Below are 114,495 nucleotides of genomic sequence, written 5' to 3'. Positions count from 1 at the left end.
GGCCGCGAGGTCGCCAAGTACCGAACGCGGTCGGGCACCACGCACGTCTGGGCCGAAAACACCCCGACCGCCTCCTACATGACCACGGTCGCGATCGACAAGTGGACCTTCAACAAGCGCCAGCGCGCGGACGGCACCCCGATCGTCAGCGCGTACGCGCCGGGCACCACCGACGCCACGAAGCAGGCCGACGCGCAACTGCCCGAGGTGATCGACTTCCTCGAATCGAAGTTCGGCAAGTACCCGGTGGACGCCGCGGGCGGCATCTACCTGACCGAGCCGATCGGGTTCTCGCTCGAGACGATGAGCCGGCCGATCTACTCCGGCCGCGCGGGCAACATCGGCACGATCGTGCACGAGAACGCGCACCAGTGGTGGGGCGACACCGTCGCCGTCGACCACTGGAAGGACGTGTGCCTCAACGAATGCTTCGCGTCCTACGCGACCTGGCTGTGGGCGCAGAAGAACGGCACCGACCTCGACGCCAAGTACCTCAACACGGTCGCGTCGGCCAGCGACGCGTTCTGGGACGGCAAGCTGTACGACATGGGACCCGGCCACGAGTTCACCTACGTGTACTCCAAGGGCCCGGTCATGCTGCACGCGCTCAGCAAGTATATGGGGCAGGATGCGTTCGACCAGGTGCTGAAGACCTGGAACTCCGTGCACCACGACGGAAACGCGAGCATGCAGGACTTCCAGAAGTACTGTGAGAAGGTGTCCGGCATGGACCTGCAGGGTTTCTTCGACGCGTGGATCTACGGCAACGGCAAGCCGTCGGACGAGTTCCTTTACCCGGGCGACCTGAAGCCGGCCGCCAAGTGACAGTTCTGCTGACCGGGTTCGCGCCCTTCGACGGAGCGGCGACGAATCCTTCTTGGCAGGCAGCTTCGCTGGCAGCGGCGCGGCGGACGGACACGGTGGCGGTAGAGCTGCCGTGCGAGTTCGACGCGTCGCTGCCGGCGCTGCGCGCCGCGATCCTGGCGCACCAGCCGGAACTGGTCGTGTGCGCCGGGCTCGCCGGCGGGCGCGAGCACGTCACGCCGGAGCGGGTGGCGATCAACCTGATCGACGCCCGGATCCCGGACAACGCGGGTGCGCAACCGGTCGACGTGCCGGTGGTCCCGGGCGGGCCGTCCGCGTACTTCACCACGCTGCCGGTGAAAGCGGCGGTCGCGGCGATCGAGTCGGCGGGGCTGCCCGCGGCCGTGTCGTACACCGCCGGGACGTACGTGTGCAATCAGGTCTTCTACGGCCTGCTGCACCTGATCGCGACGGAGTTCCCCGGCCTGCGCGGCGGTTTCGTGCACGTGCCGGAGGAAGCGCGGCTGCCGCTGGACTCGACCGCGCGAGCGCTCGAACTCGTGGTGGACACCGCGCTGACCGTGCACGAGGACGTCGCGACCTCGGCAGGCACCCTGCACTGAGCCTTTATTCGCCGGGCTGGACGGTCTGCTCGAAGAACTGCACCAGATCCCGCGGCCGCCGGCTCGTGTGCGACGGGCTGGTGTCCATCACCGTGCCGACCACCGGAATGCCGTCGGCCTGGTAAACCAGCAGCCCCAGCTTCGGCCCGACCCCGGCGACGTACCGGCCGCTCAGCCCGGTGCGGGTGCGCCAGGTGTCGGTCTCGATCCGACCGGTCATGTCCTTGCGCGCGCTCGGCTCGACCTGGGCGAGCGTCAGCCCCTCGTGGAACGCGACGGTGGTCTTGTCCGGGAAACGGCACAGCGCGGTGCGTACCGCGCCCAAGGCTTTCGCCAGCTCGGGGTCGTCCGAGCAGGTGGCGCGGGTTTGGATGGTCGGACCGGCCAGGCGGCGGATGCACTTGGTGAGGCCGTTTTCGCCGGGGAGCGCGGGCTGGGATCCGGCGCAGGTGACGGTGTTCGGCGGGGTGACCGGTTGATTCGCGGCGGGTTTGTCGTCGCCGCGAGTGGCGAGAACGGCGGTCACGATCCCGGCGACGACGAGCACGGTCAGCGCGATCGCGCCGAGGACGACAGGTTTGCGGGACTTCTTCTGGGGCGGCCGCGGCCATCCCGGAGGCGGCATGGGTGCTGGCGGCCGCTGGTTCAACGCGGGCTGCTGCTGGGCGGGTTGTTGCTGAACCGGTTGCTGCTGGACGGGTGGCCAGGAGGCCGGAGCCTGCGGTGCCTGCATCGGCGCCCGCTCGTCCACGTGATGCAACCCGAACGCGACGGCCGTCTCCGGCTGGTCCTCGGTAGTCGGAACCACGCCCAGCGTCGACCCGACCAACGAGGCCAGCAACGGCATCCGGCTGGGCCCGCCGACCAGATACACGCCGCCGAGCCGATCCGGCGTCAGCCCGGCCCGCGCGATCGTCGCCGCGAGCATTTCCGTACTGCGCAACAGATTCGGCCGGACCAGCGCTTCCAATTCGGCCCGGGTGACCAGAACGTCGCCGAACGGATCCGGCATCGGCACCTCGGTGTGCGCGTGCCGGGAGAGACTTTCCTTGGCGTCGCGGACATCTTGGAGCAAGACCCGGCGCATCCGCCGGTCGCTGGTCGTCTGCGGACGCAAAAGCCGTTGCCACTGCGCCGGATCCGCGTGCGAGACCGAACGTCCAATGTGTACTAACAGGGCTTGGTCGATGTCGAGGCTGCCGAGATCCGGCAACCCGTCCTCCGCCAGCACCGCGGTACCCGCGCCGACGACCGCGCAGTCGAACGTGCCCGCCCCGAGGTCGTACACCGCGATCGGACCGCTGGGCACGCCTTGCTCGCGCAAAGTCGCGTAATGCGCCGCCGCCGCGACGGGTTCCGGCACCAGCCGCACCTGGACGAACCCGGCCTTCCCCGCCGCCGCGCGCAGAATCTGCTGCCGCTGCGCGCCCCAGCCCGCTGGATGCGACAACCGCACCTCGTCCGGAACGCCGGAAAGCTGCCGCTCGGCCTCCTCGCCCATCCGCCGCAACACCGCGGCGAAGGCGTCGACGACCGGCACCACCCGATCGCCGAGCAGCAGCTCACCGTCGTCAATCCGCCGCTTGGGATACGGCTCGAACCGGCTGGGATCCAGCCGAGCCCGCCGCTCCGCGTCCTGCCCGACGACGAGCCGCCCGTCCTCCTCCGCGTACACCGCGGAAGACATGGTGACCGACCCGTCGACCTCAATAGCCCGCGGGCCGCGCCCAAAGGCCGCCAAGACGCCGACCGTGCTGGAAGTACCGAAGTCGATCGACAGGACGTCCACGCAGCTCCCCTCCCCGAAACCCCCACCGCATCGTCTCACGAGCGTCGGTGACAGATGTAGAGGCGCACGCCGCCGCGGAACTGATCGCCGAAGGAGGCGGCCGGGTCACGCTTGACGGCTGGGTGGAGAAATCCGGCTGCCCCTGCTTCGCCGAGCGAATAACCGAGCGCTGCCGCGAGATCGCCCTCGGCCAGTAGCCGCCGCCTACCCCGCGAAAGCCGCCGCCGGAAAAGGCGTCTCCCGGTCCTCCAGCAGCCGCCCGTAAAAGTCGTTCATCTCCACCGCCACCGCAGCATGCCGCGCCACCAGACCGGCTACCGGGGCGGGCAACGGAAGCTCCCCAGCGGCCGCGCGGCGCACCGCGGTCAAGCGGCTCTCCCGGTCCCACGTCCCGCACACCTGGGTCACCAGCCAGTTCACTAAGTGCATCGACCCGTAAGCCCGGTCATGCTCCGCGTTCAGCTCCGCGAACGCCTGTTCCTCCGCCGTCAGATCGAACCGCCGCGCGAACGCCAGTCCGAAATCCGTCAGCACGAACCGCTCGCCGTCGGTCAGGAAGTTCTCGAAGTGGTTGTCGAAGTGCAGGACGCCCTGTGCCCGAAGGAACGAGAGCGTCTGGTCGGCCTGCGCCGCGAGTCGTTCCGCCTGATCCAGATGAGCAGGCAGCCACCGGTGCACGTTGGCCGGAAAATACTCACAGAACAAAACCACGCTCGAAGACGAATCCCGCAATTCCGTGAGCCGCCGGCGGACCGCGGCGGAACCGCCCCAGTATTCGACGTCGTCCTCCAGCGGCCGGTCCGGCACCCGGCCAGCGGGGACCGGCAGGATCCGCCAGTGGTGCAGCAGGGGGAAGTTCTCGCACGAACCACTGAGCACCCAGCCGTTCGCCATGACGTGCAGCGCCAGCTCCCGCCACGCCGAGCCCTCCGGCGAGCCGAGGCCGTAATGGCAAAAGGCAGGCAGGCCGTACAGATTGGCAGTGGAACGCGGATGCTGAAGCTCCAGCGAAGTGAGCGGCACCCGCTTCGCGAACACCGGAACCCCGTCGACGTCCAGCCGCGACCCAGTGCCGCCGATTCCCTCGGACAGCACCTCCGCGGACTCCAGCCGCTCAGCGAGCTGACGGTCGCTCAGCAGCGAAAGCGCGGTGCTCGCCGCGGCGTGCCGCGAGATTCTCGAAGAAGTCCCCATGAAGACGACAGTAGAGAAAAAGGGCGGCCCCAGACCTGGGGGCCGCCCTTTTCCCGCTAGCTAATTCACTCGTTCTCGGCTTCGCCGTTCTCGGCGGCGCCGATGCTCACCGGCGGAGCGTCGGGAACCGAGGACGGACGCTTCTCCCCACGGAAGGTGAAGTGCGCCTCGTCGTCGCGGTCCTCCGGGTTGCCGCTCCAGCCCTCGACGTCGACCACGATGATCTGCCCCGGCTCGACCTCGCCGAACAGGATCTTCTCCGACAGCTGGTCCTCGATCTCGCGCTGGATCGTGCGACGCAGCGGCCGGGCGCCGAGCACCGGGTCGAAGCCGCGCTTGGCCAGCAGCGCCTTCGCCTTTTCGGTGAGCTCGATCTCCATGTCCTTGGCCTTGAGCTGCGTCTCGACCCGGCCGATCATCAGGTCCACCATCTGGATGATCTGTTCCTGGTTGAGCTGGTGGAAGACGATGATGTCGTCGATCCGGTTCAGGAACTCCGGGCGGAAATGCTTCTTCATTTCCTCGTTGACCTTCTGCTTCATCTTCTCGTAGCGGTTGGTCGAATCCGCTCCGGAGGAGAAGCCGAGGCTCACGGACTTCGAGATGTCCGAGGTGCCCAGGTTCGAGGTGAAGATCAGCACGGTGTTCTTGAAGTCGACCGTGCGGCCCTGGCCGTCGGTGAGGCGGCCGTCTTCGAGCACCTGCAGGAGGGTGTTGTAGATCTCCTGGTGCGCCTTTTCGATCTCGTCGAAAAGCACCACCGAGAACGGCTTGCGCCGCACCTTCTCGGTCAGCTGCCCGCCCTCTTCGTAGCCGACGTAGCCCGGAGGGGCGCCGAAGAGCCGCGAAGCGGTGTAGCGGTCGTGGAACTCGCCCATGTCGATCTGGATGAGCGCGTCGTCCTCGCCGAACAGGAAGGACGCCAGCGCCTTCGACAGCTCGGTCTTACCGACACCGGACGGGCCGGCGAAGATGAACGAACCGGACGGGCGCTTTGGGTCCTTCAGACCCGCACGCGTACGGCGGATCGCCTGGGAGACGGCCTTGACCGCGTCCTCCTGGCCGATGATGCGCTTGTGGAGCTCGTCCTCCATGCGCAGCAGCCGGGTGGTCTCCTCCTCGGTGAGCTTGAACACCGGGATGCCGGTCCAGTTGGCCAGCACCTCCGCGATCTGCTCGTCGTCCACCTCGGCGACGACGTCGAGGTCGCCGTCCTTCCACTGCTTCTCGCGCTCGCCCTTCTGGCCGAGGAGCTGCTTCTCCTCGTCGCGCAGGCGCGCGGCCCGCTCGAAGTCCTGCGCGTCGATCGCGGACTCCTTGTCGCGACGGACGTCGGCGATCTTCTCGTCGAACTCGCGCAGGTCCGGCGGAGCGGTCATCCGGCGGATGCGCATCCGGGCCCCGGCCTCGTCGATCAGGTCGATCGCCTTGTCCGGCAGGAACCGGTCGTTGATGTAGCGGTCGGCCAGCGTGGCGGCCGCGACCAGCGCCGAGTCGGTGATCGAGACGCGGTGGTGCGCCTCGTACCGGTCGCGCAGGCCCTTCAGGATCTCGATCGTGTGCTCGAGCGACGGCTCGCCCACCTGGATCGGCTGGAAGCGGCGCTCCAGCGCGGCGTCCTTCTCGATGTACTTGCGGTACTCCTCGAGCGTGGTCGCGCCGATCGTCTGCAGTTCGCCGCGGGCCAGCATCGGCTTCAGGATCGACGCCGCGTCGATCGCGCCCTCGGCCGCCCCCGCGCCGACGAGCGTGTGCAGCTCGTCGATGAACAGGATGATGTCGCCGCGGGTCTTGATCTCCTTGAGCACCTTCTTCAGGCGCTCTTCGAAGTCGCCGCGGTAGCGGGAGCCGGCGACCAGCGAGCCGAGGTCGAGGGTGTAGAGCTGCTTGTCCTTGAGCGTCTCGGGCACCTCGCCCTTGACGATGCTCTGCGCGAGCCCCTCGACGACGGCGGTCTTGCCGACGCCCGGCTCGCCGATGAGCACCGGGTTGTTCTTGGTCCGGCGGGACAGCACCTGCATGACCCGCTCGATCTCCTTGCCGCGCCCGATGACCGGGTCGAGCTTGCCCTCGCGGGCGAGCACGGTCATGTTGCGGCCGAACTGGTCGAGCACCAGCGAGGAGGACGGCGTGCCCTCGCCGCGGCCGGAGCCGCTCTCGGTGGACTTCTCGCCGGTCTGGTAGCCGGACAGGAGCTGCAGCACCTGCTGGCGGACCCGGTTGAGGTCCGCGCCCAGCTTCACGAGCACCTGGGCCGCCACGCCCTCGCCCTCGCGGATCAGGCCGAGCAGGATGTGCTCGGTGCCGATGTAGTTGTGGCCGAGCTGCAGCGCCTCGCGCAGCGACAGCTCCAGCACCTTCTTCGCCCGCGGCGTGAACGGGATGTGCCCGCTCGGAGCCTGCTGGCCCTGGCCGATGATCTCCTCGACCTGCTGGCGCACGCCCTCGAGGGCGATGCCCAGCGACTCCAGCGCCTTGGCGGCGACACCCTCACCCTCGTGGATCAGACCCAGGAGGATGTGCTCGGTGCCGATGTAGTTGTGGTTGAGCATCCGGGCCTCTTCCTGGGCCAGGACGACCACCCGCCTCGCGCGGTCGGTGAACCTCTCAAACATGCGCACTCCCTCGACTGCTGCGTCGGCGGCCCGTAACCTCCGCGGATCGCGCCCGCGGCGGACAGCACCGTGAGACCACTCTAGTAGCCAAGCGGACGCGCTTGCGTACCACTACGGCAACCGGGCAGCCCGTTCGCATCCGGGCGGCGACCCGGTCGGTCGCCGCTGTCCATCCGGTTGCGCTGCATCTTTACTCCCCTTCGAACGTACGGGACCGGATCAGGATTCCGCTGGGATACCCCTGTCCGCTCAGCGCGAACACCCCTGCGCGTCCGGGTGGTATCCCCCCTTGGCCACCCGATTGGCGCAACCTTCCCCCGTCTGTAAGGTTAGGCACACCTAATGAGACGGGAGGTGGTCAGTGAACCCGCAGCGCTCGCGCGACGACGCCCGCGAGATCGGCGACGGTCTCGATTCCTCCCTGCGGCGCGTCAGTGCCCGGTACGAGCTGCGCCGCGACGTCCCCGAGGACTGGTTCCGCTGCGCTGACCTGCTGGACCAGCCCGAGTTGTTCGGCGAATGGCGCTCCCGGCTGACCGACTGGCTCCTCGATCAGCACGGCGCGGCACCCGCGCGAACCGCAGCCAGCTACGTGATGTCCTGGTACCTGTACGTCCCCGCGTACGTAGGCGCGTTGCTACTGCACCACGAGCGCCGAGTGCCGTCGCTGAAGCCGGAACAGCTCGCGTTCGGCCTCGGCCCCGATCGTCCGCACCCCGAGGGCATGGCCGTGCTCAGCGACGCCTTCTACTGCCTGCCCACCGACCCCGGCAGCGTCCGTCCAGAGGCCACCGTCGTGCGCGACGAACGCGCGCTGGCCGCGGTGCTGCGCGCGCAGTTCATCGGCCACGCTGCCCGCTTCGTCCGCGCCTACGCCCCCGGCACCCGGCTCGGCCGCCGCATGCTCTGGGCGGCCGCTACAGACGCGCTGGACGGCGCGCTGTGGCGGGTCGGCAAGCAAGGCGGGACGACCGAGGCCGAAGGCGCTGGCGTCGCGGACGCCGCACTGGTGCTCGACGCGCAGTACCGCCCGCTGACCTCGGCGTCCACCTTGCGCATGGCGATCAACGACGAAGGCCACCGGGTTTGGGAGCGACGACGGGAGAGCTGCTGCTTCTCCTACCTCCTGCCCGGCGAAGCGGAATGCGAAAGCTGTCCGCGCGTCCGCCGCCGATGATCTCCATCGAGTGAAATCTCAGGCGTACGGGTCCCGGCCCGTCGCGCCCAGCGCCCGGTGCAGCACCGGCGCGGTTTCCGGCACCGGAACCTCCGGGCCGAAGACCCCGCCCTTGCGGGCCTCTTCGCCCATCCCCTTCGCGAACGCGAGCACCGCTTCGGCGGTTTCGTCCGAGCAGTTCAGCTCGGTACCACTCGCCCGCGTCAGGTCCCAGGCGTGCACGACGAGTTCGCCGAGCACCATGTCTCCGACAACCGCGGCAGGCAGTTCCGAGCCGCCGAAGGTGATAGTGCCGGTCCACGCTTCCGGGGGAGCGAGCGCGGCGAGGACGTCGTCCAGCATCGCTCCCAGAGACTTCGGCCAGTCTTCCCCGACGAGAGAGGCTTCGGCTTCGGTCGGCGCGGGCGGTTCGTAAGGCTCGTGCCGGATCGCGGCGGCGAGCCACGGGCCCCAGTAGAGAAGGTGGTTGAGAAGGCCGCGAACGTCGTAGTCGGCGCATGCGGTGGGCACGGTCAGCGACGGGGCGGCCGCCGCGACGCGCCGCAGTTCGGCGGCGGCCGGGGCGAGCAGTCCGGAGTGATTCGACATGCGCCCGAGCCAACCACCCGGGCTCGGCGGCCGTCTTGAAATTACGCGACGCACTACTGTTTTCAGCCATGCGGCGGATCCCGAGCGGCATCCTGAACGAGCGGACGGCTCGCACCAAGTTCACGCTGACCCGGCATCCGCCCGCCCCGGAACTGCGCGATTTCGTGGAACACCACTGGATCCTGCGCTGGGACCTGACCGAACCCCACGAACAGCACGTGCTGCCGAATCTGTCGGTGCACGTGACGTTCTTCCCCGGCGCGTGCGGGGTTTACGGTCCGGCGCACCAGCTTTTCACGCACCGGCTCAGCGGACGCGTGCACGGGATCGGGGCCCGGATCCGGCCCGGATGTTTCCGTCCGTTCCTCGGCGCCCCGGTACGCACGCTCGCCGACCGCTCGGCCGGCGTGGCCGAGATCTTCGGGCCGGACGCCGCGGTCGCGGAAAAAGCCGTCCGGAATGCGCGGACCGACGCGGAAATGATCACTGCAATCGACAACTTGCTGATCGCATCCCGCCGCCCCATTCCCCGGGCGACCCGGCTGGCCGCGGAGGCGGTGGAAACAATCGCGGCGGATCCCGAGATCACCAAGGTCGCGGAACTGGCCTCGGCACTCGGACTGTCGATCCGGGCGGTGCAGCGGTTGTTCGCCGAGCACGTCGGAACAACGCCGAAGTGGGCGATCCGGATTTACCGGCTCAACGAAGCCGCCCGGTTGCTCGCCGCACCGATCCCGCCGGATTACGCGGATCTGGCGACTCGGCTGGGCTATAGCGACCAACCTCACTTCATCCGCGATTTCCGCGCGGTGACCGGAGCCCCGCCGGCGGAGTACGCCCGTTCGGCTCGGCGGCTGATGTCGGGCACGCCGGACGGCGCAAAGCCGGGAAACTAATCCGGAACGGCAAACGGCCGCCGGGAATGTTCCCGACGGCCGTTCGGCGTGGAGCCGCGAAGACTGGCCTCTCCCGGTTCGCTAACCGGAGGACCGCATCCGCGAGTTCCGGAAATGCCCGGTCAGTTCTTCTTGTGGTAAGCCTCGACGACCTCCGACGGGATGCGCCCGCGGTCGGAAACCTGGAAACCGTTCTTGCGGGCCCACGCGCGAATCGCCTGGTTCTGCTCGCGGTCGACCGCGGCCGGGCGGGCCGGGGATTTGCCGCCGGCGACCGGGCGCAGCGGCGCGCGCTTGCGGCCGCCCGCGCGGCGCGCGTGCTCGACATACTGCGCCAGCGCGTCGCGCAGTTCCTCGGCGTTTTCGCTCGACAGGTCGATCTGGTAGCTCACACCGTCCAAACCGAACTCGACGGTCTCTTCCGCCTCACTGCCGTCGAGGTCGTCGACCAGAGAGACCAGCACCTTCTGTGCCATCTGATTCCTCCTGCGGGGCTTGCCCGAATGATCTGGCTACATGATCTGGTTTCGGGGCAAGCCCCGAGCTACAGAAGTCTTTGACACCCATATTAATACCCGCTTGCCCCGCCGTAGGCAAATCCGCATTGAGAAAATCTCGACCGCGCGGCGAGCGGCGAGCTATTCGGGCCGGACGAGCGGGAAGAGGATCGTCTCGCGGATACCGAGCCCGGTGAGTGCCATGAGCAGCCGGTCGATCCCCATTCCGACCCCGCCGCTCGGCGGCATTCCGTACTCGAGCGCGCGCAGGAAATCCTCGTCGAGACGCATCGCCTCGCTATCCCCGGCCGCGGCGAGCCGCGCCTGTTCGGTGAGCCGCTGCCGTTCCACGACCGGATCCACCAGCTCGGAGTATCCGGTGGCGAGTTCGAATCCGCGCACGTACAGGTCCCACTTCTCGGCCACGCCCTCCCGGCTGCGGTGCTGCCGGGTGAGCGGCGACGTCTCGAGCGGGAAATCCCGGACGAATGTGGGCGCGTGCAGTCCGTCGCCGACGAGGTGTTCCCACAGTTCCTCGACCAGTTTGCCGTGCGCTAGCTTGGGATCCACCTCGATCTCGCGCGCCGCGGCGATCTTGTGCAGTGCTTCGGCGGGAGTATCCGGCGTCACTTCCTCGCCGAGCGCTTCCGACAGCGACTCGTACATCCCGAGGGTCGTCCATTCGCCGGAAAGGTCGTACTCGGTTCCGTCGGCGAGAGTGACGACCTGGGTGCCGAGCACGTTCTCCGCGGCCTCCTGGATGAGTTCGCGGGTCATCACGGCATTCGTGTCGTAAGTGGCGTACGCCTCGTAGTACTCGAGCATCGCGAACTCCGGCGAGTGCGAGGAGTCGCTGCCCTCGTTGCGGAAGTTCCGGTTGATCTCGAAAACCTTCTCGATCCCGCCGACCACGCAGCGCTTGAGGTACAGCTCCGGCGCGATGCGCAGGAACAGCTCGAGGTCGAACGCGTTGGAATGCGTGACGAACGGCCGGGCCGCGGCCCCGCCGTGCAGCGTCTGCAGCATCGGCGTCTCGACCTCGGTGAATCCCCGGCGGTGGAACGACTCGCGCAGCGAACGCATCACGCCCGACCGCGTGCGCACCACGTCGCGGGCGCGCGGGCGCATAATCAGATCGACATAACGCTGCCGGATTCGCGTTTCCTCGGCCAGCTCCTTGAACGCCACCGGCAGCGGGCGCAACGCCTTCGCCGCGATCTGCCAGCTGTCGGCCAGCACGGAAAGCTCGCCGCGCTTGGAAGTGATCACTTCGCCGTGCACGAATACGTGGTCGCCGAGATCGACATCGGACTTCCACGCGGCGAGAGACTCGGCTCCGACCTGGGCGAGACTCAGCATCGCCTGCAGTTCCGTGCCGTCGCCCTCACGAAGAGTGGCGAAACAGAGTTTTCCGGTATTGCGGAGAAACATGACGCGACCGGTGACGCCGACCATCTGACCGGTGCTGGTGTCGGCTTCGAGACCGGAATGTTCGGCACGGATCTGCGCGAGAGTGTGCGTGCGCGGAACCTCTACCGGGTAAGGATCGGCGCCCTCCGCGATTATCCGGTCGCGCTTGTCCCGGCGCACCCGCATCTGTTCGGGCAGGTCGGCATCGGGCAGTGCGTCGGACGCGGGGAATTCGGTCATGGCCATAGCGTACGAAGCCGCTGGTGAACCGCGTCAACCGGATTCCCCTTACGGGGCACTCACGGTATTAGGGTGGTTACTCGTGAGCGATCCCGACGCGGAACTGCGCGCCCGGCGGGCTTCTTCGTTCGGCGGCCAGGCGAGCGCCTACGCCCGGCACCGCCCGGACTATCCGCGGGCGGCACTCGAATGGGGCATGTCCGGAGCAAACCGACCGGTACGCGAGGTGCTGGACCTGGCGGCGGGCACCGGAAAACTCACCGAGGGACTGGCCGGGCTCGGCCGCTCGGTGACCGCAGTGGAACCCGATCCGGGCATGCTCGCCGAACTGACGCGGCGGCTGCCCGGCGTGCGCGCGCTGCCCGGCAGGGCCGAGGACATCCCGCTGCCGGACGAATCAGCGGACGCGGTATTCGTCGGCCAGGCGCTGCACTGGTTCGATTTGGCCCCGGCGTTCGCGCAGATCCGCCGGGTGCTGCGGCCCGGAGGGGTGGTGGCCGCGCTGTGGAATCACGACGACGAATCCGTGCCGTGGGTGCTCGAATTCTCCCGGCTGATCCGCACCGGCGTCAGCCGCGGGTTCGCCGATCCGGACCGGCCGCTGCGCGCGGACGGCTTCGGCCCGTTCGAACACGCCCGCTTCGCCCACGCTCACCGCCGCTCGATCGAATCCCTGCTGGCGACCGTGGCCACGCATTCGCATCTGCTGGTCGCCTCCGCACCAGAGCGGGAGCGCCGGCTCGCGGAAGCGCGGGCGTACCTGGAATCTGTTCCGCATGCCGGAACGGGCGAATTCGACTATCCACTGGTCACCACGGTTCTGCGGGCCCGCCGAAGCTGAGCCGGCGACCGAAATCACCACCTCGCGCCGGCTGCGGAGTGCTAATTTCGGAAGCGGCGGTGCTGCCGCCCCGGACGAGCGCGTCGTACCCGGTCACGACAAGACGGCGCAGTGGACGTATCCGTCACTGCGAAAGGTTCTCCTGCCATGGCCTGGCTCGTTCTCGTTGTTTCCGGATTTCTCGAAACCGTGTGGGCCGCGGCGCTCGGCGCCTCGAAAGGCTTCAGCAGGCTCTGGCCGAGCCTGCTCTTCGGCGGTGCGCTGCTGCTCAGCATGTCCGGCCTCGCGTATTCCTTGCGCGAAATTCCGCTCGGCACCGGATACGCGGTGTGGGTCGGCATCGGCGCGGTGGGGACCGCGGTTTACGGGATCGTCGCGATGAACGATCCGCTCACCGTCGGCCGGATCACCTGCCTCGTGCTGATTGTCGCCGGGGTCGTCGGGCTGAAACTGTTCCACTGACCTTCACCCGAGCGCGATCTCCAGCCCGCGCAGCCGCTCCGGCGCGGAAATCACGTCGATCCCGGCGATCAGGTCGCCGTCGAAAGCGAACTTGAGAACCACGGCGAGCCGGCCGCGCGGGGCGAGCACCAGGCCGGGAACGCCGTCGACCACCGCGACCCGCGTGCTGCGCGCGACTTCCGAAGCGAGCAGCGCGCCCTTGCTGACCGCTCGGACACCGCGCAGCACCACCGGCGCCGCGCCGGTGTCCGAGTGCAGCACGACGTCGGGATCGAGCACTTTCAACAGTCCGGCGAAATCTCCCTCGCGAGCAGCGGCCAGGTAAGCCTCGACGACGCCACGCCGCTTACTCGCGTCCGCTGGCGCGGCTTCTCCGCCGCGCACCCGGCGACGGGCCCGGCTGGCCAGCTGCCGGACCGCCGCCGGGCTGCGGTCGAGAATCTGCGCGAGGTCCTCGAACGGCACCGCGAACATGTCGTGCAGCACGAACGCGATCCGCTCGGCCGGGCCAAGGACGTCGAGCACTACCAGCATCGCCAGGCCGACGGAATCGGCTAACTGGGCTTCTTCGGCGAGGTCCGCGCTGTCGTCGCCGCGGTCGAGCGGGAACGCGTCCAGGGAATCCTCGCGACGGCGTTCCCGCGAGCGCAACAGGTTCAGGCAGACCCGCGCCACCACAGTCGTGAGCCAGGCGGGGAAATTCTGCACTTCGGAAAGGTCCGCGTGGTCGACGCGCAGCCAGGCTTCCTGCACCGCGTCGTCAGCCTCGGCGAGCGAGCCGAGCATGCGATAGGCGACCCCGCGCAACCGCGGCCGCTGCTCCTCGAATTGGACCGCGAGCAGGCCTTTTCGGTCCACCTGTCACATCTCCTTCACGGCCGGGTTCATCCCAGTAGGACACCCCCAGTGCCCGACCAGCGGCACTGTACCCGGAAGGAAATGCCCATGACGACGATCTTGGTCACCGGCGGCACCGGAACCCTCGGCAAACTGGTCGTTCCCGCCCTCCACGACGCGAAGGTGCGCATCCTGAGCCGCAAGGCAACCGGCCCCGACCGGTTCGCCTGTGACCTGACGACCGGCGAAGGCCTTGCCCCCGCGGTCGACGGAGCGGACGTGATCGTGCACTTGGCAGGCGGTCCCAAGGGCGACGACGTGGCGACCGCGAATCTGGTCCGCGCCGCCGAACGCGCGGGAGTCAGCCACCTGGTTTTCATTTCGGTGATCGCCGCCGACGCGGTGCCGCTGGGCTATTTCCGCCGCAAGCACGAGGCCGAAAAGCTCGTCGCCGCGTCGGAAGTGCCGTCGACCGTCCTGCGCGCGGCCCAGTTCCACGGGTTCTGCCTCAATGCCGTGCGGGCGGTGGCGAAACTGCCGGTCGTGCCGGTGCCCGCGATCAATTTCCAGCCGGTCGACGCCCGGGAAGTGGCCGAGCGGATCGCGCGGCTGGCACTCGGCGACCCGGCCGGGCGGGTGCCGGATCTGGCCGGGCCCAAGGTGTACGGCATGGGCGAACTGGTCGACAAGTATTTGCGGGCCAGCGGGCGACGGCGGCTGAAAATGCCGATGCGCGTTCCCGGAGCGGCCGGAAAGGTCTATCGCGCCGACGGCAACCTCAACCTCGACGCGGACACCGGCGTCCGCACCTTCGAGGATTACCTCGCCGAGCAGTTCGGCTAACGCACATTCCGTTCGTACACCAGCCGGAGGCCGAGCAGCGTCAGGTCCGGCACGTGCTCCTTGATCGTCTCGGATTCGCCCAGTACCAGCGGGGCGAGCCCGCCGGTGGCGATCACCGTGACCGGATCCGTGCTGTCGGCCTGCAATTCGCGCACGATCCGCCGGACGAGCCCGTCGACCTGGCCGGCGAAGCCGTAGAGGATGCCGGACTGCAGGCATTCCACGGTGTTCTTGCCGATCACCGAACGCGGCGGGACGAGTTCCACCTTGCGCAGCGCGGCCGCGCGGGCGGCGAGCGCGTCCACCGAGATCTCGATGCCCGGGGCGAACGCCCCGCCGAGGAATTCGCCCCGGGCCGAGATCGCGTCGACGTTCGTGGAGGTGCCGAAATCGACCACCACGCACGCGGTGGCGTGCAAATGGTGCGCGGCAAGGGTGTTCACGAGCCGGTCCGCACCGACTTCCTTCGGATTGTCCACCAGCAGCGCGACGCCGGTGCGCACGCCGGGCTCGACGACGATCTTCGGCACCCGCGCGTAATAGCGGCCGAGCATCACCCGCAATTCGCGCAGCACCGCGGGCACTGTGGACAGTGCGCTGATCCCAGTGACCGCGTCGGCGTGCGGGCCGAGCAGCCCGCGCACGGTGAGCGCGAGTTCGTCGGCGGTCATCCGCGCGTCGGTGCGCATCCGCCAGTCACTGACCAATTCGGTGCCGTCGTAAAGCCCGAGCACGATATTGGTATTGCCGACGTCGACAGTGAGCAGCAACGAGGTCTTCCTTACTGCGGCTCGCGACCGCCGCCGGTACAGGTCAGTTTTCGGCGTGCAGCAACGCGTCGAGACGGCGCGCGTCCGCGGTTTCGGCCACCGGGAAGGTCATCGTGTCCTCTTCGGGCAGCGTGACCGTGCCGCTCAGCAGGCCCGATCCGTCCGGGGCGTGCGCCGGGTCGGTTCCGCGTTCGACGATCCGGTTGTAATCGTCCACAAAGATCACTCGCGGCCGGTAGGCGCGCGCCTCCGCGTCGTCCATCTGCCCGTAGGCGATCAGGATCACCAGGTCGCCCGGGTGCACCAGATGCGCCGCGGCACCGTTGATGCCGATCACTCCGCTGCCGCGCTCGCCGGTGATGACATAGGTTTCCAGCCGGGCGCCGTTCGTGACATCCACAATGGACACCTGCTCGCCCTCGAGCAGATCGGCGGCCTCCATCAGGTCCTCGTCGACCGTGACCGAACCCACGTAGTGCAGGTCGGCCTGGGTCACCGTGGCCCGGTGGATCTTCGATTTCAGCATCGTGCGATACATCGTGGACTCTCCCTATTCCCCTGCGTCCGGATCCCCGCTCGGATGTTCCACGGCTTTTCCGAGCAGCACTCCCGCGTTGTCGATCAGCCGGGTACTCCCCACCCGGGCGGCGACCAGCAACCGCGCTTCTCCGTCGACGGGCGCCGGCCCCAAATCGGTTCCCCTCAATTCCAGGTAATCCACTTCCACCTGGGGACGGGCCGCGAGCGTCTTCCGCGCCATCTCCAGCACGGCCTCCGCCCCGTCCCGCCCGACGTGCGCCCCGGCCGACAACGCGGACGAAAGCACCACGGCGTCTTCCCGTTGTTCCGGCGTCAGGTAGACGTTGCGCGAGGACAGCGCGAGGCCGTCCCGTTCCCGGACCGTCGGCACCCCGATGACGCGGGTGTCGATGTTCAGGTCCGCCACCATCCGCTTGATCAGCACCAGCTGCTGGTAGTCCTTCTCCCCGAAGAACGCGTAATCCGGGCGCAGCAGGTTGAACAGCTTCGCGACGACCGTCAGCACCCCGGAGAAATGCCCGGGCCGGACGGCTCCCTCGAGTTCGTCGCCGAGCGGGCCGGGGTGCACGGTGACCATCGCGTTGTCCGCGTACAGGTCCGAGGCCTTCGGCGTGAAGGCCAGTTCGACGCCTGCTTCGGACAAAGTCGCCAAGTCGGCTTCGAGCTGACGCGGGTACGCCTCGAAGTCCTCGCCCTCGCCGAACTGCAACGGGTTCACGAAGATCGACGCCGCGACGACAGTGTTCGGCAGCCGCTTCGCGCGGCGCAGCAGTTCGCGGTGGCCGTCGTGCAGCGCGCCCATGGTGGGCACCAGCGCGACCTTCCGGCCGACGCTGCGCAGCGCCTGGCTCACCTTGCTGATGTGCTCGGGCGGCTGGAACGTGTTGAGCGTTCCGCGCTGGAATTTCGGTGTCGTCACGGGGTCTGTCCTTCGGCGGGGTCGGCGAGAAGATCGGTCAGTTCGCCCGCGGCCGCGGGATCGAGCAGGCCGGCGGCGCGAGACCGTTCGGCTGTGCGCCGGGCCAGCGCCCGGTAGGCCGGGGCGATCTGCGGCGCCCGCTCCGTGAGCACGTCGAGGTGCTTGCGGACGGTGCCGAGATCACCACGCGGGACCGGTCCGGTGAGGGCGCGGTCCCCGTGGCGAAGGACATTGTCCAATGCCGCCGAAAGCAGCGGTGCGACGAGTCGTTCCGGTTGTCCGATTCCGGCCCCGCGCAGGGTTTCCGTGCAGTCGGCGACCAGCGTCATCAGGTGATTCGCGCCGTGCGCCAGCGCCGCGTGGTACAGCGCCCGCGCGGATTCGGGGACCCGCACCGGCTCGGCGCCCATCTCCACGGCGAGCGCCTCGCCAACGTTCCACGCCGCGTCGTCGTCCGGCGCCGCGGTGACGCCGATGCTTGCCGCGACAAGACGTTCGAGGTCTTCCTCGCGGCCGGTGAAGGTGAGCACCGGGTGCAGCGCGAGCGGCAGCGCACCGGCTTCCGCGGCCGGGGCCAGCACGTCGATGCCGTGCGCCCCTGAGGTGTGCACCACGATCTGCCCCGCGCGTACCGAATTCGTAGCGACCAGACCACGGACCGTGCCGGCGAGCGCGTCGTCCGGCAACGCGAGCAAGACGAGATCAGCTCGCCGCACGACCTCGTCGGGCGGCAGCAAGGGCACCTTCGGCAGCAACCGTTCCGCGCGGTTCAGCGAGGCCGCGGACAGCCCCGAAGCGGCGACTACGGTGTGGCCTGCCCTGGCCAATGCCGCGCCGAGGACACTGCCCACGCGGCCGGCGGAAACGACGCCCACGGCAAGGCGGGCCGGTCGGTTCATGGCGTGCGCCTGTGGACGCTCATGGCTCGAAACTCCTCATGTTCGTTCCAGTCCCGCTCTTTCGTCGCGGGTACCAGACGACGGCGCGAGAGTAGCCCCGACCCGGCCGGATCGCGGTGCCTGGGTGACCAGCTTCACCCGGGGCGTCCCATCGCGCCCGTACCTTATTGGCGCTCGGCTGCCGGCGAACACCGTGGCCGCGAATCCCCCGGTGGGACGCCACTTTTGGCACGGTCGAGCTACCCCGGACGGGGAATGTTCACCGACTGTCGCGATTGTTCGCCAATCGCACCGCATCCGCCCGGGCGTCCCGCAGTGCCTGCAGCAACTCTTCCTGCCGCTGCCGGTCCTGCTCGGTGCGCAACCGCGTACGCCGAAGGAATGCGAGTTCGGTCACGCTCGCCTGATACCGGCCCACTGCCCGCGCCGCGGCCCGCCCGGACTGCTTCCGGGCCTGCTTCCGCCACTGCCGCCGCCCGGGCAAACTGGCGAGCAGCTCGACCTCCGACGGCGCGATCCACCGCGCGGCAGCCATCTTCGGCAACGCGGCGGCGACGATCCGCTGTTCTCTCCGGCGCTGCAGCACGATCACGTAGATCGCGGCGATCAGCAGCGGCAGAATCACCAGGAAATACAGGGTGAGGAAGGACTTCCCGCCGTTGAGCGTGGCCGCGGCGTTCCAGAGCGCGTGCAGGAAGACCCCGGCGAGATACCCGGCGAGGGGCGCGAGAATCCGGACCCACCGCTGCGCGTAGCGAGCCGCGATGCCGAACCCGATGCCGGTCATGGCGGTGAACAACGGATGCGTGAACGGAGAAAGCACGCCGCGCACGAGGAAAGCGGCGAGCACCCCGGAACTGGTGCCGTTGCCGAAGCCGTGGTCAGCGAAGGCGCGGCCGAAGTAATAGATGTTCTCGGTGAAGGCGAACCCGGCGGCCGCGAACCCCGCGTAAACGACGCCGTCGACGATCCCGTCGAATTCCTCGTTGCGCCGCCAGAAGACCAACAGGACAAAGACACCCTTCGCGGCTTCCTCGACCAGCGGCGCGGAGACGAGCGCACTCACCTTGCTGCCATTGCCCCCGCCGAGAAGCAGGTCCCCGAACGCCTCGGCCCCGGTGTTGATCAGCAGCGCGGTGACGGTGGCAATGCAAGCGCCCCAAGCAAATGCGAGGAGAAGCAACTTGGCCGGCTCAGGCTCCCACCGATCAACCCAAAGCAACCCGGCGACCACCACGCCAACCGGCAGCAGCGCGGCGACCACCCCGATCGCGACAGCCATCCACCCGACGCGCGCAGTAGCGAGCCCGAACAGAAAAAGCCCGCACAACGCCACGACGATCAACCCGAGCACCGGAAGGAGCACGGTGACATGCCGAGAACGAGGCGGAGTGGACGCAGAACCCGACGAGCTGGCAGAAAGGGTGCCGTTCACGAGCGGTCACCATACGCAGGCCCCAAAACCCACGCCGGTTGGACGTACCGGGTTCAGCCCTACGCGGGATACCCCCCGGCAACACTCACCCCGGTCCGTGAGGGCCACCTTCACAGACCACCCGCCGCCAGCCCACCACACCGGATGCCCCTACGCCCCGAAACCGCAGCCGCTGCACCCACGAGCGGGCACCCAGCCCTAAAACCGCACCGCCGCACCCAACGAACGACACACCCAGCCCTAAAACCGCACCACTGCACCCAAAGAGCGAGGCACCCAGCCCCAACCCGCAGCCAGTGCACCCAAAGAGCGAGGCACCCAGCCCCTCCCCCGCACCCCGATACGAAGCCTCCCTGCGGTTCGGGGGTGCTTGTCAAGGCATCTTTCCCGCCTTGACAAGCACCCCCGAACCGTCAGCACAATGGGGCTTCGGGGTGCCCCACGCAACCAACGAGGCGCAATGTCGCCCCCAGGGCGACGAGCCGCCCGAGAACGCACCAATCAATCCTCAGCCCGACGCCGCCTACGAGGAGTCCCATCGGCCTTCCCATTAGCCGCAAGCAACTCGGTCACCGACCGCCCAGAAGCATGATGCCCCCCAGAGCCCGCCTCCTCAGCAGCCTCCCAAGCAGGCGGCTCCCCCTCCGGCCGCCTCCGCCGCCCACCAGACGACGGAGCCGATTCAGCATCGGGCCGCCGCCGACGCCCGCCAGTCCCACTGCTCACCGAACTCCGCACCGCCTCCGGCAACGTGGGATTAACCGAGTCAGCCCCATGCCGCCCAGTAGGCGTGTCCTCAGCCAACGGCGACAAATCCGACCGGGAGAACTGCTCCAACCGAGACGGCGCCCGAACCTGCGCCTCCCCGACGCTTTCCTTCTCCGGCGCGTCCGAACCAGGCTCAGCATGCCGAGCAGCCTCAACCGGAGCGGAAACCGCAGTCTGCTCCACAGCTTCATCCCGCGGAGGAGCCGACCGCGCCGCCAACCGAGGCACCGGCCGCTCGTCCTTAACCGGATTGACCGGCTTCACGGGCGCCACCGGCGGCTCCGGCTTGCTCACCGGCGCCACAGTCCGAGTCGGCTGCGCGTCAGTCCGCCGAGCCACCTCCGGCACATCCTTCGACGGCCGAGCCGCCCGCGGACGCGCCTCCCGAACCCGCTCAGCCTCCCGCGGCAACGGCTCAGTCACCTTGCGCGGCCGGACGCTCTCCTGCTCAACCGGCTCCGGAAGGGCCTGCGCCCCGGAGTCCCCAGCCGAACGACGCTCAGCTTCATACGGCTTCGGCGCACCGCCCCGAGGACCACGCTCGGCCTGCGAACCACCCCGAACCGGCCGACCAGCCTGCGGTTCCGGCGCACCGTTCCGCGGCTCCCGCGCGGCGAAAGCGTCCGCCACACTGGCCCGCCCCTCGTGCGGACCCGAATCGCTGCGAGGCACGAACGCCTCCGCCAGGTTGGCCCGAGGATCGCGCCGCGGAGCGGGGTTGTCCGCTTCGACGTCGTCCTCGAACGGCTCCGGCTCGGCGGGCGGTTCCGGGCGCTTCGGCTTGAGCCGCGGCATCTGCTGGGTGCGCAGCTGAGTGGAACGGTCCCCATTCGGTCCGGAACCGTTCAAACCAGCGCTGATCGAGCCGTTCGCGCCAGAAGTCCCGTTGGTCTTCGCGGTCCCGTTCACCGGCGGCCGGCGGCGCTCCGCGGGATTCGCGTCGAGCACCCGGTCCATCAATTCGGTCGGCCGCTCCGGAACATCGACCACCTGCTTCTTCGGAGCGAGCAGCTGAGCCGGTTTCTTGCCATTGCCGTTCTTGGCTTCCGCACCCGCCGAAACGAGCCGCTGCTCGTCGTTCAGCGAGCGCATCCGGGTGGCCTGCGCAGTCAGCGCGACGCGCTCGAGCAGCACCTCGCCGCCGAACAGCGATTGCAGGCTTTCGCGGAGCGCAGCCACTTCGGCACGGAGCGCATCCAATTCTTCGCGCGATCGTGCTTCGGCGGCCTCGCGCGTTTCCGTTTCGAGTTCGAGTTCGTACTCCCGCCGGGCCGCGATCTCGCGTTCCAGCTCGAGTTCGTATACCGCCTGCGCCTCGGCGACCGCCTCCTCGCTGTGCGCCGCGTTCTTGCGGGCCCGGACAGCCAGGAAGGCGCCGATCAGGGCAGCCCAGAGCGCCGCGACGATCCCGAGCCGGAGGTACCGGAGGTCGTCGCTGAGCACCAATGCGAGGGTGGCGCCGACGGCGAGGAGCAATCCGACGACAAGCCACGGCCTGCCAGGGCGGCGGCCGTGCGAGTCGTCACCCACGCCAGTCATGCCTGACACCGTACCTTCTGGTGATCCGAATGAGACCTAGTCGGTACTTCGAGCGGCGCCATCGAAGCGTTAACCGGTCGTTCCCCCGCGCTCCTCCGGCGGCGTCCGGCAGGAGTGCTCGAGCCACAAACCGGCAGCTACGAGCAGCGCCGACGACACCACCCCGACGACCGCCGACTTGCTGTCCGAGACCGCGGCGACGAGTTCGTCACGTCGGGGGAAAACGTAGAGGAACGCGGCCAGCCAGCCGCCGCCGAGAAACGCCCCGGCCAGCGACGACGCCTTCGCCAGCGCCACCGCCCTGGCGATCCCGACCGCCTCGCCGCGCACCCGGCCGGACTTGATCCGCGACCGGATCGACACCGCCAGCCCCGTCTCGGCGACCGCGAGCACCGCGAAGGTCACCCCGGCGAGCAAGGGCAGCTGCGGCAGATCGCCGTAGGCCGCCTGGAACAGCACGTAGACCACGACGAGGCCGAGGACCGCGGCCACGACCAGGTCCCGGGACCGCGTGAAGTGCATGCCTCCACCGTACCGAGCCCGTTCTGGCAGGCTTGACTCTCCAGCGACTGGAGACTCCACCATGCCTGACATGCCTGCCCCCACGGTCTTCACGATCGGCGAACTGTCCCGGCGCACCGGGCTGCCGGTGAAGACCATCCGGTTCTACTCCGACGAGGGCCTGCTCCCGCCCACGCAGCGGACCGGAGCCGGCTACCGGCTGTACGACGCGCACGCGCTCGCCCGGCTGGAGCTGGTGCGGACGCTGCGCGAGCTGGGCATCGGCCTGCCCGACGTGTCCCGCGCGCTGGCGCGCGAGACGACGGTGCGCGACCTGGCGACGAGCCACGTCGACGCCCTCGACGAGCAGATCCGGCGGTTGCGGCTGCGCCGCGCGGTACTGCGCGCGGTGCTGAAACGGGATTCCGAGCTGGAGGAAGTGAAACTGATGAACCGCATCGCCCAAATGCCGGACGAGGAACGCCGCCGTCTGGTCGACGAGTTCTGGGCCGAAATGATGCAGGGACTCGACGTCGATCCCGAGTTCTACGCGCGAATGCAATCAGCCAAACCAGACCTTCCGGAGGATCCGACACCGGAACAACTGGAGGCCTGGATCGAGTTCGCCGAACTCGTGCGAGACCCGGACTTCCGGCAGTCCATCCGCACGATGAGCGAACGGCATTCGGCCACCCGGGAAGCGGGCGAATACGAGCACCCGACGAAGGCTCAGCGGGAGAACTGGGACGCCTGGATGACCGACGCCCGCTCCGCGCTCGACGCGGGCCACGCGCCGGACTCCCCGGCGGGACGAGCGCTGGCGGACGCGATCGCGACCGCCTCGGCCCGCCCCGGCCAGGACCCGGCCGACCCCGCGGTCCGTTGCCAGCTGGCGGACGGAATCGCTGTCGGTGCGGATCCGCGCGCCGAGCGGTACTGGCAGCTGCTCGCGACCATCAACGGCTGGCCCGCCATCCCCAGCCGCCAGGAAGAGGTCCAGTTCCTGCTGGCGGCGCTGCGGGCCTCGTGAGCGCCCACGCCGGTTAGAACCGGCCTAAGCACTCACGACAAGGTGAGGTCGGGCCGCAGGACGACGCCCGCCCGGTCGGCTTCCGGCAGCCGGGCGAGCAGGTCGGCGGCCCGGCCGTGTCCGGGCACCTCGGCGTCCGGGTCGATCTCGAGCCACGGGATCAGCACGCTCGCCCGGTCCGGCGTCCCGGGATGCGGCAGCAGCAGCTCCGGATCGTCGGACGTCACGCCCTGCACGGTCACTATGTCGACATCCAGCGTGCGCGGGCCCCAGCGCAGTTCGCGCACCCGGCCCGCCGCCTGTTCGGCCGCCTGCCCGGCGCGCAGCCACGCCCAGTGGTCGCGCGCCGGGTCGTCGACGATGCACAGCGCGTTCAGGAAATCCGGCTGGTCCTCGACGCCCCAGGCTTTCGTCTCATACACGCCGGACACCGCGACGAGCGCCGGGCGCACCGCGTCGACCGCGCTGCGCAGGTAGCCGAGCCGGTCGCCGAGGTTGGACCCCAGCGACAGCACCGCGCGGCTCATCGCTCCCGCCGGACGGTGACCGCGACGTCGTCGAAGGTCAGCGGAATCGGAGCGGACGGCTTGTGCACGGTGACCTCGACGGCGGTCAGCCGGTCGTCGCGCATGACCTCGTCGGCGATCTTCCCGGCGACGCTCTCGATCAGGTCGTACGGCTCCCCGGCGACGATTCCCGCCGCCAGCTCGGCCAGCTCGCCGTAGTGCAGCGTCTTGGTCAGGTCGTCCGACGCCGCGGCCGGCCCGAGGTCGAGCCACGCGACGATGTCGACGACGAATTCCTGTCCGTCGCGCTTCTCGTGGTCGAAGACCCCATGTCGGCCGAACACGCGCAGACCCGTGAGCGTGATGCGGTCAGCCATTGGCCCGTCCTTGCTGCCAGGCCGCGGCCACCGCCACGGCGTCCAGTGATGCCCCCACCTCGTGCACGCGCACGCCCCAAGCGCCCGCCGCCGCGGCCAGCGCCGAGATCGACGCGGTGGCGATCTCGCGGCCGTCCGGCGGCCTCGGCACGCCGTCCTTCCCGGCCAGCAACCGGCCGAGGAAACGCTTGCGCGAAGCACCCACCAGAACCGGGAAACCCAAGCCCACCAACGAATCCAGCCCGTGCAGCAACGCCCAGTCGTGCTCGGCGTGCTTCGCGAACCCGAGCCCCGGGTCGAGCACGATCTCGCTCTCGGACACCCCGGCCGCGACCGCCTCGTCGATCCGCTGCAGCAGCTCGCCGCGCACCTCGGCGACCACGTCGGTGTACGTGGCCAGCGCGTTCATGTCCTTGCTGTGCCCGCGCCAGTGCATCAGCACCCACGGCGCCTTGGTTTCCGCCGCGACCCGACCCATCGCCGGATCGGCGAGCCCGCCGGACACGTCGTTGATCACCTTCGCGCCAGCCGCCACCGCGGCTTCCGCGACCGCGGCCCGCGTGGTGTCGACCGACAGCACGACGCCCTCGGAAGCCAGCTGCCGGATCACCGGCAAAACGCGCGCGGCCTCGGTCTCCGCGTCCACCCGCGAGGCGCCCGGCCGCGTCGATTCGCCGCCGACGTCGATCAGGTCCGCACCGCGCGCCCACATCTCGCGCGCGTGCTCCAGCGCCTGGTCGAGATCGAGGTAGCGGCCGCCGTCGGAGAACGAATCGGGCGTCACGTTCAGCACGCCCATCACGGCGCACCGCCCCGGCCGGGGGATCACCGGCGCCCCCGGATCAGCTCGATCGCCTCGGCCCGCGACGTCGCCGACGACCGCAGCATCCCGCGCACCGCCGACGTGGTGGTCCGCGAACCGGGCTTGCGGATCCCGCGCACCGACATGCACAAATGCTCGGCCTCGACGACCACGATCACGCCCCGCGGCTCCAGCCGGCGCACGAGCGCGTCGGCGATCTGCGAGGTGAGCCGCTCCTGCACCTGCGGGCGGCGAGCGTAGAGATCGACGAGCCGGGCGAGCTTCGACAGCCCGGTGACCTTGCCCTCGCCGTTCGGGATGTAGCCGACGTGGGCCACTCCGTGGAACGGGAGGAGGTGGTGCTCGCAGTTGGAATACATCGGGATGTCCGTGACGAGCACGAGTTCCTCGTGCGATTCGTCGAACGTCCGCGCCAGCACCTCGTCCGGATCGGTGTAGAGGCCGGCGAACATTTCCCGGTAAGCGCGAGCGACCCGGGCCGGGGTGTCCTGGAGACCATCCCGATCCGGGTCTTCGCCGCAGGCGAGCAGCAGCTCGCGAACGGCGCGCTCCGCCCGGTCCTGATCGAAGACCGGGCGGATGCCGTCTTTACTGCTTGTCTGATCCGTCGACGTCACGCCGATGCTGCCCCTCGTCCGGCTGCTGGCCGTTCGCGCCGTCGGCGAACCAGCCCTGCTCACGCGGACGGTCTTCGGCGGGGCGCCACGGCTGCTGGCCGCCCGGGGACGTCGCCGGGGTCCAGCCCGGAGGCGCCCCGTAGTTCGGCGGTCCGCTCTGCGCACCGCCCGGGCCACCGGGCTGGTAGCCGCCGCCTGCCGGACCGCCCGGCTGCTGCTGACCACCATACGGCTGGCCCCAGCGGCCGGTGCCGTTCGGCCCGCCCGGACGGCCGCCGTTGGGCGGCGGGGCGTACGGGTTCGCGTTCGGGTCCGGAGCCTGGTACGGCGGACCGCCGGGCAGCTCGCCCGCGCCCGGCGCGGTGCCGACCGGGGTCGGAGCGGGCTGCAGGGCGCGCTTTTCCTTCTCCGGAGCCGGCGGCGGCCACGGCTCGCCGCGCTCCATCGCCAGCTCACCCGGGGTCTTGATCGGCGGCTTGTCCGACGGCGTGCGCTCGCCGAACTCGTTGAAGACGGTGATGTGCGGGCGCTTCTCGACCGTCGCGAAGATCCGCTCGAGGTCCTTGCGCTGCAGCGTTTCCTTCTCCAGCAGCTCCATGACCAGGTTGTCGAGCACGTCGCGGTAGGTGTTCAGCACGTGCCACGCCTCGGTGTGCGCGGTCTCGATGAGCTTGCGCACCTCCTCGTCGATCTCGTGCGCCACCTCGAGCGAGTAGTCGGCCTGCCTGCCCGCGGACCGGCCGAGGAACGGGTCGCCCTGCTCCTGGCCGTACTTCACCGCGCCCAGCCGCGCGCTCATGCCGTATTCGGTGACCATCGCGCGGGCGATCTTCGTCGCCTGCTCGATGTCCGAGGACGCACCGGTGGTGGGCTCGTGGAACACCAGTTCCTCGGCCGTGCGGCCGCCCATCGCGAACACCAGCCGCCCGATCATCTCCGACCGGGTCATCAGCTGCTTGTCGTCCTCGGGCACCAGCAGCGCGTGCCCGCCGGTGCGGCCGCGCGGCAGGATGGTCAGCTTGTACACCGGTTCGATGTCCGGCATCGCCCACGCGGCGAGCGCGTGCCCGCCCTCGTGGTAGGCGGTGATCTTCTTCTCCTTCTCGGAGATGATCCGGCTCTTGCGCGCGGGACCGCCGACCACCCGGTCGACCGATTCCTCGAGCGCGGCGTCGGTGATCACGTGCCCGTTCTCGCGGGCGGTGAGCAGCGCGGCCTCGTTCAGCACGTTGGCCAGGTCCGCACCGGACATGCCGACGGTGCGCTTGGCCAGCCCGGTCAGGTCGGTGCCCTGCGCGATCGGCTTGCCCTTGGCGTGCACCTCGAGGATCGCCTTGCGGCCGAGCAGGTCCGGCGCGGACACCGGGATCTGCCGGTCGAACCGGCCAGGGCGCAGCAGCGCCGGGTCGAGGATGTCCGGCCGGTTGGTGGCCGCGATCAGGATGATGCCGCCGCGGGCGTCGAAGCCGTCCATCTCGACCAGCAGCTGGTTCAGCGTCTGCTCGCGCTCGTCGTGGCCGCCGCCGAGGCCGGCGCCGCGCTGGCGGCCGACCGCGTCGATCTCGTCCACGAAGATGATGCACGGCGCGTTCTGCTTCGCCTGCTCGAACAGGTCGCGGACGCGCGAGGCGCCGACACCGACGAACATCTCGACGAAGTCCGAACCGGAGATCGTGTAGAACGGCACGCCCGCCTCGCCGGCGACCGCACGCGCGAGCAGCGTCTTGCCGGTGCCTGGCGGTCCGTAGAGCAGGACGCCCTTCGGGATCTTCGCGCCGAGCGCCTGATATCGCGCCGGGTTCTGCAGGAAGTCCTTGATCTCGTACAGCTCTTCGACCGCTTCGTCCGCGCCCGCGACGTCGCCGAAGGTGGTCTTCGGCATGTCCTTGTTGAGCTGCTTCGCCTTCGACTTGCCGAAGTTCAGGACGCGGTTCCCGCCGCCCTGCGCGTTGTTCATCATCCACATCAGCAGGCCGAGCACCAGCGCCAGCGGGACGGCGAAGATGAGGATCTGGGTCAGCAGGCTCTGCTGGGTGACCTTGGTGGTGAACTTGATCGGCTGACCGCCGTTCTGGGCGGTGATCAGCTTGTCGTAGATCTCGTGCGTGGCGTTCGCGGGGAACTGCGCGACGATCTTGTCAGTCTGCTGGCCGTCGACGTCGATCTTCTGCGCGAGCAGCAGTTTGAGCTGCTGCTCCTTGTCCTCGAGGCTGGCTTCCTTGACGTGGCTCTGGGCGACCTGGCCCATCGCCGTCGAGATCGGAGCCTGGGTATAGCCACGATCGCTGTCGAAGATCGTGTTGTAGGCCAGCACCGCCAGCAACCCCGCGACGATCCACAGCAGTGGGTTCCTGAGCACGCTCTTCCGGTTCATACGACTCGGCCCTTGCGGCCTCGACCCTCCCTGGTTGGGCGGATCCTGTGATACCCGCCATCGCGATCTTGACAACCCGTGGGCACCGCCGGGCACCCGTCCCACCAGGGTACCGTCCGGACGGGCGGGGAAGCCTGGCGAGCCTCTCGCAGGTCAACGGCCAATCCCGCGCCAGGGTTCCCGGGCCGGTCGGCACGTCGGCCGGTCACCGCGTGTCGACCGCCACCGAGGCCGCCATTTCCCCCAGCCTGCTGCGCAGCGTGGCCGGGTCCGCCGGGGCGACGGTGACCCATTCGCGGCCGTCCGAACCCGCCCTCGACAAGCTCAAATACCGTCCGGTGGCGGTGTCGAACCAGCCCAGCACCCGCGACCGCTGCCGCGTTCCCAGCGACGACCTGCTGTTCGCTGCCAGCTGACCGCCGCGCAGCCGCGGCTGGCCCGCGATGAGCGCGTAAGCCTCGCGCGGGTCCACGGTGACGCGCTCGCTGAGCGACTGCCGCTTCGCGCGCCGCCCGCCCTTCTCCTCGGACTGGCCCCCGCCCGCCGCGACCGGAACCCGGATCGGCTGGATGCGCAGCGCCTCGTCCAGCGGAAGCGTGACCGACGCCTCACTGCCGCGCGGACCGCCGGGCAGCAGTTCGACGATCGTGGACACCAGCCCGTCCGGCGGGATCGCGCGCAGCCAGATGCCGTCCGCGTCCTGGATCGCGACCACGCCGGTGCGCTCGTCGCCCGCGGCGAGCAGCGCGACCGGATGCGCCTCGAACTGCGGGATGTGCAGCGCGTCGATGGAATGCGGGGCGCGCGCGAGCAGGGTCAGCCAGTCTTCGACGTCGGGTTCGACCCGGCCGCGCGCGTCGCGGATGCCGCGGGCCTTCAGCTCGGTGTCGACCCGGTGCCGCAGCGACACGCGCTCGTCCATCGTCGCGCCGTGCGAGCGCACGCGCAGCGGGTAGGGCAGCTCGCCCAGCTCCATCGACTCCCACAGGAAGTCGAATGCCAGCGGCGAGAAGAACTCTTGATGCATCCGGTGCTGCTCACCCTCCGGTCAACGATTTCCCGCCCAGCGTAGCGCCGGACCGGCAGTCTTCAAGCGCCCTGCGCCCGCGCTGGTCGGTTCGGTCAGAAGGCGCCCGCGCTGGCCTGGTCGGCCACGCTGGCGAGCATTTCGCCGAGCCGGTGCCGCAAGGTCGCCGGGTCGGCGGGCGCGATGGTGATCCAGTCGCGTCCGTCGTGGCCCTGGCTTGCCTGCGTGAAGTACCGGCCGGTTTCGGTGTCGAACCAGCTCAGCACGGTCGACCGGCTGCGGCCGCCGAGGCGGTTGCGGGCGTTCGCGCCGATCTGGCCGCCGCGCAGCCGCTGCTGGGCGTGCAGCCGGGCGAGTGCCTTGCGGTCCTCGTCCACGCTCGCGCGGCCGGAGGCGTCCACCTGGTTGCCGCGCCGCTGCATGAAGTCGACCCCGGACGCGCCGACCAGCTGCTCCAGCGGCACGGTGATCGACTTCTCGGTGCCGCGCGGGGCGCCCGGCAGGAGCGAAATGATCGCCGTGGCCAGTCCGTCCGGCGCGCACGGGTGCAGGTGCAGTCCGCGCTGGTCCTGCACCGCGAACAGGCCTTCGCCGTTCGCGCTGCCCGCGACCGCGAGCAGCGGTTCGCCGTTCGGGTCGAGCAGCTGGACGGTGTCGAGACTGACGTCCGGCGAGGCGAGAATGCCGAAATAGTCCTCGACGTGCGGGGCGGGCCTGCCCCGGTCGTCGGCGAGCCCGCGGTCGGCCAGCGCGCCCAGCGTGCGCGTGCGCAGCGCCGAGCGCTCGTCCATCGTCGCGCCGTGCGAACGGATCCGCAGCGGATACGGCAGCTCGCCCATCCCGGCCGACTCCCACAGGAAGTCCACCTCGATCGGCGCGAGCAGCTCCGCGTTCGGCATCGACCAACCCCCTACCCCACGTGATTGCGAACGCTCGCGGGCGCGTGACCTTGCCGGTCACGCGCCCGCGAGCAGTGCGTCAGTTGTCGTCGTCCGACCACGCGCCGATGACCGGCGGCGGGGTGGCCTGGTTGGCCCCGAACGCGTCGTCCGGGTCCGGTTCGATGAGGAACGAGGCGTGCGTGTGCTCCTCGTCCTCCTCGCCGGCGCCGTGCGCGCCCGCACCGCCCATGCCGCCCATCGGGCTCATGCCCTGCGACTGGCCGATGGTGCCGCTCGCCGGGACGACGCCCTGCTGCTGCGGAGCCGCCGACGCGGCGCTCTGCCCGCTCTGGTGCTCGGACGCCGCGGAGGTCTTGCCTTCCTCCTCCTTGCGCGAACCGCTGCGGTTGCCCTCGCCGAGCTTGCCGCCGGCGAATCCGGCTCCCGCGCCGATGGCGCCGAGGCCGAGCGCCGCGCCGACCCCGCTGCCGCCGGTGCTCGCGGGCGCCGCGGCGACCGGGGCCGCGCCGACGCCGGAACCGGTGCCGACACCGGCGCCCGCGGCGAGCGCGCCGCCCTCGAGACCGGAGGTGCCGTACTTGCCCGAGTCAGCCGAGACGTGCGCCGGAGCGCCGTGCCCAGCGACTGCCGCGCCGCCGGGCCCGCCGTGCGCGCCCACCGTGCCGAAGCTGGCCGGGGAGCCGAGCGCGCCCGGAGCGTCGGTGTGGCCGACGGTGCTGACGTTGTTGAAGGAGTTGCCGTTGAAGTGCGTCGCGGTCGGCTTCATGCCGAGCGAGTCCGGGCCGAAGCTCGGGGTGGAGCTGTCGACCTCGCTCATCGCCTGGGTGTAGGCGTTGAAGAAGGCGACCTGCTGCGCCTTGACGTCGTTCGCGGCGTCCGCCTGCGCCTTCTGGTCCGCGGCCAGCGCGGCCGGGCCGCCCGCGAGCGCGGCCGCCATGGCCTGCTTCGGGTCGTAGTCGCGCGGGGCGGGCATCTTCTTGACCTCGGCGGCCGCGGCGGCCTGGCGGGCGAGCCGGTCGGCCATCGTGTGCGCGGCGTCGGAGGCCTGGGTGCCCGAGTTGGCGATCGCCACGAGCGCGCCCTGCGCACCCGCCGCGCCCTGGCCGACCCAGACGTTGCCCAGTTCGGTGATCGCGTTGTACAGGTCGTCGGACGCCTGCTTCAGCTCGGTGCCGTGCTTGGCCCAGTGCTGCCCGGTGGCCTCGGCGGTGCCCGGGTCGTTGTCCGTGGTCGCGCCGACGTAGAGCTGGTGGCTTTCCTGCGCCTGCCAGTTCGGCGGGTTGGCGATGGCGCGGTCGCCGCCGATCTCGAACCCGCCGGAGCTGCTGCGCGCCGACGCGACGATCTCGTTGGCCGCCGGGTTGGAGCCCATCGCCACGGTCGAACCGGGCGCGGGGACCGAGGACGACGTGCCGTAGCCGGAGGTGTTGTAGCCCGATCCGTCCGGGGCCGAGGTGGTGGTGTTCGGTGCCATGACTGCGTGATCCCCCTAGGACGTCAGGCCTTGCTGCGGAACGGGTCGCCGGCGGACTGGTCGAACTCGTGGTAGCGGGACATCGCCGCGACGATGCCTTCCTCCGCCACCTGGTACTGGCTGAGCAGGTTCTGCAACGCGGACGAGTAGGAGTCGCCGCCGCCGTCGGCGCGCTGCACGAACTTCGTCGCCATCGCCTTGCCGACCGGGTTCGCGCCGAGCTTCGGCGGCTGCGCGAGCGTGCCCGCGCTGTTCAGAAGAGCTTCGATCGCGTCCCGCCCGGTCCGGATCTTCTTCAGCACGGTCTGCGCGGCATCCGGGTCGATCCCGACCTGGCCGTTGACAGCGGCGTTCTTGAACGCCGCGGCATCCGCCGAGCTGTTGTTGCCCATCTGCCCTCTCTCCGTTCCCCCGCGCGAGGACCAGCCCGTCGGCTGGTGTCACTCGTCCGCATGGCAATAGGTCTTCGCATAGGTTAACGCACCTGGTCGAGCCCTATGACGCGATTTCGGGCTTCCGGGTTCCAGACCCGAAAGAGTTATCGCGAACCGAGACGATCCGGACTATCCGGACGTGTAGACGTGCGGGTCCAGCGTGCCGATGTAGGGCAGGTCGCGGTAGCGCTCGGCGTAGTCGAGGCCGTAGCCGACGACGAACTCGTTGGGGATGTCGAAGCCGATGTACTTCACCGGCACCTCGACCTTCACGGCTTCCGGCTTGCGCAGCAGCGAGACGACCTCGAGCGAGGCCGGGTTCCGGCTCGCCAGGTTCTTCAGCAGCCAGGACAGGGTGAGCCCGGAGTCGACGATGTCCTCGACGATCAGCACGTCGCGCCCGGCGATGTCGCGGTCGAGGTCCTTCAAGATCCGCACCACCCCCGACGACGAGGTCGAAGACCCGTAGGACGACACGGCCATGAACTCCAGCTGCGCCGGCACCGGAAGCGCCCGCGCGAAGTCGGTCATGAACATGACGGCGCCCTTGAGGACGCCGACCAGGAGGAGGTCGCCCTGGCCGTTTTCCGGGTGGTCCGCGGCGATCTTCGCCGCCAGCTCCGCGATCTTGTCCTTGATCTGCTGCTCGGTGATGAGCACGGAGGCGATCTCGCCCTCGTACACGCGTCATTCCCCTCGGGTGGTGGGTTCGGGTCCGGCAAGCGAGAGCCTGCCACGCCGCCGTCGAGCCTCCAAGTTGCCCGGCAGCCACACCCCGCCCTGACCCCGCCAACGGGCCACGAGCGCGTCGACCGAACGCAGGTGCGCGTCGGTCAGTTCGCGGACCCCGGAGTCCAGCAGCCACCTGCGGAGAACCCGTCTGCGCAGCGCAGCGGGCTCGGCCGCGAGCACAGCTACGTCGAGGTCGTCTTCGCGGGTCGCGCGCTCGTGTACGCGCGCGGCGAGTGTGTCCAACGCCTCGGTGTCTTCGCGCAGCTGTGCGGCCGTACGGGCTAAAGCTGGAGCGACTCCACCCGACAGCACGTCCTCCAGGAGCGGCAGCGCTTCCGTACGCAGCCGTACGCGGGTGAAGCGCGGATCTGCGTTGTGCGGGTCTTGCCACGGCTCCAGACCGAGTTCTGTGCACGCCGCGACGGTTTGCGCGCGAGTGATGCCGAGCAACGGACGACCCCACGGCGGATCGTGTGGACGCATGCCGGCCAACGAGCGCGGTCCGGAGCCGCGGCCTAGCCCGAGCAGCACTGTCTCGGCTTGGTCGTCTTGGGTGTGGCCGAGCAGTACGAGCCCTTCACCGTTCGGCAACGCTTCGCGCAGCGCGTGGTACCTCGCAGCGCGCGCCGCTGCTTCGGGACCACCTTTGCCTACAACGTGTACGGCATGCACTTCAACGACGTCGATGCCAAGGCCCTTCACGACTGTCGCGGCTTCAGCGGCAACGACGGCGGAATCGGCCTGGAGGCCATGGTCGACGATGAGCGCCCGCGTACGGACGTCTCGATGCCGAAGGACGTACGCCGTCGCTTCAGCGAGCGCTAGCGAGTCCGCGCCGCCCGACACCGCGACGCACACTTCGCCGGGAACAGCGACTGTCGCTAGGAAATCGCGGACCGCTGTCCGGACCGCGGCGAGCGCGTTCACCCGTGCAGGCGCCGCACCCAGGCCGCGGGGTCGGCGATCTCGGCGCGCGTCGGCAAGGTGTTCGGCGAGCGCCACACCTTGTTGAACCCGTCCATCCCGACCGCGTCGACCACGTGCCGCGTGAACTTCGCGCCTTCCTCGTACTGGCGGATCTTCGCGTCGAGGCCGAGCACCGCGCGCAGCAGCCGGTCGAAAAGCCCGCCGCCCTGGCGCCGCGCGGTGAACCGCGCCCGGATCTGCTCGACGCTGGGCACGACCTGCGGGCCGACCGCGTCCATCACGTAGTCCGCGTGGCCCTCCAGCAGCGTGGACAGCGCCAGCAGCCGGTCGAAAACCGAACGCTCCTTCGGCGACTGCAGCAGCTCCGCGATGCCGCCGCCCTTGCCGCGATTGCGCAGCGCGTCCGGCAGCCGGCCGACCAGTTCGGCGAGGCCTTCGGCGGAGCTTTCCGCGATCCCGGACACCAGCCGTTCGACCTCGTCGGCGAAGTAGTCGCGCAGCCACGGCACCGCGGTGAACTGCAGCCGGTGCGTGCATTCGTGCAGGCAGACCCACAGCCGGAAATCGTGCGCGGGGACCTTCATCGCGCGTTCGGCGGCCACCACGTTCGGCGCGACGAGCAGCAGCTCGCCCTTGTTCTCCGGACCGCCGAACGGGTCGTACTGGCCGAGCACTCGGGACGCCAGGAACGCGAGCAGCAGCCCGGTCTGCACGCCCGCGCCGGACGCCAGGATCGGGCCGAGCGGACCGCCTTGCGCCGCGGGCAGCGCGCGCCCGGTGAGCACGCCGAGACCGGACGCGGCGGACCGGACCCAGCCCGGCCGGTCGACCACGGTGCCGGGCAGCAGCGGCAGGTCGCGGCCGAGTCCGGTCAGCTCGCGGACGTGCCCCTCGGCCTCGGCGGTCAGCTCGCGCAGGTCGACCACGGCGCGGTCGGCCTCGCCTCGGGCGACCTGCGGGCCGCCGCGCACCAGCAGCGCGCCGGTGGCGGCCGCCCGGTCCCAGTCGACCATGGGCCGCCGTCGGGTCTCGGTTTCCTGGCTCACCCCTCCGACGCTACCTGCCGGTCGGAGATTGTGGGCAGCTCAGCCGAACCGGTTCAGCGAGTCGGCCCAGCGCCGGTTACTTGCAGCCACAGCCTCGCAAGGCCGTCGCCAGCACGTCGAGCGCCGCCTGCCCGGAGTTCTTCTCCGAACCGTTGGACATGAACGCGAAGGCGAGCACCCGGTTGTCGCTGTCGAGCACATACCCCGCGAGGGTGTTGACGCCGGTAAGCGTGCCGGTCTTGGCCCGCACCCAGCCCCTGCCCCCTTGGGTTTCGCCCGAGTGGTAGCGGCCGTGCAGCGTGCCCTCCGGGCTGCCCGCGACCGGCAGCCCGGCCAGCAGCGGACGCAGCTTCGGCGTGTTCGGGTCCTTGCCGTCCGGACCGGCCGCCGCGGCGAGCACCTGAGCCAGCAGCCTGGCCGGCACCTTGTTCTGATTGGACAGTCCGCTCGTGTCGAACAGCTGCAGGCCGTTGACGTCGAAACCGTGGTCCGCCAACACCTTCTTCACCGCGGCGGACGCACCGGCGAACGACGCTTCCCCGCCGGTGGCCATCGCGACCTGGCGGCCGAGCGCGTCGGCGAGCACGTTGTCGGAGATCTGCAGCAGCGCGTACGCGAGGTCCGGCAGCGGAGCCGACTGGACCTCGCCGAGCACCTTCGCACCCTCGGGAGCCTTGGCGGCACCGGCCGGGCTCGCGCCGAGCTTGTCCGCGACGAGCTGGGTGAGCGCGGTTCCCGGGTTGGCCGAGCGCATCGTCTCGTCGACCTTCGGATTGCCGCGGCCGCCGTCGGTCATGGCCGGGACGATCGGCGCGCCGAACAGCGACGGCGCGTCGCCCGGCTCCCAGCCCGGCGCGGTGTTCGGGCCGGTGTAGGCGCTCGCGTCGAGCTGCACCTTCTTGATGTCGCCGCCGGCCTTCTTGGCCTGGTTGACGAGGTCGTCGAGGTGCGCCGCGCCCGGGTAGAGCGGCGAATCGGTGCCGACCGGCAGCGCGGTCAGCGACGGGTCGCCGCCGCCGACGATGATCACGGTGCCCGGCTGCGCGCCCTGGACGATCTTGGTGGAGATCCGCTTCGTCGGCTCCATCGCGAGCAGCGCCGCGGCGACGGTGAGGATCTTCGTGGTCGACGCCGGGGTCAGCGGAGTGTTCGACGCGTGGTCCCACAGCACGGTGCCGCTGGCCGGGTCGATCACGCTGCCGCTGAGCTGCGAGAGCGCCGCCGCGCCGGCCGGACCGGAGAGCTTCGCGGCCACGCCGTTCGCGGACGGTCCCTGCCCGGAGGTGTCCGGGCCGTGCAGCGCGAGGCTGGCGTCGGCGGGGTCGGGTTCGCTGCCCTTCGGCGCGTTCGGCGCCCACGGCAACCCGAGCCGGTTGGACACCGCGGGCACGGCCGACGCACCCCCTGCGGCGGCGAGCAGAAGCAGCACGACGAGCGCCAGGACCAGCACCTTCCGGCGAGGCTTCTTCGGCGCGTCGTCCGCGGGCGGGACCGGCCCGGCACCGGCGGGCGGCTCCGGAGGCGACTGCTCCGCGGCGGCGCGCGGCGGAATCTGCTCCGGACCTGGCCGCTCCGCGAAGCCTTCCGCGGGCCGGGGAATGCCGACGGTCGCCTCAGACGGGCCCTGCTGCATGTCGGGTGCGCTCGGGAAACCCTCGGCCGGACGCGGGATCCCGACAGTCGCCTCCGCCGGGAACTGATCCCCGGACGGGTCGATCCGCATCGGCCGCACCTGCCCGCCGCCCGCGGGCGGAACGGTGCCGGGCGCGGGTTCGGGCAGGGCGGGCCGGACGGGGATTTCGATCTGCTGCGACCACTCCCCGGAACCGGATTCGTTCCGATTGCCCTGCGACTCGTCGGGGCGACCCCGGTTTTCCTGCGCTTCGTTGCCCGGACGGCCTGGCTGAGCCGGGTTGAGCCGCACCGCGCCCGGGACCGACTCGTCGGGGCGGCCCCGGTTTTCCTGCGCTTCGTTGCCTGGACGACCGGGCTGAGCCGGATTGAGCCGCGCGGCGGCGGACCCGGCTTCCGGGCCCGATTCGCCCCGGAAGCCCGGCTGGTTCTGTTCCTCGGCGCGGCCGGGCTGAGCCTGACCAGCCGTCCCTTCACCGCCACGACCCGGCTGCGCGGAGCCGGCAGCGTCGCCGGAGTCGTTGCGGAAGGCGGTCCAGCCCTCCTTGGGCGGCTCCTGCCCCTGCTCGTCCCGCGCGACAACCGGCCGGAACGCCGCCCAGCCCTGGTTGTTCTCGCCCGTTCCCGGGGTCTCGTCCCGGAACGCGGCGAACTGCTGTCCCTGTTTCTCCTCGGGCCGAGCAGCCCCAGCGGACCCAGCGGACTCGGCAGGCTGGCCGGACTGGAACGGATTCCACCCCTGCCCCTCGCCCGAAGACGCGGAACCCCCAGCGGGCTCGAACAGCGAGTTCCCCGGCTTCCGCGCGGCCTGCCAGGCGGGCGAGGACTCCTGCTGCCCGCCTTGCCCAGCCGAGACGTTCGGCTGCGCCCGGACCGTCTGCTCCGCGGCCCCCTCGGCGTCCGGGCGGCTCGCGTTGTCGCCCGGCCTCGGCACCCCGGCCGCGAACCGGGTCGGGCCCTCCACCGGGACCCAGGGCGCCTGCGGTTTCGGTGCCTCGGCCCGAGGGGGCATCGAGGTGCCGCTCACCCGGTCCGCGAGGTTCGACCGCGGCGGTTCCGGCGGCGGGACGGGAGCGTCCGAGGGGGCGTTCAGCCCGGGGACCTCCTCCGGCGGGACGTTCGGCCGGAACCACGATCCCGGGCCGTCGCCAGGTGTGACGTTGGGCACGGAAAGCTGCGCGGTGGCTCCCGCGTCGCGCTTGGGCAGGGGGAGGCGGGAAGTCGCCCGGTCCGGCTGCGACGAGGTGTCCTCGTCGCCCGTGGGCCACCTCGGCTGGTCGTTTTCCGGCACCCACCACTCCTTCTCACCCGCCCCCGGAGGGGCCAAGGTCACATGCCGTCTGGCCGACATCGGCGCGACCGGCCGACGGGGCGTAGTCCACACTAGTGACGTCAACGAGGTCATGAGGTTGCCGCCCACGAGCGCGTGGCACACCGAGAGTCAACAGAAGCAGCGAGGACGGCCGTGGAATTCGACGTCACGATCGAAATCCCCAAGGGGGAGCGCAACAAGTACGAGGTCGACCACAAGACCGGTCGGATCAAGCTCGACCGGACCCTGTTCACCGCGACCCAGTACCCGGCCGACTACGGCTTCATCGACGACACGCTCGGCCAGGACGGCGACCCGCTCGACGTGCTCGTGCTCGTCCAGGAGCCGACGTTCCCCGGCTGCCTGATCCGCTGCCGCGCGATCGGCATGTTCCGGATGACCGACGAGAAGGGCCCGGACGACAAGGTCCTCGCCGTCCCGACGAACGACCCGCGCCTTGAGCACCTGCGGGACATCCACCACCTGAACGAGTTCCACAAGCTCGAGATCCAGCACTTCTTCGAGGTGTACAAGGACCTCGAGCCGGGCAAGAGCGTCGAGGGCTCGTCCTGGGTGGGCCGCGCCGACGCCGAGTCGGAGATCACCCGCTCGTACGAGCGCGAGAAGGACCGCCTCGCCAAGGAAGAGATCAACGGCGAAGCGCACCACTGAGCCACGCGAAAAAGGGCCGTCCACCTGCCTGGTGGACGGCCCTTTTTACTGCCTGATCAGCCCGCGAGGGCCAGTTCGCCCGCTTCCTGCTCGGCGCGCTGCTCCATCGCCGACTTGTCCGACAGCGGCTTCTCCCGCAGCAGCCAGACCAGCGCGAACCCGACGGTCAGCACCGCGCCGCCGATCAGGAACACCGTGCTCATCGAGCTGGAGAACCCTTCCAGGATCGGCCGGGCGAGCACCGGGTCGAGCGTCGACAGGAACGAGGTGTCGTTCACGTCGAGGCCGCCGCCGGCCAGCTGCCGGGCGAACTCCGGGTGCTGCGCCAGCGCCGCGGTGTAGGCCGGGGAGGCCATCGCCGAGCGCACCGCCGCCGCGATCCGGTCGCCGACCGTGCTGAACAGGATCGACAGGAACACCGCGGTGCCCGCCGTGCCGCCGATCTGCCGGAAGAACGTCACCGACGAGGTCGCGACCCCGATGTCGCGGGGCGTGACGTCGTTCGTGGCGGCCAGGGTCAGCGTCTGCATGGTCGAGCCGAGGCCCAGTCCGAGCACGAACGCGATGGCCATGACCACGCCGAGCGCGGTGTCCACGCCGATCATCGAGAACGCGTACACCGCCGCGGCCATCAGGCCGAGTCCGGCGACCGCGAAGCCCTTGTACCGGCCGGTCCGGGTGATGATCCGGCCGCTGCCGAGGCTCGCGACCATGATCCCGAGGGTGAGCGGCAGCATCTGCAGCCCGGCCTGGGTCGGCGTCGCGCCCTTGACGATCTGCAGGTACAGCGGCAGCGACATCATCGCGCCGAACATCCCGATGCCCTGGATCACGGTGACCAGCGTCGACACCCGGAACACCCCGCTGCGGAACAGCCGCAGCGGCAGCAGCGCGGCGTCGCCCATCCGGCGTTCCTGCAGGACGAACAGGGCCACGCCGAGCGCGCCGACCAGGTACATCGCCAGCGACGCGGGCGAACCCCAGCCCCATTCGCGGCCCTGCTCGGCGACGAGCAGCAGCGGCACGAGACCCAACGTCAGCGCGCCGGCTCCGAGGAAGTCGACCTTCTGGTCCACCCGGGTGTGCGGGAGGTTCAGCACCTTGCTCACGACGACCAGCGCGGCGAGCGCGATCGGGACGTTCACCATGAACACCCAGCGCCAGCCGGTCAGGCCGGCGAACGAGTCGAGTCCGGCGAAGAACCCGCCGACGACCGGGCCGGCGACGCTCGAGACGCCGAACACGGCCATGAAGTAGCCCTGGTAGCGGCTGCGTTCCCGCGGCGAGGTGATGTCGGTGATGATCGCCAGCGCGAGCGACATCAGCCCGCCGGCGCCGAGGCCCTGGAACGCGCGGAACGCGGCCAGTTCGTACATCGATCCGGCCATCGCGCTCGCCAGCGAACCGGCGAGGAAGAGCGAGATCGCGGTCAGGTACATCGGCTTGCGGCCGAAGAGGTCGGACAGCTTGCCGTACAGCGGCGTGGAAAGCGTCGCGGTGATCAGGTAGGCGGTGGTGGCCCAGGCCTGCAGGCTCTGTCCGTGCAGTTCGTCGGCGATGGTCTTCATCGCCGAGGACACGATGGTCTGGTCGAGGGCCGCCAGGAACATGCCGAGCATCAGCCCGGACAGAACCGTGAGGATCTGCCGGTGTGAAAGCCGTCCGTTCGTGGTGGCGCCCCCTTCCGCAGTGGCGGTGTCGCTCATGGTGGTCTCCCTCAGTGCCGAGCTACTTGCTTGTATCCCTCAACTACTTGCTCGCCACAACTGTTCCCGAAAAACTTGCATTCATCAACCAAATATCCTGTGACGCTAATCTCTCGCCCGACGATGTCGAGAACGCGCGACCGGCTCCGTCCCTGGCGCGAACGTGGCCGACGCCGAGTCGCCACCAGCACGGAGGAGAACCACCATGGCCAAGTACCTGCTGCTCAAGCACTACCGCGGCGCGCCGGCTTCGGTGAACGACGTCCCCATGGACCAGTGGACGCCCGAGGAGGTCACCGCCCACATCCAGTACATGCGCGACTTCGCGGACCGGCTCGTGGAGACCGGCGAGTTCGTCAGCGAGCAGGCGCTGTCCCCGGAAGGGACGTGGGTCCGCTTCGACGGCGAGGGCCGCCCGCCGGTCACCGACGGTCCGTTCGCCGAGACGAAGGACGTCATCGCGGGCTGGATGCTCATCGACGTCGACAGCTACGAGCGCGCGCTCGAACTGGCCGGGGAGCTGTCCGCGGCCCCCGGCGCGGGCGGAAAGCCGATCCACGAATGGCTCGAACTGCGCCCCTGCTACGGCGTGAACCCCTCGGTGACCGAATGAACGAGGAGTTGCTGCGGGAACTCGTGCCCGCGGTGATCGGCATCCTCGTCCGGCGCGGAGCGGACTTCGCGTCGGCCGAGGATGCCGTGCAGGAAGCGCTGATCCGCGCGCTGGACGCGTGGCGGGACGATCCGCCGCGCGATCCGAAGGCGTGGCTCATCTCCGCCGCGTGGCGCCGGTTCCTCGACGCCACGCGATCGGAATCCGCGCGCCGGGGCCGGGAAGTGGCGGTGGACGCCGAGCCGCCGCCCGGTCCGGCGGCCGCGGTGGACGATTCGCTCCAGCTCTACTTCCTGTGCGCGCACCCGTCGTTGACGCCGTCGTCGGCCGTCGCGCTCACGCTGCGCGCGGTCGGCGGGCTGACCACGAAGCAGATCGCGCAGGCGTATCTGGTGCCGGAAGCGACGATGGCGCAACGGATCAGCCGGGCGAAGAAAACCGTGTCCACCGTGCGGTTCGACGCGCCCGGCGACGTCGCGACCGTGCTGCGTGTGCTGTATCTGGTGTTCAACGAGGGCTACTCCGGCGAACTCGACCTCGCCGCCGAGGCCATCCGGCTGACCCGGCAGCTTGCGGCGGGCTTCGACCATCCGGAGGTGGCCGGTCTGCTCGCGTTGATGCTGCTGCACCACGCCCGCCGCGCCGCGCGGACGAAGCCGGACGGCAGCCTCGTGCCGCTCGCCGAACAGGACCGGAGTGCCTGGGACACCCGGCTGATCGCCGAGGGCGTCGACATCCTGCAGGCTGCGCTGGCTCGGGACCAGCTCGGCGAGTACCAGGCTCAAGCCGCGATCGCCGCGCTGCACGCCGACGCTCTCACCGCGGAGGAAACCGACTGGGTGCAGATCGTCGAGTGGTACGACGAGTTGCTGGCGCTGACCGACAGCCCGATCGTCCGGCTGAACCGGGCGGTCGCGGTCGGCGAGGCGGACGGGCCTCGCGCGGGATTGAAGGCGCTGGCCGAGCTGGACGACAAGCTGCCTCGGCATAGTGCGGTGGCGGCCTACCTGCATGAACGCGACGGAGACCTGGCGACGGCCGCGCGGCTGTACCGCGAGGCGGCGGAGAAGGCACCCAACGTGGCCGAGCGCAATCACCTGATCAGCCAAGCGGCCCGGCTCAACAACTCGTGAGTGGCGATCACGGTTCTAACCGTGATCGCCACTCACGACGTCACTCGCGGTAGCCCGGGATCGGGAACGGCTGGAGGAACTCGCGGATCTCCGCCGCGATCGAGTCCAGCTCGCCGTCCTGCTGTGCCGCCGCGGCGGTCACCGTCCGGTCGATCCACTCGGCGACCTGCACCTGGTGCTCGGGCTTGAGCCCGCGCGTGGTGATCGCCGAGGTGCCCAGCCGGATGCCGGACGGGTCGAACGGCTTGCGCGGGTCGAACGGCACGGTGTTGTAGTTCAGCTCGATGCCCGCGCGGTCCAGCGCCTGCGCGGCGGGCTTGCCGGGCACCGCCTTGTTGGTCAGGTCGATCAGCAGCAGGTGGTTGTCCGTGCCGCCGGAGACGAGGTCGTACCCGCGCTCGATCAGCGCTTCGGCCAGCGCCTTGGCGTTCGCGACGATCGTGTGCGCGTACTCGGAGAACGACGGCTGCTGCGCCTCCCCCAGCGCGACCGCGATGGCGGCCGTCGTGTGGTTGTGCGGACCGCCCTGCAGGCCGGGGAACACCGCCTTGTCGACCGCCTTGGCGTGCTCGGCGTCGGACAGGATCATCGCGCCGCGCGGGCCGCGCAGCGTCTTGTGCGTGGTCGTGGTGATGACCTGCGCGTGGCCGACCGGCGACGGGTGCGCGCCGCCCGCGATCAGGCCGGCGATGTGCGCGATGTCGGCCACCAGCACGGCGCCGACCTCGCGGGCGATCTCCGCGAACGCCGGGAAGTCGATCGTGCGCGGGATGGCCGTGCCGCCGGCGAAGATCAGCTTCGGCCGGTGCTGGCGGGCGAGGTCGCGGACCTGGTCGAGGTCGACGCGGCCGGTTTCCTTCCGGACGCCGTAGCGGACCGGCGTGAACCACTTGCCGGTCGCGGACACGCTCCAGCCGTGCGTGAGGTGGCCGCCGTCGGGCAGCGCCATGCCGAGCACGGTGTCGCCCGGCTGGGCGAACGCCAGGTACACCGCGAGGTTGGCCGGGGAACCCGAATACGGCTGGACGTTCGCGTGGTCGACGCCGAAGACGGCCTTCGCCCGCTCGATCGCCACCTGCTCGACCTGGTCGATGAACTGCTGGCCCTCGTAGTAGCGCTTGCCGGCGTAGCCCTCGGAATACTTGTTGGTGAGCACGCTGCCGGTGGCTTCGAGCACCGCCTGCGAAACATAGTTCTCGGACGCGATCAGGCGGATCTTGTCGTGCTGGCGTTTCGCCTCGTCCTCGACCAGACCGGCGATCTGCGGATCCGCCGCGGACAGGGCGGACAGGGCGGGCTGGTGTGTCATGGCGTACTCCGGCTCTGCAATGGCTCGCACCCAGGCGCGCGGTGCCGGCCTCGTCGTCGCTCCCCGGTGGTGCTCCACCTCTTGAATGGCGCCAGTCGCTGCTGCGGGACGCAGTTTAGTGCACCGCGCCAGCCCGCGTCCGGTGCGCGGGAACGGGCTCAGACCTGCTCGAGGCCGCCCCGGTGCCGTCGCGCGAGTTCCTGGTAGACCGCCGCGTTGTGCTCGACCCACACGCGCGCGGAATCGGTGAGTTCCACGAACTTCTTCGCCGGGCTGCCCATCGCGATCATCTCCGCCGGGACCTCGGTGCCCGGCGTGACCGTCGACCCCGCCGCGACGAACGCGCGCGGTCCGATCACCGCGCGGTCGAGCACCGTGGAACCGTTGCCGATCAACGCCTGTTCGCCGACCGTGCAGTCGTGCACGAGGCACTGGTGCCCCACGGTGACGTTGCGGCCGATCTCGGTCATCTCGGGTCCGGAGTGAATGACCGAGTTGTCCTGGATGTTCGCGCCCTCGCGGATGACGATCGGGCCGAAGTCCGCGCGGATCACCGCGCCGTACCAGACCGAAGCGTCTTTCTCGACGGTCACGTTGCCGATCAGGGTGGCGGTGGGGGCGATCCAGGCGTCCGGGTGAACCTGCGGGCTGACGCCGTCCAAGGAGAACAAAGGCATGTGCGCGAGCCTATGCGGCGTCAGCGGTATCCGGCGAAGCAGAGCGCCTCGATGTCGCCGCGGAGACTCGCGGACGACCGCGGCCGGACCCGTTGCTGCACCACCGCGCCGAGCAGGTAGCTCAGCAGCGAGCGGGCGCGGGCGCGCGGATCGTCGACGTCGAGCGGGGCGAGGAGTTCGACGAGCAGTTCGGTGATCGAGGTGAGCATGGCGTCGATCGCCTGCGGATGCTGCGCGCGCCCGGCCGCGATCCAGTACTCGAACCAGAGGAACGCGCCGCGCGGATGGTCGGCGAACTCGGCGAGATAGGCCTCGGTCACCGCGAAAAGCCGTTTGCGCGGGTCGGAGTGCTTGTCCGCGACCTTGCGCAGTTCCGCCACGAAGGTGTTGATGTGCGCGGCCATCGCCCGGTCGATGAGCACGTCGATGTCGGCGAAGTAGTAATGGATCGCACTTTTGGTGAGCGGCCCGGCCTCGGCGATCGCGCGTACCGTGCACCCGGCGAGCCCTTCGCGGGCGAGGACCTTGCGAGCCGCTTCGACGATCAGTTCCTGCTTCTGCAACTGGTTGGGCGACAGCTGGGTGCTGCGACCGGGCACGGCGCTCACGGTGATCCTCGTTACGTTTGTCAGGACGGCGGCCCTGAATCCTAGGCCAGCAGTCCCAACGGCTTCCGGCGGGTGAAAAACCGGATTGGCCACCCCGGTCCGCGCGGCGGACAATGCCCGGCATGGTGATCTCAGGGGACAAGGGGCTCAGCGAGGCGGCGCGCCGTCAGCTGGAGAAGGAAATCGCGGACCTGCGCGCGCAGCGGGAGGCGCTGTCTCCGCAGCCGGGCGAGCAGGAACGCACGGGGGACGCCGCCGACCAGGCGGATGTGATCGACCGCGCCGAGGCAGCGGCGCGACTGGACCGGCAGATCGCCGAAGTCACCGCGAAGCTCGAGCACGGCGCGTACGACAGCTCGCTGCTTCCCGACGGCACGCGGGTTTCGCTGCGTTTTTCCGACGGTGACGAGGAAGAGTTCACCGTGGTGACCCTTCCCGGCGAGGACGCCGACGCGATCACTTCGGACAGCCCGCTCGGCCTCGCGCTGGCGAACGCGAAGACCGGCGAGGAAATCAGCTACCGCACCCCGCGCGGGCAAGCCACCGCGACGGTGCTGAAGCTGACGCCGCCCACCAACTGACCACAGAGGACAGACAGTGGCCGCCCCGGTTTTCCGGGGCGGCCACTGTTATTTGTCCGCGTTGGCCACCGTTTCGGCTTGGTACGCGTACACGCCGTCCGTCTCGACCGCGACGTGCCAGCCGCCGCAGTCCTTGTCCATCCGCTTGTGCTCGCCCGCCGGCCACCAGTCCGCGGTGAGCGTCGGCGCTTTCGCCTCGGCCTTTCCCGGCTTGCACAGCGCGGGCAGCTCCGACGGACCTGGCTGATAGCGCAGGATCCGCTCCGAACCGGTGGTGCGGATCAGCTCGGTGACCGACTTCGCGTCGTCCGGCACCCACGACGGGAGCCGGGCGTCCGAGTTGGCCTTGCCCTGCTTGCCGGTGTCGTAGGAAACCGCCTTCACGTGGCCGTTCGACTTCTCCTCGACCGAGGCGCCGAGCCCGCACGACGCGACCGTGGCCAGAGCCGCGATCCCGGTCACCGCCAGTACTGCCGTGTTCACCTTGTTCCGCACGCTGTTCATGGCTTCCAGTCAACTGAGACCGGCGTGTCCCGCCCTCGTTCTTCCGGCTCTTTGCGGTTGGCCAGTCGGCCGACTCCGTCCCTCACATGAGTGAAATCGAGGGGTCATTCTTCGCCGTCGAGATGCTCCCAGCCCGGCCTCGGACAGCAGGCCGAGGTGTGTGGCGATCGCCTGCCGGGTGATCGGAAGCCGGGCCGCGAGATCCGTCGCCGTCGCCGGACCGAGCATGCATGCCCTCCTGACCACCGGCACCGGTCAAGCCGATCCCGAAATCCGAGGCTCCGAAAGGACATTCGGCCAAACAAGATCCGCTGATCGCGGGTCCGCCCGGCCGTGGTTGTGCTAAGCAGGCGGGATGCGAAGATCATTTCCCCCGAGGGAATCCCGATGAATGATGACGTTTCCCAGAACCTCGTCGTCTTCCGGATCAAAGGCCTCCCCGAACCCGTGCTGGCCAGCGCGCCGACCCAGGCCGAGGACGCGGTCGAGCGGGCGTGGGAGAGCGTCCGGCAGCAGCACAAGGTGCGCGGGTCCGCGGTTCTGGCCGTGTACAGCGGATGGCAGCCTTCCGCGGCCGACCGGAAATTCATGGCCAAGAATTTCCGGAAGGCCGAGTGCACCTACAGCTTCGCCCGGCCCGCTCCCGGTGAGTGGGACCGAGCCTTCGCCGAAGCCCGCGCCGCGATGGCCGAGGCCGAACAGCGGAAAAGCGCCGAGGAGATACTGCCGATCCTCTGGAGCGCGTCCTCGCCGCGCGCCGGGCTGCTCGATGCTTTGCCGCACCACCCGCTCGTACCCGGCAGGCTGTCGGTCGCGCTCGCGGTGGTGTCGCGAACGCCCGAGGGCAAGATCGGGATGCAGCACATCACCCGGCATGAGCAGGAGCAGCTGGGCGCGCCGCTCGAGAAGCTGCTCGACGTCGGATTCGGAGCCCTGGCGCGCGGGCTGAAGTTCGAGGTGCGCCGCTCCGGCGCGGACGTCCTGGTCTCGCTCGCCCGGGAAAACCAGCTGGCGGCGTCCGCGCTCGCGCTGCCCGATCTGCACGCCCAGCTGACCCCGCACCTCGGAACGGGAGATCTGATCGTCGGCCTGCCCTGCCCGGACGAGATGTACGTCGCCCGGGAAGGCTCCGGACTGGCGGATACCGTCCGGGAGCAGGTGCTGAATTCGCCGTACGAGACCACGGAGCTGGTCCCGTCCGTCCTGCGGCTCGGGACTGGCGGACTGGAGCTGCTCGCCGAACGCCCCTAACGGGTGAATCTGGGAAGTCCCACCCCACGAAGCAGGCCCCGTCCGGAGGTGTCCGGACGGGGCCTGATCTGTGGAGCCGCCTGGGGGAATCGAACCCCCGACCTATTCATTACGAGTGAATCGCTCTGGCCGACTGAGCTAAGGCGGCACGCCGCTGTGCGACGGTCATCAGTGTAGCGGAGGCGTGGTGCGTCACCTTGCGGGGGCCGCGTCGTTAGGCTCCTATGACTTCGGTCTCACTCCCCGACCCGGCGATCCACTGGAGGACCCGGCACATGCAGCGAAGACTGCCCCGTGCGCTGGCGGTACCCGCGACTGCCGCATTGCTGCTGCTCCTGGCCGCGCCGGCCGGTGCGCAGGAGATTCCGACGACGCCAATCCCGCAGCCCAACAACCCCTCGCAGCCGCCCGCGTCGGCGCCCGTCGGGCCGCAGCCGCTCGGGCACGCGGTGGGCGACGCGGGCACCGCGCTCGGCGTCCTGCGGCTGCTGCCCAACTCGGTCACCACGAGCACGATCCTTCCCGGTTTCGGCCAGACGCTGCCGAAGCAGTCCGCGCTCGAAGCGGGCATGGGCCTGTCCAGCGCGTCGGCGAACTCGGAGGCCTACCTGGCGTACGAGAAGGCGATCGCGCAGTCGTCGCCGTTCGGGCTGGCCGTCGGGGGCCAGGCTCCGCAGACGCCGGGCAGCCTCGTGCAGACCGCGCTGCCGGACAACCCGAAGGAGATCAGCGGGGGCCTGAACGCGCCGTCCAACCCGCTGCTGAACGTCGGGCTGCTCAACGGCACCGCGCACGCCCGCTGGAGCGAATCGCTCGGCCCGTGCGTGGACCCGATCGCCGACGCCAGCACGTCCGTCGCGAGCCTTTCGCTGCTGAACGTCATCCCGACGCTCCCGCAGGTCCCGATTCTCGGTAACGGCGGGCTGAACGTGTCGCCGGACCAGCTCGCGAAGGGCTTCGATCCGAAGACCGGGCTGCAGAGCCTCGGCGGCCTGCTGTCCGGCAGCGGACAGACGCCCGCCGCGGGCACCGGTTCGCTGCTGAGCCTGCCGAACACGCTGTCGTCGCGCTCGCAGGTCAAGCTCGTCGACATCCCCGGGTCGCCGAACAAGGCGGTGCAGTCGAGGTCCACGCTGCAGGCGGCGGACATCAACATCCTCAAGGGCACCCCGCTCGAGCTGAACCTCAAGGTGGCCAGCCAGCCGACGCTCACCGTCACCTCCACCGGCGACGCGAAGACGTCCAAGGTGGAGTACCAGGCTCCGGTGATCACCATCGCGGCCGGCGGCAAGACGCTGTACACGCTCGACGCGGCGCACCCGACCAAGGACATCCCGATCGGCCTGCCGCTCTCGCAGCTGAGCGACCAGTTCGGCGCACTGGACAACGTGCCGGTCGTCGGCGGCCTGGTCGCCACCGCGACGAAGGGCCTGCAGCAGCTCGGCGACACCACCGGGAAGGTGCTCGACCTCGGCGTGCTGCGGCTGAGCATCGCGAATCTCGACCAGAAGCAGTCCGAGGCGACCACGCCGTTCAAGGGCTACCAGATCGGCGCGGCGGCGCGGCTGCTCGACCTGCAGGTGCTGCCGACGAAAAACCTGAAGGACCTGCTGCCGAAGCAGGCCAGCGACAACCTGCCCTCGTCGCTGGCGCAGCTGTCGCTTGGCGAGCAGATCGCCCGCGCGTACGCCCCCACCGGCGGCGTCGTGTGCGGTTCGACGACGACTCCGCCCGCCCCGCCGCAGGGCGGTGCCGCACCGGCCGGTCCGGTGAAGCACCTGGCCTACACGAACGGCGCGTACGACACGGTGCCGCTGTTCTGGACGGGCACGGCGATGCTGCTGCTCGGTGTCGTGATGGTGGCGGCGTTCCCGAACCGGCGGCGTCCCGCGCTGGCGCTGAAGCGGCCGGCCGGCGGTCCGGACACGCCGTTCAAGCCGTCGCCGCATCCGCGCGACTGACGTCAGACAACGGAAACGGCCCCCTCGCTGACTGGCGAGGGGGCCGTTTTTCGCTGAGCTGGGGTCAGCCTTGGCGAAGCGTGGTGACCATGGCTTCCACGGCGATCCGCGGCTTCACGTTCAGTCCGATCGCCTCGCGGCACTCCAGTACCGCTTCCAGGCGGCGCAGCGTCGACTCCGGCGACCAGGAGGCCGCGGCCGAGTTGATCTGCTCGGCGTGGTCGGGGTGCGTCAGCGTCGCGCCGGAACGCGTGCTCGTGACCAGGACGTCGCGGTAGAAGCCCGCCAGGTCGACCAAGGCGAGGTCGAGGGTGTCGCGCTGGGTTCGCGTGGCGCGGGATTTCTGGCGTTTCTCCAGCTGCTTGACCGCGGCCTCAGCGGCGCGTTTCGCTCCGGCGACGCCCTTGCCGGTGCCGTCGCCGCCCATCGCGGTGCGCAGTTCGGAGCGTTCCTGCTCGTCGCGGCCCTTGCTTTCCTCGCCCGCGTCCGCTTCCGCCGCGCTGATCAGCTGGTCGGCGCTGGTGAAAACGTCGTCCGGACGCCGCAGTCCGAGCGGAATCCGCAGCACGGTGGCGCGGCGCTGCCGGGCCGCCTCGTCGGTGGCGAGCCGGCGCGCGCGGCCGACGTGGCCGTTGCACACCGACGCGGCCCAGTTGGCGCGCTCGGGGTCGACGCCGTCCCGGGAGATCAGCACCTGCGCGATCGCCTCGGCGGGCGGGGTGCGGAGCGGGACCAGCCGGCACCGCGAACGGATGGTGACCGAGACGTCCTCCGGATGGTCCGACGGCGCGCACAGCAGGAACACGGTGCGGGCGGGCGGCTCTTCCACGGCCTTGAGCAGGGCGTTCGACGCGCCCTCGGTGAGCCGGTCGGCGTCCTCGATGATCACGACCTGCCACTCGCCGGTCGTCGGCCGGCGCGCCGCCGCTTGCACGAGCGCGCGCATTTCGGCGACCGAAATGGACAGTCCTTCCGGGACGACCAGCCGCACGTCGGCGTGGGTTCCGGCCATCGTCGTACGGCAGCCGGGGCACGCGCCGCAACCGGTTCCGGTGCTGCACTGCAGGGCCGCGGCGAACGTGCGCGCTGCGACCGAACGGCCGGAGCCCGGCGGTCCGGTCAGGAGCCAGGCGTGCGTCATCGCCGCTGGCGCGACAGGTTCTCCGGCAACGATCTTGGCTGCCGCGGCCGCCGCGGTGGACAGTGTTTCCACCGCGGGTTCCTGGCCGACGAGTTCAGTCCAGACGCCGATCGGAGTCGTCACCGATCCTCCACTTTGGACACTACGGGCAATTCCGCTTCGGCCGCCGCGGCCTCGGAGAGATCGGCCGCAGCGGTTTCTTCAGGCTCTTTGTCCGCCGGTTCCGCGGGCGCGAGACCCGCGAGCGGGCCGACGAAGACCGACTGGACGGCGCTGCGGACGCGTCCGGCGACGTCGCTGTCGGAACCCTCGGCGTCGACCACCACGTACCGGTCCGGGTCGGCGGCGGCCATTTCGGTGAGCAGTTTCTGCACCCACAGCTGGTCCTTCAGCGACGGCTGCGGGTCGTCCGGGTGCTCGGAGTCGAGAAGCACGGTGAGGTCCGGGCGGAGCCGCCCGGTGGCCCAGTCGACCAGGCCTTCCAGCTCGCCGCGGTCCAGCTCGCCCGCCGCGGACAGCGACGCGAGCGGGGAGTCGACAAAGCGCTCCATGACGACCACGGACCCGGCGTCGAGCGCGGGCTGGATCTCGCGTTCCACCAGTTCGGCGCGCACGGCCGCGGCGACGAGCGCCTGCGCCCGCACCCCGGTGAGCGCGGCGTCCGAGACCAGCGTGCGGAAACGCTGTTCGCCGAGCGCCGGGTCGGCGGTGAGCACGACCGGCCGGGTGCCGGTGCCGAGCCAGCGCGCGAGGCGGGCGGCCTGCTCGGCGGTGTTGACGGCGGTAGTGCCCTCGATGGCGATCAGGAAGCCGTTGACGCGGCGCGGGTTGCGGCGCAGCGCGTTGCGCAGGTCGCTGAAGATCTTCTCGGTGCGCCGCTCGTCCATCTGCCGGTAGGCGATGATCCCGAGCAGGACCGCGAGCAGCCCGCCGCCGAGGATGACCGGACGGGTGCCGTCGACGATGATCGGGTTGCCGAACAGGTTGACGTTGCGCTGCCGGACCAGGCCGATCAGCACCGGCGTGACCACGGTCGCGCCGAACAGCACGATCTTGAGCATCGCCTGGTAGATCGCGTTGATGCGGCCGCGGATCGCGTCCTCGACGCGGGAGCCGATGATCGTGACGCCGGTGAGGAACGCGGTGCCGGCGCAGACGCCGACGAAGGCGACCGCGGCCACCGAGATCGACAGGTGCGGCGACAACGCGACGACGCCGAGCGCGAGCCCGGCGAGGACGATCGAGATGCCGAACAGCCGGTCGTGCGGGAGCCGGTGCGCGAGCTTCGGGGCCAGCGCCATGCCGGTGGCCAGCCCGATGAAGACGGCCAGCATCAGCAGGTTGAACGCGGCGTCGCCACCGAGCAGCGACGACGAGTACGGCTTGGCCGCGCCGATGACCGCGCCACCCGCCGCGAACGCGCCGAAGGCTCCGATCAGCAGGCCGCGGACGATCGGCGTGCTGCGGACGAACTTGAGCCCGTCGCGCATCATCGCGCCGAAACCGAACTTCTCCTCGTCGGCTCGCTTGACCTTCTGCTGCGGCAGCGCGTGGACGTCGCGCAGGGACAGCTCGGGGATGCGGGTGGCGACGATGATGCCGCTGGTCAGGTACAGCAGGCCGGTGATGACGACGACGACCTTGGCGATGTAGAGGTCGACGCCGGGGCCCTGGAACAGGTGGAACGTGGAGTTCGCGCCGAGGATCAGCGCGTTGGCCCCGGCGGCGGTGATGACGGCGAGGCCGTAGGTCATCACCATGCCGAGCTGGTTGGCGGTCTCGACCTGCTCGGGGCGGCGCAGCAGGTTCGGCACCGCCGCGTCCTTGGACGGGATCCACATGATCGAGCAGCTGCCGACCAGGAAGTTCGCCACGAACAGCCACCACGGGGCCCCGACGACGGCGATCGAGAGCAGGAACCCGCAGCGCAGCAGGTCGCAGACGACCATGATCTTGCGCCGGTCGAACCGGTCGGCGAGCAGGCCGCCGAGCGGCGCGAAGAGCAGGCCGGGCAGCAGCGCGGTGACGACGACGCCGACGAACGCGTAGTTCTGCGCCGAGTAGTTGTCGAGGAGCTTGGTGCTCAGGCTGGTCAGGTTCAGCAGGTTCAGCCAGTCGGCGACACTGCACAGATACGTGACGCCCCACAGCCGACGGAACGGTTTGATCGCCAGCACCCGGCGGGCCCGGTGGATCGTGGACGTCCCGCCCGATCCGCCCGGGCCGGTGCCCGGCACCGACCGTACGCCCTCGCTGATACGCCCACCCCACTTGTCACGGCGGAGTCAGGCGACCCCTGCGGATCCCCCGACCGTGTAGCCGCCAGGGTAGTCCCGCCGCGGACGGGAGGAGGGCACGCCCCGTGATATGCGAGGTCAGCCGGGGTCAGCCGAACAGCCCCTTCACACTGCTCACCAGGCTGGCGATCAGTTCGATCGCGACGATTCCGAACACGATGAGCAACACCACGGCGAGCACCACGCCCGCCGTGCTGCTGGAGGGCCGCCCGAAACTGGGCATGCTGAGCGACGGCAGCCCGCGCCGGCTCTGCCGCCCGGCGAGCTCTTCCTCGATGTCGTCGTCGGCGATCTCGGTAACCCGCTTCGGCCGCGGCAGGGGCACCTTCTTCAGCAGCTGAGGAGCCTTGGTCGGCCAGGTCCGCTGCCGGGGCAGCAGCCCGAGCGGAACCAGATCCGGCCGATCGGACGGCGGGATCGGATTCGGCGTCTTGACGACTTCTTTCTTCTTGGCTTCCTCTTTCAGCGCGGCCTCGACCATCCGCTTGACCTCTTCGGGATCATGCTGAACCGGCTTGGCGGTCGGCAACGGCCGAGGCGCGCGGCTCGTCGAGATCTCGAACCCGGCGAGCGGATCGGAGAACCGCTCACCCCCGACGTCACCGGCCAACGTCCCGTCCCGGTCCGGCCCGGAGGCGGGAAAAAACGGAGTCCCGTCGCTCGTGCTCATGGTGACCACCTCACTACGGAATGTCCGCCGAGTCCAGTGTCGGCGAGAGTACCGGCTCCCGCATCCGCCCAATGGCCGCAGAACCACTACTGCCCGCGCCCGGGGGAAGGCACGCCACCCGGCCCAGTGACCGCTGACGGATGGCCGGAGGTGGGGGTTTTGGCGGGGAGCGGTGGCCGGGGGCGGGGTGGAGGGGGGTGGGATTTTAGGGGTAGGGCGGGCTGGTTTGGCGGGGCTGAAGCGGTTGCTTGGAGGGGCTGGATTGGGTGGATTGGAGGGGCTGGCTTGGATGGCTGGTGCGGCTGGCTTGGGTGGCGGGACTCCGCCCGGCAGGGCTCGAGCCGGCGACGCTGGCTTGAGCGCGACAAGGCGGACGCGTCGGCCCGGCCTCAGCGAGCGCCCGGATTGAAGCCGCGACCAGGCTGGCTGGCCGCCGGGCGCGGCCGAGCCGACAAGTCACCTATCCCAGGCGCGGGGCAGTCCGACGGGTTGGCAAGGCCGCCGAACCGACCGAGCAGGCTCGGCGAACAAGTCAGCCGGACCGCAGGTCGGCCGGGCTGGCTGGCTGACCCGGTCTGCGCGGACGACCTCACCGGTCCCAACCCCGAGGGGCACCGCGCGCGGCTGAGCCAAGCCACTCGAGCCCCCGCAGGCGCCCGCCCAGCCTGAACCGGCCGAGCCCAGACCAGCGCGGCCCGGCCGGACAACCCGGGACTCGGCCGACAACCCGGGCCCTCGCCGGACAACCCAGGGCCCTGCCGGACAGCCCGGAGCCTGGCCGGACAACCCAGGGCCCAGCCGAACAACCCGGGCCCGGCCGAACTACCGCTCGCTCAGCCGATCCCGCCCGACGACCCCGGGCCACCCAGAACCGTTCCGGCCGCCCATCACCCCCGCTCAAGCATGGCTTCGCACCGCCTCCACGATCCATGCCTCCGCCGTTCCCCTGGTCGCCGGAGACCACGTCACCACCCAGCCGCCGCCACTGCCGCTGTCCCGAGGCGCTGCCCGGAACTGATACCTCCCCTGATCGTTGTCCACCAGCCCGAACGCGCCGTGCGGGTACTCCGCCAGCACCGCGTCCCGCACCGCCAGGTCCACCAGCACCGTTCCCTGCCGGGGGCGGGCCACGGCTTGCCGGATGACGTCCAGGTCTCCCCAGGCCGCCCTCGGGATCAGGCCGCTGTCGTCCGTTTCGATGCGCACCGCTGGACCGGGGCCGGGCGGGCGGTCCGGCAGGCCGTCGAACACCCATCCAGGCAGTGCGCTGAGCATCCCGGACCGCAGCCGCGCCCGGCGGCCCAGTTTGCTCATCACCGTGGTGAAGTCCTCGTCTCCGAAGAACCGCACCTCCCACGGCTCCTCGCTCGCCGGGAACACCCCGGTGACCACTCCCCGGATGAACCCGCCGCGCAGCACCCGGTACAGCTCGACCGCTTCGGCGGTCACCTCGCCGTCGGCGGCGAGGCCGAGCGCGGCCATTCCGGCGACGAACCGCGTGTACTGCTCCACCTCCTCGGCCAGCCCGGCGCCGAGCATCGGCCCGAACGACTGCCGGACCTCCTCGGCGAGGCTCAGTCCGGAAGCCGCTCCGGCGGGCTCCTCCTCGGCCAGCACGGGCGGCACCTCGAAATGCGGGTCGTAGAACTCCATCACCGAAGGCCGCTGCGGCATCTCGGCCCGCAGCGGCCCGATGACCTCGTCGATGACGTCGAAGACGACGGGCGCTGAACTGCTCACCCCGTCATTGAACACCCTGGTACCGACAATTTCTCGAACTTTTGTTCGAATCAACCCATCCGTGCGGCGAGCGGTCGGTCAACGCCGCGACACCGGCTCGCCGACACGCATCGTGGGCGCGAGGAAACCCACCGTCACCACGAGAGCACCGACCACGGCGAGCGTCCAGTGCAGGCCGATCCCGCCGCTCAAGCCGCTGACCAGCACCGGACCGGCGAGAAACCCGAGGTACCCGCACGCAGCGACGGCCGCGATCGCCCGGCCCGGCGCGTCCGGCTGCTTGCGTCCGGCCGCGCTCCACGCGAGCGGCACCATCCCGGACACACCGAGCCCGACCACGGCGAACCCGAGCACCGCGACCACCGGCACCGGAACCGCGACCACCAGCAGGAACCCGGCGACCGTCACCGCGGTCGCGACCCGCATGAACAACACGGCGCCAACGCGCTCGACCACCCGGTCGGCCACCGTGCGCACCGCGATCATCGTGATCGAGAACGCGAAGTAGCCCAGCGACGCGACGGCTGCGCTCGCGGTGGTGACCTGCCGGAGGTAGACCGCGCTCCAGTCGTTGATCGTGCCTTCCGCGACGAAACCGCAGAACGCGATCACGCCCAACGGGATCAAAGCCTTGCTGGGCAAGGCAAATGCCGCCTCGCCCTGCCCGCGGTCAGCCCCCGGCAAGAACTGCGAAGCAGCGAAAATCCCCAGTACCAGCAGCACCACGCCCGCACCGGTGAAGTGCGTCTCGATCGGCACGCGCCAGACCTCCATCAGCGCCGCGACGCCCGAGCCCGCCAGTCCACCGATGTTCCAGAACGCGTGAAAGCCGGCGAAAATCGGTCGCCCGTAAGCCTCTTCGACGCGCGCGGCGTGCGCGTTCATCGAGACGTCCAGCAGGCTGTTGCCCACCCCGAGCACGACGAGCGCGGCGACGAACAACGGCGCGTCCGGCGCGAAGGCGACGAGCGGCAGTCCTCCGCACAGCACCGTGGCCCCGCAAAGCACCCCGCGTCGGCTGCCGATCTTCGTGATCAACGGTCCCGCGGCCAGCAGAGCGACGACCGAACCGGCGGCGAGCCCGAACAACCCGATCCCGAGTTCACCGGCGCTGAGGCCGAGTTTCGCTTGCACCGCAGGCACTCGAGCCGCCCACGAAGCGAAAGCCGCGCCGCACACCGCGAAAACCACGGAAACCGCGGCGCGAGCGCGCTGTGTCTCCCCCATAGCTCCCCCAGACACGAGAAAGGCCACCCGGAGTTTTCCAGGTGGCCCTTCGGATCCTCGTTACTTCGACTTCGTCGCGGTGCTGCTCCGCTTCGCCGGTGCCTTCTTCGCCGTAGTCGACTTCGCCGCCGTCGACTTGGTCGACTTCGCCGCGGTGGACTTGGCCGGCGCCTTGCGCGTCGTGGTCCGCTTCTTCGGCGCGGGACCCTTCGCGCGCTTCTCCGCCAGCAGCTCAGCCGCGCGCTCCGCGGTGAGTTCCTCGATGCTGTCGGACTTCCGCAGCGTCGCGTTGTACTCGCCGTCGGTCACGTACGGGCCGAAGCGGCCGTCCTTGACCACCATCGGCTTGCCCGACACCGGGTCGTCGCCGAGTTCCTTCAGCGGCGGACGCGCGGTGGCCGACCGGCCGCGCTGCTTCGGCTCCGAATAGATCTTCAGCGCCTCTTCCAGCGTGATCGAGAACAGCTGCTCCTCGGTCTGGAGCGACCGCGAGTCCGTCCCCTTCTTCAGGTACGGCCCGTAGCGCCCGTTCTGCGCGGTGATCTCGTCGCCCGACTCCGGGTCCTTGCCCACGACGCGCGGCAGCGAAAGCAGCTTCAGCGCGTCGTCGAGCGTGATCGTCTCGATCGACATCGACTTGAACAGCGAGCCCGTACGCGGCTTCGGCAGCTTCGCCTTCGCGGCCTTCTTCTGCGCCGCGGTGGCGTCCTCGGGCAGCTCCGGCTCCGGCAGCAGCTCCGTGACGTACGGGCCGAAGCGGCCTTCCTTCGCCACGATCTCGTGTCCGCTGACCGGGTCGGTGCCCAGCACGCGGCCTTCCTGCGGCGTCGCGAAGAGCTTCTCCGCGATCTCCGGCGACAGCTCGTCCGGCGGCAGGTCCTCGGGCAGGTTCGCGCGCTGCGACTCGCCGTTGACCTCGCGCTCCAGGTACGGGCCGTAGCGGCCGACGCGCACCACGACCTGGTGCCCTTCGGCGTCGCTGAACATCGGGATCGAGTTGATCTCGCGCGCGTCGATGCCCTCGACACTGCCGTCGACCAGCTTCTTCAGCCCGCCGAGCCGGCCGACCGAGCCCTCGACGCCGAAGTCGCCGCCGAAGTAGAACTTCGACAGCCATTCGACGCGGTGCTCGTCGCCGTTGGCGATGCGGTCCAGCTCGTCCTCGAGACCGGCGGTGAAGTTGTAGTCCACCAGCCGCTCGAAGTGCCGCTCCATCAGCCCGACCACGGCGAACGCGACCCACGAGGGCACCAGCGCGGAGCCCTTCTTCCACACGTAGCCGCGGTCCTGGATCGTCTTGATGATCGACGCGTACGTCGACGGGCGGCCGATGCCCAGCTCTTCCAGCTTGCTGACCAGGCTCGGCTCGGAGTAGCGCGCGGGCGGAGACGTGGAGTGCCCGTCCGCGGACAGCTCGGGCGCGGTCAGGCCCTGGTCCTTGACCAGCACCGGGAGCCGGCTCTGCTTGTCGTCGGCCTCGCCGCCGGCCTCGGTGTCGACGGCCTCGACGTACGCCTTCAAGAAGCCGGCGAAGGTGATCGTGCGACCCGAAGCAGCGAAGGTGCACTCCTCGCCGGTCGCCGCGGTGCCGACGATGCGCACCGACATCGTGGTGCCCTTCGCGTCCGCCATCTGCGACGCGATGGTGCGCTGCCAGATCATCTCGTAGAGCCGGAACTCGTCGGTGTCCAGCTCCTTCGCGACCTGGCCCGGCGTACGGAAGACCTCGCCCGACGGACGGATCGCCTCGTGCGCCTCCTGCGCGTTCTTCACCTTGCGCGTGTACTGGCGCGGCGACGGCGAGACGTACTCCTTGCCGTACAGCTGCGTCGCCTGGTTACGCGCGGCCGTGATCGCCGACTCCGACAGCGTCGTGGAGTCGGTACGCATATAAGTGATGTAACCGTTCTCGTACAGCTTCTGCGCGATCCGCATCGTGCGCTCGGAGGTGAAGCGCAGCTTGCGGCCCGCCTCCTGCTGCAGCGTCGACGTCATGAACGGCGCGTACGGCTTGCGCGTGTACGGCTTCTCTTCGACGCTCGCGACCTTGAAGTCACGCTCGCTCAACGCCTGGGCCAGCGCCCGCGCGTCGGACTCGCCGAGCACACGGATGTCCGCGGTGTTTCCCTTGAGCTGACCGTTGGAGTCGAAGTCGCGACCCGTCGCGAGACGCGAGCCGTCGACCGCGACGAGGCGCGCGGGGAACGTACGCGGCGAAGCGTCCGCACCGGCGTCCATGGTCGCCGAGATGTCCCAGTACGACGCCGAGGTGAAGCGCATCCGCTCGCGCTCGCGCTCCACGACGATCCGCGTCGCCACGGACTGCACGCGGCCCGCCGAGAGCTTCGGCATGACCTTCTTCCACAGCACCGGCGAGACCTCGTAGCCGTACAGCCGGTCGAGGATGCGGCGGGTCTCCTGCGCGTCGACGAGGTCGGCGTCCAGCTCGCGGGTGGCCGCGGCGGCCGCCTGGATGGCCTGCTCGGTGACCTCGTGGAAGACCATCCGGCGCACCGGGACCTTGGGCTTCAAGGTCTCCAGCAGGTGCCACGCGATGGCCTCGCCCTCGCGGTCGGGGTCTGTCGCGAGGTAAAGCTCGTCGACGTCCTTCAGCAGCCCCTTCAGCTCGGTGACCTTGGACTTCTTGTCCGGGGTGACGATGTAGAGCGGTTTGAAGTCGTTGTCGATGTCGACGCCGAGCCGCGCCCACGACTCGCCCTTGTACTGCGCGGGGACGTCGGCGGCGCCGCGGGGCAGGTCCCGGATGTGCCCGACGGAGGACTCGACGACGTAGTTGCCGCCGAGATAGGGGGCGATCTTGCGGGCCTTGGTGGGCGACTCGACGATCACCAGCCGCCTTCGATCGGCACCGTTGCCCCCGGCACCGCTCTTCTTGGTCCGTGTTCCTGCCACGCTGCCCTGCTCTCCACTCATCTCCGCGCCGCCGCAGCGGCGCTCTCCCCTCTGCGCCAGAGGGGTGCTGCGCCCGCGTCTCGACCTGTCAGTGTGCACGTCCCCGGTGTCCGCGCAGCGCCGAGGTGCCCTGACGAGCCGCCGGGCCCCTGCCCGTCGGATCGCCGCTGACCTCGGCGATGTTTCTTCTCCACACCTAGCACGTGATGTCGGACACGTGCCGTGCAGGGTAACCGGTCATACCACCGATACCCTCCGTTAGACGGTGGCGGGTCCAAGTCTGGCGACGGTTCACTTATTCCTCCCCCCAGCCGAAAGGAACCCACATGATCCGCCGACTGGTTGGCGCCACGATCGCCGTCGCGACGACATTCGCGCTGGTCACCGCCCCCGAAGCAAGCGCGGCGACCACCACGTTCACCGGTGCCGTCGCGCTGTCCAACTGCTCCGGTTCGGTCGTGAAACCGGCCGCCACGCCGATGGACGCGCCGGCGATGGTGCTGTCGAACGGCCACTGCCTCGAGGAAGGCATGCCCGATCCGGGCCAGGTGATCGTCGGGCAGGCCTCGAACCGCTCGTTCGACCTGTTGTCGCCGGACGGGCAGAGCTCGGTGGGCACCGTGACCGCGACCAAGGTCGTCTACGCGACGATGACCGACACCGACATCTCGCTCTACCAGCTCAGCGACACCTACGCCGACATCGAGCAGAAGTACAACGTCCCGCCGCTCGAACTGGTCAACACCCACCCGCAGGCGGGCACGCCGATCGACGTCGTGTCCGGGTACTGGAAGCAGATCTACTCCTGCTCGATCGACGGCTTCGTGCACGAACTGCACGAGAACAACTGGGTGTGGAAGGACTCGATCCGCTACGTGCCGGGCTGCGAGACCATCGGCGGCACCTCCGGTTCGCCGGTCGTCGACCGCAACACCGGCAAGGTCGTCGGCGTGAACAACACGTCCAACGACAACGGCGAGCGCTGCACGCTGAACAACCCGTGCGAGGTCGACGAAGCCGGCAACGTGACCGTGCGGCCGAACTACAAGTACGGCCAGGAGACCTACGGAATCCCCGCCTGCCTGACCCCGGCCAACGAGATCGACCTCAACCAGCAGGGCTGCACACTGCCGAAACCGTAAGGCGCGCCATCGAGAAGGTCCCTCGTCGCTCCGCGGAGCGATGGGGGGCCTTTCTTCTGCCGCGGCTACCCCACAGCCTCCAGTAAATACTGTGCGGGACTCTCCGCCGCGACGCTGCGCCGCGACTCTCCCGGCGTCCGCTCGCGGCGTTCCCCGGCCGGCGGCAGCTCCGGCCACGCCGCTTCCGCCCCGGCCGGAGGTTCGCCGATCAACTCGAGCAGACCGGCCAGCTTCCGCCGCCCGCTGACCCGCACCGCGGGCTGCTCCGCCTTCGGCCCCAGCAGCCGCGCCTGGACGCCCAGCGGCGCGAGCACGTCCAGCAGCTCCTCGTGCGTCCCCGGAGCCAGCGGATCGACGCCGAGGAGGTAGCCGCCGGGTTCGGGACGACCGGCCGCGAGCGCCCACATCCGCAGCATCGCGCCGCTCAGCCGGAATCCGCCGGGCACCGCCTTGCCCGAATCGTCCTCCGCCGGACCGGTGCGTCCCGGCCGGAGCCATTGCTCGGCGAGACCGAGCAGATCGACCCGGAACGACGTGCGGACCTGCGGACTGCCGCATTCGGCCACCGTGACCTGCGCGTCCGCACCCCGGCTGCGGCATTCCCGTGCCAGCACTCGAGCCCGCCACGGCTCCTCGACCAGCACCGACAGCCGCGCCGCCGTGCGGCCGAACCCGGTGATCTGCCCTTGGCAGCACAACAGCCCGGCCAGGTCGGGCAGGCCCGGGCCGGTCGCCTCCGCCGAGAACAGCGAGATCGTCCGATCCACGCCGCGATGATAGAACACAAGTTCGATTGAAGGCGAGCGTCACGGCGAGGTTTTTCCCGGGCACACAGTGCTACCGGTATAGTTATCCCACTAGCGCTGAACTGGGGAGCGGAAATGTTCGAGGTCTCCGAACGCGTCCGGATCCGGGACGAGCTGATCGCCGCGGCCCGCCAGGACGTCGACATCGCGGGAGCCGCGCTGGTCGGCTCGGCCGCCCGGGGCGCCGAGGACCGCTGGTCGGACATCGATCTCGTCCTCCAGCTCGCGCAGGACGCGGACGAGGCAGCGGTCGTCGCCCGCTGGACTCGCTCGCTCGACGAGAAATACGGAGTCGCCGACACGCTCGACGTGACCTCGCGCGAAGGAGTTCGCTACCGGGTCTTCCTTCTTGACTCGTCGCTCCAGGTCGACTTGTCGTTCTGGCCCCATGATTTGTTCCGCGCCACCGAGAACGGGTTCCAGCTCGTTTTCGGTCAGGCCAACGAGCCGACCGGCGCCGCGGAACCCGATAGCGCGCAAGTGATCGGCATGGCCTGGCTGTACGCGTTGCACGCTCGCTCGGCCATCGCGCGCGGGCGGACGTGGCAAGCCGTGCTGATGCTCGATGACCTTCGCAACCAGATCAGCACACTGGAATGCCTGCGGTACGGCTTGAATCCCTGGCACGGCCGCGAAGTCGACCGACTGCCCGAACCGGTTCTGGAGACGTTGCGGAACGGCCGTGCGGCGTCAGTCAGCTTGGCCGAACTCGAACGGTCTCGGCAGGCGCTGCTTCAGCACTATCTGGCCGCCGTCGAGCACCATGACGCGGAGCGGGCGATTTCCCTTCGCCGGGCGCTCGATTCCGATCAGCGGGGCGCGGGCGGAATCACCAGCTGCTGACAGCCCGCCGCGCGTTTGCCCGCCGCGGACAGGGCTGGCGTCGCGTCCAAGCCCTTGAGGACGTCGAGCCGGGAAATCTGGTCGAGCGCCGTTTTGGCGTCGTCCAGCGCCGCTTTCACCGCGTCAGGGCTCTCAGCCGCGTCGAGTTTGCCGCGCGCCTCGTCGGCCTTGTGCCGCACGGAAGTGAACTGGCCCAGCAAAGCCGTGCGCGCCGGTTCGCCGCCGGGCAGCGGCGCGGGACCGACCCGGTGCAGCCCGGAGACGGTCTGGTCGATGCCGTCGGAGACCGACGCCAGAAGATCGCTCGAGGTACGGGTGGCCTGCGCTGACGAACTCGGATCGATCGAGGGCAGATTCGCCAGCGCACGAACCAGATGCGTGACCGCCCCGCAGTATCCGTCGGCCCATTTCGCGGCCGGATCCGCCTGCCCCGCCGCCTCCGCGTGCCCGCCGGAAACGACCTGCTCAGCAGGCGGCGGCGGTTGCCCGCAGCCGGTCAGCCCCAGTCCGATTCCTGTTGCCAGCGCGGCTAAACCGGTCCACCGCGGCCGCACTCGCACCACTCCTGTCCCTCGGTTTCCCTGTCCTCCGCACGGTACCGACCCGCCAGTAGTCCGCAACTCGCCCCGGGTCGCGGACGCGAACGGGCCCGGTACGCGACGGCGTACCGGGCCCGAATGGAGCAGTGCGTCAGGCTTTCGCCTCCGCCGGAGTGTCCGACATGACGCTGCCGCGCCGCTTGGACATCACGATCGCCGCGACGATCACCGCGACCGCGACGACCGCGATCACGATCCGCCACGTCGTGTCCGCGCCGCCGCCGAGCGTCAGCGTGACCACCGCGGGCGCGATCAGCACCGAGACCAGGTTCATCACCTTGATCAGCGGGTTGATCGCGGGACCGGCGGTGTCCTTGAACGGGTCGCCGACGGTGTCGCCGATGATCGTCGCCTCGTGCGCGTCGGAACCCTTGCCGCCGTGGTGGCCGTCCTCGACGAGCTTCTTGGCGTTGTCCCAGGCGCCGCCGGAGTTGGCGAGGAAGATCGCCATCAGCGTGCCGGTCGCGATCGCGCCCGCGAGGTAGCCGGCGAGCGCGCCGGTGCCGAGACCGAACCCGACCGCGATCGGCGCGAAAACGGCCAGCAGACCCGGCGTCGCCAGCTCCCGCAGCGAATCGCGGGTGACGATGTCGACGACCTTGCCGTACTCGGGCCGCGTGGTGCCCTCCATGATCCCGGGGATGTCGCGGAACTGGCGGCGCACCTCGTACACCACCGCGCCGGCGGCGCGCGAAACCGCGTTGACCGCGAGACCGGAGAAGAGGAACACCACTGCCGCGCCGACGATCACGCCGACCAGCGTGTTCGGGCTGACCACCTGGTTGACGAACGAGCTCACCGCGGTCACCGCGCCCTCGCCGCGTTCGGCGACGGTCTTCGCGATCGCGTCCGAATAGGACCCGAACAGCGCCGTCGCCGCCAGCACCGCGGTGGCGATCGCGATGCCCTTGGTGATGGCCTTGGTGGTGTTGCCGACCGCGTCCAGTTCGGTGAGGATCTGCGCGGCCTTCTCGTCCACGTCGCCGGACATCTCGGCGATGCCCTGCGCGTTGTCGGAGACCGGGCCGAAGGTGTCCATCGCGACGATGACGCCGACGGTGGTCAGCAGGCCGGTGCCGGCCAGCGCCACCGCGAACAGCGCGACGCCGCCGCCGAGCAGGTACGCGCCGAACACTGCCGCGCCGATCACCAGCGCGGTGTACACGGCGGACTCGAACCCGACCGAGATGCCGGACAGAATCACCGTCGCGGCACCGGTTTCGGACGTCTTGCCGACGTCCTGCACCGGCTTGTGCTCGGTGCCGGTGTAGTAGCCGGTGATGCGCAGGATCAGCGCGGCGAGCACGATGCCGATGATCACCGAGACGGTCGCGATCACCGCGGGGTTGCCGGTGTTGTGCGCGTAGCCCTCGCCGAATTCGGCGAAGCTGTTCGGCAGGTACACGAACGCGGCGATCGCCGACAGCACCGCGGAAATGACCGCGGAGATGTAGAACGAACGGTTGATCGTGACCAGACCGCCCTCGCCCGCGCGCGCCTTGGTGATGTAGACGCCGATCACCGCGGTGATCACGCCGATGGCGGGCACGATCAGCGGGAAGATCAAGCCGGACGCGCCGAACGCGGAACTGCCGAGGATCAGCGCGGCCACGAGCATCACCGCGTAGGACTCGAAGAGGTCCGCGGCCATGCCCGCGCAGTCGCCCACGTTGTCGCCCACGTTGTCGGCGATCGTCGCGGCGTTGCGCGGGTCGTCCTCGGGGATCCCCTGCTCCACCTTGCCGACCAGGTCGGCGCCGACGTCGGCGGCCTTCGTGAAGATGCCGCCGCCGACCCGCATGAACATGGCGATCAGCGCCGCGCCGAAACCGAAGCCCTCCAACACCTTCGGTGCCTGGCCGGTGTAGACGAGCACCACGATCGCCGCGCCGAGCAGGCCGAGCCCGACGGTGATCATGCCGACCACGCCGCCGGTGCGGAACGCCACGCGCATCGCCTTCTCGCGGCCGCCCTCCTCGCGCGACGCGGCGGCCACGCGCAGGTTCGCCTGCGTGGCCAGCCACATGCCGAGGTAGCCGATGGCGAACGAGAACGCCGCCCCGATGAGGAAGAAGATCGACCGGCCGATCCTCTCGTTCCAGTCGTCCGCGGGGAGCGCGAACAGGAGCAGGAACACGATCACGCCGAAGATGGCAAGGGTGTTGCGCTGCCGCTTCAGGTATGCGGCCGCACCTTCTTGCACTGCCTTCGCGATGTCCTGCATCTTGGCGGTGCCCTGGCCGGCGGCCAGCACCTCCTTGAGCAGTACGTAACCGATGGCCAGTGCGACAAGGGCGACCACGGCGACCACACCGACGATGGTGTAGCCACCCCCGGAGAGCGTGATACCGCCCTCCGCGAGGAACTGCCGGGACATTCGTCCTCCTGGGAACGCCGTCTGGCCAGCGCGGGCCCGTCGTACCCGGCGCGCCTGCGCTGGCGTGGATCTGTGCCGAAGGACACGCTAGCCGTGCAAGCAATGCACGTCTCACATGACGCTCGCCACAGTAGGTGTGGATCGAGGGAGTGTATTGGTAGTGATCTGCGCGTCCGCAATGTGTCCCGGCGAGAGCACGTTCGGTAACCTTGTGTGATTGGTCACTGGACCGGGCTCGTCCCGGTTTTGTCGGTGCCCTGTGCGAAGCTTCGGCCCGTGGTGGGAGAGCGAGGACGGAGGCTGCTGGACCGGGTCACGGCGGGGATCCCGGCGCACGAGAATCCGGTCACGCACGTGTCCCGGCTGCCGGAACGCGCGGCCCGACACGAGCCGTGGCCGGAGTGGGCCGAGCCGTCCGTGGTGGCCGCGTTCCGCGCGGCCGGAGTGGAAAAACCGTGGCGGCACCAGGTCGAGGCGGCGTCGCTGGCTCAGGCGGGCACGCACGTCGTGGTGTCCACCGGCACGGCGTCCGGGAAGTCGCTGGCGTATCAGCTGCCGGTGCTCAGCGCGCTGGCCACGGACGCACGGGCGACCGCGCTGTACCTCTCGCCGACGAAGGCTCTCGGCGCTGATCAGCTGCGTGCAGTGTCCTCTTTGGACGTCGCGGGCGTGCGCGCGGCGGCGTTCGACGGGGACACTCCGATGACAGAGCGCGACTGGGTCCGCGCGCACGCGAACTGGGTGTTCAGCAACCCGGACATGCTGCACCGCGGCATCCTTTCGGCGCACTCCCGATGGACGCAGTTCTTCCGCCGCTTGCGGTACGTCGTGGTCGACGAATGCCACAGCTATCGCGGCGTCTTCGGCTCGCACGTCGCCCTGTTGTTACGCCGGCTGCGCCGGGTGGCGGAGAACTACGGCGCGTCCCCGGTGTTCGTGCTGGCTTCGGCGACCACCGCTTCGCCCGCTTCCTTCGCGACTCGGCTCACCGGCGTTGAGTGCTCCGCGATCACCGACGACGCGTCACCGCGCGGGGCGCGCACGGTCGCGTTGTGGGAACCGCCGCTGCTCGATGAGCTGACCGGCGAGAACGGCGCACCCGTCCGCCGTCCGGCTGGCGTCGAAACCGCGCGGATCCTCACCGAACTGGTCATCGAAGGCGCCCGCTCGCTCGCTTTCGTCCGCTCTCGCCGAGGCGCCGAGCTGACCGCGCTGGGGGCGCGTCGCCTTCTGTCCGAAGTGGACCCGCGGTTGGCGGACACCGTTGCCGCGTACCGCTCCGGTTATCTCCCGGAGGAACGGCGCGCGCTGGAACAGGCCCTGCTTTCTGGCCGGTTGCTAGGCGTCGCGACCACGAACGCGTTGGAGCTGGGCGTCGACATCGCCGGACTGGACGCGGTGGTTCTCGCTGGTTATCCCGGCACCCTCGCGTCGTTCTGGCAACAATCCGGCCGGGCCGGCCGTTCGGGCGATGAGGCGCTGGTGGTGTTCGTCGCGCGCGACGATCCACTCGACACGTACCTGGTGCACCATCCGGCCGCGTTGCTGGAACGCCCGGTGGAAACGGCGGTGCTGGACCCGACGAACCCGTACGTGCTGGGCCCGCAGCTCGCGTGCGCCGTCGCGGAATTGCCGCTGACCGAACCAGAACTGGAAACCTTCGGCGGCGAGGCAGCCCGCGCGGTGCTGGCGGATCTGGCCGAGGAGAAGTTGCTGCGCCGCCGTTCCAGTGGCTGGTATTGGACTTCCCGCGACCGTCCGCACGGCGAGGTCGGCATCCGAGGTTCGGGCGGCGACCAGATCGCGGTGGTGGAAGCGGACTCGGGCCGAATGCTGGGCACCGTCGACCCCGGCTCGGCTTGTTATTCAGTGCATCCCGGTGCGGTGTATTTGCATCAGGGGTCTTCGTATGTCGTCGATGAGCTGGATCTGGAGACGGGTTTGGCGTTGGTGCACGCGGAGGACCCGGACTGGACGACTTCGCCGCGCGAGATCGTGGATATTTCGGTGCTGTCGACAGAAGAACAATGCCGCCACGACGGGGTGACGGTGTGCCTGGGCGAGGTCGCGGTGACGTCGCAGGTGGTGGGGTATCTCCGTCGGCGACCGTCGGGTGAGGTGCTGGACCATACGCCGCTCGACCTGCCGGAACAGAGCCTGCGAACGAGAGCGGTGTGGTACACGGTTTCGGGTGAGCTGCTGGAATCTCCGGTTGGGGGTGGCCGGGGTTCGGTGGCTGGTTCTCGGGCTGTGGCGGGGGCTGGGCGCGCGTCGCTGAGCGCTGCGGACGTCGGGGGAGCCACTGCGGGAGCCGCGGCTGACTCGGCGGGGGGTGCGTCGACCACCGCCGGAGAAGTCGGCGAGGACGCCGCGATCTCAGTCACCAGCCGTACGGCGGGAACCGGGAGCGAGTCGCCAGCCGCCGGGGGAAACGGCGAGGCCGCCGCGGACGGCCAGGCGGCGAGTGAGCCGGTGGGGACCGGAACTGCGTCGTTGACCCCTGCGGGGGCGGCGGCCAGGCATGCGGCTGGAAAACCGGCGGGGACCGGGAGCGCCTCGTCGGTTGTCGGGGTAACCGGCGAAGTTTCGGGTGATCCGGCGGGTGGGCGGGGGCCCGGTGCCGGGGTGGAACTCGGTGGTGCGATGGGGCCGGTGGGGACCGGGAGTGCTGGCAGAGCACCGGGGGGCGCCGGGTTGATTCCGGCGCGCGTCCCCGGTGCCCTGCATGCCGCCGAGCACGCGGCGATCGGCCTGCTACCGCTGTTCGCTACGTGCGACCGGTGGGACATCGGCGGGGTGTCTACCGCGTGGCACGAGGACACCGGGGAGGCGACGGTGTTCGTGCACGATGGGCATCCCGGGGGTGCGGGGTTTGCCGACCGCGGTTATGCCGCGATTGTCCCGTGGCTGGCCGCTACGCGGGAGGCGATCGTCTCCTGCGAGTGCCCGACGGGCTGCCCGTCCTGCGTCCAGTCGCCGAAGTGCGGGAACGGCAACGATCCGCTGGACAAGGCAGGGGCGGTGGCCGTACTGGGAGCCGTGCTCGGGGCGTTGCGTCAGCACGGGGAACAGTGCGGCCACGGTGGAGCGTGAAACCTGTTTCTGTTGTCGCGTGCTGCCTGCCGGGATGGAACCGGGTCAGGCGGCGGCGGTTTCGACCAGCGTCGGGGCGTGCTCGGCGGCGAGGGCGCGGACCAGCACGTCCTGCACCTCGGCGGCGGGCGGCAGGTGCCAGCCGCACACCTCCGGCTTCACACGCCAGTGCACGACACCGTGCTGGAACGGCGACGGCGGCAGCGGGATGTAGCTGTCCTTGCCGTGCCACTGCACGGAAATCTGCTCGGCGAGTTCGGCCGGCAGCTGCTCGGCGGGCAAGGTGAGGAACAGCCAGCGGCCGTTCGGCATCGCGACGATCGGGGCTGGGTGCCCGATGGACCGCAGCAGCCGCGCCGCGCGCTTGCCCAGGTCCTGGTCGACCTCGACCGCGTCGATCACGGTGCCGGTCGCCACGAGCAGGCTGTGCGTACGGTCGCTGAACCAGCCGGCGACCTCGTGGGCGTGCGAACCGACCAGCTCACGCCAGTCGTCGCGCACCGGCACCGGACGGCGCCAGGTCAGGTCGTCCCCCTCCGCGGTGATCGGTTCCGGGGTCGCCCCCGGAAGCACCGGCCAGCCGCGCCAAGCGAGGCCGATCGCCTCCGCACGCAGTTCGATGCGGAAGGCGTTCCGCCAGCTGTCCGGCCAATTCGCGTCCAACATTGCTTTCCTGCCTTCGAGGTCCGGTTTCCGCGCCGTCCGGGTCGGGGCCGTGGTGGCGCACGTCTCACTAAACGGCAAGTTGCACATTGCGCGGAAGTCTTCAGCGACAACCGGCCGTTACCGAGCGATGAACGCCCAGTAGCCCACTGTCCGACCGATAACAAGGCGCCAATCGTCGGCCGCTGACCCCGCCGTCCGTCCCGCGAGAACGGGCCTACCACGGGATTCGACACTTTCCTGCCTTTACGCGCGCGTCCTGGAGTATCCGCTCGGCCGACCCGCTGACCTGCGGATTTGACCGTTCGCCGTACGTCAGCGACCGCTGCCCGTGTCGTTCGCCACTCGTCGGCGGTGCCGGAAAAGTCCGGAGGTGCCCGGGGTTCCGGGGACTGGTCAGTGGGTCGGCTCGTCGCCCGATGAGCGGTCCGGCGACTGTCCCGGAACGCCGCGGGCGGGGCCGGACGGGAGGGGTGGGCGGGACGGTTGGCAGGTTGCAAATCCCTTCGGTTGGGGTGGGCTGGCATCGGTCGGGGCTGTTCGTGCGGCGGGTCAGCGGTTGGGCTCCGCGGCGAATTACGCGCTACAACGCTGCGGGCGAACCGGTGGCCGGGCGGATGAGCTCGATGGAGCAGTCCAGCGCGCGAGCGATCCGGGACGCTCGACCGGTCGCAGAGGAACGTTCACGCGACCGGCGCGAGCATCCGCGGACCGAGCGAGCGGCCAGTCGCGGAGCCTGGCCGCCGGGCTGGGCCGGGCATCGTAGCCACGGCTGGTGCACGGGGCTTCGGCATCAGTGCCACGCCTGCCGGAGCAGGCCGGACGGCACTGTTACGGCTGCTCGCCGAGGCCCGACATCCCTCTCACATCCGCCGAAGCGCGACGGATGGCACTGTCACGGCTGCCCGCCGAGGCCCGACATCACTGCCACAGCTGCCGGAGCGGGCCCCGACGGCACTGCCGCGACTGTTCGACGGAGGCGAACGTCACTGTCCCGGCCGCTGGGCGTGGGCGGGCATCGTTGCGTCTTGCCGTGGTTGCCGGGGCGGTGGCGGTGTTTGTGCGAGCAGGCCGGGGCGGCCGTCCTGGGCTAAAGGGGCAGGTCGACCGGGCCGGCGCGGGCTTTTGCGGTGGGGGCGGGCAGGCCTGGGATTGGGGTGGCGGCGGCGCGGACCTCGACGAAAGCGTCTCGGTTGTGCCAGCGGCAGCTGGTCAGCACTGCGCGTTCGTGGTCGGCGACCTCCTTTGCTCGGGTGCAGGCGATGGTCGGTCCGGCGGCGGCGTGGGCGGCTGCGGCCAGTGCGCCCAGGTCTGCGGCGGCTTCGGTTCGGTGACGGGCGGTGATGGCCGCGGCCAGCCACCACACCAGGACTGTCACGGCGATCAGGGTGGTTGCGGCCAGGGCGGTCCAGATGGTGGCCACCCCGGCGTCGGGTGGTTGTTCTCGGGTCACGAGGTGGGGCCTGGTTCGACGATGGCGTAGGCGGTCGCGCTCAGATGGAGAACCGTCAGGGCGGCGGTGGTTACTTCGGCGGTGAGGCCGTCGCCGGTGCGGTGGATGGTCAGGTGTGCGCCGTGCGGGGCAATGGTTTGGACCACTGCGTCGGCGGCTCCTGGCTGTCCGGCCGCGGTGAGGCGGGCGGCTTCGCGGGCGGCGTCAAGGCATCGGAGGTGTCCGGCGATCGCGCTGGTGCCCGCGAGCAGGATCACCAGCACGGCGGCCAGCGCGCCTAGCGACAGGGCGGCTTCCACCGTGACGAATCCGCCGTCCCGGCGACGGCTGGCCATCAGGTGGCCACCGTCAGGGCTTTGTGCACCAAGCCGGCCAAGGTCGCGGAGACTGAATCTCCGCTGAGCAGCACGTAGAGCGCCACGGCGAACGCTGCCGCGGCTACCGTGCCGATGGCGTATTCGGCGGTGGTGGTGCCCTCGTCTCCGGGCAAGAACCGCATGGTCGGTTTTCCTTTCGGTCGTGGACGGATTCACAGCAGGCCGCCGATTCGCCCGGCCAGGCCGAGCACTACCGGCAGCACGCCGAGGGCGAAGAACGCGGGCAGGAAGCACAAGCCCACCGGCAGGGCCAGGGCGACTCCGGCGCGTTCGGCGCGTTCTTCGGCCTCGACGCCCAGTCCGTCGCGGATGCGGCGGGCCAAGTCGTCCGCGGTCGAGGCGAGGGCGGCTCCGGACCGCGCGGTGCGGGTGGCCGCGACTGCCAGTTCGGCGAAGCCGGGCCGGGCTCGGATCGGTGCCCAAGACGGAGCTGCGTCCGCGCCCAGGGCTAGCAGGTTCGCTGTTGCGTGCAGGGCATTTTCGGTATCCGGAGGTGCGCCGGGCGCTACTGCGGCCAGGGCAGTCGGGACTGGCATTCCGGCGCGCAGGCAGGCGGCGAGCATGTCCAGGACTGACGCGGAACGGAGTCTTTCCGAGGCATCGTCTGGGGTTTTCGGCTGGCGAGATCGGCGGAGCAGCCACCAGGTGCCTGCTCCGGCGGCTAGTCCGAGGGGGATTCCGGTGAGGACGGTGGTGGACAGGGCTACGACGATTGCGACGGTGGGGTGCCAGACCTCTGGTCGCAGGGTTCGGTGACGGCGTTGGGGTTGGGCTAGGTGGCGGGGTGAAGCCGTGTTTGGCCAGAGCAGTAGGGCGGTGGCGGCTAGGACGAGACTCAGGGCAATCATGGGGCAGCTCTGCGGTTGGTCAGGGCTCTGGACCAGGCCGTGCCTGCCCACAGCAGGGTCGCGCCTGCGACCAGGAATGCTTGTCCGATAAGGGTTTCGGTGAGGACGGCTAGTGGGTTCGCTCCGATGAGCTGGCCCATTGCCAGACAGCCGACGGGTAGCACGGTCAGGACGACTGCGCTCATGCGTGGTCCGGCCATTTTGGCGTGGAGGCGGCGGGTGAAGGCGGCTTCGGCGTCGACGTCTCGGCGGGCGGCGTCGAGGGCGTCGGCGACGGGGAGGCCGTGCTGGCGGGCGAGGTTCCAGGATTGGGCCAGTGCGGGGAGCGCCGTGGATTCCAGGGCGCCGTCCAGGCGGGCGGCGGTGGAGAGGTGGTGGAGTTCCGCGGCTAGTTCGGGGACGGCGTCGGCGGCTGCTTCGGCGGCGGCTACCGGGTGGGCGCCGGCGCGGAGTTCGGAGACCATCGTGCGGAGGACGGTCGAGGTGCGTTCGGCGCGGGTCAGGGTTTCGGTGGTTTCCTTTCTGCTGCGCCATTCCTGACGGACGGCGAGGGTGAGCAGGGCGGTGGCTATCGCGGCTCCGATTCCGCCCAGCGGCAGGGCGATGGCGGCCGGGGCTAGCCAGAGGGCCTGGCGGGGTGGGACGGGGAGACGGAGGCGTGGGGTCGGGAGAAGGCGGTTGGGGGTGGTTGGCCAGCACAGGAGGCCGGTGCCTGCGCAGAGGAATGGCCATGCGGAGATCAACGGGGGCACCTCGATCCTCGGGCGGGTGGGCGATAGCGGGACGGTTCTTGCGCGGAGGCTGCGCATTCGGGGAATCGCGGATTTTCTGGGCTGACGCCGGGTTGTTGGGCAATGGGCGGACGGAGAAGCCTCCGGGGTCACCCGCTGGGCAAGCGCTGGCTGGGTGGATATGTGCGGCAAGGGTGAGGTCTGATCGCGAATGTTGGGAGACTGCGCGGGAACCAGTCACGGGTCCGGACGGAGAAGCCTCCGAGGTCACCCGCTGGCGCAAGGACTGACCGGATGGCTACGTGCGGCAAAGGTGGGGCCTGATCGCGAATGCTGGGAGACCGCACGGGAAACCAGACACGGGTCCGGACGGAGAAGCCTCCGGGCCACCCTCTGGCGCAAGCGCTGGCCGGGTGGCTACACGCGGCAAGGGTGGGACCTGATCGCGAAAGCTGGTCATGGGTCCGGTGCGGTCAGGGCGGTGAAGAGGGAGCGGCGGCTGGTCCAGTGGCCGTCGCGCCAGACGGGGTGGGTTTTTACTTCTCCGTGGTAGCGCTGGAGCACTGCGACTTCCGTCAGGCGGCGGCCGGTGGGGGTTCGGCGCATGTGGAGGATTACGCGGACTGCCGCGGCTAGCTGGCTGTGCAGGGCGTCCCGGGGCAGGCCGCCTAGGGCTGCCAGGGCTTCCAGGCGGGCGGGGGCTTCCGCGGGCGAGTTCGCGTGCAGGGTGCAGGCGCCGCCGTCGTGGCCGGTGTTCAGGGCGTTCAGCAGGGAGCACACTTCTGCTCCGCGGACTTCGCCGACGATCAAGCGGTCTGGGCGCATTCGCAGGGCTTGGCGGACCAGCTCGGGGAGTTCCACGGCGCCGGCGCCTTCCACGTTCGCTGGGCGGGCGACGAGGCTTACGAATTGGGGGTGGGTCGGGCGTAGTTCACCTGCGTCTTCTACGCAGACGATTCGTTCGGTGGGGGCTACCGCGCTCAGCAAGGCGCTCAGGAGTGTCGTCTTTCCGGCACCGGTGCCGCCGGTGATCAGGAAGGCCAGGCGGTGGTTGAGGATGGTCTGGAGGACGGTGAGGGCGGTGGGGTCGATGGAACCGTGTGCTTGGAGCGCGGCTAGGTCGTGCGTCACCGGGCGCAAGACGCGCAGGGACAGGCAGGTGCCGTTGGCGGCGATGGGCGGCAGCACGGCGTGGACCCGGATTCGGCCTTGGCGGGCGGGGAGCCAGCCGTCCACGTAGGGCTGTGCGTCGTCCAGGCGGCGGCCTGCGGCCAGGGCCAGGCGTTGCGCTAGGCGGCGCACGGCGTCCTCGTTAGGGAAGCGGATTGTCGTGTGGGCGAGGCCGGCGGGGCCATCGGTCCAGACTTGATCGGGAGCGGTGACTAGGACGTCGGTGACGGTGTCGTCCTCAAGCAACGGGGCTAGCGGGCCCGCGCCGACGAATTCGTCTCGGGCTTGGCGGACGGCGGCCAGTACTGCGTCGTGGCTCAGAGCGCCGCCGGCTTCGGCGCGGACTGCTTCGGCCAGGGCGATCGGGTCGGTGCCGCGGCTTTCGCCGGCTAGGCGGTGGCGGACTCGTTCTACGAGATCGGTGGTCATTACGCGGCCGCCGCGACGGTGAGGGGGCGCAGGTTCGCCAGTACGGCTCGGGCGGCGGTGGCCAGTGCGCCCTTCGGGGGCAGGTCGAACTCGCCGGATTCCAAGGTGCTGGCAACGCGGCGTTCCGGGGCGACCTCGGCGATCAAGGGCGGGCCTAGGATGCCCGCGGTTTGCGAAGCGGGAACGCCGTCACCGCGATGTCCACTTGCGACGACCGCGAACCGCTCGGTGTGCGGGCGGAGCCAGTTCAAAACTTGTTTCGCTGCCATGCAAGCGCGGAACTCGACGGGAACGACCAGCACGACCAGGTCGGCGACGGAAGCGACCGCCACCGTGGCTTCGTCGAAATGCCGGGGCAGATCGCAGACGACGGTGCGTCCGGCGCGGCTGCCCGCGGAGACCACCGCGGACACGGCGCGCGGAGTCGGGCCTTCACCGGAACGGCCGCAGGACAGCACCGGGAGCTTGCCGCGGCTCGGCAGTGAAGCGAGCAGGGAAGGGACAGAGACGCGGCCGGACAGCCGAACTTCCGGCCAGCGCAAGCCTTTCGTGTGTTCCAGGCCTAGCGGGAGATCCAATCCGCCGCCCAACGGATCGCAATCGACCAACAACGCCGAGCCGGTGCGGGCGGCTTCGACCGCGACCGCGGCGGCCAGCACCGAGGTGCCGGAACCGCCTCGGCCACCTACGAAAGCGATTACTGGGCCTGGGGATTCGGCTGGCGCGTCGGTGACATCGGCGAACACGCCGGTCAATCCCGCTTCGTCGTCGGGCAGACTGAAGACCCGGCGGGCGCCGAGCGCGGCCGCGCGGCGCCAGGTGTCCAGCCCGGGCGCGCCTTTGCAGACGAGCACGACGCTGTCGCGTGCTGGCAGTGCCGGGCTGTCGTCAGCGATGTCCTCGTCCAGCACCACGAGCGGGGCCCGGGTCCATCGTCCGCGTGCGGCGGCCAGGTCTGGCGCGTGGTCGAACTCGCAGCCGACTACCGCGGCGACGCGGCGGATCTCTTCGAACACGGTGCCCTCGCCGGAGACGACGAGTGGTTGTGCGGTGGCCATGTGCCCCTCCCCTGGGTCTCGTGGGCCGGACCTCCACCGTCGCCCACCGCCGGATCCCTCGGCAATGCCCGCTTTTCCGTCATGTGGATAACCCGGGGGTTGTGGACAACTCGGGGACCGAAATCGATCCAGAACCGCCGGCGCGTCGGTCCGCACGGGACAATGCACGACTCCGCGCATTCGACCGAGAAAACGATTGCTGCGGAGAACCTCCGGAAAATCAAGTGAAAAGAAGTAAATTTGCCGCACCGGGCCGGGCAATGGGCTTCACAACCGGAGAAAACACCGGAAAGGTAAGCGCGCGGTTAATTGATCTTGCCGGTAAGGCGCGCCGAGAACAACCGAACCGCCCAGGTCAGGGGCGAAAACCCCGACTGTACAACGGTTTCCCGGCAGACCTGAAAATTGTTCGCCGATGCGGAAACACCGGAGAATAGAAGGCGGCCCTCGCCAGGGGGGAGGGACGAGGGCCGCCAGGGGTTCAGCCCCGGGGGGTCGGACTGAACCGGCCCGGTTCACGACCGGGTCCGTTCACTGTAACTCCGTTAGCTATGAGTTGGCTGTGTGAGTGACACATACGATTCGATAACGGCACCCGAGGCCGCGAGCGAGCCGATGTCATCGATTTTCCGGCCGCCGCCGCGAGCGGTGTGCTGCCAACAACACCCCGCGGTACGCCTATCCTGATCACGTGGCCGAACCCCGCAGCGAAGAAGCACCCCGGCGCGTAGCCGCCTTCTTCGACCTCGACAAGACGATCATCGCGTCGTCCAGCGCGCTCGCGTTCAGCAAGCCGTTGCTGCGCGAAGGACTGATCAACCGCCGCGCGGCGCTGCGAAGTGCTTACGCGCAACTGGTTTTCTCGCTAGCCGGCGCGGACGCGGACAAGACCGAGCGGATGCGCGCCGAGGTTTCCGCGTTGTGCGCGGGATGGGATGTGGCGCAGGTTTCGGCGATCGTGCGCGAAACCTTGCACGACGTAGTCGATCCGCTCGTCTACGTGGAAGCGACCGACCTGATCGCACAGCATCTCGCCGACGGACACGACGTGATCGTGCTTTCCGCGACCGGCGAGGAGGTCGCCGCTCCCGTCGCGGAGATGCTCGGCGCGACCCGCTGCGTGGCCACCCGCATGGAGATCGTCGACGGCCGCTACTCCGGCGAGGTCGATTTCTATTGCTACGGCGACAACAAAGCCGTCGCCGCGAAGCAGCAAGCCGCCACGCACGGCTACGACCTCGCCGACTGCTTCGCCTACACCGACTCCAGCACCGACATCCCCCTGCTGGAGGTGGTGGGTCACCCGCACGCGGTGAACCCGGACAAGCTGCTGCGCCGCACCGCGGAGGAACGCGGCTGGCCGGTCCTCGCGTTCGAGCGGCCGATGTCGCTGCGCACCCGCATCCCGGCGAAGTCCGCGGGCATGGTCGCGCTCGGCGTGGGGGCCGTGGCGGCGGGCGCGACCTGGTACAGCCTCAGCCGGCGCCGCCGGTCCCGGGGCGCCGACACCTGAGCACCCGCGTGGCGGTACCAAAACTCCGGTTTCCGCAGCTAGGTCCGTTGCTGTGGGTGGTGTTGTCACCGGATCGAGCCTCTGTACCGGTGCACCCGTACGCGCACTTGAAGTGACCGCGCTCACGGCGTAGAAAGTAGGTGCGGACGTTGATTCGGCCAGGACAGAGGTAGAAGAGAAGCCTCTGTCACCCCGGGCAACCTCCGTGCGCGGACTCCGGGTACCCACGCGCAGCACGCCGCGGGAGGCTCGTCGTCTAGGGACTGCGTACCGGGACGCCGGACGCCGAGTCCATGAAGGTACGACCAGAGTTGCACGCTTGGTCGCCCGAGATGTCCGCGCTGACTGGCGGCACCCGTTGGCCCCTGGCTGACGGGCGCCGCCAGTGTTATGTCCGGGCAGCGGCATAGGCACCGCGCGCCGAGCCTCGTCTGTCCGGCCAGCAGCACAGGCACCGCGCGCCGAGCCTCGCTCGAACAACTCCGAGTCCGCGGTCCTCCCAGGTGAACCCTCTCGTTCCTGCGCACGGCCGATGGACAACCCCGTGTCGCGGTGAGTAGCTTCCCGATACCGGTGCTGCCCGGTGGACGCTTCACAACTCGCGTCCGCACCCGCGGCGGCACGCGACACTGGGAGGCAATTCGTGACGAACCGACTCGCGCGCACGCGGAGGATGCAGGTGTTCGCCGTTCCCCTCGCGGGGGTGCTCGCCGTCGGGGGGTTGAGTTCCTCGGCGTTCGCGGCGCCGAAACCGCAGCAGACGCCCCGGCAGGCGGCCGCGCAGCTCGACGCCGCGGCCGCGCGGGCGCTGCGCGGCATGAGCCTGGAAGAAAAAGTGGGGCAGCTGTTCGTCACGTGGGTGAACGGCAAGTCCGCGGACGAGGTGAACCCGAAGAACCACACCGATTTCGGGGTCGACACCGCCGCGCAGGCCGTGCAGAAGTACCACCTCGGCGGCGTCATCTACTTCAACAACACCAGCCGCGACAACTTCGACGACCCGGTGCAGGTCGCGAAGCTGTCCAACGGCCTGCAGCGCGCGGCGATCTCCAGCGGCGCGCACATCCCGTTGCAGATCGGCACCGACCAGGAGGGCGGCACGGTCACGCGGATGGGCGCGCCGGCCACCGAATTCCCCAACTCGATGGCCATCGCCGCCGGCCGGGACGCCGGCAGCGCGACCAAGGCCGCCACGATCCTTGGCCACGAGCTGCGCGCGGTCGGCATCAACCAGGACTACGCGCCGGACGCGGACGTCAACTCCAACCCGGCCAACCCGGTGATCGGCGTCCGGTCGTTCTCCGGGCGACCCGACCTGGCCAGCAGCTTCGTGACCGCGGAGGTCAAGGGCTATCAGGACTCCGGTCCGGCGAGCCAGACCGTCTCGTCCACCGCGAAGCACTTCCCCGGCCACGGCGACGCGGCCACCGACAGCCACACCGGGTTGCCGAAGATCAACCGCACCGAAGAACAGTGGCGGGCGATCGACGTGCCGCCGTTCAAGGCCGCGATCGCGGCCGGCATCGACTCGATCATGAGCGCGCACATCCAGTTCCCCAGCCTCGACCCGTCCGGCGAGCCGGCGACGCTGTCGAAGCCGATCATCACCGGCAAGCTGCGCGGCGAACTCGGCTACAACGGCGTCGTGATCACCGACTCGCTCGAGATGCAGGGCGTGCGGGAGCTGCACAGCGACGCCGAAATCCCGGTCCTCGCCCTGAAGGCGGGCGTGGACCAGTTGCTCATGCCGGTGCACCTGGACGTCGCGATCAACTCCGTGCTCGCCGCGGTGAAGTCGGGCGACCTGCCGATGCAGCGAATCGACCAGAGCGTGCTGCGGGTGCTGAAGCTCAAGCTGAAGCGCGGAATCCTGACCTCGCCGTTCACCAATCCGGCGCAGGTGATGAAGAAGGTCGGCACGCCGGACCACCTGGCCACCGCGCAAGGCATCGCCGACCGGTCGATCACCGCGATCGCCAACGACGCCGGGGTGCTGCCGCTCAAGCAGAAGCCGTCGAACGTGCTGGTCACCGGCTGGGGCGTGACCACGACGCAAGCGCTTGCCGACCGCTTCGCCGCGCACGGCACGAAGGCGACCGCGCTGGCGACCGGGCAGACGCCGACCGACGCGCAGATCGCTGAGGCCGCGGCCGCCGCGAAGCAGAACGACGTCGTCGTGGTGCTGACCAACAACCTGGGCGGTTTCCCCTTGCAGGGCAAGCTTCTTCAGGCGTTGATGGACACTGGCAAGCCGGTGGTCGCGGTCGCCGCGCAGATTCCGTACGACGCCGGGTACGCGAACCCGGTGCCGACCTGGCTCGCCACCTACGGCTACATCACGCCTTCCCTCGAGGCGCTGGCCAAGGTCGTGCTCGGCGAGACGAAGCCCAGCGGGAAGCTGCCGGTCGACGTCCCGGCCGGGGCGGACGTGCACACCGTCAAGTACCCCTTCGGACACGGGCTGACCTGGTGACTCTCAACCGCCGGAATTTCCTGGCCGTTCCAGCGCTCGCGGTACCGGTACTGACGGGTGGCTCAGCGGCAGCACAAGCGGCACCCGAAGCAGCACAACCCGAGTTGCAACGCCGGGTACTCACCGGTGCCGAGCAACTCGCCTCGCAGGGCTGGCGTCCGCTCGCTGGACGCAAGCTCGGCGTGCTGTCCAACCCGACGGGCGTGCTCGCCAACGGCGACCACATTGTCGACTCGATGGTCGCGGCGGGCGTACGTCCCGTCGCGGCCTTCGGGCCCGAGCACGGCTTTCGCGGCAGCGCGCAAGCCGGTGGCTCCGAAGGCGATTACACCGACCCGCGCACCGGCATCCCGGTGTACGACGCGTACGGCGCCAACGCGACGAAGCTCGCTTCGCTGTTCCAGAAGGCCGGTTTGGACACTGTCGTCTTCGACATCGCGGACGTCGGCGCGCGCTTCTACACCTACATCTGGTCGCTGTACACGGCGATGGTCGCCGCGGCGAAGGTCAACGCGGCCTTCGTCGTTCTAGACCGGCCAAACCCCATCGGCGGACGACTGTCCGGTCCAGTGCTCGACCCGAAGTTCTCGTCCGGCGTCGGGCTGAAGCCGATCGCACAGCAGCACGGCATGACCGTCGGCGAGCTAGCACGCTTCTTCGCCGCCGAGTTCCTGCCCGGCGAAGGCGCGCAGCTGGCGAAGCTCGAAGTCGTCCAAGTACGCGGTTGGCGACGCGACAGCTTCTTCGCCGACACCGGTCTCCGTTGGGTCCTGCCGAGCCCGAACATGCCGACGCCGGACACAGCGCTCGTGTACCCAGGCACAGGCATGTTCGAAGGCACGGTGTTCTCCGAAGGACGCGGCACCACCCGGCCATTCGAGATCATCGGCGCGCCCGGCCTCGACTGGCGTTGGCGCGAAGAACTCGAGAAGCTCCACCTGCCGGGCGCAGCGTTCCGCGAGATCTACTTCGTGCCCACCTTCGGCAAGTTCGTGAACGAGCCTTGCGGCGGCGTACAGGTCACCGTCACCGATCCGCGGGCCTTCGACGCCATCAGCACCACCGTCTCGATGTTCGTGACGGCCAAGCGTGTCGCGCCGGACAAATTCGCCTGGCGGCCGGACCACATGATCGACAAGCTGTCCGGATCCGCACGGCTGCGCACCATGGTCGACGCCGGGGCCGGGGTCGACGAGATCACCGGCGCGTGGCGCGCCGAACTCGCCGATTTCGCCCGCAGACGCCGTCCCCACCTGATCTATCGCTGAGGAGAGCGGTCATGCGTGCTAGGAAAGTGCTCGTCGCGACGTTGGCCGTCCTAGTCGCGGCCACCACGACCGCGGGAGCAGCGACGATCGACAACCGACACGGCGGCTTCGCCGGGCGCTTCGACCGTCCGCAGCACGGGTTCGCTCCGGCGAGCACGACGCTGCGGGACGGCAGCCCGCGCGAGGTCAACCTCGACCCGCAGCCGATCCGCGACGCCGAGCAGTTCCTGAAGAGCTGGACGCAGCCGGACGCCAGCGGGCATCCGCACTTCTCCGGCGCGGTCGGCCTGCTCGCGCACGACGGCGTGGTCGTGGACCGGTACGCCGTCGGCGGCGCGCTCCGGTACGCCGACGCCAAGGGCACCGAACTGCCGCCGGACCAGCAGGTCCCGATGCGCAACGACACCATCTTCGACCTGGCGTCGATCTCGAAGCTCTTCACCTCGATCGCCGCGCTGCAGCTGACCGAGCAGGGCAAGCTGGACGTCAACGCGCCGGTCGTGCGCTACCTGCCGGAGTTCGGCGTCAACGGCAAGCAGGACGTCACCGTGCTGCAGCTGCTCACGCACACCTCCGGTTTCGACGCCGACCCGTCCCCGTCGCTCTGGCAGGGCTATCCGGACATCCCGTCGCGGCGCAAGGCAGTGCTCGACAGCCCGCTCAAGAACGCGCCGGGCAGCACGTACCTGTACTCCGACCTCAACATGCTCACCCTCGGCTTCCTGATCGAGAAGCTGTCCGGCAAGCCGCTGGACCAGGTGGTGCACGACCGCATCGCCGCGCCGCTCGGCATGGTCGACACCGGCTACAACCCGCCCGACTCGAAGCTCGCCCGGGTCGCCGCGACCGAGTACGAGACCACTCCGCCACGCGGCCTCGTGCGCGGAGGAGTGCACGACGAGAACGCCTGGTCGCTCGGCGGCGTCGCCGGGCACGCCGGAGTGTTCTCCACCGCCAGCGACCTGGCCGTGCTCGCCCAGACCATCCTCAACGGCGGCAGCTACCGCGGGCACCGGATCCTGCGGCCGGACACCGTCAAGAAGATGCTGACGAACTACAACCAGCGCTTCCCCGGCGACGAGCACGGGCTCGGCTTCGAGCTGGACCAGCCCTGGTACATGGGCGCGCTGGCGTCGCCGATCAGCGCGGGCCACACCGGCTTCACCGGGACCACGCTGGTCATCGACCCCGAGTCGCGGTCGTTCGCGCTGCTGCTCACCAACCGCGTGCACCCCACGCGCACCTGGGGCTCCATCAACCTCGCCCGTCAGGTCTGGGCGACTTCGCTGGCGAAGGCGATGGCCGTGCGGCCGGTCGAAGGCCCCGACGCCTGGTACGCGAGCCTCGGAAACAACGACGTCGCTACGCTCAGCACACAACCGCTTCCAGCCGGTGCGCCACTGCGCGTATCCTTCGCCGCTTTCGTCGACACCGAGGGTCCGAGCGACCCGTTGCAGCTCGAATCGAGCACCGACGGGGTTAATTGGCAACCTGTTCCGCTTCAGGCCCGTGGCCCGGGCGCACCCGGCGACGAGACGCTCACGCTGGGCGGACACGGGCACCGCTCCTGGTGGCGGGTGTCGGCAGAAGTGCCCGCGGCCGCGGCTACCTCGCTCCGGTGGCGTTACCGCACCGATCCGAATTACACCGGACGGGGAGTTTCCCTCGATAGTGTGAAAGTCACCCAACGCGGCCGCGTCGTTCTCGATGGTGAGCGAAACCCCTCGGAACTGGCCTCTTCGGGGTGGGAATTAAGCGCTCGGTAGGCACCCTGGCGCACATTGCCACGATTGCGTCCCCACTCAGTGGAACAAGACTCCTTCGCTAGACACACTTAGTTGCCAAGTCGTTAGCTTGAGGTCGTTAACACCGTGGACTCGGTTGGCGACTTTCTTGACAACGATTAATCGCAAACCGAAGTCCGCAGACACGGACGGGTTGTGGTTCTGCCGAAGGATGTGGGTAGCCTTGTCGCAAATGCCAACGGTTAGTAACTTTCCGACGGCGGATGATGCGGGATCCGTAATCAGCAGCGCACCCTCCGAGCACCTCGCAGGTCAGGCGACGGCGCGCGACGCGGATGCGAGCCCCCTGGTCCGCATTCGCTCGCTGCTGCCCGGACTCGCCCGGGCCGAGCAGCGGGTCGCGAAGGTTGTCCTGGAAGACCCCGCCGCGGTCGCGCGCCGCAGCATCACCGAGGTGGCGCTCGCCGCGAACACCTCCGAGACCACCGTCACGCGCTTCTGCAAGGCCGTCGGCGTCGGCGGTTACCCGCAGCTGCGCATCGCGCTCGCGGCGGACACCGCTCGCACCGAGGCGCGGACGTCGCGCAACCTCGGCGGCGAGATCGGCCCCGGCGACGACTTGGCGTCCGTCATCGGCAAGGTCAGCTTCGCCGACGCGCGCGCCGTCGAAGAGACCGCGGACCAGCTCGACGTCGCCCAGCTGCAGAGCGTGATCGACCTCGTCGCCGAAGCCGGCCGGGTCGACGTGTACGGCGTGGGCGCAAGCGCTTTCGTCGCCGCTGACCTGCAGCAGAAGCTGCACCGGATCGGCCGCGTCAGCTTCTCCTGGTCGGACACGCACATCATGCTGACCTCGGCCGCCGTGCTGAAGCCGGGCGACGTCGCGATCGGCGTCTCGCACACCGGCGCGACCACGGACACCGTCGAAGCGCTGCGGGTCGCGCGCGAGCACGGCGCGGTGACCGTCGCGGTCACGAACTTCCCGCGTTCGCCGATCACCGAGGTCGCCGACCACGTGCTGACCACGGCGGCCCGCGAAACCACCTTCCGGTCCGGGGCGACGGCGAGCCGGATCGCCCAGCTGACCGTGATCGACTGCCTCTTCATCGGCGTCGCGCAGCGGCACATGGAGGCGTCGGTCAGCGCTCTGGACGCCACGAGGGACGCGGTCGGCTCGCACCGGCTCGGGGTCAGACCCGACGGTCGTCGTCGTCCGCGGGAAACCGGCAAGTGAACCAAGAAGCGAGGATCTGATGTCCGTCCCCTGCCAGACGGTGCACGTCGATTCGCCCACCGAACAACGCAACCCGCGCACGGTGGACATCGACCTGATGTCCACCATGGGGATCCTCGGCGCGATCAACGCCGAGGACCGCCGGGTGCCGGACGCGGTGGCCGCGGTGCTGCCGCAGCTGGCCCGCGCGGTCGACTACGCCGTCGAGGCGCTGCGCGGCGGGGGGCGCGTGCACTACGTCGGCGCGGGCACCTCGGGCCGCCTCGCGACGCTGGACGCGGCCGAGCTGGTGCCGACGTTCAACGTGCCCGGCGACTGGTTCATCGCCCACCACGCGGGCGGGGAGAAGGCGCTGCGGCAGGCGGTGGAGAACGCCGAGGACGACGCGGACGCCGGTGCGGAGGAAATCGCGCTCTCGGTGCGGCCGGGCGACTTCGTGCTCGGTCTCGCCGCCTCCGGGCGCACGCCGTACGTGCTCGGCGCGCTCGCCGAGGCCAGCCGGATCGGCGCGCACACCGGGCTCGTTTCGGCGAACCCGCGCGCCGCGCGACCGGCAGGCGTGGACGTCCTGATCGCCGTCGCCACCGGTCCCGAGGCCATCGCGGGCTCCACCCGGATGAAGGCGGGCACGGCGCAGAAGCTGATCCTCACCGCGTTCTCCAGCGCGACGATGATCAAGCTGGGCAAGACGTACTCGAACCTGATGGTGAGCATGCGCGCGACGAACGCGAAGCTGCGCGGCCGCACCATCCGGATCCTGCAGGAAGCCACCGGCATGACGATGGCCGACTGCTCGGACGCGCTCACCGAAGCCGGCGGCGACCTCAAGGTGGCGCTCGTGCACCTGCTGTCCGGCAGCGACGTCACCCGCTCCGCCGAGGCGTTGTCCGCGGCGGGCGGGCACGTGCGCAAGGCGCTCGACTCGCTGCACCTGCGCGCCGGCTGACGCTTACTGGATTGTCCGGGAAGGGCTCGGTGAGGGAATCTGATTCCTTCACCGAGCCCTTCCCGGCTTTCCGGCGAGCGAGAGGACGGCGATGACGCAGCGACTCACCCGCGGCGACCGGTGGTCGATCGGCGGCATGGCGGCCGTGATCCTGCTGCTCAACCTCGTCGGCTGGGGTTTGCTCGTGCTGGTCGTCGCGCCGCGGCACTACGCGCTCGGTGCGGGCGGCACGTTCGGCGTCGGACTCGGTGTCACCGCGTTCACCCTCGGCATGCGGCACGCCTTCGACGCCGACCACATCGCCGCCATCGACAACACCACGCGCAAGCTGATGTCCGACGGCCAGCGTCCGCTCTCGGTCGGCTTCTGGTTCTCCCTCGGGCATTCGACGATCGTCTTCGCGCTGTGCCTGCTGCTGTCCATGGGAGTCCGCGCGATCGCCGGGCAGCTGGAGGACGACGGTTCCGCACTGCACGAAACGACCGGGCTGATCGGCACGTCGGTGTCCGGGATTTTCCTGTACCTGATCGCGATCATGAACCTGGTCGTGCTCGTCGGGATCGCGCGCGTGTTCGTCCGGATGCGCCGCGGCGACCTGGACGAGGCCGAGCTGGAACGGCATCTCGACAACCGCGGCCTGATGAACCGGCTGCTGCGCGGAGCCACCAAAGCGGTGCGGAAGCCGTGGCACATCTATCCGGTGGGTGTCCTTTTCGGACTCGGCTTCGACACCGCGACGGAAATCGGCCTGCTCGTGCTCGCCGCGGGTGCGGCCGCGTTTTCCCTTCCCTGGTACGCGATCCTCGTGCTGCCGATCCTGTTCGCCGCCGGGATGAGCCTGTTCGACGCCGCGGACGGCGTGCTGATGAACTACGCGTACGGCTGGGCGTTTTCCCGGCCGATCCGGAAGATTTATTACAACCTCACCGTCACCGCGCTTTCCGTGGCGGTCGCGCTCGGCATCGGGACCATCGAACTGGTGACGCTGCTCGCCGAGAAGCTCGGCATCAGGTCCGGCCCGCTCGCCGCGATCGCCTCGGTGGACCTCGACTACGTGGGCTTCGCGATCGTCGGACTGTTCATCGTCACCTGGTTGGCCGCGTTCGCGATCTGGAAATTCGGGAGAATAGAAGAGAAGTGGGCCGCGCGGCTGGGCACCGCCGACTGACGCGGGAGGGGGCACGGTGAAGAGGCAAGTGCTGGTACTGGCGCGGGCGTTGGCGTTCGTGGTCCGCCGCCGGATCGACGTGCCGCCCGACGGTGCCGCGATCCACTACAGCCGCGGCATCCGTCCGATGTTCTGGGCCTTGCTGGTGGTCAACCCGGTCGACATCGTGCTGGTCGAGGTCGTGGTGAAGTCGGTGCCGGTGCGCATCTCGGTGCTGGTGCTGGAAATCCTCTGCGCGCTCGCCTTCCTGGCCCTCGTCGCGACGCTCTACAAGTACCCGCATTCCGTCGGCAAGGGCGAGCTGCGGGTGCGGTACCTGTCCGTCTTCGACTGCCGGATCCCGTTGGCCAGCATCGATTCCGTCCGGCAGGCGAGCCGGTCACTGCGGACGCGAGGCGGCGTCAGCTTGCCCGAAGACGGGGTGCTGGCAGTGGGAATCAGCCAGTCGACCAACCTGTCGGTCGTCCTCCGTGCACCGCGACTCGTCGATCTCGGCCGCAAGGGCACCGTCGAAATCACGCAGCTCGACTTCTGGGCCGATGAGCCGCGGGAGGCCGTCACGGCGATCCGGGAGCGGCTGCCCGCCAGCGTGTGAAGCTGCCGGAAGCGGCGACGGATCCCCTCGCCGCCGCCCCGGCAGTACCCCCAGTACCCCAGGCTCAGAACGAGCCGACCGGCTGGCGGATCGCGGCGTTGAGCCGGTTCCACACGTTGATCCCGGCGATGGACAGCAGCAGCGACGAAAGCTCCTTCTCGTCGTAGATGTCCGCGGCGGCGTCCCAGACCGCGTCCGGGACCGGGTCGGTCTGGTCGGCCAGCCGGGTCACGTGTTCGGCCAGGTCCAGCGCGGCGCGCTCGGCGTCGGTGAAGTACGTCGATTCGCGCCACGCGCCGACGGCCCAGATCCGCTCGTCCTTCTCGCCGGCCTCCTTCATCTCGCGGGCGTGCATGTCGACGCACACGCTGCAGCCGTTGATCTGGCTGACCCGCAGGTGGATCAGGTGGTGCGTGGTCGCGGGCACGGTGCTGTCGTTCGTGGCCTTGCCCAGCGCCATCAGCGCCTTCATCGCGTCCGGGTGCACCTTGATCGGGTGGGTCATCCGAGCCTGCATGGTGATCTCCTCCTGTCACGTCCGCCTCGTTCGGCGGGTCTCGTCAGTAGGACCCGGCCCAAGGAGAAGATGTGACAGTGCGGGACGAAAAACAGGACGAGAATTTCTGGGCGGCGCAGTTCGAGGAGCATCGGCCCAGGTTGCGGGCGGTGGCGTACCGGATGCTCGGGTCGTTCGCCGAGGCCGACGACGCGATCCAGGAGACCTGGCTGCGGGTGACGCGGTCCTCGGGAGAGGACATTCGCAACACCGGCAGCTGGCTGACGACGATCGTGTCGCGCCAATGCCTCAACATGCTCCGCTCGCGCGCGACCCGCCGCGAGGACCCCTTGGACATCCGGGTGCCGGACCCGGTCGTGGAGACCGGGGACGGCGTCGACCCGGCGGAGCAGGAGGTCCTCGCGGACTCGGTGGGCCTCGCGCTGCTCGTGGTGCTGGAGGCGCTCGACCCGGCGGAACGGCTCGCCTTCGTCCTGCACGACATGTTCGCGGTGCCGTTCGACGAGATCGCGACGATGCTCGACAAGAACACCGCCGCGGTACGGCAGCTGGCGAGCCGGGCGCGCCGCCGCGTGCAGGGCGTGACCCCGGCCGGCCCGGCGGATCGAACCCAGCAGCGCAAGATCGCGGACGCCTGGCTCACCGCCGCTCGCGGCGGCAACTTCGAGGGGCTGGTCGCGCTGCTGCACCCGGACGCGCTGCTGCGCGTCGACACCGGCGGGCCCGGCTCGAAGGTCGTGCGCGGCGCGGCCGAGGTCGCGGGCAACGCGTCGCGATTCCGGTCGGTCGGCCTGGTGTCGCAGTACGCGACCGTCAACGGCGGCCCCGGCTTCATCGCCCGGCGCGACGGCAAGGCGGTTTCGGTGCTGTCGTTCACCATCGCCGACGGGCTGATCACGGAGATCAACATCCTCTCCGACGCCGAGCGGCTCGCCGCGCTGAACTTCTGAACTCAGCCGAGCCGGTCCAGGGCGGCTACCGCTTCGGCGGGCAGCCGCACCTGGCCGGCGGCGAGGTTCTCGGCGAGATGCGCTCGCGTCGCCGTGCCCGCGATCAGCAGCGTGCCCTCGTAGCGCTGCAGCAGCCAGGCCAGCGCGACCTGCGCCGGAGTGCGGCCGAGTTCGGCCGCTACGCCGGTCACGACCGGGTTGCCGGTCACGTCCTGGCCCAGCTCGAACGCGGAGCCCAGCGGGAAGTACGGCACCCACGCGATCCCGTGTTCCCGGCACAGCTCCAGCACGGGTTCGGTGGCGCGGGCGAGCACGTTGTAGGAGTTCTGGACACAGACGATTCCGACGCCGAGCGCGTGCCGGAGCTGGTCCGCGGACACGTTGCTGAGCCCGAGCGCGCCGATCTTTCCCGCGTCGCGCAGGGAAATCAGTTCGGCGAGCTGGTCGTCGATGTCGACGAGCTGGTCGCCTTCCGCGATCAGGCCGGGTCCGGCGTCCGCGCGGCGCAGGTTGACCACGTCGAGCCGCTCGACGCCGAGCGCGGCGAGGTTGGCCTCGACTTGCGCGCGGAGCTGCGCTGGCTGTTGCGCGAGCCGGAGACCCTGCGGTCCTTCCTCAGCCCCGACCTTGGTCACCACGACCAGGTCGTCCGGGTAGGGCGAAAACGCTTCGCGGATCAGGTCGTTGCAGCGGCCGTCGCTGTAGAACTGGGCGGTGTCCAGGTGGTTCACGCCCGCCCCCGCCGCTTCGCGGAGCAGTTTCACCTGGTCAGCGCGGTCGGTGCCGGGGCGGCCGAGCTGCATCACGCCGTAGCCGATCCGCGCGACCTCGTGGCCGGCGAGCTTCGCGGTGCCGCCTGGAGCAGTGGTTGCCGTCATGAGGAAAGACTCCTGCCGTGGCATAGTGGAAGTTGATGCGGAGGCGCCTCCGTATTTCCACCGTAGCAGAACCGGAGGTTCCTCCGCTTTGTCGAGCGTCAAGAAACCGCGCGCGGACGCTGAACGCAACCGTCTGCGCCTGCTCGCTGCTGCCCGCAAAGCGTTCGGCGAAGGCGACGAGCCCGTCACGTTGGAGCGCGTCGCACGCGAAGCAGGTGTCGGCATCGGCACGCTCTACCGGCACTTCCCTACTCGCGAAGCGCTAGTCGAGGCGCTGTACCGCGATGAGTTGGCACAGGTGGTCGCGAGTGCGCCGAAGCTGCTTGAGACTGAGAAGCCGCTTCGCGCGCTGCGTCGGTGGATGGACCGCTTCGCCGAGTACGCGAGCACGAAGTACGACATGGCCGACACGCTGCGTGCGATCATCGAGGCGGGCACCGTCGACATGACGCAGGTCCGCGCGGAGCTGACCGAGGCCGTCCAGCTGATCATGGACGCGGGCGTGGCGGACGGCACGCTTCGGGCAGACGTACGCGCGCAGGACGTGGTGGTGACGGTGGTCGGTGCGTGCAGCATCCCAGCGCTGCCGGACGGCCGGGAGCAACTGGGCCGGATGCTCGACCTGATCGTGGCCGGAGTCCGTCAACCGCCGAGCTGATGCACGCGCAACGCGAGCTGGATCTCCAGCGAGCGTTCGGGTTCGCGCCAATCCTCGCCGAGCAGCACGGCGAGGCGTTCCATCCGCTGCGCGACCGTGTTGACGTGGACGTGCAGGGTTTCCTTTGCCCGCGCCAAATTCCCGCCCGCGGCGTAGTACGCGCGCAGCGTGCCGATGAGGTCAGTGCCGCGCCGGGCGTCGTAATCGAGGACCGGGCCGAGCGTTGCGCGGACGTACCCGGACAGGTCGGAATGGCGACCGAGCAGCACGCCGAGGAACCCGAGGTCGGACATCGCCGCGCCGTCGCCTTCGCGGCCGAGAGCCAGCAGAGTGTTCACGCAGCGAACAGCTTCGGTGTACGCCTGCGCCAACGCTTCCGGCCCGCTCGCCGGACCAGCCGCGCCGACGGTCACCGGACAGTCCACAACGGACTTAAGTTCGGCCGCGATCCGTGCTGCCACAGGCTGATCCGGCGCAAGCGCGACGACTTGCTCCGCGTGGACACCGACCAAATCGCCGTACCGCGCACAGGCGGCGGCGAGCCCGCGGCGCGAGATGCCGGACGCGTGCGCGACCAAAACGACGTGTGGTGCCGACAAATCGACACCCAAGCGGCGTGCGCGGGAGACCAACGCACCCGGGTTGCGGGTCGGTGCGGTGAGCAGATCGGTCAGCAACTCGCCGCGTACCTGATCCTCAGCTTGCGCTACCGAACGACGCAGCAGCAACAACAATGCCGTGACAACCGCAGCGCGCTCGAACAGCCGACGGTCGTCCCCGGCCAGCTCCGGCCGTCCAGAAAGGGTGAGGCTGCCGAGCAGTTCGCGGCCCGCCCGCACCGCACACACCCAGACGTCCTTTGTGGACACTGCCCGGCCGTTGGCATGCGACGAAGCCACCGCAGCCGCGTCGAACGGCACCGAAGTACCGGCCAGCAGCCCGCCTTCCTCGTCGTGCACGGCGATCGAGCCGCGCAGCACTCCGGCCACTTCCGCCGCCACCGCGGGCAAATCCGCGCCGCCGAGCACGAGGTCCATCAGCCGGTCGTGTGCTTCGTCGGCCCGGCGCATCGTCGCGTTGGCCGCGTTCAGCTCCGCAGCCGCCGACCGCGTTTCTTCCAGCAGATGCGCGGTGTCCAGCGCGATCGCGGCGTGCGCGGCCAGCGACGACAACAGCGCGACCTCCGCCGTCGAGAACGCCCGCGACGAACGGTCGGACGCGTACAGCACGCCCAGCACTTTGCCGCCGATCGCCAGCGGCACGCCAAGGATCGCCTTCAGCCCCTCCTCGCGGACGCCCGCGTCGATCGGCTTCGTGTGCCGGAACCGCTCGTCCTTGAAGTAGTCCGCGGTCGCGTATGGCCGTGCGGTCTGCGCGACCAGCCCGCCGAGCCCTTCGCCCATCCCCAGCACAATCTGTTGGAACAGCGCGGAAACCGATCCGTCGGTGACCCGGATGTAGGTCTCGCCGTTCGCCTCGTCGTTGAGGCTGAGGTACGAGACGTCCACGCCGAGCAACGTCCGCGCGCGCCGGACGATCGACCGCAGCACCGCGTCCGGGTCGCGCAGCCGGGCGAGGTCGCTCGCGGTGTCGAACAACGCGGTCAGCTCGGCTTCCCGCCGCCGGTGCTCGCTGAGCGTCTCGCGGATCCGCAACGCCAGCTCGGTCGCCGAACCGATCGCGGCCGCCTGCTCCGCGGACAACCCCCGGGCAGCGACGTGCGCCAGCTGCTCACTGCTCGCTCCGGCGGCGAGCAGTTCGAGCAGCCGGCGATACGCCTCGGCGGTGGGGTCCACACCCGTCATGCTGTCATTGAAGCCTGCCGTTCGGCCGTCGTCTCGTGCAACGACGCGCCGCGCGTCTCCCGTGCGGCAAGCAGCGCGACCAGCGACAACAGGCACATCGCGACCACGTAGAGCGAAACCGGCACGGTGGAGCGGTAGGCCTCGAACAGCGCCACCGCGATCAACGGCGCGACCGCTCCGGCCGCGATGGAGGACAGCTGGCCGCCTACCGAAAGCCCGGTGTAGCGCACCCGCGTGGGGAATTGTTCCGCGAAGAACGCCGCCTGCGGCCCGTACATCGCACCGTGCACGACCAGCCCGATCACCGCCGCGCCAATCACGGAACCGGTCGTGCGCAGATCGAGCAGCCAGAAGAAGCCGAACGACCACGCGGCCATTCCGACAACGCCGAACAGGTACACCGGCTTCCGGCCGATCTTGTCAGACAGCAAGCCCCACAAGGGAATCGTCACGAAATGCACCGCCGACGCGACGAGGACCGCGGTCAGGCCAGTCGCCTTCGGGAGGCCGAGCCCGGTGGTCACGTACACGAGAATGAACGCGGTAATCACGTAGTAGGACACGTTTTCCGCGATACGCGCACCGAAGGTCACCGCCAGCGCGCGGAAATGGCCGCGGAAGACGTCGACAATCGGTGCTTGCTCACGCTCGTCCGCGGCCGCCTTCGCCGCGATGAACACCGGCGATTCCGAAACCGCCAGCCGGATCCACAGGCCGAGCACGACCAGCACACCGGACAGCAGGAACGGGATCCGCCAGCCCCACGCCTGGAACGTCGCGTCCGACTGCGCCGACGCCAGGATCGCGAGCACCGCGGTGGCCAGCAGGTTTCCGGCCGGAACGCCGGTCTGCGGCCAGGACGCCCAGAACCCGCGCCGCCGGTCGTCGCCGTGTTCGGACACCAGCAGCACCGCGCCGCCCCACTCGCCGCCGAGCGCGAAGCCCTGGATCAGCCGCAGCAGCGTCAGCAGGATCGGCGCGAGCACGCCGACCGCGCTGTAGGTGGGCAGCAAGCCCATCGCGAACGTCGAGCCGCCCATCATCAGCAGGCTCACGACCAGCAGTTTCTTGCGGCCGATCCGGTCGCCGAAGTGCCCGAACACGAGCCCGCCGATCGGCCGGGCGAGGAAGCCGACCGCGTAGGTGAGCAACGCCAGCAAGGTTCCGGTGAGCGGGTCGGCGGTCGGGAAGAACAGCTTGTTGAAGACCAGCGCGGCGGCCGAGGTGTAGAGGAAGAAGTCGTACCACTCGATGGTGGTTCCGATCAGCCCGGCTCCGACGACGCGCAGCAGCTTTTTGTCCATAGTGGACTCCACTCCGTTGTGGGGAAAGGGGAATTCAGCCGGCGGTCCAGCCGCCGTCGACGGGAAGCGACGCGCCGGTGACGTGCCCGGCGGAGTCGCCGCACAGCCACAGCACGAGAGCGGCGACGTCGGAGGGTTCGATCAGCCGCTTGATCGCGGCCCGGCGCAGCAAAACCTCTTCGAGCACTTCTTCTTGCCGCACCCCGTGTTCAGCCGCCTGCGCTTCGAGCTGCCCGGTGACGAGCGGCGTGCGGACGTAGCCGGGGTTCACGCAATTGCTGGTGACACCGTGCTCCGCGCCTTCGAGAGCGGCCACTTTGGACAGTCCCTCGAGCGCGTGTTTCGCCGTGACGTAAGCGGCTTTGTACGGACTCGCCCGCACGCCATGCACGCTCGACATGTTCACGATCCGTCCCCAGCCGCGCGCGTACATCGCCGGAAGGCACTGGCGGATCAGCAAAAACGGCGCGGTCACCATCAACGACTGGATGAACGCGAACCGCTCCGGCGGGAACTCCGGCAACGGAGCGACGTGCTGCACGCCCGCGTTGTTGACGAGCACGTCGACGTCCGCGGGGAGCGTCGCCAGCGCCACCGGGTCGGTCAGGTCCACGACGTGCGCCTGCCCGCCGACCTCCGCGGCCGCCGCCTCCGCCCCGGCGACGTCCACGACGTGCACCTTCGCCCCGGCCGCGCCGAACGCCCGCACGCACGCCAGCCCGATGCCGCTGCCGCCGCCGGTCACCAAGGCGGTGCGGCCGGCGAGGGAACTGTCAGTGGTCATGGCCGGAAACAGTAAGTCGCTCCGACCTGGGCGACCATGGCTCAATCCACCACAGAACGCCGTCCGGTGATGTGGTCAGACCACACAGCTCAGCCAGCGGCCGACGAGATGCTCCGCGCCTCGTTCGCCCCGGTTTCGAAAGCCTCGCAGCAGAAGAGCAACCACTCGCGCACCCCGTCCGGCGTACCGCTGGCGAACCCCTGCGCCAGCTCGACATACCGCGGAACGCGCCGGAAATACGCGACCTCCGGCACCGTCAACGCCTTCGGATCAAGCCCCGTGGCGACCATCGACAGCCGAGCCGCCGCCCGGGCCACCACGCCGTCCGCCGAACCGAAGGGCGACAACGCGAGCAGCTCGCCGTGCACCACCGCGGTCAGCACCGGCCCGGGCACCGAAGTGGCACCGGTGACGAGCTGCGCCAGCAACTCCAGCCGCTCGCCGCCGCGCTGCGGACGGCCGAGCTGATCCGGATCGGACACGACGTCCGACGCGGCAAGCAAATGCAGCCGCGCCAAGGCCTGCAACGGCGCCCGCCGCCACGTCGGCAGCAACGACTCCAGCTTCTCCGCGACCCGCAACGCACCGGCCAGCAACGGATCCGTCACCGAACCGTCTTCCGGCAGCTCGGGATTGGCCCCGTCGATCCCCGCCGAAGCCCGAGCCGCCCGGACCGAAGCCTCGGCCGCGGTTTCCGCACCGCCCCGCAGATTCGCGGGCAGCCGGTGCACGGCGAACACCGCGTCCTGCGCGGCTTTCGCCGCCGCGGCGACGCCGTCCAGCTCCAGCAACGGCTTCAGCGGATCACTCATGCCGTCGCCTCCATGACGAGTTGCCCGCTCGCGGCCGAGAAGGCACCGCCGTGAACATCGGTGATTCGCTCGCAAGCGGCGCTCATGCGTCGAGCACCTGCCCCGCGCGCTCGACCACCGGAGGCAGCACCGACCACGGGAAGTTGATCCACCGGTCGGTCCGCTTCCACACGTACTCGCACTTCACCGTCGAAGCGGGCTTCTCGTAAACCACCGCGCACCGCACGTCCGCGACGTGGTCGGCGCAGAAGTCGCGGACCAGTTTGAGCGTCGCCCCGGTGTCCGCGACGTCGTCGGCGACCAGCACCTTCTTGTGTGTGAGATCCACCACGTTGGGCACCGGCGGCAGCATGACCGGAAGGTCCAGCCGCTGGTCGACCCCGGTGTAGAACTCGACGTTCATCACGTGCAGGTTCTTCACGTCGAGCGCGTACCCGAGCGCGCCGGCGACGAACAGCCCGCCGCGCGCGATGGAGAGGATGAGGTCGGGGACGAACCCGTCCGCGGCCACCTCCCGCGCCAGCTCCCGGCTCGCCGAACCGAACAACTCCCAGGTGAGGTTTTCTCGTTCCTCGGCCATGCGCGCTCTCTTTCTCGGGTGGTCCGCCGAGCATAAGCGGCCGGATAGTGGACTGCTGAAATGACCGGTAAATGGTACTTCTACGCAGCCACTTGCCGTCGTAGCGTGAGGCCGTGACCTGGAGCGAGCACCCCGTCCTGACCGGCCGCCACGTACGGCTCGAACCGCTGGCGCCCGAGCACGCCCCCGGCCTTCTCGAGGCCGGAGCCGACCCGGGCATCTGGGCCTGGCTGAGCGTCCGCCAGCCCGCCGACCTCGGCGAAGCCGAGACGATGGTCAAGGACGCGCTCGCCGACCCGGACCGCCGCCCGTGGGCGCAGATCGACCTCGCGTCCGGCCGCGTCGCCGGGACCACCTCTTATTACCAGGTAGTAGCGAAGCACCGGATCCTCTCGATCGGGCACACCTGGATCGGTGCGGAATACCAGCGCACCGCGCTCAACACCGAGGCCAAATTCCTCCTGCTGCGCAACGCCTTCGAAGACTGGGGAGCCCAGCGCGTCGCGTGGGAAACCGACAACCGCAACCTCCGCTCGCAACGCGCCATCGAACGGCTCGGCGCACTGCGCGAAGGAGTGCTCCGCGCGCACCGGATCCGTCCGGACGGCACGACCCGGGACACGGTGCTCTACTCGATGACGGACGCCGAGTGGCCGGGCGCCCGTGCCCGGCTGCTCGCCCGCCTCGGCTGAGCCTCGCCGCACGGCGCTTGGAGCTGTGCGCGCAACGTGGCTGCAACCTTGTCGTAGGCGGACTAACGTCGCTAGCGTTCCCTGAGCCGCGGGTTCGCACTACAGGAGGCTTTGCACCATGACCGAGCAGTCCCCAGCGTTGGACAACCTGCTCACGGAGAGCCGCACGTTTCCCCCCAGCGAAGAGTTCGCTGGTCAGGCGAACGCGAAGGCCGAGTTGTATGCGACGGCGGACGCTGACCGGGAGCAGTTCTGGGCCGGCCAGGCGGAACGGCTGTCGTGGGACACGAAGTGGTCCCAGGTATTGGACTGGACCAATGCGCCGTTCGCGAAGTGGTTCGTCGGCGGGAAGCTGAACGTCGCCTACAACTGCGTGGACCGGCACGTCGAGTCCGGCCACGGGGACCAGGTCGCGATCCACTGGGTCGGCGAGCCGGGCGACACCCGCGACATCACCTACGCGCAGCTGAAGGACGAGGTCTCGAAGGCGGCGAACGCGCTGTCGTCGCTGGGCGTCGCGGCCGGGGACGTCGTGGCGATCCAGCTGCAGATGGTGCCCGAGGCGATTTTCGCGATGCTGGCGTGCGCGCGGATCGGCGCCCTGCACAGCGTGGTGTTCGGCGGTTTCTCGCCGACGGCGCTGCGCGCGCGGGTGGACGACGCGGCGGCGAAGATCGTGATCACCTCGGACGGCCAGTACCGCCGGGGCAAGGCCGCGCCGATGAAGGCGAACGTCGACGAAGCCTTGCAGGGCGCGGAAACCGTGCAGAAGGTCATCGTCGTCAAGCGCACCGGCAGCGACCTCGAGGGCGAGACGCCGTGGACCGAGGGCCGCGACCTGTGGTGGCACGAACTGGTCGACGGACAGTCCACTGAGCACAAGCCGGAAGCGTTCGATTCCGAGCACCCGCTGTTCATCCTGTACACCTCGGGCACCACGGGTAAGCCGAAGGGCATTCTGCACACTTCGGGCGGCTACCTGACCCAGACCGCGTACACGCACAACGTCGTGTTCGACCACAAGCCGGGCGAAGACGTCTACTGGTGCACCGCCGACATCGGCTGGATCACCGGGCACTCCTACATTGTGTACGGGCCGCTGGCGAACCGCGTGACCCAGGTCGTCTACGAAGGCACGCCGAACACGCCGCACGAGGGCCGGCACTGGGAAATCATCCAGAAGTACAAGGTCTCGATCTACTACACCGCGCCGACGCTGATCCGCACCTTCATGAAGTGGGGCGAGGACATCCCGGCGAAGTACGACCTGTCCTCGCTGCGGGTGCTCGGAAGCGTGGGCGAGCCGATCAACCCCGAGGCCTGGATCTGGTACCGCGACAAGATCGGCGCGAACAAGACGCCGGTCGTGGACACGTGGTGGCAGACCGAAACCGGCGCGATCATGATCTCGCCGCTGCCCGGCGTCACCGCCGCCAAGCCGGGTTCCGCGCAACGCGCGCTGCCGGGCATCTCGGCGAAGGTCGTGGACGACACCGGGGTCGAGGTCCCGCACGGCGGCGGCGGATACCTGGTGCTGGACAAGCCGTGGCCGTCGATGCTGCGCGGCGTCTGGGGCGACGACGAGCGCTTCCGCGACACCTACTGGTCCCGGTTCACCGAGCAGGGCTACTACTTCGCGGGCGATGGCGCGAAGTACGACGAGGACGGCGACATCTGGCTGCTCGGCCGCGTGGACGACGTGATGAACGTGTCCGGGCACCGGATCTCCACCACCGAGGTCGAGTCCGCGCTCGTGTCGCACCCGACGGTCGCCGAGGCCGCGGTCGTCGGCGCGACCGACCCGACCACCGGACAGGGCATCGTCGCGTTCGTGATCCTGCGCGGCAACGCCGTCGACGGCGGCGATGAGGCGGTGCAGGAACTGCGCAACCACGTCGCGAAGGAGATCGGGCCGATCGCGAAGCCGCGGCAGATCATGGTCGTGGCCGAGCTGCCGAAGACCCGCTCCGGCAAGATCATGCGCCGGCTGCTGCGCGACGTCGCGGAGAACCGCCAGATCGGCGACGTGACCACGCTCGCCGACTCGTCGGTCATGGACCTCATCTCCTCCGGACTGAACTCCGGCAAGGAGGAGTAAGTTCTTCACCGTCAGGAAGGGGCTCTCCCGGCTGGGAGGGTCCCTTCCTGCATTGCTCCCCTGAAAGTGCGGGCATCGAACGCATGTTCTACGATGCCCGCGTACCCAACCCAGATCCGGGCAAGGAGACGACACGAATGTCCGTGGAAGCCTTGACGCACGACGAGGACACTGCGGCCGGGCCGGCGGCGGCGTCATCGCCGCAGGCCGCCGGCACCCCGGAGGCCCCGGAAGTCGCCGAGCCCACTGCCGCTGGAGAAGCTTCGAGCGCCCCGGCGGACGCTCCGAAGCCGGAGTCTTCGCAGGCTGAGGAGACCCCGGCGGTCGAATCGCCGAAGCCGAAGCGCGGCCGTCCGAAGGCCGCGGCGTCGACGGCGAAGAAGACCCGCACCGTGGAGCTGACGCTCACCGTCACCGGCACGGCGGACGGCGAGTGGCAGGCCGAGCTGAAGAACGGCGCCAAGTGGGTCGCGAAGGGCCTGGCGATCCCGGCCGCGGCGGTGTCGCGTGCGGCGAAGGAACTGCACGACGACCTGTCCGGCCCGATCGACGAGGTCATCAACGCCGCCCGCGAGGCGCAGGCCGCGAAGGTCGCGCAGCTGGAGGCCGAGCTGGAGGCCGCGAAGGCGGCGCTGGCCGAACTCGACAACTGAGCCAGACCCGGTTCGCCCGGGTCCGGTGTCCGCTGGGGCGCCGGACCCGGGCGTTCGTCGTTTCAGCCCACCGGCGGCCGTCCGGGCAGCGGGGCCTTGAACTCGATCCACCGGCTGTCGGCGAGCGCTTCGACGTGGTGGCGCACGCCGCGCGGATGCACCACGACGTCGCCCGGCCCGAGTTCGGACCACACCCCGTCGACCGTGCCGCGCAGCCGCCCTTCCAGCACGTGCACGATGCTGTCGTGGTCGTGACTGTGCTCGGCCGACGCGACGCCCGCCGGATAACGGATTTCGTACGCCAGCCCGTGTTCCGCCCGTGCCCGTTCGCGGATCAGCCCGGTGCCGCCGCGCAACGGCTGGCCCTCCACCACCGACAACGTCCGCCACTGCTGCTCCATCCCGGCAGCCTATTCGCCCGGTCAGGCAAGGCACAATTCATTGAGGATTGCCTTTCTTAACCGAATTCCAGAACTCGGGAAAATGTCGCGCGGAAACAATTTCCGTGATTCACTGAAGCCGTGACCGAAACGATGGGCGACGCGGTGCACGCGCACGAGCCGCACGAGGACGTCGGCGGCAAGCTCAACTGGCTGCGCGCGGGGGTTCTCGGCGCGAACGACGGGATCGTGTCCGTGGCGGGCATCGTCGTGGGCGTCGCGGGAGCCACCACCGACAGCACCACGATCCTCACCGCGGGAATTGCCGGGCTCGTCGCGGGCGCGTTTTCCATGGCGGGCGGGGAATACGTGAGCGTGAGCACCCAGCGTGACACCGAACGCGCGCTGCTGCGGCTCGAGAAGCACGAACTGAAAACGATGCCGGAGGCCGAGGAACGCGAACTCGCGCAGATCTACGAGGACAAAGGCCTCTCGCCGGAGCTGGCCAAGCAGGTCGCGCGCGAGCTGACCGAAAAGGACCCGCTGCAGGCGCACGCGGAAGCCGAACTCGGCATCGACCCGGACAACCTGACCAGCCCGTGGCAGGCGGCGTGGGCGTCGCTGCTGGCGTTCTCCGTCGGCGCGCTGCTGCCGTTGCTGGCGATCGCCTGGACGTCGGTCGGCGTCCGGGTATGGGCGTGCGCGCTGGCGGTGGTCGTCGGCCTCACGCTCACCGGTTTCGTGAGCGCGAGGCTCGGCAACGCACAGGTGGGGCGCGCGATCGTCCGCAACGTCGGCGTCGGCGCCCTCACCATGCTCGTCACTTACTTCGTCGGGGTGGCTTTCGGCACCACCGTGGGTTAATGAACCCCGCGCATCAGGCGACGGATCACCGGAATCAGCGCGAACAGCAGAAGTCCGATCGCGACCGCGACGCCGCCGATGATGCTGAAGTACGGCACCTCGTCGTGCGGGTCGTAGGACTGCGCGAGCTTGCCGGACAACGCCGTGCCCAGTGACACCGAAAGGAAGTTCAGCGCCACCATCTGCGTGCGGAACGCCTCCGGCGCGAGCTTCGTCGACAGCGAAAGCCCGACCGGCGACAGCATCAGCTCGGCGATGGTGAACACGAGCAGGATGCCGGCCAGCGCGAGCAGCGGGCTGCCGTTGTCGCCGGTGTGCGCCATCGGCAGGAACAGCAGAAACGCCACGCCCATGAGCACCGTGCCGAGCACGAACTTCATCGGGGTCGACGGCTGCTTCGGGCCGAGTTTCGTCCAGATCGCCGCGATGATCGGGGCGATCACGATGATGAACACCGGGTTGATCGAATTGACCCAGGACACCGGCATCGTCCAGCCGAACAGGTCGCGGTCGAGCCGCTGGTCGCTGTAGACCGAGACGACCGTCGCCTGCTGCTGGTACAGCGAGAAGAACGCGGCGCTGGCGATGTACATCGGGATGAACGACAGCACCCGGCTGCGCTCGTCCGAGGTGATCTTCTTGCTCGTCAGGATCGCCAGGAAGTACACGATCGAAATCGCGACGACCACGTAGACGACGACGTCGGCGAGGTTGTCCGGGGTGACGACGCCGGACATGATCAGCGCGACGACCGCGGCGACGATCACCACGGCGACGCCGATCACGAGCGCGCGCTGCGAGGACGGCAGCGGGTTCGGTACCTCGGACGCCTTCGCGCCGAGATTCTTCCGCCCGATCGTGTACTGGATCAGGCCGAGCGCCATGCCGATCGCGGCGAGGCCGAAACCGAAGTGGAACCCGAGGTTCTGCTGGGCCAGCCCGGTCAGCAGCGGGCCGATGAACCCGCCGAGGTTGACGCCCATGTAGAAGATCGTGAACCCGGCGTCGCGCCGCTCGTCGCCCTCGGCGTACAGCGTGCCGACCACCGAGGTCGCGTTGCCCTTGAGCCCGCCGGACCCGAGCGCGACGCATGCGAGGCCCACGCCGACGCCGGTCAGCCCGGGCAGCACCGCCAGCGCGATGTGCCCGATCATCACCACGATGGCGCTGTAGAAGAGCGTGCGTTCGGAGCCGAGCAGCCGGTCGGCGATCCACGCGCCGACGACCGTGGCGAGGTAGACCGTGCCGCCGTACGCGCCGACGATGCCGAGCGCGGCGCTTTGGTCGATCCCAAGGCCGCCCTTGTCGGCCTGGTAGTAGAGGTAGATGGCGAGGATGCCCTGCATCCCGTAGAAGGAGAAGCGCTCCCACATCTCCACGCCGAAGAGGTTCGCCAACCCCCTCGGGTGCCCGAAGAATCTGGTGTCGGCCTGGGCGTCGATAGGGGTGCTCACTACTGCCTCGTCCCTGTTTTCAACATCATTGTCGTTCTCTCCTCGCATGCTAGAAGGCGAACAGGTGAACGAAAAACCGGCGTCAGTATGGACTAGACAACTTGCCCGCCGCGATGGGCTGACCTGCGTTTGCGCCCGGTCGCCGGGGATGCGAGCGTCAACGGGCAATCGTGAGTTGCCGTTCGTCACAACGGGCGGTAATCGGCGACTGCGGACGGTAAACTGGACATCGGTGTGCCGGGAAGTCTGGTCGGCGGGAGAGCCGCCGTCCCCACAAGGAGTTTTTCGTGACCCCAGCACGCGCCGTCGCCGAATTCGCCCGTTTCCTTCGCACTGAAACCACCGGCGGGCTGATCCTGCTCGGCGCCACCGCGGTCGCGCTGATCTGGGCCAACTCGCCGCTCGCGCCGGCTTACGAGGCACTGCGCGACTTCCGGCTCGGCCCAGAATTCCTGCACCTCAACCTCACCCTCGGCGACTGGGCCAAGGACGGGCTGCTCGCCCTGTTCTTCTTCGTCGCCGGGCTTGAACTCAAACGAGAACTGGTGGTCGGCGAGCTGTCCCGGTGGCGGCAAGCGGTGCTGCCGGTGATCGCGGCGGTCGGCGGGATGGTCGTGCCCGCGGTGCTCGCGCTCTCGGTCGCCTGGGGAACGCCGGGCGTCGACCGGGCGTGGGCGATCCCGGTGGCCACGGACATCGCGTTCGCGCTCGGCGTGCTCGCGCTGACCGCCTCGAACCTGCCCAGCAGCGCGCGGGTCTTCCTGCTTTCCCTTGCCGTGGTGGACGACCTTGGCGCGATTCTCGTCATCGCGATCCTCTTCACCAGCAGTTTCAACCTGATCGCGGCGGCGGTCGCGGTGGTCGCGCTCGGGCTTTACGCCTTCCTGCAGCACAAACGCGTCCGCACGCCCTGGCTGTACGTGCCGATCGCGCTGATCACCTGGGTCGCGGTGCATTCGGCGGGCATCCACGCGACGATCGCCGGCGTCGCGCTCGGGCTGCTCACGCGGGTCCGCGAGGACGAGGGCGAGGAAGAAGCACCCGCGGTCCGGCTCGAACACCGTCTGCAGCCGTGGTCCGCGGCGGTGGCGGTGCCGGTGTTCGCCTTGTTCGCGGCGGGGATTTCGGTGAACGGCGACGCCCTGTCCACCGTTTTCACCACCGCGTTGCCGCTGGCTGTCCTCATCGGACTGGTCGTCGGGAAGTTCGTCGGCATCTTCGGCGCGAGCCTGCTGGCGGTGAAGCTGCACGTGGCGGAAAAGCCCAGCGGGATGAGCTGGCGAGACGTGGCCGCGCTGTCCGTGCTCGGCGGCGTCGGGTTCACCGTCAGCCTCCTGATCGCCGAACTCGCGCTGCCCGGCGAAGCGGCCGAAGTGGCCAAAGCGGCGGTCCTGATCGCCTCGGCGATCGCCTCGCTGACCGCGGCTCTGCTGCTCTTGCGGCGCAGCCGGGTGCACGCGAAGGCGGCTTGATCCCGACACTCCCGCCGGTCCGTCGCGCCTCGCATACGGTCACGTGGCACGATGACCCAGTGAGCAGCCCCAAACACGAGCGCACCAGCCCCGACGGCGTGGGGGCCGTGCCGTACCTGCCCCTGTCCAGCGACGAGGAAGCCGCGGCGAGCGAGCAGTCCATCGGCAAGCTCGTCGGCGACGCCACCCAGCACCTGTCGACGCTGGTCCGCGCCGAAATCGAGCTGGCGAAAGCCGAGCTGGCGCAGGAAGCGAAGAAGGCGCTCAAGGGGACGGTCTTCTTCCTGATCGCCCTCACCGTCTTTCTGTACAGCACCTTCTTCCTGTTCCTGCTGATCGCCGAGGGCCTGTCGGACTGGTGGGGCATCCGCTGGCCCGCGTTCGCGACGGTGTTCGGCCTGATGCTGGTCACTGTGGGCGCGACGGCGTTCCTCGGCTGGCGCAAGGTGAAGAAGCTGCGCGCGCCGGAACGCACCATCAGCAGCGTCAAGGAGACGGCCGAGGCGTTCAAGCGCAAGCCGGCCGAAGACGCCGACCTGCCCTCGACGCAGGGCTGACGCCAGCCCTCGCCCGGTGGTGGAGCTGACGCCGGACCCGTCGAGCGTGCGGGTCGACGGGCCGTGGACGCATCGCGACGTCTCGGCCAACGGCATCCGCCTGCACGTGGCCGAATGCGGCGAGGGCCCGTTAGTGCTGCTCCTGCACGGCTTCGCCGGTTTCTGGTGGACCTGGCGGCACCAGCTGCCCGCACTGGCCGACGCGGGTTTCCGCGCGGCAGCGGTAGATCTGCGCGGCTACGGAGACTCGGACAAACCCCCGCGCGGCTACGACGCGTGGACCCTGGCAGGCGACGTCGGCGGCCTGATCAAGGCACTGGGCGCCCGCCGGGCACACTTAGTAGGCCACGCCTGGGGCGGCATGCTCGCCTGGACAGTAGCCGCACTGCACCCGCGCCTGGTGTCGTCGGTGACCGCGATCGGAGCCGCACACCCGCTGGCGTTCAAGTCCGCGGTGAAGCGCGCCAGAAGCCAGATCCGCGCAGCAGGCCACCTTTTCCGCTTCCAGATACCGATGGCCCCGGAAAAATGGCTGGTCCGCGACAACGCGGCGGCAGTAGAAGAGCTGTTCAGCAAATGGTCCGGCGAAACCTGGCGAGCATCCACGGACTTCACCGAGACCGTCCCGTCGTTCCGCCAAGCCATGCTGGTCCCAGGCGTAGCCCACTCCGCACTGGAGTACTACCGCTGGGCCTTCCGCGCCCAATTCCGAGGCGAAGGCAGACGCTTCACCGACGCAGTGAACGCCCGCGTCAACGCCCCAGTACTGCAACTGCACGGCGCGGCTGACACCTGCATCCTCCCGGAAACCGCGACGGCGTCAGTCCACTGGGCAGGCCCGCACAGCGAACCGAAAATCTGGCCGAACATCGGCCACTTCCCCCACCTGGAAGACCCAGACCGAGTAACAAAGTCCGTTGTGGACTTCATCAGCTAGGGCCGCAAGGCCAAAAAAACCGCAGGCACCGCACCCAAACAGCGTGGCACCCAGCCCCTCCCCCACACCCCGATACGAAGCCTCCCTGCGGTCTGGGGGTGCTTGTCAAGGCATCTTTCCCGCCTTGACAAGCACCCCCAGACCGTCAGCACAATCGGGCTTCGGGGTGCCCCACGCAACCAACGAGCCGCAATGTCGCCGCCAGGCGACGAGCCGAACCCTCAATTAGCACAAGCCCCAGTCCCCACCCGCTCACTCTGCGAGGGAGCAGCCTCAACCTCACCCCGCACCTGATCCGCGGTCAACGTAAACCCAGTCTCCGGATCCTCAACCGCAGCCCCAAAAACCACCCCGATGACTTCCCCGTCCGGAGTAATCATCGGCCCTCCAGAATTCCCGCTCCGCACCGTCCCCCGAACAGTGAAAACATCCCGCTGCACAGTACGTGCGTCGTAAATATCCGGCCCGCGCAGATTGATCCGCCCCCGAACCCGAGCCGGAGTAGCCGTATAAGGCCCATCCAACGGATACCCCAGCACCACCGCGTTATCCCCGGCCTTCGCAGTCGTCGGCGCGAACGGCAACACCGGCGCCCGCAACCCGGGCACGGCAAGCACCGCCACATCGACCTCCGGATTGAAATAAACAACCCGAGCCCGATAATCCCCGGAGGTCGACTCGATCCCGACCTCCTCAGTCCCTGCCACCACATGCGCGTTAGTCATCACCCGCTGCGGCGCGACCACAAACCCACTGCCCTCAAGCGCCCGAGAACAAGAAGGCGCGTTCCCCCGAATCTTCACCACGCTGGGATGCACCCGCTTAGCCACCGCGGACACATTGAGCGAAGTATCCGGCGGCGGCGTATCCGCCGAGGGAGCCTTCTCAAACGGCGACAACGCAGACGGAAACCCAGACGCGTCAAGCAACTTCCGCAAATCACTGGGAAGCCCCTGCGCCTCAGCCGGCATCAGGTCGTTGACCTCGCCCAACACCACCGACGAGTTGATCGACTTGGCCAGCCCGGGAATCGCCGACACCGTCGTCAACGGATTCGCGACCAGCCAAGCGACCACGAACACCGCGGCCGCCTGCACAATCGCGCCGAGCGTCTTGTCGATGCCGGAAAGCTTGTCCGGATTGATCTTCTGCCGCAGCTTCCGCCCGACCCACACGCCGAGCGTCTCGCCCAGCACGATCAGGAACACCACCACCGCGAACGCGAACGCGACCTTCGCGACCGGGCTGTCGAAGAGGCTGATCACGAACGGGGCCAGTTTCACCCCGGCCACCGCGCCCAGCGCGACGCCCACGAGCGCGGGCAGCGCGACGATCACACCCTGGAACGCGCCGGAAACCGCCGCCATGACCGCGAGCAGCAGGACGACGACATCGACCCAGTTCACCGCGCCGTCACTCCTCGATAGTGCCGTCCCGGGCCGCCAACCGGCCCTGATGTTCGGCCCACGCTACGTCAAGCTCGCGCACATCGCCGGTGTCCCACTCCCGTTCCCAGCCGCCGAGGGAGAGCAGCACGGACAGCAGACCAGCGGTGAAGCCCCAGACGAACAGGCCGTCGACGGTGAACGCGGGACCCCGCCAGGACGCGTCGCCGCGGCGCACGGTGAACCGGTTCGCCGGGTCCGCGAGGTCGGCCAGCGCCACCCGCGCGACCGCCGCCGTCTCCGCCGGATCGACCGCGCGCACCGGCGACGGGGTGTGCCAGTGCGCCAGCACCGGCGTGACCGCGAACCGCGACACCGGCACGAACAGCTCCGGCAGCACCGCGACCGGCAGGATCCCCGACGGGTCGACGCCGGTCTCCTCCTCCGCTTCGCGCAGCGCGGTGCCGACCGGCCCGTCGTCGCCGTCCTCCGCGCCGCCGCCGGGGAACGAGACCTGCCCGGCGTGCGAGCCGAGCGTGTCCGCCCGCCGCTGCAGCAGGACGTCCGGACCGGCGCCACCAGGCCGTTCGCCGAACAAGATGAGCACCGCGGCGGCGCGGGTGAGCAGGTCGTCCGGCGGGCTGAACCGGGTGAACGTGCGGCTGTCGACCTCTCCGGACACCTTCACCAGCGGCCGCAGCCATTCCGGCACGGCTTCGGGTTCGACGAGCGGTCCGGTGGTCATGAGTAGTCCTTCACAGCAGCGCGCACCTGGTCAGTGTTGTCGAACAACCGCGGGTTCGCGATGAACCGGACCTGGCCGTCCGCGGTGACCAGGTACGACGCGGGCAGCGACGAGGGCGCCTTGAGCGCGGTGCGGATCGGGCCGGTCTGGCCGTCGCCGTCGTAGAGCGACGGCAGGTGCACGCCGAGCCGTTCGAACAGGCCGAGCCCGTCCGAGGCCGGGCTCGCGACCTGCACGCCGACCACGCGCACCGCGCCCGGCTCAGCCGCGTACCGCTGCAGCACCGGCAGTTCGGTACGGCACGGCTGGCACCACGACGCCCACACGTTGACCAGCACCGGACCGCCGCCGAGGACCTTGCCGACGTCCACCCGGGAGCCATCGCCGAGGCAGTCCGCCTCGATCCCGGACAGCCGGCCGACCTCCTTCGCCGCGGCGGGCGGGCAGGCCTGGAGCTTCGCCGCCGCCCGCGCGGCCGCGAGGTCGCCGGACGCGGGCGGCGCGGACTTCGCGTCGCCGCCGCGCAGCGTCAGGACCGCGACCAACGCGGCCACCGCCAGCACCGCGACCCCGAGCGCCCATTTGGTGACCGCGGTCACCCGCGCGCCGCCAGCTCGAGAATGTGGTCCTTCTCCGGCCCCTTGACCAGCTTCGCGGCCGCTTCGAACTCCGTGGGCCCGGTGCCGAACGACGGGCAGTCCTTGCGCAGCGGGCACGCGCCGCAGGCCGGTTTCCGGGCGTGGCACACGCGGCGGCCGTGGAAAATCACGCGGTGGGACAGCATCGTCCACTCTTTCCGCGGGATCAGTTCGCCGACCGCGTGCTCGACCTTGACCGGATCCTCTTCCGCGGTCCAGCCCCAGCGCCGCACGAGCCTGCCGAAGTGAGTGTCCACTGTGATTCCCGGCACGCCGAAAGCGTTGCCGAGCACGACATTCGCGGTCTTGCGGCCGACGCCGGGCAGCGTGACGAGGTCGTCCAGTTTCTTCGGCACCTCGCCGCCGTAGCGCTCCACGAGCGCCGCGCCGAGACCCATCAGCGAATTCGCCTTCGCCCGGAAAAACCCGGTCGTGCGCAGGTATTCCTCGAGTTCGGCGCGGTCGGCTCCGGCGTAATCGGCGGCGGTGCGGTACTTCGCGAACAACGCGGGCGTGACCAGGTTCACCCGCACGTCCGTCGTCTGCGCCGACAACACCACCGCGACCAGCAGTTCCAGCGGATTCGTGAAGTCCAGCTCGGCCTTGGCGTCCGGATAAACCTCGTCGAGGCAACGTTTCATCCGCCGGGCGCGTCTCACGAGGGCGAGCCGGCTTTCTTCGCGGTCCGCGCGGGGCCCGTTCGGGACAACAGGGGGCACCCCGATAGCCTACGGGCGAGTCGGACGAGCCGGTCGGGAGCATCCGCCGGTGGACGGCCGAACCGCCAGAGCACCACCTCTGCGGGCCGCGCGTCCGCCCTGAGCGAGGATCTGGAGATCCATGACCGAGTGCGTCACCGAAAACAGCGGAGCTGTGGCATGACCGTGTGGTTCGTGATCTTGGTCCCGCTGGTGATCATGTTCTTCGCGTTGTTCATGGAGCGGGTCGAAAGCCGGCTCAAGCACGTCGCGGTGCAGGAGAACGAGGTCGAGGAATTCCTGGAGCAGGCCCAGCCCAACGAGGTCAGGGCGCTGTACGGGCACGGGATCGGCCGCGCGCTCGAGCTCTTCCGGCTCCGCCGGCTCGGCGGACGGGCGGCCAGGCTACGCGCGCGCAAGGTGCGGAGTTAGGCTGCTCAGTCGGACGTGATCGTTCCAGGCAGCCGCGCCGGGCGCGGCGAGCCGACGAGCGATCCGCCCGACACGCCCTAGACTGACGCGAAAGTGATCGGCGACACTGCCTTCGACCTGCGAAGGAAGTGATCGTTTCTCGACGAGGAGGCACCCGAGGTGGACGAAACCCTGGCCCGTGCGGGCATTTTCCAGGGTGTGGAGCCGGCAGCGGCGGAGGCGCTGGCCCAGACCTTGGAATCCGTGGAGTTCCCCCGCGGCCATGTCATCTTCAACGAGGGCGAGCCGGGCGATCGGCTGTACATCATCCAGTCCGGCAAGGTGAAGATCGGCCGCAAGTCCCCGGACGGCCGCGAGAACCTGCTGTGGATCGCCGGTCCGTCCGACATGTTCGGCGAACTGTCCATCTTCGACCCCGGCCCGCGCACGTCCGGCGCCACGACGGTCACCGAGGTCCGCGCGGTCACCATGGACCGCCCGGCGCTGCGGCAGTGGATCGCCACCCGCCCGGAGATCGCCGAGCAGCTGCTGCGCGTCGTCGCGCGCCGCCTGCGCCGCACGAACAACATGGTCGCGGAGCTGATCTTCACCGACGTTCCGGGCCGCGTCGCCCGTGCGCTGCTGCAGCTGGCGCAGCGCTTCGGCAGCCAGGAGGCGGGCCTGCTGCGGGTCACCCACGACCTGACGCAGGAAGAGATCGCCCAGTACGTCGGCGCGTCCCGCGAGACCGTCAACAAGGCGCTCGCCGACTTCGCCCACCGCGGCTGGCTGCGGCTCGAGGGCAAGAGCGTGCTGATCCTGGACCCGGAGCGGCTCGCTCGCCGCGCCCGCTGATCTTCCCCCGAGCGGGTTAATCCGCACGGGTTTTTCGAAGGCCACCTCCTGCTGGGGGTGGCCTTCGTGCGTGCGTCCCCCACAAGAGCGGCATTCCTCGCGGACCCCGTGTCGCCGCCGGAACCGGGCGGTCCGGCCCGGAAAATGACAAGGAGCCGGGCGCCACCCCCGACGTGGCGCACCGGCTCCTCGCCTGCGCACGGATCATCCCCCGACGACCCGCGCTCCCCGCCCTCCGGACCAGGCCCCGACCCATATGCCGGAGGGAGCTGGGTGCTGCAGTGCTGTCCAGCCCGCAAGCGGGCTGTCGTTCAACCATCACGGCCAAAACTCACGAATTCAAGGCCTTTCACCCTCAAGGACGCCAAGACCGCGTCTTCGTTGCACGAGTTCACGAAGAATCCAGCTGGTGTTATCGGATCGAGACCTCTAAGTCACGCAACCGCGCCGCCACCGCCGCCGGGCCGGGCTGCTCGGCGATCCCGGCGGCGAGGGACTCCGCGGACGCCCGGTAGGTCCGGTCGGTGAGCACCGTCTGGACCGCGTCGAGAATTCCGTCGGCCGACTCGACCGCGATTCCGGCTTCCGCGGCCTGAATCTGCGCGGCGACTTCGAAATGATCAGTCGCCAACGGCAAAACCACGAGCGGCACCCCGTGCGCGAGCGCGCCGAGAACGGTTGCCGAACCGCCGTGACAGACCACCGCGTCGACCGCGGGCAGCAGCTGTGTCTGCGGCACGAACTGCTCGATCCGCACGTGGCCGGGTTGCTCGCCGAACCGGCTGAGGTCGCCGTCCCGGCCGATCGTCGCCACCACGTTCACCGGCTCGTCGCGCAGCGCGGCGACCATGCTTTCCAGCACTCCGGGCCGCGCGTTGTGGGTGGTGCCGAGGGTGACGTAGACGGTCCGGTCATACGGCAGCCCGTCAAGCACCGCCGGACGCGGGCCGGGCGTCGGCATCACGCCAGCGGGCTGGAGCGGCCAGCGCGTCGGGTACTCCCAGGCGACGTCAGCCGGGCGCAATTCCTCCGGCCAGAAGTCCAGGTAGGGCACTGCGTCGCGGGGCGGCAACTCGTCGAGGCCACGCTCGCGGACCAGGCCGTTCGCGACTTCCCAGGCCCGTTCCATGGTCGCGGCGGCCTTCGGCGGACCGATCGCGTGCATCGCGTACGGCACGCCGGCCAGGCCCGCGGCCATCACGGCGGCGCGTTCGGCGAGGTTGGCGATGACGAGGTCCGGCCGCCAGTCGCGGACGAACTCGACCATGCCGTCGAGCCGTCCGGCCGCGCCGAGGCCGACCAGATACTCCGCGACCAGGTGGGAGAGCCGCTCGTCCGCGGTCATCCCGGCCATTTCTTCGCGAGCCCGCTGCCACGTCGAAGCCGCGGCGGCCGGATCGCTCGGCTGCCCGACCGGCACCGCGCGCAGGCCGGTGTTTTCCAGATACCGCATGGCTTCCGGGCCGGTCACGAACGCGACTTCGTCCCCGGCTTCGCGTGCTGCCCGTGCGAGCGGAAGCATCGGCGCGAGATGGCTGTATCCGGCTCCGGAGGAGAACATCAGCCGCATCGCGCGAGCGTACTGGCTGACCCGATCGGGCGTGACCAAGATGACCGGAAAATTACTGGTACCTCCGTACCAATTTCGACATACTAGTACGCGTGTCCCAGTCTGCCCACTCCGAAGGCCGCACCACGCTCGCCGACTACCGTGCCGCGCTGACCGCCCCTGGCTCTCGCGGCCCGGTGATCGCGTCGATCCTCGCCCGGCTCCCGATCGCGATGATCGGCATTTCCGCGCTGCTGTACGTGCAGCGCGAAACCGGCTCGTTCGCCGCGGCCGGGCTGGTCTCGGCGAGTTCGCTCGCCGGGGTCTCGGTGGGCGCGGTCGTGCAGGGCAGGCTGATCGACCGGTTCGGGCCGAGCCGTCCGCTGCTGGTCGTCGCCGCGGTGTTCGCGCTGTCGATGGCGTCGCTCGCGATCGCGATCGAGGCGCATCTGCCGACGTTCGTGCTGATCCCGCTGGCCGCCGCGACCGGGCTCGCGGAGCCGATGGTGGGCTCCGCGTCGCGGGCGCTGTGGACGAAAATCCTGCCGGAAGGACCGGCGCGCAACGCCGCGCTGTCGTACGAGGCGATCAGCATGGAGGTCTTCTTCATCCTCGGCCCCGGCATCGCGGGCCTGCTGATCACCGCGCCGTGGGCGGGCACCGGCATGGTCGCCGGCTCGATCACCATGGTCACCGGTGCGGTGCTGTTCGCGCTGAACCCGACCGTGCGCGCGTGGGGTCCGGCCCCGAAGGCCAAGACGCCGCTGCTCGGCGCGCTGGCCAGCCCCGGAATGCGGACGCTCGCGGTGGCCGCGCTCGGTTTCGGCGTGGTGATCGGCTTCGTGGAGGTCGCCGTGCCCGCCGCCGCGACCGAATCCGGCCACCCTTCGCTCAGCGGTTTGCTGCTGTCCGCGTGGTCGCTGAGTTCGGTGGCGTTCGGAGTGGCCTACAGCCTGCACCCGTGGCCGCGCCGGCTGGGCCTGCGCCTGCCGGTCCTGCTGGGCGGTTTCGGTGCTCTTGTCGCCCTGCTTGCGCTTCCGTCGAGCCTGTGGGCGCTGGCGCTGCTGATGCTGCTGGCCGGAGCGATGATCACCCCGCAGTCGACCACCCATTCGGCAGCCATCGAGGTCGTCGCCCCGCGCGGCACCGCGGCCGAGGCGTTCGGCTGGGTCCTCACGGCGGTGACGCTGGGGCTGGCGGCCGGCCAGTCGGTGAGCGGCTACCTGGTCGAACACTCTGGGACCGCTGCGGCGTTCCTGGCCGCCGGGGTGGCCGGGGTCGCGCTGGCCGTGGTGGTGTGGCTGCTGCGGGGGACTGTGCGGGCGGCTTCGCCTTCGGTGGATGGCGAATTGGTCGGGGCGGCGAACTAGCCGTCTCTTCGCTCGCGGTCAGCACTGTCCGTGCTCCCGCGGTGAGGCGTTTTCGCAGCTCAACGGTCTTGGTCGCGGTTTTTGTCGGTGGTCGCCGCTACTTTGCGTGGCATGGATCTCACCTCCTTCGTGCGGCCGCTGGCAGCGGCCGTCACCGCCGCCGCCCGGCTCCTGTCGAGGCAAGCCCGCTTGCGCTTGCGAGCGAGCGCAACCGGATTAGTCGTGTCCGGCAACGACCGCGACCTGGCCGTCCAGCTGTCCTGCCCGGCGACCACACATGTGGACGGCGAAGTCGTAGTGCCAGCCGCGCCGTTCGCCGAAACGGTCCGGATGCTGGACGTCGACCAGGTCCGGCTGGCCGTCGAAGGAACCCGGCTCGCGATCCGCACGGACCATGCCCGCTTCGCCCTGCCCCTGTTGGACCGGGATCTGCTCCCCGAGCCAGCACCGCCACCGCTGCGGTCCAAAGTGGACGGAACAGCACTCGGCGAGGCCCTGCGCACCGTCGCCGGCACCGCCGCGAAGGACGATCCGCTCCCGGTATTCACCGGAGTGCGCGTGCAGTCGATGGGCGACGAACTATGCCTGACGGCATCCGACCGCTACCGAATGGCCGTGGCCCGCTTGCCGCTGCGAGAGGTTCGCGAGCCCATCGACGTCCTAGTCCCAGCCGCTTTGCTGACCGAAGCCGCCCGCCACGGCACCGGTCTGATGGGACTCCACACCGACCACGGTCACTTCGCGTTGAGCTGGCCCGGCGGCACCGTCACGACGGCGGTGCTTGACGCGGGTTTCCTGTCCGCGGACTCGATCCCGTCCGACGCGATCGACACGGAAGTCGAGGTAGGCGCCGACGAGTTGGCCGCAGCCATCCGCCGAGTCGGCGTCTATTCCGAGGACCGCCGGATCCTGACCCTGGAAGTCGGCGACGCCCACCTCCGCCTGGCCAGCGCGCGGCAAGACACCGGCGAGGCAGAGGAACTCCTGAAGGCAAACGTTTGCGGAGGCCGGACGTCGCCGTCCTTCCAGGCCCGGTACCTCCTGGACGCACTCGCCCCGTTCTCCGGAGAACGAATACGCCTGGCAATCCAGCCCGGACTGCGAGCGTGCGTCCTGACTCCGGCGGACGCGGAGGGACGGGAGGTGGGCTTGAAGTACTACTTGATGCCGATGCTGCCTCGGTAACCGCGTTCTCGGGTCGCGACGGTTCGGGCTGCGGCCGGGACGGCTGCAAACGGCGGCGAGCTACCCGCCGACCTCGCGCCAGCGGGTTCACCGGGAGCCGGTGCGGTGCGCCCGCAGCAAGGCCCGGACGACCAAGCCCAGACGGCCAAGCCCGCAGAAACGAGCCCCGGAGGAACGTCCGGGAACCGCCCTCAGGCAGCCGTCTCCGCGGCCACCGCGGCTTTGACCTCGTCGAACGTCGGGTTCACCAGCGCGGTCGACCCGATGATCACCGTCGGCACCGTCTCGTTGCCGTTCGCTACCTCGCGGACTCGTTCGGCCGCGCCCGGTTCCTCCCAGATGTTGATTTCCCGGACCGGCAGGCCGCTTTCCAGCAGCGGCCGGCGCAGGGCCGAGCAGAAACCGCAGCCGGGGCGCCAGTAGAACTCGACCTCGACGTCGCTCATTGTCCGTCCTCCGATGAAGCCCGTAGGTAGTCCAGTTGTGCGCGCACGCTCGCCTCGGCCGGTGCCCACAGCGCGCGGTCGACGTCCGCGTAGACGACCTCGACCACTTGCCGCGGCGTCGCGTCTTCGCCGAGCGTTCGCAAGGCGGAACGCACCTGATCCAGGCGCTGTTCCCGGTGGGCCAGATACTCCCGTGCGGTCGCGGGCAGGTCCGGCAGTTCCGGGCCGTGGCCGGGGAGGCCGGGAGTTCCTTCCGGAAGCGCGATCAGCTTGCGCAGCGAGCGCAGGTAATCGCCCAGGTCGTGCAGGACAGTCGTGCCTCGGCCGAGGATCGTGTCTCCGGTCAGGATCTGGCCGCCGACCAGGAGCGAGACCGAATCGTCGGTGTGGCCGGGGGTGTGCAGGACGCGGAAGTCCAGGCCGCCCGCGGTGAAGGAGTCGCCGTCGGCGAAAGGTGGGGCGTCGATGCAGAGGGAGGCGTCGAAGGCCCGTACCGGAGCACCCGTTTTCGAGGCGAGCCAGGGCGCGCCCTCGGCGTGGTCCGGATGGTGGTGCGTCAGCAGGATCAGCTCGACCGGACCGGTCTCGGCGAGTTTTTCCAGATGTTCCAGGTCGTGGTACCCGGGGTCGACGACCACGGTTGCAGCGGCGTCCTTACCGCGCAGCACCCAGGTGTTGGTGCCCTCCAACGTCATGGTCGACGGGTTGTTCTCCAACAGCACCGACGCGGTCTCGGAAACACGGCGCAGCACGCCATAAGCGGGAGCGGTCACTCAGGACTCCGAAGTATCGAGGACGACGCGGATGGTCTCGCCGTCGCGGACCAGGGTCGGCACAGTCTTCACGATCTCGCGCGGCTCGGCGAGCACCGCGTCGGCCCTGGAAAACTCGGCGAGTTCGACGAGGGTCAGCCAGGTCGGCGGCATCAGCGTGCGACGGCCTTCGCGGGCGTCCGCGACCGCCTCGGCGGGCCGCTGCCACCCGGCGGCGGCCGCTTCGGAGGTCGCGCCGTCCGCGCGCTGGCCTTCCGGCAGTTTCGCGACGAAGAAACGGGTGTCGTACCGACGCTGTTCCTGCGGCGGCGTGACCCAGTGCGCGTACGGGTGCAGCAGGTCCGCGCGCAAGGTGAGCCCGGCGTCGGCGAGGAAGCCGGCGAGCGAGATTTCCCGGGATTCCAAGGCTTTCCGCGCTTCGTGGTACGGCGCGACGTCGGCGACCACCGTGTCCTCGGTCCCGGCCAGCAGCACGCCGGACTCCTCGAACGTCTCCCGCACCGCCGCGCACACGAGCGCGCGGGCGAGGCTTTCGTCGCAGGCGAACTGCTCGGCCCACCACGACGGCGGCGGCCCGGCCCACGCCACCGAAGCATCGGCGTCGCGCGGATCCACGCCGCCGCCAGGAAACACAGTCATCCCGCCGGCGAACGCCATGCCCATGACCCGGTGCTGGAGGAAGACCTCCACGCCGTCGGAGGTGTCCCGCAGCAGGATCACCGTGGCGGCGTCCTTCGGGGTCGCCGGCGGGCCATCCGCGTTGTCCCGGATCGCGATGCCGGGACGGGCGGGGATGTCGAAAACGAATTCACGCGGCCGTTCCACCCGGGCAACATACCTCGCAATCCGTACGCGTCGCGGATTACTTGTGTCACCTCGCGGCAGGCCCGAAGCGCGAAAAGGGCCCCTCGCGACGAAGCGCGAAGGACCCTTCTCAGCAACCCCGAAAGACCTCAGGACCAGTGCTGGTCCCCGCCGGAACGGGACGCGCCGTTGAGCCGCAACCGGGCGGCCTCGGCACGCTCGCGCTCGGCCAGTTCCTCGTGCAGCTCGCGCAGCAGGGCACGGTCGCGTTCGGACAGGCTCGGATCGTCCAGATCCAGCGCGGGCAGCTCGACCACCTCGTGCATGCTCGGTTTGCCCGCGGCGATCTCGCGGCCCTTCTCCGGGTCCTCGGCCAGCGCGCGCCGCAGCTGCGCCACCTCGGACGGCGTCAGGTCCGACGTGCGCTCGGCACGCGTCTCCGACCCAGCTGTTCGCGGCCGTTCCGCGGCGGCGGGCTCGGCCGCCGGCTCCGGCATCGAGACCGGCTGTGCGGGCACGGCCTGCACGATCGGCACCACGGGCGCGACCGGCACGACCGGTTCGGGCGCGGCGGCCGCTTCCGGTTCGGGCTGCCGGTGCCCGTGCCGGCTCGGCGCTTCCGAGACCGGTTCCGGAACCGGGGCCGAAGCGGGCGCCGGAGCGCTGCGCTGCGGGGTCGGTTCCGGCCGGTAGTCCGGGGCCGAATGCGTGCTGCCGGTGACCCACACCGGGCTGGCGACGGCACCCGCGGCCTGGTGGTAATCCGACTGCGGGATTCCCGGGCCGCTCACCTCGACGACCGAGCGGATGCCCGCCCGGCGCAGCGCGGTGTCGACGCGGAACGCGACCGCGGGCGGATTGCCCTCCGGACCCAGCTCGACCAGCACGACCCGCTGCGGCAGCGCGCCCGGCACGCTGCCCGCCGGGGTGTTGCGCCACACCGCGTGCACCGAACGCACGTCGGGCAGCACCTGCAGGGTGCGGTCGAGCGCCTCGGCGAGGCCGAACTCGGGCTGGTTGTCGCCGGTGAACCGGTGCGTGTGCATCGGCTCGTGGTCGGTGACCAGCAGGTCGTTGGCGAGCGTCGCGTCCGAGCGGCTCATCTCGAGCACCAGCGCCAGTTCGCGCTGTTCGGCCTCGCTCACCGGGATCCGGCCCGCGATCAACGTGCCGGTGGTGAGTTCCACCGCCTCGTCGATGTGGGCCCGGGCGATCAGCTCCCGCGCTTCGGTGAGCGCGCTGTCGTCGATGCGGCCCGCCAGGGCCAGCAACAAGTTATGCAGGCGCAGGGGCACCGAGAACCCGTC

105 protein-coding genes, 1 tRNA gene, 2 pseudogenes and 1 riboswitch (2 of these 109 only partly in view) are annotated in these 114,495 nt (G+C 69.7%); of the genes and pseudogenes, 39 read left to right on the top strand and 69 right to left on the bottom strand.

Features of this window, described 5'->3' with window-relative positions; all coding sequences use genetic code 11:
* On the top strand, nt 1-825 hold the 3' portion of the coding sequence (locus F9C11_RS09865) for a M1 family metallopeptidase (RefSeq protein WP_409184563.1). Its footprint begins 621 nt before the window's first position; the window shows 825 of its 1,446 coding nt (coding positions 622-1,446); its start codon lies off the left edge, out of view; it ends in the stop codon at nt 823-825.
* Nucleotides 822-1,427: a pyroglutamyl-peptidase I gene (gene pcp, locus F9C11_RS09860; protein WP_409184562.1), complete on the top strand. Its 606-nt coding sequence runs from the start codon at nt 822-824 to the stop codon at nt 1,425-1,427. Before F9C11_RS09865 ends, pcp begins: the two co-directional genes overlap by 4 nt.
* 4 nt (nt 1,428-1,431) lie before the next feature.
* Here the strand turns inward: pcp and F9C11_RS09855 are convergent, their stop codons facing one another.
* Nucleotides 1,432-3,216, bottom strand: a complete 1,785-nt coding sequence (locus F9C11_RS09855; protein WP_409184561.1) for an Hsp70 family protein — start codon at nt 3,214-3,216, stop codon at nt 1,432-1,434.
* 47 nt (nt 3,217-3,263) lie between these two features.
* Here F9C11_RS09855 and F9C11_RS09850 point away from each other — a divergent pair, with 47 nt between their 5' ends.
* Nucleotides 3,264-3,413: a hypothetical protein gene (locus F9C11_RS09850; protein WP_409184560.1), complete on the top strand. Its 150-nt coding sequence runs from the start codon at nt 3,264-3,266 to the stop codon at nt 3,411-3,413.
* Between the two features lie 7 nt (nt 3,414-3,420).
* On the opposite strand, the gene F9C11_RS09845 is transcribed toward F9C11_RS09850, so the two are convergent.
* Both F9C11_RS09845 and F9C11_RS09840 read right to left on the bottom strand, forming a co-directional pair.
* Nucleotides 3,421-4,410 (bottom strand): hypothetical protein, encoded by a 990-nt coding sequence (locus tag F9C11_RS09845; protein ID WP_409184559.1) that lies wholly within the window; start codon nt 4,408-4,410, stop codon nt 3,421-3,423.
* 65 nt (nt 4,411-4,475) lie between these two features.
* Entirely contained in the window at nt 4,476-7,025 is a 2,550-nt protein-coding gene (locus F9C11_RS09840; RefSeq protein ID WP_409184558.1) for an ATP-dependent Clp protease ATP-binding subunit, read from the bottom strand.
* A gap of 361 nt (nt 7,026-7,386) precedes the next feature.
* Between F9C11_RS09840 and F9C11_RS09835 the strand changes: the two genes are divergently transcribed.
* On the top strand, nt 7,387-8,202 hold the full coding sequence (locus tag F9C11_RS09835; RefSeq protein WP_409184557.1) for a (2Fe-2S)-binding protein: 816 nt from the start codon (nt 7,387-7,389) through the stop codon (nt 8,200-8,202).
* 18 nt (nt 8,203-8,220) lie between these two features.
* Here F9C11_RS09835 and F9C11_RS09830 read toward each other — a convergent pair whose 3' ends face one another.
* Nucleotides 8,221-8,790 carry a TIGR03086 family metal-binding protein gene (locus tag F9C11_RS09830; RefSeq protein ID WP_409184556.1) on the bottom strand — a complete coding sequence of 190 codons (570 nt, stop codon included), beginning with the start codon at nt 8,788-8,790 and terminating at the stop codon, nt 8,221-8,223.
* A gap of 68 nt (nt 8,791-8,858) precedes the next feature.
* Between F9C11_RS09830 and F9C11_RS09825 the strand changes: the two genes are divergently transcribed.
* Nucleotides 8,859-9,686: a DUF6597 domain-containing transcriptional factor gene (locus F9C11_RS09825; protein ID WP_409184555.1), complete on the top strand. Its 828-nt coding sequence runs from the start codon at nt 8,859-8,861 to the stop codon at nt 9,684-9,686.
* Between the two features lie 122 nt (nt 9,687-9,808).
* Here F9C11_RS09825 and F9C11_RS09820 read toward each other — a convergent pair whose 3' ends face one another.
* Together F9C11_RS09820 and lysS are read right to left on the bottom strand one after the other, a co-directional pair.
* Nucleotides 9,809-10,162 (bottom strand): Lsr2 family protein, encoded by a 354-nt coding sequence (locus F9C11_RS09820; protein ID WP_037354752.1) that lies wholly within the window; start codon nt 10,160-10,162, stop codon nt 9,809-9,811.
* A gap of 162 nt (nt 10,163-10,324) precedes the next feature.
* On the bottom strand, nt 10,325-11,833 hold the full coding sequence (gene lysS, locus F9C11_RS09815) for a lysine--tRNA ligase (RefSeq protein WP_409184554.1): 1,509 nt from the start codon (nt 11,831-11,833) through the stop codon (nt 10,325-10,327).
* 82 nt (nt 11,834-11,915) lie between these two features.
* On the opposite strand from lysS, the gene F9C11_RS09810 reads away from it, so the two are divergent.
* Nucleotides 11,916-12,674, top strand: a complete 759-nt coding sequence (locus F9C11_RS09810; RefSeq protein WP_409184553.1) for a class I SAM-dependent methyltransferase — start codon at nt 11,916-11,918, stop codon at nt 12,672-12,674.
* A gap of 49 nt (nt 12,675-12,723) precedes the next feature.
* Nucleotides 12,724-12,787, top strand: a riboswitch (guanidine-III (ykkC-III) riboswitch).
* A 34-nt stretch (nt 12,788-12,821) separates the two neighbouring features.
* The gene (locus tag F9C11_RS09805; protein ID WP_409184552.1) at nt 12,822-13,136 is read left to right on the top strand and encodes a DMT family transporter; all 315 of its coding nucleotides are present in this window, start codon (nt 12,822-12,824) and stop codon (nt 13,134-13,136) included.
* A 3-nt stretch (nt 13,137-13,139) separates the two neighbouring features.
* Here F9C11_RS09805 and F9C11_RS09800 read toward each other — a convergent pair whose 3' ends face one another.
* Nucleotides 13,140-13,994, bottom strand: a complete 855-nt coding sequence (locus F9C11_RS09800; RefSeq protein WP_409184551.1) for a sigma-70 family RNA polymerase sigma factor — start codon at nt 13,992-13,994, stop codon at nt 13,140-13,142.
* 87 nt (nt 13,995-14,081) lie between these two features.
* Between F9C11_RS09800 and F9C11_RS09795 the strand changes: the two genes are divergently transcribed.
* The gene (locus F9C11_RS09795; protein WP_409184550.1) at nt 14,082-14,816 is read left to right on the top strand and encodes an SDR family oxidoreductase; all 735 of its coding nucleotides are present in this window, start codon (nt 14,082-14,084) and stop codon (nt 14,814-14,816) included.
* Here F9C11_RS09795 and F9C11_RS09790 read toward each other — a convergent pair.
* From F9C11_RS09790 to F9C11_RS09760, 7 genes and pseudogenes are all read right to left on the bottom strand, one after another.
* A complete protein-coding gene (locus tag F9C11_RS09790; RefSeq protein ID WP_409184549.1) occupies nt 14,813-15,586 on the bottom strand; it encodes a type III pantothenate kinase in 774 nt (257 codons plus the stop codon). The two genes, F9C11_RS09795 and F9C11_RS09790, sit on opposite strands and share 4 nt — an antisense overlap.
* 43 nt (nt 15,587-15,629) lie before the next feature.
* Nucleotides 15,630-16,124, bottom strand: a complete 495-nt coding sequence (gene panD / locus F9C11_RS09785; RefSeq protein WP_409184548.1) for an aspartate 1-decarboxylase — start codon at nt 16,122-16,124, stop codon at nt 15,630-15,632.
* Between the two features lie 12 nt (nt 16,125-16,136).
* A complete protein-coding gene (gene panC / locus F9C11_RS09780; protein WP_409184547.1) occupies nt 16,137-17,045 on the bottom strand; it encodes a pantoate--beta-alanine ligase in 909 nt (302 codons plus the stop codon).
* A pseudogene (locus F9C11_RS09775) lies at nt 17,042-17,956 on the bottom strand (Rossmann-like and DUF2520 domain-containing protein); the annotation flags it as partial. The gene panC and the pseudogene F9C11_RS09775, both read right to left, overlap by 4 nt.
* 247 nt (nt 17,957-18,203) lie before the next feature.
* Nucleotides 18,204-19,310: a PrsW family intramembrane metalloprotease gene (locus F9C11_RS09770; RefSeq protein WP_409184546.1), complete on the bottom strand. Its 1,107-nt coding sequence runs from the start codon at nt 19,308-19,310 to the stop codon at nt 18,204-18,206.
* A gap of 570 nt (nt 19,311-19,880) precedes the next feature.
* Nucleotides 19,881-21,686, bottom strand: a complete 1,806-nt coding sequence (locus F9C11_RS09765) for a DUF6779 domain-containing protein (protein WP_409184545.1) — start codon at nt 21,684-21,686, stop codon at nt 19,881-19,883.
* A gap of 69 nt (nt 21,687-21,755) precedes the next feature.
* The gene (locus F9C11_RS09760) at nt 21,756-22,208 is read right to left on the bottom strand and encodes a DUF3180 domain-containing protein (RefSeq protein WP_409184544.1); all 453 of its coding nucleotides are present in this window, start codon (nt 22,206-22,208) and stop codon (nt 21,756-21,758) included.
* Nucleotides 22,209-22,278: 70 nt separating this feature from the next.
* Here F9C11_RS09760 and F9C11_RS09755 point away from each other — a divergent pair, with 70 nt between their 5' ends.
* Nucleotides 22,279-23,217: a MerR family transcriptional regulator gene (locus F9C11_RS09755; RefSeq protein WP_409184543.1), complete on the top strand. Its 939-nt coding sequence runs from the start codon at nt 22,279-22,281 to the stop codon at nt 23,215-23,217.
* A 32-nt stretch (nt 23,218-23,249) separates the two neighbouring features.
* Here F9C11_RS09755 and folK read toward each other — a convergent pair whose 3' ends face one another.
* The 13 genes from folK to dacB form a co-directional block, all read right to left on the bottom strand.
* Nucleotides 23,250-23,744 (bottom strand): 2-amino-4-hydroxy-6-hydroxymethyldihydropteridine diphosphokinase, encoded by a 495-nt coding sequence (gene folK / locus F9C11_RS09750; protein ID WP_134728484.1) that lies wholly within the window; start codon nt 23,742-23,744, stop codon nt 23,250-23,252.
* Nucleotides 23,741-24,100, bottom strand: a complete 360-nt coding sequence (gene folB, locus F9C11_RS09745) for a dihydroneopterin aldolase (RefSeq protein WP_409184542.1) — start codon at nt 24,098-24,100, stop codon at nt 23,741-23,743. Before folB ends, folK begins: the two co-directional genes overlap by 4 nt.
* The gene (gene folP / locus F9C11_RS09740; RefSeq protein WP_409184541.1) at nt 24,093-24,899 is read right to left on the bottom strand and encodes a dihydropteroate synthase; all 807 of its coding nucleotides are present in this window, start codon (nt 24,897-24,899) and stop codon (nt 24,093-24,095) included. The genes folB and folP overlap by 8 nt, the downstream gene beginning before the upstream one ends.
* Before the next feature lie 26 nt (nt 24,900-24,925).
* Nucleotides 24,926-25,540 carry a GTP cyclohydrolase I FolE gene (gene folE, locus F9C11_RS09735; RefSeq protein ID WP_409184540.1) on the bottom strand — a complete coding sequence of 205 codons (615 nt, stop codon included), beginning with the start codon at nt 25,538-25,540 and terminating at the stop codon, nt 24,926-24,928.
* Nucleotides 25,512-27,914, bottom strand: a complete 2,403-nt coding sequence (ftsH, locus tag F9C11_RS09730; protein WP_409184539.1) for an ATP-dependent zinc metalloprotease FtsH — start codon at nt 27,912-27,914, stop codon at nt 25,512-25,514. The genes folE and ftsH overlap by 29 nt, the downstream gene beginning before the upstream one ends.
* Before the next feature lie 205 nt (nt 27,915-28,119).
* A complete protein-coding gene (locus tag F9C11_RS09725; protein ID WP_409184538.1) occupies nt 28,120-28,941 on the bottom strand; it encodes an ESX secretion-associated protein EspG in 822 nt (273 codons plus the stop codon).
* A 95-nt stretch (nt 28,942-29,036) separates the two neighbouring features.
* Nucleotides 29,037-29,840: an ESX secretion-associated protein EspG gene (locus F9C11_RS09720; protein WP_409184537.1), complete on the bottom strand. Its 804-nt coding sequence runs from the start codon at nt 29,838-29,840 to the stop codon at nt 29,037-29,039.
* A gap of 79 nt (nt 29,841-29,919) precedes the next feature.
* A complete protein-coding gene (locus F9C11_RS09715; protein WP_409186861.1) occupies nt 29,920-31,215 on the bottom strand; it encodes a hypothetical protein in 1,296 nt (431 codons plus the stop codon).
* 125 nt (nt 31,216-31,340) lie between these two features.
* Nucleotides 31,341-31,709, bottom strand: a complete 369-nt coding sequence (locus tag F9C11_RS09710; protein ID WP_409184536.1) for a hypothetical protein — start codon at nt 31,707-31,709, stop codon at nt 31,341-31,343.
* A 171-nt stretch (nt 31,710-31,880) separates the two neighbouring features.
* Entirely contained in the window at nt 31,881-32,435 is a 555-nt protein-coding gene (gene hpt / locus F9C11_RS09705; RefSeq protein WP_033292892.1) for a hypoxanthine phosphoribosyltransferase, read from the bottom strand.
* A gap of 3 nt (nt 32,436-32,438) precedes the next feature.
* Nucleotides 32,439-33,410 (bottom strand): tRNA lysidine(34) synthetase TilS, encoded by a 972-nt coding sequence (tilS, locus tag F9C11_RS09700; protein ID WP_409184535.1) that lies wholly within the window; start codon nt 33,408-33,410, stop codon nt 32,439-32,441.
* Nucleotides 33,407-34,423, bottom strand: a complete 1,017-nt coding sequence (locus F9C11_RS09695; RefSeq protein ID WP_409186860.1) for a zinc-dependent metalloprotease — start codon at nt 34,421-34,423, stop codon at nt 33,407-33,409. The genes tilS and F9C11_RS09695 overlap by 4 nt, the downstream gene beginning before the upstream one ends.
* A 109-nt stretch (nt 34,424-34,532) precedes the next feature.
* Nucleotides 34,533-37,379 carry a D-alanyl-D-alanine carboxypeptidase/D-alanyl-D-alanine-endopeptidase gene (gene dacB / locus F9C11_RS09690; RefSeq protein ID WP_409184534.1) on the bottom strand — a complete coding sequence of 949 codons (2,847 nt, stop codon included), beginning with the start codon at nt 37,377-37,379 and terminating at the stop codon, nt 34,533-34,535.
* Nucleotides 37,380-37,553: 174 nt separating this feature from the next.
* Between dacB and F9C11_RS09685 the strand changes: the two genes are divergently transcribed.
* A complete protein-coding gene (locus F9C11_RS09685; protein WP_409184533.1) occupies nt 37,554-38,072 on the top strand; it encodes an inorganic diphosphatase in 519 nt (172 codons plus the stop codon).
* Nucleotides 38,073-38,128: 56 nt separating this feature from the next.
* Here F9C11_RS09685 and F9C11_RS09680 read toward each other — a convergent pair whose 3' ends face one another.
* A complete protein-coding gene (locus F9C11_RS09680) occupies nt 38,129-39,778 on the bottom strand; it encodes an MDR family MFS transporter (protein WP_409184532.1) in 1,650 nt (549 codons plus the stop codon).
* Between the two features lie 205 nt (nt 39,779-39,983).
* Between F9C11_RS09680 and F9C11_RS09675 the strand changes: the two genes are divergently transcribed.
* On the top strand, nt 39,984-40,391 hold the full coding sequence (locus tag F9C11_RS09675; protein WP_409184531.1) for a YciI family protein: 408 nt from the start codon (nt 39,984-39,986) through the stop codon (nt 40,389-40,391).
* The gene (locus tag F9C11_RS09670) at nt 40,388-41,524 is read left to right on the top strand and encodes an RNA polymerase sigma factor (protein ID WP_409184530.1); all 1,137 of its coding nucleotides are present in this window, start codon (nt 40,388-40,390) and stop codon (nt 41,522-41,524) included. The genes F9C11_RS09675 and F9C11_RS09670 overlap by 4 nt, the downstream gene beginning before the upstream one ends.
* A 40-nt stretch (nt 41,525-41,564) precedes the next feature.
* Here the strand turns inward: F9C11_RS09670 and glyA are convergent, their stop codons facing one another.
* The 3 genes from glyA to F9C11_RS09655 form a co-directional block, all read right to left on the bottom strand.
* Nucleotides 41,565-42,833, bottom strand: a complete 1,269-nt coding sequence (glyA, locus tag F9C11_RS09665) for a serine hydroxymethyltransferase (RefSeq protein WP_409184529.1) — start codon at nt 42,831-42,833, stop codon at nt 41,565-41,567.
* A 158-nt stretch (nt 42,834-42,991) separates the two neighbouring features.
* On the bottom strand, nt 42,992-43,510 hold the full coding sequence (locus F9C11_RS09660; RefSeq protein WP_409184528.1) for a gamma carbonic anhydrase family protein: 519 nt from the start codon (nt 43,508-43,510) through the stop codon (nt 42,992-42,994).
* 20 nt (nt 43,511-43,530) lie between these two features.
* Nucleotides 43,531-44,118 carry a TetR/AcrR family transcriptional regulator gene (locus F9C11_RS09655; protein WP_037369190.1) on the bottom strand — a complete coding sequence of 196 codons (588 nt, stop codon included), beginning with the start codon at nt 44,116-44,118 and terminating at the stop codon, nt 43,531-43,533.
* A 122-nt stretch (nt 44,119-44,240) separates the two neighbouring features.
* On the opposite strand from F9C11_RS09655, the gene F9C11_RS09650 reads away from it, so the two are divergent.
* On the top strand, nt 44,241-44,699 hold the full coding sequence (locus tag F9C11_RS09650) for a GreA/GreB family elongation factor (protein ID WP_409184527.1): 459 nt from the start codon (nt 44,241-44,243) through the stop codon (nt 44,697-44,699).
* Between the two features lie 48 nt (nt 44,700-44,747).
* Here F9C11_RS09650 and F9C11_RS09645 read toward each other — a convergent pair whose 3' ends face one another.
* The gene (locus F9C11_RS09645) at nt 44,748-45,203 is read right to left on the bottom strand and encodes a hypothetical protein (protein ID WP_409184526.1); all 456 of its coding nucleotides are present in this window, start codon (nt 45,201-45,203) and stop codon (nt 44,748-44,750) included.
* An 87-nt stretch (nt 45,204-45,290) separates the two neighbouring features.
* Nucleotides 45,291-45,425: pseudogene (locus F9C11_RS09640) on the bottom strand (transcriptional regulator); the annotation flags it as partial.
* Between the two features lie 165 nt (nt 45,426-45,590).
* Between F9C11_RS09640 and F9C11_RS09635 the strand changes: the two are divergent.
* Nucleotides 45,591-46,454: a hypothetical protein gene (locus tag F9C11_RS09635; RefSeq protein ID WP_409184525.1), complete on the top strand. Its 864-nt coding sequence runs from the start codon at nt 45,591-45,593 to the stop codon at nt 46,452-46,454.
* Nucleotides 46,455-46,525: 71 nt separating this feature from the next.
* Here F9C11_RS09635 and F9C11_RS09630 read toward each other — a convergent pair.
* Nucleotides 46,526-46,602: transfer RNA gene (locus F9C11_RS09630), tRNA-Thr, on the bottom strand.
* A 127-nt stretch (nt 46,603-46,729) separates the two neighbouring features.
* Between F9C11_RS09630 and F9C11_RS09625 the strand changes: the two genes are divergently transcribed.
* Nucleotides 46,730-48,415 carry a hypothetical protein gene (locus F9C11_RS09625; protein WP_409184524.1) on the top strand — a complete coding sequence of 562 codons (1,686 nt, stop codon included), beginning with the start codon at nt 46,730-46,732 and terminating at the stop codon, nt 48,413-48,415.
* A gap of 64 nt (nt 48,416-48,479) precedes the next feature.
* On the opposite strand, the gene F9C11_RS09620 is transcribed toward F9C11_RS09625, so the two are convergent.
* From F9C11_RS09620 to topA, 6 genes are all read right to left on the bottom strand, one after another.
* On the bottom strand, nt 48,480-49,679 hold the full coding sequence (locus tag F9C11_RS09620; RefSeq protein WP_409184523.1) for a DNA polymerase III subunit delta': 1,200 nt from the start codon (nt 49,677-49,679) through the stop codon (nt 48,480-48,482).
* Nucleotides 49,676-51,793 carry a bifunctional MFS transporter/dTMP kinase gene (locus F9C11_RS09615; RefSeq protein WP_409184522.1) on the bottom strand — a complete coding sequence of 706 codons (2,118 nt, stop codon included), beginning with the start codon at nt 51,791-51,793 and terminating at the stop codon, nt 49,676-49,678. Before F9C11_RS09615 ends, F9C11_RS09620 begins: the two co-directional genes overlap by 4 nt.
* Nucleotides 51,794-51,941: 148 nt before the next feature.
* Nucleotides 51,942-52,523, bottom strand: a complete 582-nt coding sequence (locus tag F9C11_RS09610; protein WP_409184521.1) for a hypothetical protein — start codon at nt 52,521-52,523, stop codon at nt 51,942-51,944.
* An 897-nt stretch (nt 52,524-53,420) separates the two neighbouring features.
* Nucleotides 53,421-54,278: an ESX secretion-associated protein EspG gene (locus F9C11_RS09605; RefSeq protein WP_409184520.1), complete on the bottom strand. Its 858-nt coding sequence runs from the start codon at nt 54,276-54,278 to the stop codon at nt 53,421-53,423.
* Nucleotides 54,279-54,341: 63 nt separating this feature from the next.
* Nucleotides 54,342-55,490, bottom strand: a complete 1,149-nt coding sequence (locus tag F9C11_RS09600; RefSeq protein WP_409184519.1) for an MFS transporter — start codon at nt 55,488-55,490, stop codon at nt 54,342-54,344.
* A gap of 60 nt (nt 55,491-55,550) precedes the next feature.
* Nucleotides 55,551-58,424: a type I DNA topoisomerase gene (topA, locus tag F9C11_RS09595; RefSeq protein ID WP_409184518.1), complete on the bottom strand. Its 2,874-nt coding sequence runs from the start codon at nt 58,422-58,424 to the stop codon at nt 55,551-55,553.
* Nucleotides 58,425-58,729: 305 nt separating this feature from the next.
* Between topA and F9C11_RS09590 the strand changes: the two genes are divergently transcribed.
* On the top strand, nt 58,730-59,545 hold the full coding sequence (locus F9C11_RS09590) for a serine protease (protein ID WP_409184517.1): 816 nt from the start codon (nt 58,730-58,732) through the stop codon (nt 59,543-59,545).
* Nucleotides 59,546-59,610: 65 nt separating this feature from the next.
* Here F9C11_RS09590 and F9C11_RS09585 read toward each other — a convergent pair whose 3' ends face one another.
* The gene (locus F9C11_RS09585) at nt 59,611-60,312 is read right to left on the bottom strand and encodes a hypothetical protein (protein WP_409184516.1); all 702 of its coding nucleotides are present in this window, start codon (nt 60,310-60,312) and stop codon (nt 59,611-59,613) included.
* A gap of 114 nt (nt 60,313-60,426) precedes the next feature.
* Between F9C11_RS09585 and F9C11_RS09580 the strand changes: the two genes are divergently transcribed.
* Entirely contained in the window at nt 60,427-61,194 is a 768-nt protein-coding gene (locus F9C11_RS09580; RefSeq protein WP_409184515.1) for a nucleotidyltransferase domain-containing protein, read from the top strand.
* Here the strand turns inward: F9C11_RS09580 and F9C11_RS09575 are convergent.
* Together F9C11_RS09575 and F9C11_RS09570 are read right to left on the bottom strand one after the other, a co-directional pair.
* Nucleotides 61,161-61,748 carry a hypothetical protein gene (locus F9C11_RS09575; protein ID WP_409184514.1) on the bottom strand — a complete coding sequence of 196 codons (588 nt, stop codon included), beginning with the start codon at nt 61,746-61,748 and terminating at the stop codon, nt 61,161-61,163. The two genes, F9C11_RS09580 and F9C11_RS09575, sit on opposite strands and share 34 nt — an antisense overlap.
* A 136-nt stretch (nt 61,749-61,884) precedes the next feature.
* Nucleotides 61,885-64,170, bottom strand: a complete 2,286-nt coding sequence (locus F9C11_RS09570) for a sodium-translocating pyrophosphatase (protein ID WP_409184513.1) — start codon at nt 64,168-64,170, stop codon at nt 61,885-61,887.
* A gap of 276 nt (nt 64,171-64,446) precedes the next feature.
* Here F9C11_RS09570 and F9C11_RS09565 point away from each other — a divergent pair, with 276 nt between their 5' ends.
* Complete coding sequence (locus F9C11_RS09565) at nt 64,447-67,263, top strand: DEAD/DEAH box helicase (protein ID WP_409184512.1); 2,817 nt, start codon at nt 64,447-64,449, stop codon at nt 67,261-67,263.
* Between the two features lie 45 nt (nt 67,264-67,308).
* Here the strand turns inward: F9C11_RS09565 and F9C11_RS09560 are convergent, their stop codons facing one another.
* The 8 genes from F9C11_RS09560 to ssd all read right to left on the bottom strand — a co-directional run bounded on the left by F9C11_RS09560 (nt 67,309) and on the right by ssd (nt 73,992).
* Nucleotides 67,309-67,929, bottom strand: a complete 621-nt coding sequence (locus F9C11_RS09560) for a bifunctional DNA primase/polymerase (protein ID WP_409184511.1) — start codon at nt 67,927-67,929, stop codon at nt 67,309-67,311.
* 1,087 nt (nt 67,930-69,016) lie between these two features.
* Nucleotides 69,017-69,349, bottom strand: a complete 333-nt coding sequence (locus tag F9C11_RS09555) for an Rv3654c family TadE-like protein (protein ID WP_409184510.1) — start codon at nt 69,347-69,349, stop codon at nt 69,017-69,019.
* A gap of 26 nt (nt 69,350-69,375) precedes the next feature.
* Nucleotides 69,376-69,714, bottom strand: a complete 339-nt coding sequence (locus F9C11_RS09550; RefSeq protein WP_409184509.1) for a TadE family type IV pilus minor pilin — start codon at nt 69,712-69,714, stop codon at nt 69,376-69,378.
* Nucleotides 69,714-69,878, bottom strand: a complete 165-nt coding sequence (locus F9C11_RS09545; protein ID WP_409184508.1) for a DUF4244 domain-containing protein — start codon at nt 69,876-69,878, stop codon at nt 69,714-69,716. The genes F9C11_RS09550 and F9C11_RS09545 overlap by 1 nt, the downstream gene beginning before the upstream one ends.
* A gap of 30 nt (nt 69,879-69,908) precedes the next feature.
* A complete protein-coding gene (locus tag F9C11_RS09540; RefSeq protein ID WP_409184507.1) occupies nt 69,909-70,319 on the bottom strand; it encodes a type II secretion system F family protein in 411 nt (136 codons plus the stop codon).
* Between the two features lie 281 nt (nt 70,320-70,600).
* Nucleotides 70,601-71,356, bottom strand: coding sequence for a type II secretion system F family protein (locus tag F9C11_RS09535; protein ID WP_409184506.1), 756 nt, complete (start codon nt 71,354-71,356; stop codon nt 70,601-70,603).
* Between the two features lie 435 nt (nt 71,357-71,791).
* Nucleotides 71,792-72,934: a TadA family conjugal transfer-associated ATPase gene (locus tag F9C11_RS09530; protein WP_409184505.1), complete on the bottom strand. Its 1,143-nt coding sequence runs from the start codon at nt 72,932-72,934 to the stop codon at nt 71,792-71,794.
* Complete coding sequence (ssd, locus tag F9C11_RS09525; protein WP_409184504.1) at nt 72,934-73,992, bottom strand: septum site-determining protein Ssd; 1,059 nt, start codon at nt 73,990-73,992, stop codon at nt 72,934-72,936. Before ssd ends, F9C11_RS09530 begins: the two co-directional genes overlap by 1 nt.
* 691 nt (nt 73,993-74,683) lie before the next feature.
* Here ssd and F9C11_RS09520 point away from each other — a divergent pair.
* From F9C11_RS09520 to F9C11_RS09485, 8 genes are all read left to right on the top strand, one after another.
* Nucleotides 74,684-75,505, top strand: coding sequence for an HAD family hydrolase (locus F9C11_RS09520; protein WP_409184503.1), 822 nt, complete (start codon nt 74,684-74,686; stop codon nt 75,503-75,505).
* Nucleotides 75,506-76,178: 673 nt separating this feature from the next.
* The gene (locus F9C11_RS09515) at nt 76,179-77,978 is read left to right on the top strand and encodes a glycoside hydrolase family 3 protein (RefSeq protein WP_409186859.1); all 1,800 of its coding nucleotides are present in this window, start codon (nt 76,179-76,181) and stop codon (nt 77,976-77,978) included.
* Nucleotides 77,975-79,246 (top strand): exo-beta-N-acetylmuramidase NamZ domain-containing protein, encoded by a 1,272-nt coding sequence (locus F9C11_RS09510; RefSeq protein ID WP_409184502.1) that lies wholly within the window; start codon nt 77,975-77,977, stop codon nt 79,244-79,246. The genes F9C11_RS09515 and F9C11_RS09510 overlap by 4 nt, the downstream gene beginning before the upstream one ends.
* An 11-nt stretch (nt 79,247-79,257) precedes the next feature.
* Entirely contained in the window at nt 79,258-81,012 is a 1,755-nt protein-coding gene (locus F9C11_RS09505; protein WP_409184501.1) for a serine hydrolase, read from the top strand.
* Between the two features lie 211 nt (nt 81,013-81,223).
* Nucleotides 81,224-82,225, top strand: coding sequence for a MurR/RpiR family transcriptional regulator (locus F9C11_RS09500; protein WP_009084392.1), 1,002 nt, complete (start codon nt 81,224-81,226; stop codon nt 82,223-82,225).
* Nucleotides 82,226-82,241: 16 nt separating this feature from the next.
* Nucleotides 82,242-83,171: an N-acetylmuramic acid 6-phosphate etherase gene (locus F9C11_RS09495; protein WP_409186858.1), complete on the top strand. Its 930-nt coding sequence runs from the start codon at nt 82,242-82,244 to the stop codon at nt 83,169-83,171.
* Between the two features lie 91 nt (nt 83,172-83,262).
* Entirely contained in the window at nt 83,263-84,339 is a 1,077-nt protein-coding gene (locus F9C11_RS09490) for a HoxN/HupN/NixA family nickel/cobalt transporter (RefSeq protein WP_409184500.1), read from the top strand.
* A 16-nt stretch (nt 84,340-84,355) separates the two neighbouring features.
* Nucleotides 84,356-84,934 carry a hypothetical protein gene (locus tag F9C11_RS09485; protein WP_409184499.1) on the top strand — a complete coding sequence of 193 codons (579 nt, stop codon included), beginning with the start codon at nt 84,356-84,358 and terminating at the stop codon, nt 84,932-84,934.
* A gap of 64 nt (nt 84,935-84,998) precedes the next feature.
* On the opposite strand, the gene F9C11_RS09480 is transcribed toward F9C11_RS09485, so the two are convergent.
* Nucleotides 84,999-85,451: a carboxymuconolactone decarboxylase family protein gene (locus tag F9C11_RS09480; protein ID WP_409184498.1), complete on the bottom strand. Its 453-nt coding sequence runs from the start codon at nt 85,449-85,451 to the stop codon at nt 84,999-85,001.
* A 71-nt stretch (nt 85,452-85,522) separates the two neighbouring features.
* Between F9C11_RS09480 and F9C11_RS09475 the strand changes: the two genes are divergently transcribed.
* Nucleotides 85,523-86,401, top strand: coding sequence for a sigma-70 family RNA polymerase sigma factor (locus F9C11_RS09475; protein WP_409184497.1), 879 nt, complete (start codon nt 85,523-85,525; stop codon nt 86,399-86,401).
* Between the two features lie 2 nt (nt 86,402-86,403).
* Here the strand turns inward: F9C11_RS09475 and F9C11_RS09470 are convergent, their stop codons facing one another.
* Nucleotides 86,404-87,279, bottom strand: coding sequence for an aldo/keto reductase (locus F9C11_RS09470; protein ID WP_409184496.1), 876 nt, complete (start codon nt 87,277-87,279; stop codon nt 86,404-86,406).
* 88 nt (nt 87,280-87,367) lie between these two features.
* Here F9C11_RS09470 and F9C11_RS09465 point away from each other — a divergent pair, with 88 nt between their 5' ends.
* On the top strand, nt 87,368-87,937 hold the full coding sequence (locus F9C11_RS09465; RefSeq protein ID WP_409184495.1) for a TetR/AcrR family transcriptional regulator: 570 nt from the start codon (nt 87,368-87,370) through the stop codon (nt 87,935-87,937).
* Here the strand turns inward: F9C11_RS09465 and F9C11_RS09460 are convergent.
* From F9C11_RS09460 to F9C11_RS09440, 5 genes are all read right to left on the bottom strand, one after another.
* Nucleotides 87,922-89,742, bottom strand: a complete 1,821-nt coding sequence (locus F9C11_RS09460; RefSeq protein WP_409184494.1) for a helix-turn-helix domain-containing protein — start codon at nt 89,740-89,742, stop codon at nt 87,922-87,924. The genes F9C11_RS09465 and F9C11_RS09460 overlap by 16 nt on opposite strands.
* Complete coding sequence (locus F9C11_RS09455; protein WP_409184493.1) at nt 89,739-91,046, bottom strand: MFS transporter; 1,308 nt, start codon at nt 91,044-91,046, stop codon at nt 89,739-89,741. The genes F9C11_RS09460 and F9C11_RS09455 overlap by 4 nt, the downstream gene beginning before the upstream one ends.
* A 34-nt stretch (nt 91,047-91,080) precedes the next feature.
* Nucleotides 91,081-91,830, bottom strand: coding sequence for a 3-hydroxybutyrate dehydrogenase (locus F9C11_RS09450; RefSeq protein WP_409184492.1), 750 nt, complete (start codon nt 91,828-91,830; stop codon nt 91,081-91,083).
* 89 nt (nt 91,831-91,919) lie between these two features.
* Entirely contained in the window at nt 91,920-92,642 is a 723-nt protein-coding gene (locus F9C11_RS09445) for an oxidoreductase (RefSeq protein WP_409184491.1), read from the bottom strand.
* A gap of 82 nt (nt 92,643-92,724) precedes the next feature.
* On the bottom strand, nt 92,725-93,222 hold the full coding sequence (locus F9C11_RS09440) for a phosphoribosyltransferase (protein WP_009084412.1): 498 nt from the start codon (nt 93,220-93,222) through the stop codon (nt 92,725-92,727).
* Nucleotides 93,223-93,335: 113 nt separating this feature from the next.
* On the opposite strand from F9C11_RS09440, the gene F9C11_RS09435 reads away from it, so the two are divergent.
* From F9C11_RS09435 to F9C11_RS09425, 3 genes are all read left to right on the top strand, one after another.
* Nucleotides 93,336-93,914: a GNAT family N-acetyltransferase gene (locus tag F9C11_RS09435; RefSeq protein WP_409184490.1), complete on the top strand. Its 579-nt coding sequence runs from the start codon at nt 93,336-93,338 to the stop codon at nt 93,912-93,914.
* A 118-nt stretch (nt 93,915-94,032) separates the two neighbouring features.
* The gene (gene acs, locus F9C11_RS09430; protein ID WP_409184489.1) at nt 94,033-96,012 is read left to right on the top strand and encodes an acetate--CoA ligase; all 1,980 of its coding nucleotides are present in this window, start codon (nt 94,033-94,035) and stop codon (nt 96,010-96,012) included.
* A 137-nt stretch (nt 96,013-96,149) separates the two neighbouring features.
* Nucleotides 96,150-96,665 carry a DUF6319 family protein gene (locus F9C11_RS09425; protein WP_409184488.1) on the top strand — a complete coding sequence of 172 codons (516 nt, stop codon included), beginning with the start codon at nt 96,150-96,152 and terminating at the stop codon, nt 96,663-96,665.
* Nucleotides 96,666-96,727: 62 nt separating this feature from the next.
* Here the strand turns inward: F9C11_RS09425 and F9C11_RS09420 are convergent, their stop codons facing one another.
* The gene (locus F9C11_RS09420; protein WP_409184487.1) at nt 96,728-97,066 is read right to left on the bottom strand and encodes a cupin domain-containing protein; all 339 of its coding nucleotides are present in this window, start codon (nt 97,064-97,066) and stop codon (nt 96,728-96,730) included.
* 120 nt (nt 97,067-97,186) lie between these two features.
* Here F9C11_RS09420 and F9C11_RS09415 point away from each other — a divergent pair, with 120 nt between their 5' ends.
* Nucleotides 97,187-97,909, top strand: coding sequence for a VIT family protein (locus tag F9C11_RS09415; protein ID WP_409184486.1), 723 nt, complete (start codon nt 97,187-97,189; stop codon nt 97,907-97,909).
* Here the strand turns inward: F9C11_RS09415 and F9C11_RS09410 are convergent.
* Complete coding sequence (locus tag F9C11_RS09410) at nt 97,906-99,363, bottom strand: peptide MFS transporter (RefSeq protein ID WP_409184485.1); 1,458 nt, start codon at nt 99,361-99,363, stop codon at nt 97,906-97,908. The genes F9C11_RS09415 and F9C11_RS09410 overlap by 4 nt on opposite strands.
* Before the next feature lie 287 nt (nt 99,364-99,650).
* On the opposite strand from F9C11_RS09410, the gene nhaA reads away from it, so the two are divergent.
* From nhaA to F9C11_RS09395, 3 genes are read left to right on the top strand one after another with little or no spacing between them, the layout of a single operon-like run.
* The gene (gene nhaA / locus F9C11_RS09405) at nt 99,651-100,835 is read left to right on the top strand and encodes a Na+/H+ antiporter NhaA (RefSeq protein WP_409184484.1); all 1,185 of its coding nucleotides are present in this window, start codon (nt 99,651-99,653) and stop codon (nt 100,833-100,835) included.
* A gap of 59 nt (nt 100,836-100,894) precedes the next feature.
* Nucleotides 100,895-101,392: a phage holin family protein gene (locus F9C11_RS09400; protein ID WP_409184483.1), complete on the top strand. Its 498-nt coding sequence runs from the start codon at nt 100,895-100,897 to the stop codon at nt 101,390-101,392.
* Nucleotides 101,393-101,411: 19 nt separating this feature from the next.
* The gene (locus tag F9C11_RS09395; protein WP_409186857.1) at nt 101,412-102,329 is read left to right on the top strand and encodes an alpha/beta fold hydrolase; all 918 of its coding nucleotides are present in this window, start codon (nt 101,412-101,414) and stop codon (nt 102,327-102,329) included.
* A 221-nt stretch (nt 102,330-102,550) separates the two neighbouring features.
* On the opposite strand, the gene F9C11_RS09390 is transcribed toward F9C11_RS09395, so the two are convergent.
* Genes F9C11_RS09390 through nth form a run of 4 tightly spaced genes read right to left on the bottom strand, consistent with a single transcriptional unit; the run spans nt 102,551 to nt 105,738 of the window.
* Nucleotides 102,551-103,735, bottom strand: a complete 1,185-nt coding sequence (locus tag F9C11_RS09390; RefSeq protein ID WP_409184482.1) for a MarP family serine protease — start codon at nt 103,733-103,735, stop codon at nt 102,551-102,553.
* A gap of 7 nt (nt 103,736-103,742) precedes the next feature.
* On the bottom strand, nt 103,743-104,459 hold the full coding sequence (locus F9C11_RS09385; RefSeq protein WP_409184481.1) for an NUDIX hydrolase: 717 nt from the start codon (nt 104,457-104,459) through the stop codon (nt 103,743-103,745).
* Complete coding sequence (locus F9C11_RS09380) at nt 104,456-105,058, bottom strand: TlpA family protein disulfide reductase (RefSeq protein ID WP_409184480.1); 603 nt, start codon at nt 105,056-105,058, stop codon at nt 104,456-104,458. Before F9C11_RS09380 ends, F9C11_RS09385 begins: the two co-directional genes overlap by 4 nt.
* Nucleotides 105,055-105,738, bottom strand: coding sequence for an endonuclease III (gene nth, locus F9C11_RS09375; protein ID WP_409186856.1), 684 nt, complete (start codon nt 105,736-105,738; stop codon nt 105,055-105,057). The genes F9C11_RS09380 and nth overlap by 4 nt, the downstream gene beginning before the upstream one ends.
* A gap of 237 nt (nt 105,739-105,975) precedes the next feature.
* Between nth and F9C11_RS09370 the strand changes: the two genes are divergently transcribed.
* Both F9C11_RS09370 and F9C11_RS09365 read left to right on the top strand, forming a co-directional pair.
* Nucleotides 105,976-106,227, top strand: coding sequence for a hypothetical protein (locus F9C11_RS09370; RefSeq protein WP_037369289.1), 252 nt, complete (start codon nt 105,976-105,978; stop codon nt 106,225-106,227).
* 159 nt (nt 106,228-106,386) lie between these two features.
* Nucleotides 106,387-107,061: a Crp/Fnr family transcriptional regulator gene (locus tag F9C11_RS09365; protein WP_009084463.1), complete on the top strand. Its 675-nt coding sequence runs from the start codon at nt 106,387-106,389 to the stop codon at nt 107,059-107,061.
* A 412-nt stretch (nt 107,062-107,473) separates the two neighbouring features.
* Here F9C11_RS09365 and F9C11_RS09360 read toward each other — a convergent pair whose 3' ends face one another.
* A complete protein-coding gene (locus F9C11_RS09360) occupies nt 107,474-108,631 on the bottom strand; it encodes a glycosyltransferase (protein WP_409184479.1) in 1,158 nt (385 codons plus the stop codon).
* A 92-nt stretch (nt 108,632-108,723) separates the two neighbouring features.
* Between F9C11_RS09360 and F9C11_RS09355 the strand changes: the two genes are divergently transcribed.
* Both F9C11_RS09355 and dnaN read left to right on the top strand, forming a co-directional pair.
* Entirely contained in the window at nt 108,724-109,980 is a 1,257-nt protein-coding gene (locus F9C11_RS09355; protein ID WP_409184478.1) for an MFS transporter, read from the top strand.
* A gap of 111 nt (nt 109,981-110,091) precedes the next feature.
* Nucleotides 110,092-111,165 (top strand): DNA polymerase III subunit beta, encoded by a 1,074-nt coding sequence (gene dnaN, locus F9C11_RS09350; RefSeq protein WP_409184477.1) that lies wholly within the window; start codon nt 110,092-110,094, stop codon nt 111,163-111,165.
* A gap of 191 nt (nt 111,166-111,356) precedes the next feature.
* Here dnaN and F9C11_RS09345 read toward each other — a convergent pair whose 3' ends face one another.
* The 4 genes from F9C11_RS09345 to F9C11_RS09330 all read right to left on the bottom strand — a co-directional run.
* A complete protein-coding gene (locus F9C11_RS09345; protein WP_409184476.1) occupies nt 111,357-111,611 on the bottom strand; it encodes a glutaredoxin family protein in 255 nt (84 codons plus the stop codon).
* On the bottom strand, nt 111,608-112,384 hold the full coding sequence (locus F9C11_RS09340) for an MBL fold metallo-hydrolase (RefSeq protein WP_409184475.1): 777 nt from the start codon (nt 112,382-112,384) through the stop codon (nt 111,608-111,610). The genes F9C11_RS09345 and F9C11_RS09340 overlap by 4 nt, the downstream gene beginning before the upstream one ends.
* Nucleotides 112,385-113,209, bottom strand: coding sequence for an NUDIX hydrolase (locus F9C11_RS09335; protein ID WP_409184474.1), 825 nt, complete (start codon nt 113,207-113,209; stop codon nt 112,385-112,387). It abuts the gene before it with no gap.
* Nucleotides 113,210-113,337: 128 nt separating this feature from the next.
* Nucleotides 113,338-114,495, bottom strand: the 3' portion of a protein-coding gene (locus F9C11_RS09330; protein WP_409184473.1) for a hypothetical protein. The gene runs 27 nt beyond the window's last position; only the last 1,158 of its 1,185 coding nucleotides appear in the window; the start codon falls outside the window, past its right edge — the gene reads right to left on this strand; it ends in the stop codon at nt 113,338-113,340.

This window comes from Amycolatopsis sp. VS8301801F10, from assembly GCF_046195355.1.
In the GTDB taxonomy this organism is placed as follows: domain Bacteria; phylum Actinomycetota; class Actinomycetes; order Mycobacteriales; family Pseudonocardiaceae; genus Amycolatopsis.
This window is presented reverse-complemented; position numbering and strand designations above follow the sequence as displayed.

Excerpts from the sequence above, each read along its gene's own strand:
- F9C11_RS09845 (WP_409184559.1), bottom strand. The coding sequence starts at position 4,410 with ATGGGGACTTCTTCGAGAATCTCGCGGCACGCCGCGGCGAGCACCGCG.
- F9C11_RS09840 (WP_409184558.1), bottom strand. The coding sequence starts at position 7,025 with ATGTTTGAGAGGTTCACCGACCGCGCGAGGCGGGTGGTCGTCCTGGCC.
- F9C11_RS09830 (WP_409184556.1), bottom strand. The coding sequence starts at position 8,790 with ATGTCGAATCACTCCGGACTGCTCGCCCCGGCCGCCGCCGAACTGCGG.
- F9C11_RS09825 (WP_409184555.1), top strand. The coding sequence starts at position 8,859 with ATGCGGCGGATCCCGAGCGGCATCCTGAACGAGCGGACGGCTCGCACC.
- F9C11_RS09820 (WP_037354752.1), bottom strand. The coding sequence starts at position 10,162 with ATGGCACAGAAGGTGCTGGTCTCTCTGGTCGACGACCTCGACGGCAGT.
- lysS (WP_409184554.1), bottom strand. The coding sequence starts at position 11,833 with ATGACCGAATTCCCCGCGTCCGACGCACTGCCCGATGCCGACCTGCCC.
- F9C11_RS09805 (WP_409184552.1), top strand. The coding sequence starts at position 12,822 with ATGGCCTGGCTCGTTCTCGTTGTTTCCGGATTTCTCGAAACCGTGTGG.
- F9C11_RS09795 (WP_409184550.1), top strand. The coding sequence starts at position 14,082 with ATGACGACGATCTTGGTCACCGGCGGCACCGGAACCCTCGGCAAACTG.
- panD (WP_409184548.1), bottom strand. The coding sequence starts at position 16,124 with ATGTATCGCACGATGCTGAAATCGAAGATCCACCGGGCCACGGTGACC.
- F9C11_RS09765 (WP_409184545.1), bottom strand. The coding sequence starts at position 21,686 with ATGACTGGCGTGGGTGACGACTCGCACGGCCGCCGCCCTGGCAGGCCG.
- F9C11_RS09760 (WP_409184544.1), bottom strand. The coding sequence starts at position 22,208 with ATGCACTTCACGCGGTCCCGGGACCTGGTCGTGGCCGCGGTCCTCGGC.
- F9C11_RS09755 (WP_409184543.1), top strand. The coding sequence starts at position 22,279 with ATGCCTGCCCCCACGGTCTTCACGATCGGCGAACTGTCCCGGCGCACC.
- folK (WP_134728484.1), bottom strand. The coding sequence starts at position 23,744 with ATGAGCCGCGCGGTGCTGTCGCTGGGGTCCAACCTCGGCGACCGGCTC.
- folB (WP_409184542.1), bottom strand. The coding sequence starts at position 24,100 with ATGGCTGACCGCATCACGCTCACGGGTCTGCGCGTGTTCGGCCGACAT.
- folP (WP_409184541.1), bottom strand. The coding sequence starts at position 24,899 with ATGGGCGTGCTGAACGTGACGCCCGATTCGTTCTCCGACGGCGGCCGC.
- ftsH (WP_409184539.1), bottom strand. The coding sequence starts at position 27,914 with ATGAACCGGAAGAGCGTGCTCAGGAACCCACTGCTGTGGATCGTCGCG.
- F9C11_RS09725 (WP_409184538.1), bottom strand. The coding sequence starts at position 28,941 with ATGCATCAAGAGTTCTTCTCGCCGCTGGCATTCGACTTCCTGTGGGAG.
- F9C11_RS09720 (WP_409184537.1), bottom strand. The coding sequence starts at position 29,840 with ATGCCGAACGCGGAGCTGCTCGCGCCGATCGAGGTGGACTTCCTGTGG.
- F9C11_RS09715 (WP_409186861.1), bottom strand. The coding sequence starts at position 31,215 with ATGGGCTCCAACCCGGCGGCCAACGAGATCGTCGCGTCGGCGCGCAGC.
- F9C11_RS09710 (WP_409184536.1), bottom strand. The coding sequence starts at position 31,709 with ATGGGCAACAACAGCTCGGCGGATGCCGCGGCGTTCAAGAACGCCGCT.
- F9C11_RS09695 (WP_409186860.1), bottom strand. The coding sequence starts at position 34,423 with ATGGTCGACTGGGACCGGGCGGCCGCCACCGGCGCGCTGCTGGTGCGC.
- F9C11_RS09680 (WP_409184532.1), bottom strand. The coding sequence starts at position 39,778 with ATGAGCGACACCGCCACTGCGGAAGGGGGCGCCACCACGAACGGACGG.
- F9C11_RS09675 (WP_409184531.1), top strand. The coding sequence starts at position 39,984 with ATGGCCAAGTACCTGCTGCTCAAGCACTACCGCGGCGCGCCGGCTTCG.
- F9C11_RS09670 (WP_409184530.1), top strand. The coding sequence starts at position 40,388 with ATGAACGAGGAGTTGCTGCGGGAACTCGTGCCCGCGGTGATCGGCATC.
- glyA (WP_409184529.1), bottom strand. The coding sequence starts at position 42,833 with ATGACACACCAGCCCGCCCTGTCCGCCCTGTCCGCGGCGGATCCGCAG.
- F9C11_RS09660 (WP_409184528.1), bottom strand. The coding sequence starts at position 43,510 with ATGCCTTTGTTCTCCTTGGACGGCGTCAGCCCGCAGGTTCACCCGGAC.
- F9C11_RS09650 (WP_409184527.1), top strand. The coding sequence starts at position 44,241 with ATGGTGATCTCAGGGGACAAGGGGCTCAGCGAGGCGGCGCGCCGTCAG.
- F9C11_RS09645 (WP_409184526.1), bottom strand. The coding sequence starts at position 45,203 with ATGAACAGCGTGCGGAACAAGGTGAACACGGCAGTACTGGCGGTGACC.
- F9C11_RS09635 (WP_409184525.1), top strand. The coding sequence starts at position 45,591 with ATGAATGATGACGTTTCCCAGAACCTCGTCGTCTTCCGGATCAAAGGC.
- F9C11_RS09625 (WP_409184524.1), top strand. The coding sequence starts at position 46,730 with ATGCAGCGAAGACTGCCCCGTGCGCTGGCGGTACCCGCGACTGCCGCA.
- F9C11_RS09610 (WP_409184521.1), bottom strand. The coding sequence starts at position 52,523 with ATGAGCACGAGCGACGGGACTCCGTTTTTTCCCGCCTCCGGGCCGGAC.
- F9C11_RS09600 (WP_409184519.1), bottom strand. The coding sequence starts at position 55,490 with ATGGGGGAGACACAGCGCGCTCGCGCCGCGGTTTCCGTGGTTTTCGCG.
- topA (WP_409184518.1), bottom strand. The coding sequence starts at position 58,424 with ATGAGTGGAGAGCAGGGCAGCGTGGCAGGAACACGGACCAAGAAGAGC.
- F9C11_RS09590 (WP_409184517.1), top strand. The coding sequence starts at position 58,730 with ATGATCCGCCGACTGGTTGGCGCCACGATCGCCGTCGCGACGACATTC.
- F9C11_RS09580 (WP_409184515.1), top strand. The coding sequence starts at position 60,427 with ATGTTCGAGGTCTCCGAACGCGTCCGGATCCGGGACGAGCTGATCGCC.
- F9C11_RS09570 (WP_409184513.1), bottom strand. The coding sequence starts at position 64,170 with ATGTCCCGGCAGTTCCTCGCGGAGGGCGGTATCACGCTCTCCGGGGGT.
- F9C11_RS09560 (WP_409184511.1), bottom strand. The coding sequence starts at position 67,929 with ATGTTGGACGCGAATTGGCCGGACAGCTGGCGGAACGCCTTCCGCATC.
- F9C11_RS09550 (WP_409184509.1), bottom strand. The coding sequence starts at position 69,714 with ATGGCCAGCCGTCGCCGGGACGGCGGATTCGTCACGGTGGAAGCCGCC.
- F9C11_RS09545 (WP_409184508.1), bottom strand. The coding sequence starts at position 69,878 with ATGCGGTTCTTGCCCGGAGACGAGGGCACCACCACCGCCGAATACGCC.
- F9C11_RS09540 (WP_409184507.1), bottom strand. The coding sequence starts at position 70,319 with ATGCTCGCCGCCTGCCTGCGCGCCGGAATGCCAGTCCCGACTGCCCTG.
- F9C11_RS09530 (WP_409184505.1), bottom strand. The coding sequence starts at position 72,934 with ATGACCACCGATCTCGTAGAACGAGTCCGCCACCGCCTAGCCGGCGAA.
- ssd (WP_409184504.1), bottom strand. The coding sequence starts at position 73,992 with ATGGCCACCGCACAACCACTCGTCGTCTCCGGCGAGGGCACCGTGTTC.
- F9C11_RS09515 (WP_409186859.1), top strand. The coding sequence starts at position 76,179 with ATGCAGGTGTTCGCCGTTCCCCTCGCGGGGGTGCTCGCCGTCGGGGGG.
- F9C11_RS09505 (WP_409184501.1), top strand. The coding sequence starts at position 79,258 with ATGCGTGCTAGGAAAGTGCTCGTCGCGACGTTGGCCGTCCTAGTCGCG.
- F9C11_RS09500 (WP_009084392.1), top strand. The coding sequence starts at position 81,224 with ATGCCAACGGTTAGTAACTTTCCGACGGCGGATGATGCGGGATCCGTA.
- F9C11_RS09490 (WP_409184500.1), top strand. The coding sequence starts at position 83,263 with ATGACGCAGCGACTCACCCGCGGCGACCGGTGGTCGATCGGCGGCATG.
- F9C11_RS09480 (WP_409184498.1), bottom strand. The coding sequence starts at position 85,451 with ATGCAGGCTCGGATGACCCACCCGATCAAGGTGCACCCGGACGCGATG.
- F9C11_RS09470 (WP_409184496.1), bottom strand. The coding sequence starts at position 87,279 with ATGACGGCAACCACTGCTCCAGGCGGCACCGCGAAGCTCGCCGGCCAC.
- F9C11_RS09460 (WP_409184494.1), bottom strand. The coding sequence starts at position 89,742 with ATGACGGGTGTGGACCCCACCGCCGAGGCGTATCGCCGGCTGCTCGAA.
- F9C11_RS09455 (WP_409184493.1), bottom strand. The coding sequence starts at position 91,046 with ATGGACAAAAAGCTGCTGCGCGTCGTCGGAGCCGGGCTGATCGGAACC.
- F9C11_RS09450 (WP_409184492.1), bottom strand. The coding sequence starts at position 91,830 with ATGACCACTGACAGTTCCCTCGCCGGCCGCACCGCCTTGGTGACCGGC.
- F9C11_RS09445 (WP_409184491.1), bottom strand. The coding sequence starts at position 92,642 with ATGAGTGATCCGCTGAAGCCGTTGCTGGAGCTGGACGGCGTCGCCGCG.
- F9C11_RS09440 (WP_009084412.1), bottom strand. The coding sequence starts at position 93,222 with ATGGCCGAGGAACGAGAAAACCTCACCTGGGAGTTGTTCGGTTCGGCG.
- acs (WP_409184489.1), top strand. The coding sequence starts at position 94,033 with ATGACCGAGCAGTCCCCAGCGTTGGACAACCTGCTCACGGAGAGCCGC.
- F9C11_RS09425 (WP_409184488.1), top strand. The coding sequence starts at position 96,150 with ATGTCCGTGGAAGCCTTGACGCACGACGAGGACACTGCGGCCGGGCCG.
- F9C11_RS09420 (WP_409184487.1), bottom strand. The coding sequence starts at position 97,066 with ATGGAGCAGCAGTGGCGGACGTTGTCGGTGGTGGAGGGCCAGCCGTTG.
- F9C11_RS09385 (WP_409184481.1), bottom strand. The coding sequence starts at position 104,459 with ATGACCACCGGACCGCTCGTCGAACCCGAAGCCGTGCCGGAATGGCTG.
- nth (WP_409186856.1), bottom strand. The coding sequence starts at position 105,738 with ATGAAACGTTGCCTCGACGAGGTTTATCCGGACGCCAAGGCCGAGCTG.
- F9C11_RS09370 (WP_037369289.1), top strand. The coding sequence starts at position 105,976 with ATGACCGTGTGGTTCGTGATCTTGGTCCCGCTGGTGATCATGTTCTTC.
- F9C11_RS09360 (WP_409184479.1), bottom strand. The coding sequence starts at position 108,631 with ATGCGGCTGATGTTCTCCTCCGGAGCCGGATACAGCCATCTCGCGCCG.
- dnaN (WP_409184477.1), top strand. The coding sequence starts at position 110,092 with ATGGATCTCACCTCCTTCGTGCGGCCGCTGGCAGCGGCCGTCACCGCC.
- F9C11_RS09345 (WP_409184476.1), bottom strand. The coding sequence starts at position 111,611 with ATGAGCGACGTCGAGGTCGAGTTCTACTGGCGCCCCGGCTGCGGTTTC.